Here is a 110,560-nt window from a genome sequence, read left to right on the forward strand (position 1 = left end):
CGCCGACGCTCTGGCCGCCATCCGACTGCGCGCCGGCATCGGCCGGCGCCTGGTCTGCCGGGGCCTCGGCGACGCCGGTGCCCGCGCCACCGTCCTGCGGCGCGGCCTCCGATTTCTTCTGGGCCGGCGGCTGCCCGCTGGAGCCGCCTTCCAACTGCTGGAAGCGGAACTCGTTGTCTTCCTGCTGCTTGCGCATCTGCTCCTGCATCTGCAGGATCTGGAAGTTGAGTTCCTCGAGCTTGCCGTTCATCTGCCGGAGCTGATCTTCCAGCCCCGCGGCGGCGGTGCCGTCCTGCTGCTGCGCGATCTGTTGCTGCTCCGGCTTCTCCTTCTTGCCGAAAATGCCGAGCGTCGGCAGATGGAAGGAAAAGCCGCTATCCGCGGGTTGTCCGGTGCCGCTCGCGGAAGCCGCGAAGCCTGATACGAGCAGCAGCGCAAGCGTGCCGCTCAAGACCGATCTGAAATGCATGTGCCTCTCGCCGTGAATATCGTGAGCCTGTTCGCGCCTTCCGATCACAGTGGGACCGGCACGACGCCCTCGGCTCTTAGCAGGAGGCGAGACTTCGGCCAAATTTTGTTTCCGGGTTTGTTTCCGGGGCCGAAACTAAAAAAGGCGGCCACAAGGCCGCCTTTCGCATGGAGGTGTTGCAATTATGCGACTAAGGCCGCCGTCTTACTCATCAGGAGCCGGCGCCGGAGAGCGTGGTGACGGCGCGGCGATTCTGCGACCAGCAGGAGATGTCGTCGCAGACCGCGACCGGACGTTCCTTGCCGTAGGAAATGGTCTTCAGGCGGCTCGCCGAAACGCCCCTGGCGACCAGGAAGTCGCGGGTGGCGGCGGCGCGGCGGGCGCCGAGAGCCAGATTGTATTCACGTGTGCCGCGTTCGTCAGCATGGCCTTCGACGACGATGGCGTACTGCTTGTACTGGTTGAGCCACTGTGCCTGCCGCGACAGCGTCGTCTGCGCATCGGCGCGGATCGCGGTCGAGTCCGTGTCGAAGAAGATGCGGTCGCCAATGTTGACGGTGAAGTCCTGCGCCGAGCCCGGCGTTGCGGCACCCGCGCCATTGAGACCGAGATCGGCAGCGTTGTTCGGGGTTTTCTTCGAGGCGCAACCGGTGATGGCGAGCATCGCGATCAGGGCGATCATCGCCGGGTTTCTGGTAAGTGCTGCGATACGGCCCATGCCGCCTCTCCTTCGTATTCGAGTGATCGTATTTCGAGTGATTTCGTTGATCACCCAGTAACCACGTTTGGGTTAACCGGCATTCAAGAAATACGGTTAATGTTTGGTTTCGATCGTCCGTCCACGACCTTCAAATCCACGGTCACAGTTGGCGCGGACCCTAGGCGGAAATGCGGCCGAAACGCGACTAATGAATGGAAAAGGGGCCAAACGGGCCCCTTTTTAGCAGGTGTGGCAATTCGGCCGAAACTACTCCAGCAGCGGCGACCAGGCGGGATCCGACGCGAAATTCGCGGTCGGGATCGACTGTTCGTTGCGGCCGGTGAGATCGACGGAAACCAGTTTTGGGCCGCCGGCGGAGTCGCGGAAGAACATCAGCACGCGGCCGTTGGGCGCCCAGGTCGGTCCCTCCTGCTGGAAGCCCGAGGAGAGGATGCGCTCGCCCGAACCGTCGGTCTTCATGACGCCGATCTGGAATTCGCCGCCGGTCTGCTTGGTGAAGGCGACGAGGTCGCCGCGCGGCGACCACACCGGCGTCGAATAGACGCCGTCGCCGAACGAAATGCGGGTCTGGCCCGAGCCGTCGGCGCCCATCACATAAATCTGCGCACGGCCGCCACGATCGGAAGTGAATACCACCTTGCTGCCGTCGGGCGAATAAGAGGGCGAGGTGTCGATGGCGGTCGAGTTGGTCAGCCGGGTGGTCGAGCGGCTTCGCAGGTCCATGGCGAAGATGTTGGAATTGCCGTCATCGCGCAGCAGGCTCATGATCACCTTCTGGCCGTCGGGCGAGAAGCGCGGCGCAAAGGTCATGCCGGGAAAGTTGCCGACCAGTTCGCGCTGTCCGGTCTCGATCTGCAGCAGATAGACCCGCGGCTGGCCGCTTTCATACGACATGTAAGTGATTTCCTGCCGATTCGGCGAGAAACGCGGCGTCAGCACGATCGAGCGGCCATCGGAGAGATAGCGCACATTGGCGCCGTCCTGGTCCATGATGGCGAGCCGCTTCTTACGCGCATTCTTGGCGCCGGATTCGTCGATGAAGACGACGCGTGTGTCGAAATAGCCCTTCTCGCCGGTGAGCTTCTCATAGATCGCATCGGCGATGATGTGGGCGACACGGCGTTGATTTGCGTCGTTGGCGAAAAACTGCTCCCCGGCTATCTGCTGGTTGCCAAAAATATCCCATAGTCGGTACTGGGCGCGGATTCGGCCGTCCGCCTCCTTGCTCACGCTGCCGGTGACCAGCGCCTGCGCATTGATCACCTTCCAGTCGTCGAAACGGGGCTGCGCATCCGGATTGGCGATCTTCTCGATGAAGGCGTTCTTGTCTATCGGTGCGAAGAGACCGGAGCGCTTCAGGTCGGCGGTGACGATCTCGGAAATCTGCGCGCCGAGCCCTCCCTGGAAATCTGGGATGGCGATCGGCATCGGTTCGACATTGCCTTTGTTGACGTTGAGCTCGAGGGTTGCTCGAGCAGGCAAGGTGACGACGGCGTTCATGCCCATCGCCATCGCGGCGACCATCAGGAGCGGCTTGAGGATGGATTTCATGTCTTCTCGCTTCTCTTGCTGATTTCTGGGTGCTCAGGCTACAGGCCAAGCATCGCTCTGGGATCGAAGTTGACGCGAACGTCGGACCAAATGTCATGCTTTCCGGCGGGCACCTGCAGGCCGGCGACATCGCATTTCTGCACAGCGCGAACCGCGCTGCTGTCGAACTGGGGGTTGCCGCTGGACTTCTCGACGGTCGGACGGCCCTCCAGCTTGCCGGAGGCATCCAGGCTGAAACGGATCACCACGGTGAAATCCTCAGAACCCTCAAGCCCAACCGGGAGGGTCCAGCAGCCACCGAGTTGTTCTTCCAATGCCCCTTGCTCGGACTTCGACAGCTTCTGGCCTTGATCCTTGTCGCCGCCTAGCGATGCCTGTTGGGTCGAGCGCTTGGCGCCGCCGCCGGATGGCTTCTGCTTGTCGAGCAAAGCCTTGATGTCAGCCTCATTGAACTGCTTGTCATCCGACTTCGGCTTCGACGAGGCTTCCTTGACTGGCTTGTCAGCGTCCTTGCGGTCCGGTGCCTTCGCGCTTTCGGCCTGCGCCGGCTGCGGCTTCGGCCGTGCTTCGGGAGCAGGAGCGGAAGTCGGAAGCTGCGCTTCTTCCAGAGGCTGCTGATCCGATATGGCTTCGGCGACCGCATCGGGCTTCACGCGTGGCTTCGGCTCTATGGCGGCGGTCGTGTCCGGCTGCGGTGTTGGTGCAGGCTCCTTCACCGGGGTCGGCTTCGGTTCAACCTGCTTCACCGGCTCGGGCTTGACCTCTTCCTTCGGCTGCGGCTCCGGCGCCACCTCCGTCGCAGGTGTCGGCTTCGGCGCTTCCTTTGGCTTCGGCGTGTCCTCGGTCTTCGGCTTTTCGGTCGGGGTCGGCGCCGGAGCAGCCGTCGCTGTTTTCTCCACCAGCTTCGGCTTGGGCTCGTCCGTCACCGGCTTGTCGGTATCAACGCTGTTCTCGCCGATTTTCTGTGCATCTGGCACGATGTCGGGACGCTTGGTCGGCATCGGCGCCGGCTTTTCGTGCATCACCGCCTTCTTGTCGCCCTGCAGCGTCTGCGCAATGGCTTCCATGGGAACGATGTCGACCGCTATCGACTCGACATCCGTGGACGGCAGCGCGGCCGGCGCCGACAGGGTGAACAGGCCGAAAGCCAGTGCCACCGTATGCAGTATCACCGATGTGGTGAGGCCGGTCTTCATCGTGCGTCTACTGATCCTGTTGCTGCAGTGAAATCAGGCCGATATTCTTGTAGCCGGCGGCCTGGATGAGGGCCATCACCTCCATCGCGGCGCCATAGTTGGTCGCCTTGTCGCCGCGGATGAAGATGCGCTCTTCGTAGCCGGTCTTGGAAATCGCCTGCAGTTTGGCGACCAGCTCTTCCCTTGGGATTTCGGTCTCCTGCAGGAAAATCTTGCCGGCCGCGTCGATCGAAACGGTGATCGGCTGGGTGTCGGCGTTCATAGCCTTGGCCTTCGTCTCCGGCAGGTCGACCGGCACTCCGACCGTCAACATAGGTGCGGCGACCATGAAGATAATCAAGAGCACCAGCATCACGTCGACCATCGGCGTGACGTTGATTTCCGACATCAATGCATGGTGGCGGCCGCGCCGCCTGTGTCCGCGCCCGCCGCGTCCTGCCATGCCAACCGACATACCCATCTTCTTACCTCAGCCCTTAGGCGCTACTTTTTCATCGATTTGGCGCGAGAGTATGGCGGAGAACTCATCCGAGAACCCTTCCATCCGCACCGCGATCTTGTTCGCGTCGGATGACAGCTTGTTGTAGGCGATAACCGCCGGTATGGCGGCGAGAAGACCGATGGCCGTCGCCAGCAGCGCTTCGGCAATGCCGGGTGCAACAACCGCGAGACTGGTGTTCTTCGAACCGGCAATCGCCTGGAACGAGGTCATGATGCCGATGACGGTGCCGAACAGGCCGATGAAGGGTGCGGCCGAACCAGTGGTGGCGAGAAAGCCGAGACGGCCCTCCAGCTTCTCCATCTCGCGCGTCAACGCCAGGTCCATCGCCTTGTCGATGCGGGTCTGCAGGCCGAGCGGCGATTTGGCCCCCTTCTCGAAGCTCTTCTTCCATTCGCGCATGGCCGCAACGAAGATCGCACCCATGCCCGTGGTCTTGCGGTCGGCAAGCGTGCGATAGAGCTCTTCCAGCGACTGCCCCGACCAGAACACCTGTTCGAAGCGATTGAGCGACAGACGCATGCGGGCATAGCTGACCAGCTTGTCGACGATGATCGCCCAGGTCCAGACCGAGGCGCAGAGCAGACCGATCATGACCAGCTTGACCACCCAGCTGGCCTGTGTGAACAGCGCCCAAATCGACAATTGCGCTGCCGGATCGGCGAGTGCGGTAGTTTCCATGCTTCAGTCCTTAAGATTTTCCGGGCATCGCTGGCGGCTGGCCCATGGGCATCCCTTGTGGTCCGTTCGCGCTTGGCTTCCGGATTAACCCCAAAATGCACCGTTGGCGGCCTTTTCAGGGCAAATATTGGTGAAAGGAAGGCGCGCGGATTCTTCCAATCTTCACCGATCTCTTCATGAACCGTTATGGTTAAGGATGGGTTAGGAAATATGGCGCGGCGCATTGCCGCGCCAAGGCACGACGCGGGCCATCCATCCACAATCGAATGCGCTGCCGATTGGCCGCTCGTTGCCGGCCGGCAGGCCTGGATATCAGCTTGCTCCTGGTAGAAAGGCCGCGATCCATTCTTTCGGAAAGCGCTTCGGCCGGCCGTTCTCGCCGATGATCGCCGCCTCGACCTTTGCTTCGACCAGTACCTCTGTCCCGCGTTTCAATTGCTGCGCCATGACGATGCGAGCGCCGGAAATATCCTGCGTCGATGTGTCGATGGTCAGGATGTCGTCCATGCGGGCAGGCGAGCGGAAATCTATCTCCATCCGCCGCACCACCCAGACGATCCGTTCGCCGTGCTTGCCTTCCTGAAGTTCTGTGTGGTGGACGCCCGCCAGCCTGAGATAGTCCGAGCGGCCGCGCTCGAAGAATTCGAGATAGCGCGCGTGGTAGACGACGCCGGANCCGCCAGCCTGAGATAGTCCGAGCGGCCGCGCTCGAAGAATTCGAGATAGCGCGCGTGGTAGACGACGCCGGAGAAGTCGGTGTCGGCATAGTAGACCCGCGCCATCAGCCGATGGCCGAATTCCGTCAAGGCTCCGGAAAGCCCGCCGGCAAGCGCCGCCGATTCACCATGATCGTCCATCGCGCTTTCCTTTTTGCCCCCGGCGGGGCACCTGTCTTGCCAAAATCACCAGCGCAGCAAACCGGATGGCACTGTTGACGGCGAGGATCAAGACCTTGATGGCAGCGCTGCTGGTGCTGGCGGCGTCTGCGCTTCCCGGTCAGGCCGCGAGCTTTTCGATGAAGCGCGGCCTCAACCTCGACCAGTGGACGACCTGGGTCGGGGAAGACAAATGGAACGACCGACAAGCCATCCTGCCCTATCCGGAATGGCGCAAGTTCCTCGACGAGGGTGACCTCAAGGCGCTGAAGGCCGCCGGTTTCGACTTTCTGCGCATGCCGGTCGATCCCTCGCCGTTTATGTCGGATCAGACACTGGCGCTGCGTGACGACCTTTATGCCAGCGTGCGGGACTCGGCGCGCATGATCAACCGGGCCGGTCTGAAAGTGATCGTCGACATGCACCTGATCCCGGCCGGCGGCGGCCGCGAGATCGGCATGGGCCAGGTGATGGACGATCCCGCAACCTTCGACGCCTATGTCGAGGTCGTCCGCAAAATGGCGCGCACGCTTGCCACTGAGGACCCGGCGCAGGTCGCTTTCGAGCCGATGAACGAGCCTATCGTCGACTGCGACAGCGATGGCACCAGCCTGTGGCCGGAGCGTCAGCAAAAGCTGTTCGCGGCCGCGCGCGCCTCGGCCACCAGGCTGACGCTGATCCTGACCGGCGCCTGTTATTCGAATGCGGCTTCGCTGGTCAGGATCGACCCAAAGTCGATCCCCGACGACAACCTCATCTGGACCTTCCACTCCTACGACCCGTTCCTGCTGACGCATCAGGGCGCGACCTGGGCCGGCGATTTCATTCTTTATGTTACCGGGCTGCCCTATCCGCTGACCGCGGTGCCGCGCGCCGAGCTCGATGCGACGCTGGATGCGATCCGCGCCAAGATAAAAGCCGAGGCGCCATGGACCAAACGGAACGGCCTGCTCGCCTATCTCGATGAACAAGCCGCCAGCATGGACACGGACGAAAAGCTGCTCGGCGTCATGGATGCGCCGTTCGAAAAGGTCGAGGCCTGGGCGAAGGCCAACGCCATCAAGCCGGAAAACATCACGCTGGGCGAGTTCGGCATGATCCGCCAGGAGTATGGCAACCCCTATGTGATGCCGCCCAAATACCGCGCCGCCTATGTCAAGGACATGATCGCGCGCGCCGAGGCGCATGGCTTCTCATGGTCGGTGTGGAGTTTTGGCGGCGCCTTCGGCATCGTCGATGCCTTCAACGGCGAAAAGGCCGAACCCGCCGTGATGGATGCGATCCGCTCGCTCCATTAGCCCTAGGGCATGTCGAGATCCAGATCAGGCCGAGTCGGAAATGAGGGGTCCGAGAACCGGAACGGAGCGGACTTTGGTCCGTGACTACCGGAAGCGCAGGAACACCTCATTTGCAGGCCGGCATCACCTGAATACCGGCATGCTCTAACCGAGGTCGATCTGCAGGATCTCCGGCCGCATGCCAAAGCGCACCGGCGCGATGCTGAAGCCGAGCCCGCCTGACACGATCAAATTGCGGTCATTCTCGACGACATGGCCATAGGCAAAGCGGTTGCCGAAGCGGGACGGCACCACCGGTGAATAGCCGAACAGCCTGACCTGCCCGCCATGTGTGTGGCCCGACAGCGTCAGCGAAACCCGCCACGGCACTTTCGGGAAAATGTCAGGCTCATGCGCAAGCAGGATGATCGGTGCCTGGTCGGTGATCTTGGCCAGCGTGCCGTCGAGATCGTCGAGGCCTTCAAATTTGTGGCGGCCTGCGGCCTTGTTCGGTAACAGGGCCAGCTGGTCGGCGAGTCCGGCGATCCAGAAGCCGTATCCATTCTTTTCCAGACGCACGGCGTCGTTCTCCAGAACCGAGATGCCGGCTTCCTCCAATGCCTTGCGCGCCACAGTCGGCCCCGCTCCGGCCTGCTGCGCGAAAGGATCGTGCCACCAGTCGTGATTGCCGAGGATCGACAGGACACCAAGCGGCGCCTTCAGTCCTGACAAGGCCGGAGCCCATTCATGGGCCTCCACCCGGTTCGTCACCAGGGACATGCCTGAGATATAGTCGCCGAGCAGTACGATCAGATCGGGCTGCAGCACGTTCGCACCCTCGACGAGCGAAGCGATCCGCTCAGGCGTCATCCAGGGGCGGCAGGCGTGAATATCGGCAAGTGCTACAACGCGCAGCTTCAAGCCCGCCGGCCAATGCGGCGGCGTCAGCCGGTAGCGCTTCACATGGGTCAACAGCATCGGCTCGATGCCGACCGCATAGGCACTGAGCGACGCCAGCGAGAGGAACGAACCCCCGACGAATTTCAGGAACCCGCGTCTGGTGATCACTTTTCTGGCTCCGACGCTTGATCGGAGCAGTTCGCGCCGACACTACGACGCCCGATAGCATCCAGGAATGCGCCTTCACGCTGGCAGGCTTGAGGAAATTCTGCGCAGACAGCCCGTTCCGGAGGACAAATCTCCGTTACTCTTCCTGGAACAGGTTGATCTGCTGCTGCGCCAGATCCTTCGGTGCGTCGAGGCCGAGATGGCGCCAGGCATTGGCGGTCAGCACGCGGCCGCGTGGCGTGCGTTGGATGAAACCCTGCTGGATCAGATAGGGCTCGATAATGTCCTCGATGGCGTCGCGCGGCTCGGACAGGCCGGCGGCGATGGTTTCGATGCCGACCGGCCCACCACCGAAATTGCGCGCGATCATCGAGAGATAGCGGCGGTCGAGCGCGTCGAGGCCGAGCGCGTCGACCTCCAGCCGCGTCAGGGCTTCGTCGGCAACCTGCTTGTCGACGTGACCGTCGCCGGCAACGGAGGCGAAGTCGCGCACCCGGCGCAGCAGCCGGCCGGCGATGCGCGGCGTGCCGCGGGCGCGACGTGCGATCTCCAGCGCGCCATCGGCGCGAAGCGGCATTTGCAGGATGCGGGCGCCGCGCCGCACGATCTGCTCCAGTTCCTCGACAGAATAGAAATTGAGCCGCACCGGAATGCCGAAACGGTCGCGCAGCGGGTTGGTCAAAAGGCCGAGCCTGGTGGTGGCGGCGACGAGCGTGAAGCGGGCAAGATCGATCTTGACCGAGCGTGCCGCCGGACCTTCGCCGATGATCAGGTCGAGCTGGAAATCCTCCATCGCCGGATAGAGGATTTCCTCGACTGCCGGATTGAGCCGGTGGATCTCGTCGATGAACAGTACATCGCGGTCTTCCAGATTGGTGAGAAGTGCGGCGAGATCGCCGGCCTTGGCGATCACCGGACCGGAGGTCGAGCGGAAATTGACGCCGAGCTCGCGCGCCATGATCTGCGCCAGCGTTGTCTTGCCAAGCCCCGGCGGCCCGACGAACAGCACATGGTCAAGCGCCTCGCTGCGGCCCTTGGCGGCCTCGATGAAGACTTTGAGGTTGGCCCGCACCGCGGCCTGGCCGACGAAATCGGCGAGCGTCTGCGGCCGCAAGGTCTGCTCAGCATCCTCGCCGCGCTTTTCCGGGGCAATGAGGCGGGGTGAAAGGCTCATGCGGCCTTCCTCGCACAGGGCAAAGGACCGGACAAGCAATCACTCACCGCGCCAGTTCCTTCAGCCCGAAACGAATGAGCTTCGAGGCATCGGCGTCCTCGCCGGCCGTCTTCAGCGCCGCCGCGACAGCATTGGCTGCGGTGTCGCGCGAATAGCCGAGATTGACCAGCGCCGAGACGGCGTCGGTGATGGGCGCCGGCGCCACGCCTTCCCCGAGTTCCTGCTTCAGGCCGATGGCGCCGGAGGCGGTTCCGGCATAGGCCGGCGCCTTGTTCTTCAACTCGGTGACGATGCGCTCGGCCACCTTCTTGCCGACGCCGGGCGCGCGGCTGACCATGGCGATGTCGCGCAGCGCGATCGCATTGGCGAGGTCTGCCGGCGCCAGCGTCGACAGGATGGCCAGCGCCACCTTGGCGCCGACGCCTTGCACATTGCTCATCAACAGCCGGAACCATTCGCGCTCAAGCACCGACTGGAAACCGTAGAGCCGGATCATGTCCTCGCGCACATAGGTCTCGATGAACAGCACCACCGCCTCGCCGGGCGAAGGCAGCGCGGCCAGCGTGCGCGCCGAGCAATAGGCGACATAGCCGACGCCGTGCACATCGACGAGGCAGAAATCCTCCTCGATCTCGTCCAGCGTGCCTTTCAATTTGCCGATCATGCGTGATCCCTCATGCCAGCGCCATCCTGTAGGCGACGCTTTGCCGGTGATGCGCGTGGCAGATGGCGATAGCCAACGCGTCTGCGGCATGTTCGGTGTCGAAAACGGCTTTCGGCAACAGCACCTTTACCATCATGTGGATCTGCTTCTTGTCGCCATGGCCAACGCCGATCACCGCCTTTTTGACGGCATTGGGGGCATATTCGGCCACAACAAGGCCGGCGCGCGCCGGCACCAGCATGGCTATGCCGCGCGCCTGGCCGAGCTTCAGTGTCGCCACCGCATCCTTGTTGACGAAGGTTTGCTCGACGGCCGCTTCCTGGGGCATGGCCGCATGCAGGATCTCGGCCAGCCCGTCATGCAATTGGCAGAGCCGTGTCGCCAGCGCCGCCTTGTCGTCGGAGCGTACAGTGCCGGAGCTGATAAAGCGCAGCGAGTTGCCGAGGCTCTCGACGATGCCCCAGCCGGTGCGCCTCAGCCCCGGATCGATACCGATAATGCGAATCGCTTCCCTCATGCGCGAAGTCTACCTCCGGCGCACAGCGATGTCAGCGAAATGTGAACAAACCGGAAACGGAGGCGTTTAACCTCGAGCGAAAGCCGTGTTCAGCAGCGTGATCTGGTCGGAAACCGGATTGGCGCGGCGGGCGGCGGCAGGCGTCTCGGCAAACGCGCCGCCATAGATCTCTTCGTCCATGCGGCGCACCAGCGCCTGCAGGCGCAGCGAGCGGGTGACGAGGTCGAGGAAATCCTTCGGCAGTTCGCCCCAGCCGACCGCTTCGTCATGCGCCGAGGCGGTGTCGAGACGCACCTTGGATTTTTCCGAAGCGACCTGGTCGCGGGTCATCTCGCCGGAATTTGCCGCCCGCTGCAAAAGCAGCCAGGAGGCGACTTGCATCAACCTTGTGGTCAGCCGCATCGATTCGGCCGCATAGAGCGTCGCCGCCAGCCTGGACAGCTTCTTGGCCTCGGCCCGGCCCTTGCCGTCAAGATACTCGGCTGCCTGTTCGACCAGGCCCATGCCTTCCTGGTAGAGCGGTTTGAAGGATTGGGAGAAAACCCGGCGTTCCGCCAGCTTGATGGTTTTCGCGATGCCCTTCGAAGGCTCGTTCATCGATACGCCCCTGCACTGCCCCGTCGGCTGATTCGGCTTCTCGCCGTCACGCCGGCACCCTAGATGACTGAAGCTTGAAAATGCGCTTCGCCGCCGGCGAAGGCAAGCACATGTTTAACAAACGGTTAACGCCTGCGCAGGGGCGCCAAGCGGACCAAAAGCAGACAAAAAAAGAGCCGCGGATAAGGCGGCTCTCAGGAGTTTAACAGGGAGGCGTCAAACGAAGTGGCTCCAACCACTCGGTAAGAATCCAGATCACTGGATGGACATAGTAAACACCTGTAAAGCTTAATGAACCCTTAACGGCGCGGATATTTCTTGATCGACCGCTGCCCTTCTGTGCCGTATCAGCACAACGGTGCCCTAAGCCTGATCGTCGGCTTGTTCATGCCTTCTTCCACACAGCCGGCAAGGAAATGAAGGCGAACAGCAGCATTGCCGCATAAAACCCCATCGAGGAGGAAGCCAGCACCGGCTCGATCTCCGGATGGCCGGCAAGTTCAAAGTAAAGCCCAATCATCAGTGCGATGCCGCAGATTGCCGTCAGCCAGAAATGCACGACGGCAATCGTCTTTTGCCCGACCGCTGGAAACAGGTGGTAGAAGAAGGCAAACACCGCCGACATCAGCCAGCCCGCCACCATGGTGTGCGCGTGGGTCGGCATCTGCCCATGGTCATTGGAGATCGCCATATGCAGGCCGAGCGCCATGCCGCACAGGGAATAGATGACGGCCAGGGTGAAGAAATTTCGTGCTACGCCTTGCATGGGATACCCTCGTTGGTTGTTGCAGACTTGGTCCGACCGCGCGCGGCCAAAATGGAGCGTCGGTCGCGAGCGGCTTAGTCCCCGCAGGTTTCAGGATCATGCCGCGAAACCAGCCAATGCCGACACGGCGTCTATCCGGCAAATGCCGGGTATTGTGCGGGCTGGCGGTAAAATCCGGCGACGGCGCCACCGCAACAAGCCGGCACCCACGCGGCATCTTCTGGATACATGTACGGAGATAATCCGCCCTCCTTCGGAAGCAGACGCGCGATAGCAGCGTTTACCCCCGGAACGATGCACAAGGAGCGGCAATGGACTGGTATTCTCTCTTCAAATTCCTGCATGTCATGGCAGCGATCCTCTGGCTCGGCGGCGGTTTCGCCATGCTGCTGGTTTCGATACTCGCCGATCGCGACGGCGACGACGAGACGCTGATGGTCATGCTGAGAACGACGGACAAACTCGGCTTGCGTCTGTTCGTGCCGGCGTCTATCGCGACCCTGGCTTCTGGTCTGGTGCTGACTTCGCTATGGACCGGCTTCTCCGACCTTTGGGTCGTCATCGGCCTTTGCGGCTACGCCGCCGCGTTTCTGACCGGTATCCTCGTGCTGAAGCCTTCGTTCGAAAAGCTTGCCACAATGCTTGCCGCGGACGGCATGACCCCGGCTGCCATAGCGTTTGGGCGCCGCATGATACGGATCGCCAAGTTCGATTTCGTCATCATGATCGTCGTCGTCGCCGACATGGTGCTGAAGCCGACCGCGCACGACATCGCCACTCTCGGCGCCATGGCGGTCGTGGTCGTTGGTGGTGCATCGCTGACCTTTGCGAGCGCCCCGCGAACCAAACCGGCAGCCGCCTGAGCGGGATTTAGAGCAGGCCGGCGATCCCGTCCCAAAGCAGCTTGACCGCGACCACGGCCACGGTCGCGTAGGTGAAGGGATAAAAAATCTCCGGCCGCATGCGCCGCACCAGCCAGGCGCCGGCGATGGTGGCCAGCGGCGCCAGCGGCATCAGCACGGCCGACGCCGTCAGGTTGGCGGTGTCGAACTGGCCAAGCGCGAAGTAGGGGATCAGCTTCAGCGCGTTGGTGGCGGCAAAGAAGATCGCCGATGTCCCCGACAGCACCTTCGGATCGAGCCGGATCGGCAGCGCATAGACCTGGAAGGGGGGCCCGCCGACATGGGCGACGAAGCTGGTGAAGCCGGCGACGGTGCCCCAGAAGGCGGCGGCGATGCGGTTGGCCGCCGCCGCATGGTCGGAACCGTGGCGGAACTGGAGATAGAGCCAGCGCAGCACGAAGATCAGCGCGACAGCGCCGACGATCAGCCGCACCATCTCTTCGGTTACGAGCGCTGCCGTCAGCCAGCCGAGCCCAATGCCGATCACCGCGCCCGGCATCATGTCGACCAGCATCTTTCTGTCGTAGACGCCCCACCACGTCCACACCGAAACGATGTCCATCAGGCACAGGATCGGCAGCAGGATGGCCGCCGCCTGCACCGGCGGCATGGCCAGCGCCATCAAAGGCACGCCAACGAAGCCGACAGCGCCGCCGAAGCCGCCTTTCGACAGCCCGACAAGTATCACCGCCGGAATGGCGGCGGCATAAAACCACGGATCGGCGAGCAGACCTGACATGAACTGGAAAAGCTGGAGGGAAGACGGTTGCCCTGCAATAGCCCAGAAACCCTTGCGCCGCGACCGGGAAAATGCCGGCCGTGTCGATCAACTGTGCGTAAAGCGACGGTTCCGGATTTGCGGCAAGATCGTCGCCGATGCATAAGGGCGCCGTCCCCCCGCTGCATCAGGTTTTGGCCCCAGGTTTTTGACCCCCAGGTTTTTGAGAATGAGCGAACCCCACATCCGCCGCGCCGAAGCGGCCGACCTGTCCGCCATCGTAGTCATGCTCGCCGACGATCCGCTTGGCCGCAGCCGCGAGGATGCGACCGAACCACTCGCCAAGGCCTATCGCGACGCCTTTGCCGCCATCGACGCCGACCCCAACCAGTTTCTTGCCGTGATGACGGATAGCGGCCGCGTCATCGGCACGTTGCAGATCAGCTATCTCGCCGGGCTGTCGCTGCAGGGCGCCTTGCGCGGCCAGATCGAGGCTGTGCGCGTCGTCGCAGACCGCCGCGGCGAACGGCTGGGACAGCGTCTGCTGGAATGGGCGATCGAACAGTGCCGTGAACGCGGCTGCAAGATTGTCCAGCTGACCACCAACAAGAGCCGCCAGGACGCGCATCGCTTCTATGACCGGCTCGGCTTCAAGGCCAGCCACATCGGCTACAAGCTGGAGCTTAATTCAGTGGCGGCGGACGGCGCCGGATCGGCTGCGCCTTGATGATGGCGGTGCTGGTCTCCGCCTTGTCGGCGATGCGGTCGAGAAGCTTGTCGAGCTCGCCGATGGAGCGCACGTAGAGCCGGGCCACGAAACAGTCGTCGCCGGTGACCTTGTCGCATTCGCCGAATTCCGGGATCTCCTCGATCAGCTTCTGGACGATATGCAGCTTGCCCGGCAGTGGCCGCACCCGCACGATCGCCTGCAGCGGAAACCCCAGCGCCTCCGGGTCGATCTCGATGGTGAAGGCGCGGATGACGCCGCGTTCCTCGAGCCGCCGCAGCCGTTCCGAGACGCTCGGCGACGACAGCCCGACCTGCTGCGCCAGATCCTTCAACGAAGTCCGCGAATCCAGGATCAGGATGTCGAGAAGCTTTCTGTCCAACTCGTCCAGCATTTTCATCTCCTCGCAAAAGGGCAGCGCGCGCCTTATTAAATAAGGTGTTGTCCCCTTATCACCTTTCATAGGGCATATAAACCCTCAAGACGGCATGAGATTATGGCCTCAACAGATAGAGGTATTGTCATGGACAACACGGTACGCGGCACGATCGAGATGACGGCGGCGATGACGATCGTCGGCACGATCGGCTGGTTTGTCGTCATGTCGGGCCAGCCCGTCATGGACGTGGTGTTCTGGCGCTGCGCTTTCGGAGCGGTGGCGCTGCTGATCACCTGCGCGGCACTCGGGCTGCTGCGCGGCAGGCTGACGCTGCGCATTGTTGCCATCGCCGCTCTTGGCGGCGCGGCCATTGTCATCAACTGGCTGTTGCTGTTCAGCGCCTTCTCCCGCGCCTCGATCTCGATTGCCACGGCGGTCTACAACACGCAGCCCTTCATGCTGGTCGGCTTCGGCGCGCTGTTCTTCGGCGAGCGGCTGACCCTGGCCAAGCTGACCTGGCTCGGCATCGCCTTCGCCGGCATGCTGCTGATCGTGCAGACAGGGCCCGATGCGGGTGTCGGTTCCGGCATAACCGGCACAGATTATGTCATCGGCATCGTCATGGCGCTCGGAGCGGCCTTCTTCTGGGCTGTCGCGGCAATCGTCGCCAAGAAGCTCAAGGGCACCCCGCCGCATCTGATCGCGCTGATCCAGGTCTGCGTCGGCGTCGTCATGCTGGCGCCCTTCGCCAACCTCTCGCATTTGCCCGCAGATGCCTGGAGCTGGGCCATGCTGGCCACGCTTGGCGTCGTTCACACGGGCCTGGTGTACATATTGATGTACGCCGCCATCCAGAAACTGCCGACGCATCTGCAGGGGTCGCTGTCCTTCATCTATCCTGTCGTTGCGATCCTGGTCGATGTCATGGCTTTCGGCCACCGGCTGCATCCGGCCCAGCTCGTCGGCGCAGCCGCCATCCTGATCGCCGCCGCTGGCATGAATCTCGGCTGGACTTTGTGGAGGGCCAAATCGCCGGCCGAAAGCCCGCAAGCCGTCAAATGAGCCGCAGAGCGTCGGCTCGCCGGCGATCGTAAACCAAAGCCATCGCATCGATCCCCGCCCGCCTGTTCAAGGCGGGCGCTTTGTTCTATGCCGCAATGCAACCATCTTCGCCCGGCATAGGCGAAACCCGGGATCGAAGCCAATGAACGACGCAACACCCCCCAACCGCTGCCGCATCGTGCTGATCGCGCCCAATGACGCTCCGGCGCAGCGCATTGCGGCTGCCTTCGACGGCGGTGATATCGCTTCGCTGATCCTGCCTGAGAACGGCATGGACGAGGCTGCCTTCCAGGCCTTTGCAGAACAGATCGTACCGGCGGCGCAAGCGGCCGGCATCGCCGTCATCATCGCCGGCGATACCCGCATTGCCGGCCGTGTCCAGGCCGACGGCATTCATGTCGAGGTTTCCAAGGACGCGCTCGCCGAGACCATCGAACACTTCCAGGGCAAGATGATGGTCGGCGCCGGTGGCGCCAAGACGCGCGACGACGCGCTGGAACTCGGCGAAACCAGGCCCGACTACATCTTCTTCGGCCGCTTCGGCTACGACAACAAGCCGGAACCGCATCCGCGCAACCTGTCGCTTGGGCAATGGTGGGCGGACGTGATTGAGATCCCTTGCGTCGTCATGGCCGGTTCCGCCATCGCTTCGGTAGAAGCGGTGGCCGCCACTGGCGCCGAGTTCGTGGCCGTCTCAAGCGCTGTCTTCGCCGAAGGCGCCGATCCGAAGGCGGCGATTGCTGCCGCCAATGCGCTGCTCGACCAAACCGCGCCGCGCTTCGAGGGCTGACGTGCGCCGACCTGGACTTCCTCTCGCGATTCTCGTCGCAGCCTTGATGAGCGGGGCAGCGATCGCGGCGGAGACCGTTCCGCTGCCGCAGCCGAGGCCGGACACCAGCCCGCCCGCCCTCAGCGTGCCGGATGCGGTCGCCCCCGATGCGGGTGCCCCAAAAGCCGGTGCCACCGATTCCGGCGTCCATATCGACAAGCCGATCGACACCCCGCTGCCCCAGCCCGCGACCACCGCGCCGCTGCCGTCGGCCGACGCCATCAACCCAGAGCGTTTCGGCGCCAAGCCGGCGGACCCCGCCTATGGCGCTTTCCAGCGCGGCCTTTACAAGACGGCCTACAATCTGGCGTTGGTGCGGGCTCAGAATGGCGACCCGGCGGCGCAAACGCTGGTGGCCGAGATCCTATCGCGCGGGTTGGGCGTGCCGCTCAACCCAGCGGAAGCCGCCAAATGGTATGCGCAGGCCGCCGAGCAGGGGATTCCTGAATCGCAGTTCCAGTATGCGCTGATGCTGCTCGACGGCCGCTACGTCAAGAAGGACGAGAAGGGAGCCTATGCGCTGATGCAGGCCGCCGCCGAGGCCGGCAACCGGCTGGCGCAGTTCAACTTCGCGCAATTGCTCGTGCAGCAGGATCCTGGCGATGCCGGCATCGCCCGGGCTGTGCCCTATTATGAGCGTGCCGCGGCGACAGGGCTTGCCGACGCCCAGTATGCGATGGCGCAGATCTATGCCAATGGCGTCGGCGGCAAGACGCGAGACGATGCAAAGGCGCGCAGCTTGCTGGCACAGGCTGCCAGGCAGAACTACGACACCGCTCAGATCGATCTTGCCGCCTGGATGATCGAGGGCCGGGGCGGTGTTCGCGACCTGAAATCCGGCTTCAACTGGATGAAGCAGGCAGCTGAAGGCGGCAATGTCGCTGCCCAGAACCGGTTGGCAAAGCTCTATATGGGCGGCATCGGCACCGACCCCGACCTGATCCTGGCTGGGGCCTGGTATGTGGTCGCCCGCCGCGCCGGCCTTATCGATCCGGAGATGGACGATTTCCTGCAAGGGCTGACCGACGACCAGACAAAGCAAGCCTTGCAGAAGGCCAACCGCCTGCTCTGACACGCAACGTCACTGTGTATGATCCAGCACGACCTTGCCGAAGGGAGAGCCGTGTTCGAGATGGCGAAAGGCCTGCGCTGCCTCTGCCCATGGGAAGACCCGGTCGATCACCGGCCGCAGCCGATTGACGGCGAGCGCCCGGTTCATCGCTTCGAAGGACTCGCGCGAGCCGACCGGTATGCCGCGTGCTTTCACCTGGCGGCGGAAGATGTCGAGCGGATTAATCACCCCTTCGCTGCCGCCGAGATAGCCGATGACATTGATCTGGGCGCCACGCGCCGACGCCTTGAGCGAATGCGCGAAACTCTGGGGACCACCGACTTCGATGATGTGATCGGCGCCCCGGCCATCGGTCAGCGCCAGCACGGCCGACGACCAATCCGGATTGTCGCGGTAGTTGACGCCATCATGCGCGCCAAGCCCCTTCGCCCGGGCAAGCTTCTCATCGCTGCTCGACGTAACAATGACGCGCGCGCCGGCCGCCTTTGCCAACTGCACGGCAAACAGCGACACGCCGCCGGTGCCGAGGCTGAGCACGGTTTCGCCTGGCTTGAGCTTGCCCTCGGTGAACAACGCATGCCAGGCAGTGACGGCGGCGCAAGGCAATGTCGCCGCCTCGACATCGCTGAGATGTGCCGGGACGATGACCGCCGCCTGTTCGTCCAGCCGGGCGAATTCGCTCAGCAAACCGTCGATCGGGCCGCCGCGCTGGTAGGAAGGTTCGGCCATCGCGAAGCTGCCGCCGACCCATCGCTGCCAGAACGTGCCGCAGACCCGGTCGCCGACCTTGAAGCGGCTGACCTCGGGGCCAAGCGCCACGACCTTGCCGACGCCGTCGGAAAGCGGCACCAGCGGCAAGGGGAATGTCGTGTGATAACTGCCGCGCGCGATCTCGACATCGCGATAGTTGAGCGCCGTCGCCTTGACGCGGACGATCATCTCCTGACGGCCGGGTTCCGGCATTGGCCGTTCGACCATCTTGAGATTGACGATGCCGCCCGGGCTCTGCAGTTCGATTGCCTTCATTGTCATTGTCCTTCCGTTTGAAAGGAAAATCGCTTGCCAGGCGGTGGATTTCAAATTCATAATGTTCACAATGATTATGCTTGCAAAACGTCGTTCTGACTATGCTTGAGGAATTGCGCACGCTCGCCCTGTTTGCCGAGGAGGGCTCGATCCAGAAGGTCGCCCGGCGCCTGCCGCTGACGCAGCCGGCTGTGACCCGGCAGATCCAGCGGCTGGAGGACATGCTTGGCACGACGCTGCTCGACCGCCGGCAAAAGCCGCCGCGACTGACGCCGACGGGGCTGGAAGTGCTGGCGCGCGGCCGCGATATCATCGCTTCCGTAGAAGCGCTGTTCGCCGGAAAGACCGAGCCGGAAGGACTGTTCCGCCTGGGTCTCGCCCATGGCCTCTCGGACCGCGACATAGCGGGGGCCATCGCCAACGCCGCGGCGGCGTTCCCGAAAGTGTCGCTACGGCTCAAGACCGGCTGGAGCGCCGAACTGATCGATCAGTTCGAACGCGGCGAGCTCGATGTGACGATTGTTCTGCGATCGTCGGAGAAGCCAGGTCCGGAAGCGCTTGGCACTGAACGTCTTGGCGTCATAGCTGCGTCCACCGTCGCCGATCCGGAAGACGGTGGCCGGACACCCATGCCGTGGGTGCTTAGTCCGGCACCTTGCGACGCGCGCCAGAAGCTCACGTCCGTTCTGGTCGGCGGAAGGCGTTATTTCGAGATCGCGGCGGAGATACAGGATCCGGCCTTGCAGATGGAATGGGTCCGTCGGGGGCACGGCCTTGGGCTGATGCCGTTGCGTCTTGCAAGGCGCGGACTTCCCGACGGCCTCATGCTCGTCAACACGGAAGATGTCGACCTTTCCTTACAGGTCGCCGCACTTCGTTCGCCTCATCTCAACCGGCTGACTGAGGCTGCGGATGCCATAGTCGAGGCCGTCGGCAAAGTCATTGCAGCCCAGGTTTGAGGCTACCAGCCCTTGTCGGGCGATCTGGCATCCCTTGCCTCTCCTGCCGATTTGTGGTCTTGGGGGCCCGAAATCGCTTGTCCAGCGACCATCCCCATACCAACGGCCAAGCCGTTGGTAGCATCCCGGATCAATCTCATCATGGCCAAGATCAATGGCAACGAAATCCGTCCCGGCTATGTCATCGAGCACGATGGCGGCCTCTGGGTGGCGGTCAGGACCAACACCGTCAAGCCCGGCAAGGGCGGTGCCTACAACCAGGTCGAACTGAAGAACCTGATCAACGGCACCAAGCTCAACGAGCGCTTCCGCTCGGCCGAGACCGTCGAGCAGATCCGGCTCGACCTGAAGGATTTTTCCTTCCTCTACGCCCAGGACGACGCACTGGTGTTCATGGACACGCAGAGCTACGAGCAGCTCGAGCTGGCGAAGGATTTCGTCGGCGACCGCGCCGCCTTCCTGCAGGACGGCATGATGGTGACGGTCCAGCTCTATGAGGACAGGCCGATCGGCATTTCGCTGCCCGACCAGGTGACGCTGACCATCACCGAGGCCGACCCGGTGGTGAAGGGCCAGACGGCCGCGTCCTCGTACAAGCCGGCGGTCCTGGAAAACGGCATCCGCGTGCTGGTGCCGCCATTCATCGGCGCCGGCGAACGCATCGTCGTCGACACCAACGAACTCACCTACATGCGCCGCGCAGACTGACACGTAGGCAGGAACAGATACGATGGCACGCTCCGCACTTCTCAATGTCATGGTCCAGGCCGCCATGAAGGCCGGCCGCTCGCTGTCGCGCGACTTCGGCGAGGTGCAGAACCTGCAGGTGTCGATGAAGGGACCGGGCGACTATGTCAGCCAAGCCGACCGCAAGGCCGAGGACATCCTGTTTGCCGAACTGTCGAAGGCACGGCCGGGCTATGCCTTCCTGATGGAAGAGCGCGGCATGATCGCAGGGGACGACGACCAGCACCGTTGGATCGTCGACCCGCTCGACGGCACCACCAATTTCCTGCACGGCATTCCGATCTTTTCCATCTCGATCGCGCTGGAGCGACAGGGCCAGTTGGTCGCCGCCGTCATCTACAATCCGGCAATGGATGAGCTCTACACCGCCGAGCGCGGCGGCGGCGCCTTCATGAACGATCGCCGGCTGCGCGTTGCCGGCCGCAGCAAGCTCACCGACTGCGTCATCGGCTGCGGCGTGCCGCATCTCGGCCGCGGCCAGCACGGCAATTTCCTCGTCGAGTTGCGCAATGTGATGGCCGAGGTCTCGGGCGTGCGCCGCCTGGGTTCCGCCGCGCTCGATCTCGCTTATGTCGCCGCAGGCCGCATGGACGGCTTTTGGGAAACCGGCCTGTCGGCCTGGGACATTGCCGCCGGCCTGCTGTTGATCCGCGAGGCCGGTGGCTTCGTCTCCGACATGGATGGCGGCCAGGATATGCTCGAGGCGGGTTCGCTCGTCGCTGGCAACGAGGTCATCCAGCGCGCGCTGCTCAAGGCCGTGAAGAAGCCGCTTTCGGCGCGCTGATCACTTGGCATGCCGGCGCGGCGTGCTGAAGCGCCGCAGTCGCAAAACCGCAATCAAAGCTTGAAATACTGCCCGGCGGCCGCCCAGATAAGGGTGACGCAGGATTTTTTATGACGAGCATACCTTCACTATCCTCGCGAGAAGCGCAGCCAGACCAGCCAATTGAAATCCCTTTTGTCGGGCGTTGGCACTATTCGCGTGCGGAGATGATCGCCGATGGCATCGTCCACGCGGTCGGCATCGTGCTGGCAATAGCCGCCGGCTCGGCGTTGCTGGCGCTGGCCGCCTTCCATGCCGGTCCCGGCGAATACATCGCCGCCGCCTTCTTCGTGGTGTCGCTGCTGACTGTGCTGTCGATTTCGCTGACCTACAATCTGTGGCCGGTGACGTCGCCGGCGAAGTGGATCTTGCGGCGCTTCGATCATGCGGCGATCTACCTCCTGATCGCCGCGACCTACACGCCCTTTCTGGCCCAGCTCGACGGCTCGCCGCTGGCGCTGCCGATGATTGTCCTTGTCTGGACCGCTGCTTTGACCGGCATTGCCATGAAAGTGTTCCTGCCCGGCCGCTTTGATCGTCTGGCCATTGTCTTCTATCTCGCCATCGGCTGGAGCGGCGTCGTCCTGGTCAAGCCGCTGGTGGCGACGTTGCCGACGACTTCGATCGCGCTGATTGTCGCCGGCGGCATCGTGTACTCCTGCGGCGTCATCTTCTTCGCCTGGAAACGCCTGCGCTTCCACAATGCCCTCTGGCACGGCTTTGTCGTCACCGGCGCCGGGCTGCATCTTGCCGCCATGGTCGACTGCCTGGTCGTCAACCGCCTCTGAACGGCGTGGTGCGGCCCGACAGTCGGGCAATATTGCCAAGCGCCATTCAATTTGGTCACAATTCCGTTTAGAGTCGCGAATTACGTGATCGGCGGCAATGGAGCGGTTCCAGGGAAGTATGAGCGGCTTCCCGTTCGGAATTGCGTCAAGGCAAATAGAGCATCGGAAACGGGGCACGGATGGCTTTTCTCAGATCCTTCGGCGTGGGCAGGCGTTCTGATGTCCTGATGTACGATCCGCACAAACTGTCGAGCCCGCAGGTCTTCCTCCTGACCATGGTCATCTTCCTGGTCATCGTCGCCTTCATCGCCGCCATCCTCACCCGCCAGATCTCGACCGCTTTCGGGAGCAATCCCGGCCTCAATGGCCTCATCGTCGGCGTCCTTGTGGTCGGCATCCTGCTCGCCTTCGCCCAGGTCGGACGACTGTTTCGCGAAGTGCGCTGGGTCAATTCCTTCCGCGCCGGTTCCGAAACCACCGAGCCGGTGCTGCTGGCTCCGATGAAGGCGATGATCGGCCGCTCCTCGACGGTCGCCTTCTCGACGTCTTCGATGCGCACCATGCTGGATTCGATCGCCACCCGCCTCGACGAAAGCCGCGACACCTCGCGCTATCTCGTCGGGTTGCTGGTGTTCCTCGGTCTGCTCGGCACCTTCTGGGGCCTGCTCAACACCATCGGCTCGATCCGCGAAACCATCGAATCGCTCGATCCCGGCACCGGCGACGCCGCCGCAGTGCTCGATTCGCTGAAGCAGGGGCTGTCGGCGCCGCTGGCCGGCATGGGTACGGCCTTTTCGTCCTCGCTGTTCGGCCTTTCCGGGTCGCTGGTGCTAGGCTTCCTCGACCTGCAGGCCGGCCGCGCGCAGACCCGCTTCTATACCGAGCTTGAAAACTGGCTGTCCTCGGTCACCGATCTCTCCTCCGACATCGCCGTCGCCGACCAGGCCAAGACTGAATCCTCCGACGAGATCCGGGTCCTGTCGGAACGGCTGCGCAGCATGCAGGAAAGCGGCGGCGGCTCCAATCCGCGCGTCGCCACCGCCATGGCCAATCTCGCCGACGGCATTTCCGGCCTGGTCAAGAACATGCGCTCCGAGCAGCAGATCATGCGCGACTGGGTCGAGGCCCAGTCGGACGAGCAGAAGGCGATGCGCAACACGCTGGAAAAGATCGCCGACGCGCTGAAGAAACCCGGGGTCCACTAGCATGGCTCTCGCCAGGGGCCGGCGCACCGATCGCCGGATCGACTATTGGCCGGGCTTCGTCGACGCGCTGTCGACGCTGCTGCTGGCCATCATGTTCCTGCTCACCGTTTTCGTGCTGGCGCAGTTCCTGCTCGGACGCGAACTCTCCGGCAAGGATACGGCGCTCACGCGCCTCAACTCGCAGATCAACGAACTGACGCAGTTGCTGGCGCTGGAGCGCTCGAGCGCGCAGGACAAGGACGATTCGCTGGCCAATCTGCAGGCGTCGCTGTCGGCGGCGGAAGCTGAGAAGAGCCGGCTCGAGCAGTTGCTGGCGCAAGGCGCCGGCACCGGCGACGCCGCCAACCAGCGCGCCGCGGAGCTCGGCGGCGAACTCGACAGCCAGCGCCAGATCAGCCAGCAGGCGCTGAGCCAGGTCGAGATCCTGAACCAGCAGATCGCAGCACTGCGCAAGCAGATCGGCGCGCTCGAGGACGCCCTCAACGTGTCCGAAACGCGCGACCGCGATTCCAACACCAAGATCGCCGATCTCGGCCGTCGGCTCAACGTCGCGCTGGCGCAGCGCGTGCAGGAACTGAACCGGTACCGCTCCGACTTCTTCGGCCGCCTGCGCGAAATCCTCGCCGATCGCGAGAACATCCGCATCGTCGGCGACCGCTTCGTCTTCCAGTCGGAAGTTCTGTTCCCGACCGGCTCCGAAGTGATCAACGATGCCGGCAAGGTCGAGATGAAGAAGCTCGCCGACGCCATCATCGAGTTGCAAAAGGAAATCCCGCCCGAGATCAACTGGGTGCTGCGCGTCGACGGCCACACCGACAACAAGCCGCTGTCCGGCGCCGGCCGCTATCGCGACAATTGGGAATTGTCGACGGCGCGTTCGACCTCGGTGGTCAAGTTCCTGATCGAGAACGGCGTCCCCGCCAACCGGCTGGTTGCGGCCGGCTTCGGCGAATTCCAGCCGCTCGACCCCGCCGACACCGAAGACGCCCGCAACAAGAACCGACGCATTGAACTGAAGCTCACCGAACGGTGATTTTCAGTCACGCGAAATTGTTTGCCGGATCAACTCTAGGGCGCAACGCCAGGTCGGCAAGGCCTGAAAACATTATCTTTCTTTAATTACACTTCGCGTTTCCGGGCTCCTACTTTGACGCGCAGGGCCGAGAACCGCCGGCGATGCCTCCCATCGCGACGCGACGGAACCGGACGGCCCGCTTCCGGAAGGCGGAGCGAAAGCGCTTGCCCCTTCCACAGCAGGAGGAGACGCACATCGTGCGCTCTTTGAAGACTCTCAGGACCGCAACCCTCACGACACTTCTGATCACTGTTCCACTCGCCGGCGCCTATGCCGCCGGACATCACAAGGGCGCCCTCGACGCCAGCGACCCGACCGACATGACCGCTCCGCGCGTGACCGGCCTGATCGAGCAGGTGCGGGGCGTCGAACAGGGCATCACGGATGCACGCGAAACGAAGGGCATCTCGACCTCGGAAGCGCAGCGGCTGCATCTGCGTGCGGCGCATATCGGCCAGGCCGCCGAACGGGTCGCCGCTTCGGACCATGGCCGGATCCCGGCCGCGCAATATCACGATCTGCTGCGCCGCCTCGACAATGTCGATCAGAGGCTGATGTCCGACACCGGCAGCGGCTTCATGATCGGTGATGGCTCCGACGGCGGAAATTATCCGAACGGCTGAGATCCGCTCTGATATCTCCAGGAATGAGGAAGGGACTGTCTGACGCCCCCGGATCTGGCTCCGAGGGCGTCTTTTTTGTCACCAGCCCAGCCACAGCGCAGCGAGGGCCAGCACCGCCGGCACGGTCTGAACATACAGGATCTTCCGGCTGGCAGTCGCCGCGCCATAGAGCCCGGCGACGGCGATGCAAAGCAGGAAGAACACCTTGATCTGGAATCCCGCCGCGCCGAGATAGAGGCCCCAGATCAGCCCGGCGGCAAGGAAGGCGTTGTAGAGCCCCTGATTGGCGGCGAGCACCTTCGATGCGCTGGCGAAGTCCGGCTTGAGGTTGAACGCCCTGTGCCCGCGCGGTGTGTCCCACGCCACCATCTCCAGATAGACGATATAGAGGTGGATCAGGGCCACCAGCCCGACCAGGATATTGCCGATCATCTTAGTCTCCCCTCCATGGCGGTGTTCCACCGTCAGCCAGCATTCCACGCACAAGCTCATCGGCGCAAGCTGCATAGCCACCTTTGAGGGTTGCCAATCCTGGCGCGTTGGTATCTTTTCCCGCGGTCCAAAACGCGGAACCTGCCATGTCTTTTCAGAAGCTCGATGATCTCGGCCACAAGCTCGAAGCGCTGGAACATGCGCTCGCTATCCTCGGCGCCGACGAGGCGACCCACATGGCCGTCGGCGGCGGCGAGAAGCGCGCCGAAGCGATGGCTTCCCTTGCCGGCATGCTGCATATCAGGGCAACGGCGCCGGAGATCGCCGACTGGCTCGCCGCTGCAGAAGCTGAAGCGCTCAACGAGGAGCAGCAAGCGGCGGTCCGGGAGTTGCGCCGGCAATACACCAACCTGACCTGCCTGCCGGTCGAATTCGTCGAGCGCCAGACGGTAGCGCGCATGCGCTCGGAGCAACTCTGGCGCGACCTGCGCGGCAAGAACGACTGGGCCGGATTCCTGCCGGCGCTCGAAGGTGTCATCGCGCTGGTGCGCGAGGAAGCCGCCCTGCGCGCCGACGCGCTCGGCCTCGATCCCTACGACGCGCTGATGGAGCAATACGATCCTGGCAACCGCGCCGCCGACATCACGCCGGTCTTCACCGAGCTGAAGACATTCCTGAAGGGCTTCGTGCCGGAAGCCCTGGCCGCGCAGGAAGCGCGCCTGGCCAAGCATCCCGTGAAGCCGCTCTCCGGCAGCTATGCGATCGACCGGCAGCGCGAGCTTGGTCTCGCCATGATGGCTTCGGTCGGCTTCGACCTCACCCACGGTTCTCTGTCCGTATCGCACCATCCCTTCTGCGGCGGCGTGCCGAGCGACGTGCGCATCACCACCCGCTACAAAACGTCCGACTTCCTGTCGGCCTTGATGGGCGTGCTGCACGAGACCGGCCATGCGCTCTACGAGCAGAACCTGCCGAAGGCCTGGGCGCACTGGCCGCTCGGCAAGGCGCGCGGCATGGCGGTGCATGAAAGCCAGAGCCTGTTCGTCGAGAAACAGGTCGGCCGCAACCCCGAATTCTGGCGCTGGGCGCTGCCCGTGGTCGAAAAGCATCTCGGCGAAGCCTGGTCGCTCGACGACATCCTGCCGCATGTGCACCGGGTCGAGCGCGGCCTGATCCGCGTCGACGCGGACGAGGTAAGCTACCCGCTGCATGTCATCCTGCGCTACGAGTTGGAGCAGGAGCTGGTCTCGGGGCGGCTGCAGGCGGCCGACCTGCCCGAAGCCTGGGACGCCAAGATGCGGGAGTATCTTGGCCTTTCGACCATCGACAACCCAGCCGACGGACCGATGCAGGACGTGCATTGGCCGGGCGCCGCCTTCGGCTATTTCCCGTCCTATACGCTGGGCGCCATGATGGCGGCGCAGCAATGGGCTGCGCTGACGCGCGACCATCCTTCAGCCGACAGCGATCTCGCCAGGGGCAATTTCGCCGCCATCAATGACTGGCGCCGCGACAAGATCTGGTCGCAGGGATCGCGCTGGTCGACGCCCGAACTGCTTGAGCGCGCCACCGGCGAGAAACTGAATGCCGCGCATTTCACCGAGCATCTCCGCAAGCGGTATGGTCCCGCCTGATTGCGGGTTGCTACTCCGCGGCACCCCTGAAGGCGCTTGCTCCGGTTTCGAACTGCAGCTTGGCCAGCCTTGCATAGATTCCGCCCTTGGCGACCAGGCTCTGGTGCGTGCCTTCCTCGACGATGCGGCCGCCATCCATGACCAGGATGCGGTCGGCCTTCAGCACGGTCGCCAGCCGGTGGGCGATGACGATGGTGGTGCGGCCCTGCATCAGCCGTTCCAGCGCCGTCTGCACCAGCGTTTCGCTTTCGGCGTCGAGCGCCGACGTGGCCTCGTCGAGCAGCAGGATCGGCGCGTCGCGCAGGATGGCGCGGGCGATCGCCACGCGCTGGCGCTGGCCGCCGGACAAGGTGACGCCGCGCTCGCCGACCTGGCTGTCGTAGCCCTTGTCGAGCCTGAGGATGAACTCGTCGGCCAGCGCGTCCCTGGCGGCGGCCTCGATCTCGGCATTCGTCGCGCCCGGCCGGCCAAAGCCGATATTGTCGCGCGCGCTTGCCGCAAAGATGGTGACGTCCTGCGGCACGATCGCAATGCGCTCCCGCACTTCAGCCGGATCGGCTTCGCGCACGTCGACGCCGTCAATGGCGATGCGGCCGGTTTCTGGATCGTAGAAGCGCAGGATCAGCGAAAAGACGGTGCTCTTTCCGGCGCCCGACGGGCCGACGATCGCCACCGTCTCGCCGGGCTTGACCTGAAAACTCAAGCCGTGGACGGCGGCACGGTCCGGCCTTGCCGGGTAGGAGAAGGAGACGTCGTCGAAACTGATCGCGCCTGTCGCCTTGGCGGGCAGCGGCAGCGGATTGGCCGGCGGTTGAATCGCCGGCGTCTCGTCGAGTATCTCGGTCAGCCTTTCGGCCGCACCCGCCGCCTGGGCAAGCTCGCCCCAGACTTCCGACAGTGCGCCCAGCGCGCCTGCGGCAAACACGGAGTAAAGCAGGAACTGGCCGAGCGTGCCGGGCGACATCGTGCCGGCAAGCACGTCACGCGAGCCGAACCACAACACCGCCACGACCGAGGAAAAGATCATGAAGATGGCAAAGAAGGTGAGCAGCGAGCGGGAGAAGATCGACGAGCGCGCCGCCTGGAAGGCGGCTTCCACCGCGGCCGAGAACCGCCCGGTGACCAGCGTCTCGTTGGTGAACGCCTGCAGCGTGCGCACCGCGCCGATCTGCTCGCTGGCATAGGCGGTCGCTTGCGCCAGCGTGTCCTGCGCCTGCCGTGACCGGCGCCTCACCGAACGGCCGAACGCGACCAGCGGCAGCACGATGAGCGGAATGGCCGCGATCACCAGGCCCGACAGTTTCGGGCTGGTGACGACCATCATCGCCACCGCGCCAAGGCCGAGGATGACGTTGCGCAGCGCCACCGAGGCGGTGGCGCCGACGGCGGATTTCACCTGCGTCGTGTCGGCGGCAAGCCGCGAGACGATCTCGCCCGATTGCGCGGTGTCGAAGAAGGACGGCGAAAGCGTCGTGACATGCGAAAACACGTCGCTGCGGATGTCGGCAACGACCCGCTCGCCGAGCGTGATGACGAAGTAGTAGCGTCCGGCCGACGCCGCCGCCAGAATGGCTGCCATCGCAACCAAAGCGGCGAAATATTCGGCGATGAAGACGGTGCCGGAAGCACTGAAACCGTGGTCGATCATGCGCCGCACGGCCAGCGGCAGCGCCAGCGTCGTCGCCGCGGCGATGGCGAGCGAAATGAGGGCGCCTATGACCAGTTTGCGGTAGCGGAATATATAGGGATACAGGCGCCTGAGCGGCCCGAGCGAGCGCCTGCGCCCGTCTTGCTCGCCGCTGATGTCCGCCATGACCGTTTCCTCTGGCCGCTTCCAGGTGGGCGCGTTCAATATGCGCCTGCCGTGGCCTTGTGATTCAATTCCGGCTGATGTATAGGCTCGCCGACCGTTTTAGAAGCCGTGGCTTTTCAATAGCTGCGGCTTCGAGTTTTAAAAAGGGGCGCATCGACGCAGGCCACGGGCCCGTCTGTAGCGCCACAAGCCAGGAAGCACGACAATGAAGGCCGATATCCATCCCGACTACCACACCATCAAGGTCGTCATGACCGATGGCACAGAATACTCGACCCGTTCGACCTGGGGCAAGGAAGGCGATACGATGAACCTCGATATCGACCCGACCACGCACCCGGCCTGGACCGGCGGCCAGCAAACCCTGCTCGACCGCGGCGGCCGCCTGTCGAAGTTCAAGAAGCGCTTCGAAGGGTTCGGCCTTTAAGCCTATCGGCTTTCGCAGATCAGGAACCCGCCCTTGTGGCGGGTTTTTTGTTCAGCGGATCGTGGCGCGGACGAAATCGCCTTTGATCACGATCGAGGGTTTGGCGCCGGCAGTGTTGGCAAGCGAACTGTCGACGAAGGACGCCGACGCGGTCACCGAGTAGCTGATTTGAACCTGCCGGCCGAAGGTCAGCGTGGCATCCAGCGCCTTGCCGGCAATGGCGACAGTCTCGTCCTTCCGGATGCTGCCATAGGCGAGATTGGCCCTCAGCGCCTCGCCCTTGAGATCGATGCGTGAAGCATGCCCTTCGAGCGAAACATCGGCCGCCTTGCCGGTAATGGCGATGCTGGAGAAATTCCCCGTCATACTGGCCAGCAAGGCCGCCTGGTCGATCGACACCGAACTCTCGGGCGCAATGTTGGCGTTGATCTCGACCCTGCAATCCGAAGGGTCCAGCCAGGACGACGGAGCGACATTGATGCGCAACGTCGAGGCCTCTCGCTTCATGTCGCTGGCGGTGCGGCAGTCATTGGCGAACCAGGACGAATACCAGCTGGCAAACCAGCCCTCGCGGCGGCTGCCGATCGTCGCCTGGTAGGGTTCTGCACCTGAAGTGGTCAGCTTGACCGAGCTTGCCTCGCCGGTGATGATGATGGCGGTCACACCGGCGAGATCGAGCGTCTTTGCGGCATCACCGGCCACCGGCGGTGCCAGGGCAACTGCGGCAAAGGGCAGCAAGACGAGAATTGCGGATTTCATCATTGTCTCCGATCATGGGTGGGCGGTCGCGAAAGGACCGCGGCGTTGCCCAGATGATCCGAGACGTCGATTTTCGCGACCTCGATCACGATCCGGGACGACCGTGAACGCAATCCAGGTCATTGTCGGCCGCCCGGTCCATCGTCGGCCGCCTTGGAACCACGCTTGCGATCATGATCTTCATTCCCTTGCCATTCGTCGTTGCCCTGCTGCTCGTCATCCTGCTCGTGCAGATGATCCGCCGAAACGAGGCCGATCTGCGCGAAAACATGTTTTTCATGCTGCTGATGGCTGCCTACGCCTTGCAGTCGGTGCTGATCGGCATCCGCTGGGGCTACGAAGTCAGGGCAATCATGCCTTTCCAGGCGGTGTTGGCGACATTGATCGCGCCGCTTGCCTGGATAGCTTTTAGCGGTCTGGCGAGGGAACGCTCGCGGCATCGCCTGGCTTCGCTGTGGCCGCATCTGTTGCCGGCCTGTCTTGTGGCCCTGCTGCTGATCTTCTGGCGCGAGCCGGTAGGCCCCGTGATCATGCTGGTCTTCCTGTGTTATGGCGTCACCCTTCTTTGGCTTGCGCGGGTCGGGCCGGACGGCCTTGCCGAGTCGCGTCTGGACGGTGTCTTGCGCTCCTACCGGGCGCTGCTGGTGACGACGCTGGCGATCCTGGCGTCGCCGGTCACCGACATCATCATCAGCCTCGACCTCGAATGGACCGGCGGTGCCCATTCCGGCGCGGTGATTGCCGCCGGCAATGTGCTGGCGCTGCTGCTGCTTGGCGGTGCAGCCGCGGTGGCCAGCGAAACCGCGCCTCTGGATGACGATGAAGACGATGGGCCGCAAGCCGCGCCACGGGCGACGAGCGAGGATTCCGCGGCCGCGGCGGCCGTCGACGCGCTGATGCGGTCAAAAGAACTCTACAGGGACGTTGACCTCAACCTCGGCCGTATCGCCAGGCGCCTCGGCCTGTCGGCGCGGCAAGTGTCGTCGGCGGTCAACCGCATCCACGGATCGAGCGTGTCGCAATATGTCAACAACCAGCGCATCGGCGAAGCCTGCCGCCTGCTGGCGGCCAGCGACGAGCCCATCACCCGCATCATGTTCGACGCCGGGTTTCTCAGCAAATCGAACTTCAACCGCGAGTTCCTGCGCGTGACAGGCTTCACCCCGAAGGCCTGGCGGCTGGAGCATCGGCTGTCAAACCGAAAGCTCGCGGCCCTGCCGTTGCCAGGCGAGACAAAATGAAGGCGGGCGACACCGGTCAGGCGCCGACTAGTTCCCGCAGCGCCATGCGCTTGTAGGCGGCGACCAGCCTGTCGCCCTCCTGCCGGTCGACCGAGATCGCCAGCCGCACGGCAGCCTCGCCCATCTGCCAGACGAGGAAGGCCGTCGTCTCCAGCGCCACCGGATCGGCGCCGGGATGCAGCCGCTTCAGCACCATGGTCAGGAATTCGGCATTCGCCCGGCTGTCGGCGAGTTCGAGCTGGCGCAGCGCCTTGTCGGCCTGCGTGCCCGACCAGATGTCGCGCATCACCGGCTCGGCCAGGAACAGCTGATAGTAGATATCCACCAGCTCCGAAAACGCCTGCCGCAGGCCCTCGGCGTCGACGACATCCTTGAGCGCCGAGGAGATGCAGGCCTGGCTTTCGGCGGTGTAGCGCTCGGCCAGCGCCCAGACGATCGCCCGCTTGTCGGGAAAGAACTGGTAGAGCGAGCCGATCGACACCGCGGCCCGTTCCGCCACCTCGCCCATGCGTATGGCGTCGCTGCCTTGCTCGGCAATCAGCGCCGAGGCTGCGGCCAGCATGCGCTCGACCCGCTCGCGGCTGCGCTGCTGGGTGGGCGCCCGTCGCGGCGATGCGACCTGCTCCTGGGCAGATGCGGGCGTTGCTGTGTCTTCCATGACGGCCTCCGGTCTCGACAAAATCTGCCAACAAACGGCTTGACTCCCAAAATACGAGGGTTTATCACGTTTTGCAAATGTGAGGATTACTCATATTTGTAAACAGAGGAAAACCACAATGACCGACACCAAACCAGTCCTGATCCTCGGTGGCACTGGCAAGACCGGCCGTCGCCTCGCCGAGCGGCTGACCTCACAGGGCATTCCCGTGCGCATCGGCTCGCGTTCCGGCAGCCCCCGCTTCGACTGGGAGGTTCCGGCGACCTGGGAGCCTGCGATGCAGGGCGTGGGCGCCGTCTACATCAGTTACTATCCCGACATCGCCGTGCCGGGCGCCGCCGAGACCGTCGGCGCCTTCGCCAGGCTTGCGGTAGCAAATGGCGTCACCCGCATGGTGCTGCTCTCCGGCCGCGGCGAGACCGAAGCCCAGCGCGCCGAAGAGATGGTCAAAGCCTCGGGCGCTGACTGGACGATCCTGCGTTGCGCTTGGTTTCCGCAGAATTTCAGCGAAGGTTTTCTCGTCGAGTCCTTGCGGCAAGGCGAAGTGGCTTTGCCTGTCGGCCCTGTTGGCGAGCCCTTCGTCGATGTCGACGACATCGCCGATGCTGCCTTCGTTGCGCTGACCGAACCGGGTCATGTCGGCCAGCTCTATGAGTTGACCGGGCCGCGACTGCTAAGCTTCGCCGACGCGGTTGCTGAGATCGCCAAGGCGACCGGCCGCGACATCCGCTATATCAAGATCTCGCATGACGAATTCACCGCCGCGACGGCGGCATACGAACTGCCGCCCGAAATCGCCTGGCTGCTCAACGAGCTGTTCACCGAAGTGCTTGACGGCCGCAACGAGACGCTGACCGACGGCGTCCAGCGTGTGCTCGGCCGCGCGCCGAAAGACTTTTCCGCCTACGCAAATGAAACCGCTGCAACCGGCATATGGAGCAACTGAGATGATCAAGCTTCTTCCCACCCTCACCATCATCGCCGCCATCGGCTCGGGCGTCGTCGGCGGCGTGTTCTTCGCCTTTTCCAACTTTATCATGTCGGCGCTTGCCCGGCTGCCGGTCCCCCAAGGCATCGCGGCGATGAATTCGATCAACATCACGGTGATCACGCCCACCTTCATGACGGCGCTGTTCGGCACCGGCCTGCTCTGTCTGGTGCTTATCGCCGCCGTTCTCATGGGGTGGAGCCAGTCCGGTTCATACTGGCTGCTTGCCGGCGCCGTGATCTATTTGATCGGCAATCCGATCGTGACCATGGTCTTCAATGTGCCGCTCAACGATGCGCTCGCCGCCGTCGACCCGGCCAGCGCCAATGGCGCAGCCGTGTGGGCGAACCATCTGAATCAATGGGTGATGTGGAACCACGTCCGCACCATCACCGCCATCGTGTCGATGGCCTGTTTCATCTTCGCATTGCTATGAAAAATGGCACTTCGCAAACGCAAGGACCTCGCCTCAAGAGGGGTCGTTTTGCGTGTGACCCTTGCGGTCGGAATGGCCTAGATCCCGGTCCGGATCGATGACGTCGCGCACCAGCTGCTTGAGCTTGGCGGCATCGGGAAAACCGCCGTCGCGCTTGCGGTCCCAGATCAGCACATCGTTGCAGGAAACGGTGAAGATGCCGCCTGTGCCCGGCACCAGCGTCACTTCACCGAGATCCGTGCCGAAGGTGGAGAGCAGCTCCTGCGCCATCCAGCCGGCCCGCAGCAGCCACTGGCACTGAGTGCAATAGGTGATGACGATCCGAGGTTTATCAGGGAGGCTCATTCATATGTCTCGCGGGTGCGAACGGTTGTGCCGGCAACCCGATCATGGATCGGCTCATTGCCCAACGCTATCGTTATTCCGATCCAGACCGGCCAGACCAAAGACAAGCCGATCGCGACCAAGGCGGGCACGAATTCCAACCAGGCATTGCTCGGCGCAGCTCGCGGAAAGCTCCCCCAGGTCTGAAAGGCAAACCAGGCCTCCGTCAGTACGACGGGGAAAGTGCCGAGAAACTTGATCACCTGTCGACGAAACGCCTTTCGCAAGGGCAAGCCTCTTCTCTGCCAGTCATTCTCGTCATAAACGACGACCACCAAAGCCCGCTTACCGACTGATCGGCCCGAGGCCATCTCCATAAGAAGAAGATAGATCGCCAGAGCGGGTACTTGGAGGAAACCCAGATCCAACGCCGTAGGTCGAAAATTCCCCTTCGAATTAAGATCGATTGAAACCGTCTCGGGCTTCGCAGACTGGGTTTCCTTCGCGGTACCAACTGCCCAATCGGCTACTGGAAAGCCGAAGAGAGACGACTTGCACACCTGCCAATCGTACCGTCCAAGCGACGGACCGCCGTGCACCTTGGCCGAGCTGCATATTCTTAGGAAGAGCCAGAAGTGACCTTTCACCCCACCGTCGGTCAGCGCGAACAAGCCAGCCACCAGAAAATAGAGAGCTATCAGCACGACAAGGTAGTCGATAAACGAAGCAAGGAACCGACGCCAGAAGCCACCGCGGCGAGGCCAAGCCATCGCAGCGGCAAGTGGAATCCCTTCGTCGGTCATCTCCCCTCCCGTCGATCACTGACTGATCTATACGTTGGGTGGGGAGTCCTTGGCTACGGCGTTCGCCTACACTTCCGTGTGACGGTCAGAAACTCATGCCGCGCTGAGCTTGGCCATGGTCTCGTCGTCAACCTCGAAATTGGCGTAGACGCTCTGCACGTCGTCATCGTCCTCGAGCGTTGCCACCAGTTTCATCAGCGATTGCGCCCGCTCTTCGTCGACCGGGACATTGTTCTGCGGCTGCCAGATCGGCTTCACCGATTCGGCCTCGCCAAGCGAGGCTTCCAGCGCCTTAGACACTTCGCCCATACTCTCGAACGCACAGTAGATGGTGTGGCCTTCCTCGTCGGACTCGACATCATCGGCGCCGGCCTCGATCGCCGCGTCCATCACCTTGTCGGCGCTGCCGGCGGAGGCCGGATAGTAAATCTCGCCGGCGCGGTTCCACATGAACGACACCGAGCCGGTTTCACCAAGCGCACCGCCGGCTTTGGTGAAGGCGGCGCGCACATTCGAGGCCGAGCGGTTGCGGTTGTCGGTCAGCGCCTCGACGATCAGCGCCACGCCGCCTGGCCCATAGCCTTCATAGCGCACCGCTTCGTAATTCTCGGCATCGCCCATCGACGCCTTGTTGATGGCGCGCTGGATGTTGTCCTTCGGCATCGACACCGCCTTGGCGTTCTGGATAGCCAGGCGCAAACGCGGGTTCATCGATGGGTCGGGCGTCCCGCTCTTGGCGGCGACGGTGATTTCGCGCGCCAGCTTGGAAAACATTTTTGACCGCACCGCGTCCTGCCGGCCCTTGCGGTGCATGATGTTCTTGAACTGTGAATGGCCAGCCATGGCACCCCTGTCGTCTTCGGCTAGAGCATCCCGAAGCGAGGTGGTCTCACCTCGTCTTCCCGGGTACTCGAATTCAAATTTCAGAGCCGTCCAAGGTGCAACGCGATGGATGCACGGCGTTCTCTGTCGGAATGGCCGGCTTATAGATAAATCGGCTCAATTCGTCCAGCCGCGCCGGTTCAGCCCTCCAGATCGGATTTCAGCCGGTCGATAATGCTGAGCGCATGGCCGGCATACTGGCTGATCCAGCGGTCGTGGATGTGCTTGATCGGCAGCGCGTTGAGATGGTTCCAGCGCTCGCGCCCTTCGCGCTTTGCCACCACCAGTTCGGCTTCTTCCAGCACCTTGAGATGCAGCATGACGGTGCAGCGATCGATGTCGGGAAACGCCTCGCACAACATGCCGGTCGTCTGCGGCGCATCCTTCAGCCGATCCAGCAATTCGCGACGGCGCGGATGCGCCAACGCCTTGAAAACGTGATCGTCTGCGGTTTGGCTTGACATGTTATGTTTCTATAACATATCGTCGAGCCAATCAAGGAGGAGCTGTGGATATGTCTCTTGGATTCAGAGTTTCCGGGCGCATCGGCAAACCGGTCGCCGAAGTCTTCGACGCAGTCGTCAATCCGGAGAAGCTCAGCGGCTATTTCACCACCATCGGCGGCGCCAGCGCCCCGCTGGAAGCCGGCATCGGTGTCGTCTGGTGGGGAAAAGTGCCGGTCGAGGTCGATGAAGTGGTCAAGGACAGCCGCATCGTGTTGCGCTGGGATGCCACAGATGCCGACGACAGGCCGGCCTATAAGACACGCATCGAGATGAACTTCGAGCCGCTGGACGATGGCGGCACCCTTGTGACCATTGCTGAATCCGGCTGGCCGGAAGGCGTGGTCGGCCTGCAGAAATCCTACCTCAATTGCGAGGGCTGGTCGCAGATGCTGGCTTGCATGAAAGCCTATGTCGAATACGGCATCAACCTGCGCGACGGCTACTACCGCGGCGAGATGAGGGGCGAGCCGGCCAACGAGACAAACAGATGAACCGCGCAACGGAGCCCGCAATGACCGCGAAAATGACCGGCGGCATCAACATCGCCATGAAAGTGCCCCCGCATCAATACGAGGCGACGATCGCCTTCTATCGAGATGTCGTCGGCTTGAAGCCATTCACCGCCAAGGCGCCGGCCATCGGCTTCGAGCTCGGCCCCAACCGTCTGTGGATCGACGAGGCGCCGATGCTGAGCCAGGCCGAAGTCTGGCTTGAGCTTTTCACCGACGATTCTGCAGCCATTGCGGATCATCTCGCCAAGGCCGGCGTCGTCCGTTGCGACGCGGTCGAGCCCCTGGGCGAAGGCTTTCGCGGCTTCTGGATCGCCAACCCGGCCAGCATCGCTCACATGGTGCGCGAGCCTGACGCTTGGTGAGCGCAAACCGGACAAAGAAGCAGCATCGATGGAAATTCACAAAACGCCAACTGCCGAAGCCGGCATGCTGATCAGGCGGCCGGTCGCCGAGGTCTTCGAGGCGATCGTCAACCCGGCCATCACCACGAAATTCTGGTTTACCCACAGCAGCGGCCGGCTGGATGGCGGCAAAGAGGTTCGCTGGGAGTGGCGCATGTACGGCGCCTCGGCGATGGTCAATGTCAGCGAGATCGTCGAGAACAAGAAGATCGTCATGCAATGGAGCGATCCGCCGACCACTGTGGTCTGGACATTCACGGAGATGCCCGGCGCCGAAACGCCTGACGGTGCGACCTTTCTTGAGGTCAGCAATTTCGGCTTCGCCGGCACCGCCGACGAGCAGGTCAAGCAGGCGGTCGGCTCGACCGACGGCTTCGCACTGGTTCTTGCCGGCGCAAAGGCATGGCTGGAACAGGGCCTGTCGCTTGGCCTGATCGGCGACCGCTACCCAAACGGCGTGCCGGGGCGCTAGGGCCGCCCCTGCGACGCCAGCCTCAATGCCCGCCGCCGGATTTCTTGCGCCGCCGCGCCAGCATGTTCAGGCCCTCGACCAGGGCGGAAAAGCCCATCGCCGCGTAGATGTAGCCCTTCGGCACATGATAGCCCATGCCGTCGGCGATCAGCGTCATTCCGATCATCAGCAGGAAGCCCAGCGCCAGCATGACGATGCTCGGGTTCTTGGCGATGAAGTTGGCCAGCGGCCCGGCCGCCAGCATCATCACGCTCACCGCCACGATCACGGCGATGTACATGATGGCAATCTCGTCGGTCATGCCGACGGCGGTGATGATCGAATCGATCGAAAAGACGAGATCGAGCAGCAGGATCTGGAAGATGGCGCCGGCAAGCGAGATCTGCAGCGTCTCGCCCATCATCGTATCCTTGTGGTCGTCGGGATCGACGGTGTGGTGGATTTCCTTGGTCGCCTTCCAGACCAGGAACAGGCCGCCGGCAATCAGGATCAGGTCGCGCCAGGAAAAGCCATGGCCGAACGCTGTGAACACCGGCGTCGTCAGCTGCACGATGATGGAGATGGTTGCGAGCAGCACCAGCCGCATGATCAGCGCCGCCGAGATGCCGAGACGGCGGGCGCGGGCGCGCTGCGCCTCAGGCAATTTGTTGGTCAGGATCGAGATGAAGATCAGATTGTCGATGCCGAGCACGACCTCGAGGACGATCAGCGTCAGCAACGCGACCCACGCGGTGGGGTCGGAAACAAATTGAAAATGCGGCGCCAGGAATTCAACGAGCTGCATGGAGGTCGTCCCCTCTACGATCTAGAGCAGTTTCGTCGCCAGTTAGGTACTATATTCCACCATATCAATGTCACGACCAGAAGGATGGCGCGGTTTCTTCAAGCCGCGGCCCGCGACGAAACGGCGCGATCTTTTCGGCCAGGCCCGTCCGGTCGGAAATGTCGACGCCGACGCCGCACAATGTCGCCGGTCCGGTGGCCGCCTCGAAGCGGCCTTTCGGAACTTTCGACAGGAAGCGGTTGAGCGGCTCTTCCTTGTCCATGCCGAGCGAGGAATCATAGTCTCCGCACATGCCGGCATCGGACATGTAGCCGGTGCCGCCATTGAGGATCTGGTGGTCGGCCGTCGGCTGGTGCGTATGGGTGCCGATGACGAGGCTGGCGCGGCCGTCGACGAAATGCGCGAAGCACATTTTCTCCGACGTCGCTTCGGCATGGAAGTCGATCACCACGGCATCGGCCTGCTCGCCCAGCGGACAGGCGGCAAGCTCGCGCTCGCCGGCCTGGAACGGATCGTCGAGCTCGGGATGCATGAACACCCGGCCCATGATGTTGGCGACCAGCACGCGCGCACCGTTTTTGGCGATATAGACGCCGGAACCGCGCCCCGGCGTGCCCTTGGGGAAGTTGGACGGGCGCAAGAAGCGCTCCTCGCGCGGCGCGAAGACCAGTGCGTCGCGCTGGTCCCAGACATGGTTGCCGGTGGTGACGACATCCGCACCGGCGGCGATGGTGTCGCGAAAAATGTCTTCGGTGATGCCGAAGCCGCCGGCGGCGTTCTCGCCATTGACGATGACGAAGTCGAGTTTGAAATCCGAGATCAGGCCGGGCAGTTGTTCCCACACCGCCGTACGTCCCGATTTGCCCACCATGTCGCCGAGGAAGAGAAGTCTCATGCCCACTTCTATCCAGAGGCACGGACGCTAGGCAAGCGCTACCCGGGCGATTGGCGCTAACGCCGGCCGAAAGTACCACGCTGCTGTTGAGACGGCTTTGCGCTCGCGCCCGCGACGCGAACTGCCGAAGGCATCATTGGTGACGCCGGCGGTGCGGCGCGTCCGCGCAGCCAGAAGAACCAGACGTAGAAAACAGTGAACCCACCAGTAGCGGCCAGGAGCAACAGCCCGCCGCGCCAGCCCTTCATCGCCGCGGTATCGAGGATCGATGGATTGGCAGGGTTGTAATACAACTCCACCGCGTCGCCTTTGGACGCCGTGTAGAGGCCGATGTCCTTTCCCTTGCCGGACCACGTCATCGGTGCATCGTTCGCGACATAGGTGACAGCGACGTTGATGCCTTTCGCGGTGAGGCCATTACCCTGGGCTTCGCTGTAGGAACTGACATCCGTCACTGTGGCAACCGTCTGATGCCAGGCGAACTGGTGGTGCAGGGCCGTTCCGGAAATGTGCAATGCCATCGCGAACAGCGTTACCGCGATGAGGACGAACGGCATCAGCAGGAAGCGTGCGAAGACAAACATGATGGCCGCCATCGGCTCGGACTGTGTTGCCGGAATACTATCCGGCACGTCTTGGAAACGCGTTAAGCGGGATCGCGGTCTTTTAAGCGATGTCGAAGCGGCGCAAACCGCTCTCGGTCAGTATTTCCGGGATGATGACGTCGTGCGCCTCATCCGGCACCAGACCCACCTCCTGGCAATCGAAAGCGATGCCGATCAGTCGTGGCGGCTGGCCCTTGTCGATCAGCCTGGCGATGGCGCGGTCGTAATAGCCGGCGCCATACCCGATGCGATGACCGCGGCTGTCGAAGGCCGCGAGCGGCACCAGCATCACCGCGGGATCGAGAACCTCGGCCTCCGCATGCGGACCGACCGTGCCAAAACCCATCTCGACCATCGGCGCGCCGCGCACCAGTTCGCGAAAGACGATGGTGGTCTTGTCGAGGATGGCCGGCAGGCAAAGCCTGGCCCCGTTCTCGCGCAAGGCGAACATCAGCGGCCTGACGTCGACTTCCGATCGCATCGGCCAGAAAGCTGAAACGATCTGACCCGGCTCGATGGCGAGGTGGTCGCGCGCCGTCTCGGCCATTTCAAGCGCGATCTCCACCCGCCACAGCGGATCGAGCGCATCGCGACGGCCGAGTGCCTCGAGGCGCAACTGCTTTTTCAGGTCTTTGGGAGATGTCATGCGCGGCCGATAGAAAAGGTCGGATCTGGGTGACGTTTCATGAGCGACGTTTTCTACCACATCATCCGCCAAACTGGGCGGATAGAGGTAAGTGACGATCCACACAACCGGTGGAGAGAGCGATCCCGGGAACCTACAAAGTAGGTGGGCGCCGTATGAGAAAACCCACGGGTCTTCCCAGGGACAGCTCCCTAAGGATCGTTAAGGCCCCGGGGAAAATGTTCTCCTGCCGGGAAGCGCAGACCGCCAAGCCCAATATAGGCGGCTGGTCGGTCAAGCGCTAGTGACATGAGCCGATGTTTCCATTTCGATCTCACACGCTTTGGTCGCAGCCGGCTCGCCCTTGCACAGGTCAAGCAGCGTCCTTACGCTCGCGCTGACCAACCGAGGAGCAAGTATGCGTTTCGAAGGCACGGCGGCCTATGTCGCCGACAAGGATCTGATGGTGGCGGTGAACGCCGCGATCGCGCTGGAGCGGCCGTTGCTGGTCAAGGGCGAGCCGGGCACCGGCAAGACCGAGCTTGCCAGACAAGTGGCATCGGCGCTCGGCCTCGACCTGATCGAATGGCACGTCAAGTCGACCACCCGTGCGCAGCAGGGACTGTATGAATATGATGCTGTCTCGCGGCTGCGCGACAGCCAGCTCGGCGATGCCAGGTTCAACGACATCAAAAACTACATCAAGCGCGGCAAGCTCTGGGACGCCTTCGCGGCCGGCAAGAAGGTCGTGCTGTTGATCGACGAGATCGACAAGGCCGATATCGAATTCCCCAACGACCTGCTGCAGGAACTCGATCGAATGGAGTTCTTCGTCTACGAAACCGGCGAAACGATCCGCGCCGCTGTGCGCCCCATCGTCATCATCACTTCCAACAATGAGAAGGAACTGCCCGACGCCTTCCTGCGCCGGTGCTTCTTCCACTACATCCGCTTTCCCGATGTCGACACGCTGCACAAAATCGTCGACGTGCACTATCCCGGCATAAAGCAGAATTTGGTGCGTGCTGCCCTGACCCAGTTCTACGAGATCCGCGATGTGCAGGGGGTTGAAGAAGAAGCCGTCGACCTCCGAGGCGCTCGACTGGATCCGCCTGCTGGTCGCCGACGACATCGCACCCGAGGATCTGCGCGCCGACCCCAGGAACGCGCTGCCGAAACTGCACGGCGCGCTGCTCAAGAACGAGCAGGACGTGCATCTGTTTGAGCGCCTTGCTTTCATGGCCAGGCGGCAGGGATAAGGATCGGCGGGCGGGCTGAGCGCTATGAGCGGGCTTCGGCCGATCACTCGGCCGCCGCAAGCCCTGTCTCCTGCGGCGCGACGCGCTTCGGCCCGAAGATGACGAAGCCGATGACCGACAGGGCGAGAACGCCGATCCCGCAATAGAGCATGACCCAGCCGAAACCATTGACCAGCGCGGCATGCACGATGGCGCCGGATGGGTCGAGGGCTGCGAGCTTCGGCGTCCCCTGCGCAAGGCCCTCCAGATTGCCGGTGGCGGCCCTTTCCGCCAGTGCCCGCAACTCATCCGGCTCCAAAGCCGCGCCGAGTGTGGCCCGCAGGTGGGAAACGATACCTTGCGTCAGCAGCAGGCCGAGCATCGCGATGTTGATAGCGAGCGTGATCAGGCGTGCGCTGATGTCGATGCCGGACGCCATGCCGGCACGATCCGGCGATACCGCGCCGGTCGTGGTATTGGTGGTCGGCGAATTGGTGAGACCGATGCCGATGCCTGCAATCAGCGTGCCGGGCAGCATGGTCAGCCAGGTGGCGCCCTCGAGCCTGGAGCCGATCCACATGGCGATGAAACCGATCCCTAGCGTCAGCAGACCGAGCGGGATGGCAATTCGTGCCTGATAGCGCGCGCGAATGCGCTCGGCGATCGGCGGCATCACCATGAACGGCAGCGTGTAGACGAGCAATAGCAGGCCGGTCGTCGTGCTGTCGTAGCCGAGAACGCCGGAATAATAGATCGGCAGATAGATGATGAACGGCCAGTAGCTGAAATTCATGCCGATGGCGCCCATGATCGCGCCGGAAAACTGGCGGATGCGGAACACGGAGAAATCGAACATCGGATAGGGATTGACCCTCTCGGCGACAAGGAAAGCGATGAACGCAGCCACGGAGGCTGATATCACGCCGATGCGGGCGCTGGTCCCGAGATCCGCACCCTGCGTAATCAGATAGGAGAAGCCGAACACAGAAGCCGACAGCGTCAGCATGCCGGCCCAGTCGAGCTTCTGGGCATTGTGATCGCGCGATTGCGTGACACCGGCGCCGATAAAGGCGAGCGCCAGGATCGCCAGCGGCACGTGGATGAGGAACACCCATTGCCAGTTCGACAGCGCCACGATCAAGCCACCGATGGCGGGCCCGAAACCGAGCCCGATGCCTGAGACGACGCTCCAGGCGACGAAAGCCTTGCCGCGTTCGCGGCCGTCCTGGGACTGATGCGACAGCACGGCGACGCTGCAGGTCAGCATCGCGCCGCCGGCGAGACCTTGCAGGAAGCGGGCGGCGATCAGCAGCGCCGCACTCGGCGCTAGGCCGCACAGCAGCGAGGCGAGGCCGAAGGCGACGGTGGTGATCACCATCACGCTCTTGCGGCCGAAACGGTCGGCCAATGTCCCCGTCGCCATAAGCACTGTCGTGCAGGCGATGGTGTAGGCATTCATGATCCACTGCAAATCCCTGAAATTGGCGGCGAGCACGCTTTCCAGTTTCGGCAGGATCACCGGCACGCTGGAGATTTCGAGCCCGAACAGCAGCGACGCCAGGCACACGCCGGTGAGCGCTATGGTGTTTCGTTGAATTGGCATATCGATCTCTTTCCATCCGAGCATGAGGCGCTCTTCAAACCGCGACCAGTTTGAGATAGAGGAGACTCGACCATGAAAAAAGGCTATGCTCGGCTATATCAGAAATGACAAAACGGAATGATTGGCCCAATGGAGTGCTGCGATGACCAGTCTTGATGTGGACGCCGTACGAACCTTTGTGATGGTGGCCGATCTGCAGAGCTTCACCCAGGCGGCCACGGCGCTGGGCAGCACCCAGGCGACAATCAGCGTCAAGCTGCGCCGTCTTGAGGAAAAGCTCGGCGCGCGATTGATCGAAAGAACGCCGCGCCGCGTAAGCCTGTCGGCACGAGGCGCCGTCTTCCTCCCCGCCGCGCGTGACTTCCTTGCCGCGCACGAGCGCGCCATGGCGGAGTTTGCGTCAGCACCGTGCCGGCTTGCGCTCGGCTTTGTCGATCATGCCGCCGGTCCGGCGCTGTCCATTCTGATTGCCCAGCTCCATGCGCACGATCCATCGCTGACGCTCAGTTTGAGGATCGATACCAGCACGGTGCTCAAGGAAGCTTTCGATCACGGCGAGCTCGATGCAGTCATCGTGCACCGCGAAGGCGACAGCCGTCCTGGCCGGACCTTGTCGCGCAACCACTATGGCTGGTTCGCAGCACCTTCCTTCGAGTGGCAGCGCGGAACGCCGTTGCGCCTCGCGCTCTTAAGCACCGTGTGCAACTGTCCGGATCGTGTGCGGGCGGTCGAGGCGCTGGACAAAGCAGGCATCGCCTGGGAGGAGGCCTTCGTCGGCGGCGGCGGCGCGGCCGTCAACATTGCGATATCGGCGGGCTTTGCCGTTTCGGCGCTGGCTCACTGCGTCGCTCCGCCCGGCCTGATCGAGGTTGGCCGCAAGCTCGGCCTGCCGTCGCTTGACCCTTCCGAAGTGGTGCTGCATTCGCACAATCTGGCGCCGCGCGCGCGTGACGCGCTGCAGATGCTGGCGACCGCATTTCGCGAGTACAATTCGCCGGTGGATTAGGCGATGGTGTTTCCGATCTGATTCCGCCGGAATCCGATAAGGCTTTGGAGGAACCGAAATGACCGAGATCACCGTCCGCCCGCTGGCGCTGGCCGACCATGCCGACTGGCGGCGGCTGTGGACTGCCTACCTCACCTTCTACGAGACCAAGCTGCCGGACGAGGTCTACGACATCACCTGGAAACGACTGTTCACGGAAGGTGAATTCGAACCGAAGGGGTTTATCGCCACGCTCGACGGCAATGCGGTCGGCCTGACCCATTTTCTCTATCACCGCTCCGGCTGGTCGGAGAAAAACAACTGCTACCTGCAGGACCTGTTCGCCGACCCTGATGTGCGCGGCAAGGGCATCGGTGCGGCCCTCATTGAAGCGGTCAAGCAGGCAGCCGGCAAGATCGGCGTCAAGAACGTCTATTGGATGACCCACGAAACCAACGCCACAGCGCGCAAGCTCTACGACCATGTCGCGCGGCGGACAGGGTTTATCGAGTATGATCTGCTATGATGCGAGCGCGATCGAAATAACGCGGAAGGAGCCGAATGATCCGCTATGTCGGAATCCTGGATGGCAGTGACGGCGTTTGGGGAGTGCGGATGCCCGATCTCGCCGGCTGCCACGGGGCCGGCGCAAACCCGGCTGAAGCGATAGCCGATGCCGCGTCGGCTATGCGCGAATGGGCGGAAGCCCGCATCGCAAAGCACTTGCCCATGCCCAACCCACGTACTGTGGCAAATCTTCTGCAATCCGGCGAAATCGACAGTGCCCGTGGCGACTCCGCCGTGACCGTTCGGCATAGATAACGGCCAACCATGTTCCTCCCCTTCTTTCTCGAACTAAAGGCCGCGCGGGTTCCCGTTTCGCTCAGGGAATATCTGTCGCTGCTGGAAGGGCTGGAGGCCGGGCTGGTCGACTATGACGTCCAGGGTTTTTACTACCTCGCCCGCGCCGCGCTTGTGAAGGACGAACGCCATATCGACCGCTTCGACCAGGTGTTTGCGCATGTCTTCAAGGGGATCGAGGCGCTCACCGGCCCCGATGCCATCGGTGTCGCCAACATCCCTGAGGAATGGCTGCGCCGGCTCGCCGAAAAGCACCTGACCGAGGAAGAGAAGAAACTGATCGAGGCGCTCGGCGGTTTCGACAAGCTGATGGAGACACTGAAGCAGCGGCTGGAGGAACAGAAAGGCCGCCACCAGGGCGGCTCGAAATGGATCGGCACCGGCGGCACTTCGCCTTTCGGCGCCTATGGCTACAATCCCGAAGGCGTGCGCATCGGCCAGCATGAAAGCCGCAATGGCCGTGCGGTGAAAGTCTGGGACAAGCGCGAGTTCAAAAATTTCGACGACGCCGTCGAGCTCGGCACCCGCAACATCAAGGTGGCGCTGAAGCGCCTGCGTCGCTGGGTGCGCGAGGGTGCGGAGGAAGAGTTCGACCTGCCCGGCACCATCCATGCCACCGCCGAGCACGGCTATCTCGACGTGCAGACGCGCCCCGAACGGCGCAACGCCGTGAAGCTCTTGATGTTCTTCGATGTCGGCGGCTCGATGGACGACCACATCAATAGCGTCGAGGAGCTGTTTTCGGCCGCCCGCGCCGAATTCCGCCAGCTCGAATATTTTTACTTCCACAACTGCCTTTACGAGGGCGTCTGGAAGGACAACCGGCGCAGGCATGCCGAGACCATCCCGACCTTCGATCTGCTTCACAAATACGGCCCCGACTACAAGGTGATCGTCGTCGGCGATGCCTCGATGAGCCCTTACGAGATCGCGCATCCCGGCGGTTCGGTCGAGCATTGGAACACGGAAGCCGGCAGTGTCTGGCTTGGCCGCCTCATCCAGCAATGGCCGAATGCGGTCTGGCTGAACCCCGAAAATCAGAAAAACTGGGGCTTCACCCATTCGATCGCGATGATCCGCGATCTCTTCGGCGGCCGCATGTTCCCACTGACGCTGGCCGGGTTGGAAGCCGCGACCAAGCAGCTTTCACGCTAGCATTGAGGATTCGAGCACATCTCGGTGCTGGGCAGACATGTAACAAATGCCTATGTTGGGACGAAAACAGATTGCAACCAACAACAAGCCGCCAAGGCTGAGGAGATCAAATGGACACCCACACCCACACCTACCCCGTTACCCGCACCGACGCTGAATGGCGAGCCCGGCTGACCCCGGAGCAATATGCCGTCATGCGCGGCCACGGCACCGAACGGCCCGGAAGCTGCGCCCTGCTCTATGAAAAGCGCGCCGGCACCTTTTCCTGTGTCGGCTGCGACCAGCCGCTGTTCGAATCCAAGCTCAAGTTCGAGAGCGGCACCGGCTGGCCGAGCTTCAACGACCCGGTGCCCGGTTCGGTCGAAAACACCGTCGACCGCAGCTACGGCATGGTCCGCACCGAATGCCACTGCGCCCGCTGCGGCAGCCATCTCGGCCATGTCTTCGAGGACGGCCCGCCGCCGACCGGCCTGCGCTATTGCATCAACGGCGTGGCGCTGAAATTCGAGCCGGCGGCTTAAGCCGCAGCTTGACCACCATCTTCAAAGGGCGGCTTCGGCCGCCCTTTTTCGTGTCAATCTTCTCAGACAACCACCACCAGGATCAGCCAAAGCGTAGCCCCGAGCGTCATCAACGAAGCCTTGGCGCCACTGGATTTTTCCGTGGTTCGCCAGACGGCAAACGTCAGAAAGATGTTGTAGGGCACGGGCGCGAAATGCACCGCCAGGACGACGGCGAGCGGCAGCTTCAAGCCGAGCAGAATGAGCGCGGCCACCGACGAGGCGATGTTGATCGCCGTGCCGACAAGGACTAGATCGCGCCAGAACAACCGCTCGACCGGCACCGCGCCTTGCCAGCGCGAGCCGAAGAAGGATCCGATGCTTTGCCCCAACACCTGATAGCTATCCCTCTCCCAGCACGTCGGTGACGGCGCGCTCGAAGCGCGAGCATTCCGTCACCAGCCAGTCGGCCATGGCCGGCCAGTTGTCCTCGGCATAGCAGTTCACCCGCCACATCGAATTGATGCCGAGGCCCTCGCAGCTCTGCTCCGGCCTGAGCTTCAGCCTGTCTTCGATTGCCGGTTGGAACGGCTTCAGCCGCGACCAGACCCCGGTCGCGCCGAACTTCTCGTTACGGCCGAAAAAGACGCCAACTTGGCTTTGCGCCGGCGCGACATACATGGACAGGACCAGAGCGAAGTCAGGCAGCCCGCGCTGCCAGAACCAGGGTCCGCGCCGCGCCATGGAAGCGCGTTCCTCCGGATGCCGTTCGGCGAACAGCGCCCAGAAGCTGCGTTGGCGGAATTCAGAGGCGCGGCGGGCGCCGAAGTCGAATTCGCTCATGGTTCGATGCCCGTTCCAGCATCATTCCTTGGCCCGAGACTGTTTCGAAATTCGCTCCGGCGATATCAACCGGAGTAGAATTTCCAGACAGCCTTACACCATGCCGAGCGCGGCCTTGTAGAGATCGAGGATGGTTTCCTCTTCCTGGCGCTCGGCCTGGTCCTTCTTGCGCAGCCGGATGATCGACCGCATCGCCTTGGTGTCGAAGCCGGTGCCCTTGGCCTCGGCGAACACTTCCTTGATGTCGTCGGCGATGGTCTTCTTTTCTTCCTCGAGCCGCTCGATGCGCTCGATGAAGGCGCGCAACTGGCCGGCGGCAACAGTCTGGCTGGTATCTGTGATGTCGTCGGCCATGTTTTTCTCCGCTACTTTTTAAGCACCGCGATTCTGGCGCGGTAAATTGGGAGCGGGTTCGATGCCCGAGCAGGCGCGGCGGGTCAAGCCATTATCGATGCTCCATTAACGGCTGCTGCCAGCCGTCCCCAGTGTGATGGATCCGCGCGTCAGCCAAACGCGATCAACAGATCCTTCGCATCGATCTGATCGCCGGCCTTGACCAGCACTTCGGCCACTGTGCCGTCGCGCTCGGCATGCAGGGCCGTCTCCATCTTCATGGCTTCGATCGACAACAGCACGTCGCCGGCCTTGACCGCTTGGCCGGCGGCAACCGCAAGGGCGGAGACCACGCCCGGCATCGGCGCGCCGACATGCGCCTCGTTGCCGGGCTCGGCCTTGCGCCGAGCCTTGGCCGCCGAGGCGCCATGCGCCCTGTCCGGCACCCGGACACGGCGCGGCTGGCCGTTGAGCTCGAAGAACACGGTGACCATGCCCTTCTCATCGACGTCGCCGATCGCAAGGCAGCGCACCACAAGCGTCTTGCCTTTTTCGATGTCCAGGAAGATCTCGTCTTCGGACTTCATGCCGTAGAAATAGGTCGGCGTCGGCAGCACACTGACCGGCCCGTAGGTTTCCTGCGCGGCGGCGAAGTCGGTAAACACTTTCGGATACATCAGCCAGGAGGCGAATTCGTACTCCGAGAGCTTGCGCTCCAGCTTCTGCTCGATCTCCTTGCGGCTGGCCTTGAGGTCGGCTGGCTTGAGCAGCGAGCCCGGCCGCACGGTGATCGGCTTGCTTTCCTTCAGTGCCTTCTTCTGCAGCTTCGCAGGCCAGCCGCCGGGCGACTGGCCGAGATCGCCGCGCAGCATCGAGACGACCGAGTCCGGGAAGGCGATGTCCTTGGCCGGGTTTTCGACGTCGGCAACGGTCAGATCCTGGCTCACCATCATCAGCGCCATGTCGCCGACCACCTTGGACGACGGCGTCACCTTGACGATGTCACCGAACATCAAATTGACGTCGTGATAGGCTTGTGCCACCTCGTGCCAACGCGTTTCCAGCCCGAGCGAACGCGCCTGCTCCTTGAGGTTGGTGAACTGGCCGCCCGGCATTTCGTGCAGATAGACTTCCGAGGCTGGCCCCTTGAGATCGCTTTCGAAGGCCGCATACTGGTTGCGCACCGCTTCCCAGTAGAAGGAGATGTTGCGGATCCATTGCGGATCGAGGCCGGGATCGCGCTCGGTTCCCTTCAGCGCCTCGACGATCGAGCCCAGGCAAGGCTGCGAGGTGTTGCCGGAGAAGGAATCCATCGCCGCGTCGATGGCGTCGACGCCACTTTCCACGCTCGCCAGCACCGTCGCCGCCGACAGGCCTGACGTGTCGTGGGTGTGGAAATGGATCGGCAGGTCGGTGGCTTCGCGCAGCGCCTTGAACAGCACGCGGGCGGCGGCAGGCTTCAAAAGCCCGGCCATGTCCTTGACGGCGATGATATGGGCGCCGGCTGCCTGCAATTCTTTCGCCAACCCGACATAGTATTTAAGGTCGTATTTGGCGCGCGCCGGATCGAGGATGTCGCCGGTGTAGCAGATCGCCGCTTCGACCAGCTTGCCCTCCGCGCCCACCGCGTCCATGGCGACGCGCATATTCTCGACCCAGTTCAGGCAGTCGAAGACGCGGAACAGGTCGACCCCACCGGCCGCTGCCTGGCTGACGAAATGTTGCACGACATTGTCGGGATAGTTGGTGTAGCCGACGCCATTGGCGCCGCGCAGAAGCATCTGCAGCAAAAGGTTGGGGGCCGCTTCGCGCACTTTGCTCAACCGCTCCCACGGATCCTCGGTGAGGAAGCGCATGGCGACGTCGAAAGTGGCGCCGCCCCAGCATTCCAGCGACAGCAGCCGCGGCAGCGCCCGCGCATAGGTGCCGGCGATGCCGGCAATGTCATGCGTGCGCATGCGGGTGGCGAGCAGCGACTGGTGACCGTCGCGCATCGTCGTGTCGGTGACAAGCACCTCTTTTTGCTCACGCATCCAGGCAGCGAATTTCTCCGGCCCCAACGCGTCTAGCTTCTGCTTGCTGCCATCAGGCACATTGCCGTTGAGATAGGGCACGACAGGCGCTGCCGCATCGGCCTTGGGCATCGGACGGCCGCGGGTTTCGGGATGGCCGTTGACGCTGACGTCGGCCAGATAGTTGAGCAGCTTGGTGGCGCGGTCCTGCCGCTTCACCTGCGCGAACAGCTCCGGCGTCGTGTCGATGAACCTGGTCGTATAGGAATTGTCGGCGAAGCGCGGGTGGTTGATGATTGCCTCGAGGAAGGTGAGGTTGGTCGCCACGCCGCGGATGCGGAACTCGCGCAAGGCCCGGTTCATGCGGGCGATCGCCTCGGCCGGTGTCGGCGCCCAGGCAGTCACCTTCTCCAGCAGCGGATCGTAGAAGCGGGTGATGACCGCGCCCGAATAGGCGGTGCCGCCGTCGAGGCGGATGCCGAAACCGGCGGCTTCGCGATAAGCGGTGATGCGGCCGTAGTCCGGAATGAAACTATGCTCCGGATCCTCGGTCGTGATGCGGCACTGCAGCGCATGACCGTTCAGCCTGATGTCGGCCTGCGCCGGCACGCCCGACTCTTTCGTGCCGATGGCAAAGCCGTCCAGTATGTGGATCTGCGCCTTGACGATGTCGATGCCGGTCACCTGCTCGGTCACGGTGTGCTCGACCTGGATGCGCGGATTGACCTCGATGAAGTAGAACTTGCCGGTGTCGGCGTCCTGCAGGAATTCCACCGTGCCGGCGCCGATATAGCTGGTCTCCCGCGCGATCTTGAGCGCATAGCCGCAAAGCTCCTGGCGCAATACCTCGCTGAGATAGGGCGCCGGCGCCCGTTCGACGACCTTCTGGTTGCGGCGCTGGATCGAGCAGTCGCGCTCGAACAGATGTACAGCGTTGCCATGCGTGTCGCCGAGCACCTGGACTTCGACATGGCGGGCGCGCTCGATCAGCTTTTCGAGATAGACCTCGTCCTTGCCGAAGGCGGCCTTGGCCTCGCGCTTGCCTTCCATCACCTCGCGGGCGAGGTCGGCTTCCGTGCGGATGGCGCGCATGCCGCGCCCGCCCCCGCCCCACGATGCCTTGAGCATCACCGGATAGCCGACTGTCTTGGCGAGCTGCTTGACTGCTTCCATGTCGTCCGGCAGCGGTTCGGTTGCCGGCACCACCGGCACGCCGACCTCGATGGCCAGATTGCGCGCGGCGACCTTGTTGCCGAGCCGGCGCATCGTGTCGGGCTTCGGCCCTATGAAAGTGATGCCGGCCTCGGCGCAGGCATCTGCGAATTCAGGGCTTTCCGACAGGAGGCCATAGCCCGGGTGGATGGCGTCGGCGCCGGACAATCTGGCGACCCGGATCACTTCCTCGATCGACAGATAGCTTTCGATCGGCCCCATGTCCCTGGCCAGATGCGGCCCGCGCCCGACCTGGTAGCTTTCATCGGCCTTGAACCGATGAAGCGAATATTTGTCCTCCTCGGCCCAGATCGCCACGGTTTTGAGGCCGAGCTCGTTGGCCGCGCGAAAGACGCGGATGGCAATTTCGGACCTGTTGGCGACGAGGATCTTCGTGATGGCCAAGGAAGGAGGCTCCGGACAGGGAGGGATGGGGCGGAGGCATGATTAACGCGAAAATGCTGCAGTGCAACCAAAATCGAGGAGAGATTAAACCGATTTAAATGCGATTCTAGCACCACGGCTCGAAAAGCTGCGTGCGATTGGCGCCGCGAGGTGACGCTAATTGTCGTGCCCGCGCAAAGTCGACCCCGGCTAACGGCTTGTTCAGCCACCCTCGCTGCCGCCCTGTCACCAACAAAAATGCCCGGCGCGAGCGCCGGGCATTCCATAGAGCTGCGTTCCGAATTACGACTTCGGGAACCAGGAGATCTTGCCGTCCGGACCCTTCTTCCATTCGTACATGATGTAGCCCGGGAGCTTCGGATCGCCCTTCGCGTCATAGGCGAGATCGCCAAGAACGGTCTTGAACGGGCCCTTCTCGTGCAGCGCCTTGGCCACTTCCACGGGGTCGTTCGACTTGGCCACGGCAGCAGCCTCGGCGATCACCTGCATGGCGGCGTAGGAGTAGAGAGTGTAGGCTTCCGGCTCGAAGCCCTGAGCGCGGAACTTCTCGACCAGTGCCTTGTTCTCGGGGATCAGGCGCGGATCGGGACCGAAGGTGTTGAGCGTGCCGATAACCGCATCGCCGGCGATCGCAGCCAGCTCGTCGGTGACGATGCCGTCGCCCGACATCAGGGTAGCCTTGAGGCCCTGGTCCGCCGACTGGCGGATGATCAGGCCGGCTTCGGTATGCAGGCCGCCCCAATAGATCAGGGTAACACCGGCGTCCTTCATCTTGGCAATCAGCGCCGAGAAGTCCTTGTCGCCGACATTGACGCCTTCATACATGACTTCGGTCAGGCCGGCTGCGTTCATCGCCTTCTTGGTCTCGTCGGCAAGGCCCTGACCATAGGGGGTCTTGTCGTGGATGACGGCAACCTTGGCGTCCTTGAAGTTGGTCGCGATATAGCCGCCGGCGATGCCGCCCTGCTGGTCATCGCGTCCGCAGGTGCGGAACACGTTCCACAGGCCGCGCTCGGTGAATTTCGGGTTGGTCGCCGCAGGCGTCACTTCGACGATGTTGTTGTCGACGTAGACTTCCTGCGAAACCGGGATCGAGACGCCCGAGTTGAAGTGGCCGATCACGAATTTCACGCCGTCGCCGACGAACTTGTTGCCGACCGAAATGCCCTGCTTCGGATCCGAGACGTCGTCGCCGACTTCGAGCTTGATCTGCTCGCCGTTCATGCCGCCTGCTGCGTTGATGTCGGCAACGGCCGCTTCCGCACCCTTCTGCAGCTGCGCACCGAAGGCCGCATTCGGACCGGTGATCGGACCTGCGACGCCGACGATAACGTCAGCCCATGCATTGCCACCGAACGCGACAAGCGCGGTCAGGGCAACGGCGGACAAAAGTGATTTCTTCATTTAAACGCTCCCATTTACGAGGTGGGCGTGGATGAAACTTTCATGCGATGCCCACCCTTATCGCAGAAAGCGTACTTTGCCGATTTTCAGGCCCTTGTCACGCCGATTCATCCCCGGAACGGCGTTAATGATGAACGTCAACCTTTCGGTTTCCAGCTTAAGATCGAAGCCCGTTCGTAAAGCCAATTATACTGCGTCACCATCTGGTTCGTACGCGTGTATTGATACCCGACAAATCCCAATATCATGAGCACGATTGTGTCCACGACATAGTATTGCAGCGAAAACATCGTGCCGCCGAACAAGGCATGATGGATGAACCTGATGCCTATGCCGAGACCCAGCAGATAGGCGAACAGCGCCGGCAGGCTGCGCCATGTCTGGGCGCTGGCCTTGCCGGTCATCCATGCCGCCCAGCCGCCGAGCAGACAGGTGACGAAGAAGAACTGCCAGATGGAAGGTTCCTCGTGAAGAATGCCTTGCATGATGAAGACTCCCTAGCATGATCCCGAAAAGTTGCAGACTTTTCGGACAAAGGTCATGCGACAAACAAACAAGTTGGAGCGGAATTCCGTATGCATACATTCCGCTCCAAAATCAGTGATGGCCGCCTTCGAGATAGGCCGCCCGCACTTCCGGATTGGCGAGCAATTCCTTGCCTGTGCCGCTCATGGTCACGTTGCCGTTGACCATGACATAGCCGCGCGTGGCGAGTTTGAGCGCGCCGAAGGCGTTCTGCTCGACCAGGAACACGGTCAGCCCTTGCGTGCGGTTCAGCTCGCGGATGGCATCGAAGATCTGCTTGACGATCAGCGGCGCCAGACCCAGCGACGGCTCGTCGAGCAGCAGCAGCTTCGGCCGCGCCATCAGCGCACGTCCGATCGACAGCATCTGCTGCTCGCCGCCCGACAGCGTGCCGCCGCGCTGGGCAATGCGCTCCTTGAGGCGCGGGAACAGCGCGAACACCTTCTCAGCATCTTCGTCATAGTGCTTGAGATTGTCGAGACCGGCGCCCATCTGCAGGTTTTCCATCACCGTCATGCGCGGGAAAATGCGCCTGCCTTCCGGCGACTGCGCAATGCGCATGCGGGCGATCTCGTGCGTCGGCATCTGGGTGATGTCGGTGCCGGCGAAAGTGATTGAGCCGGCACGGGCGCGCGGCGCACCGAAGATGGTCATCATCAGCGTCGACTTGCCGGCACCGTTCGCACCAATCAGCGCGACGATCTCGCCCTGGTTGACGTGGACATCGACGCCGTTCAGCGCCTTGATGTTGCCGTAGTAGGTCTCGACGCCCTTGATGTCGAGGAGCGTTGTCTCGGCCATCACTTACGCCCTCCGCGCGGCTTGCCTGTCGGGGATCTGGTGGCCGCCGGCTTGGACTTGGCCGTTAGACGCTCGGACGGTGCTCTTGGCGCGGAGTTGGCTCTTGTATCGTATTGGGTGGCCTTTGAAGCTCCCTTCGACACTGTGACCCGCTCGCCCTGGCTGTGGCCGATCGTGTCGCTTACCGGGCCGGCGAGATAGGAAGACGATGTGCCTAGTCCGTGAGCCGAATCCGGCCCGATGTCCAGCTGCTCGATGACGTCTTCATCGCCGACCTCGGTCAGCACCGTCTCGACCTCCTCGTCGTCGACGCCGAGATAGGCGGCGATGACGCGCGGGTCGGTACGCACCGATTGCGGGCTGCCGTCGGAAATCTTGCGGCCATATTCAAGCACCACGACATGGTCGGAAATCTGCATGACCACCGACATGTCATGTTCGATCAGCAGGATCGAGGTACTGCTCTTGATGTCCATCAGCAGCGAATTCAGCGCAGCCGACTCCTTCGGATTGAGACCGGCCGCAGGCTCGTCGAGGCACAGAAGTTCGGGCCCTGTGCACATGGCGCGCGCAATCTCGAGGCGCCGCTGCGCGCCATAGGGCAGGTCGCCGGCCGGATCGTCGGCGCGATCGACAAGGTCGGCCTTCTCCAGCCAGTGCTTGGCAAGCTCCACCGATTCAGCCGAGGCTCTGCGGTAGCCGCCGATCCCGAACAGGCCCAGGATCGTATAGCCGGATGCCTTCATCAGCTTGTTGTGCTGGGCAACCAGCAGATTCTCCAGCAGCGTCATGCCCGAGAACAGGCGGATGTTCTGGAAGGTGCGCGCCACCTTGGCGCGCGCCGGGATCTCATGATTGGGCAGCCGTTCGAGCAGGAAGCTCGAGCCGTCGGCCCGGTTGAGCGTAATCATGCCTTCCGACGGCTTGTAGAAGCCGGTGATGCAATTGAAGACGGTGGTCTTGCCGGCGCCATTGGGTCCGATCAGAGCGGTGATCTCGCCGCGCTTGGCCTGGAACGACAGATCGCCGATGGCGATCAGGCCGCCGAACTTCATCGAAAGATGCTCGACCTGGAGGATGGCGTCTTTCATACCCGGATTGGTCTTCTGAATGGAGGTCGCGCTCATCAGCCGTGCCCTTCCTTGGTGAAGGAGGAGGAGACCGCTTTTCGTTCACTGAGGAAGGCCGTCGGTTCACGGCTGCCGACAAAGCCGCGCGGCTTCCACAGCATGACGATGACCATCGCCATGCCGAACAAAAGCATGCGGTAAAGCTCCGGCGTGAAATCTTTTCCGAAGACACTTTTCAGGAAATCGAGTTCGCGCAGCGCCTCGGTGCCGCCGATCATCACCAGCGCGGCGACCGCGATGCCGACCAGCGAGCCCATGCCGCCGAGCACCACGATGGCCAGGATGATCGCCGATTCCAGGAAGACGAAGGATTCAGGGCTGACGAAGCCTTGCCGTGCGGCGAAGAAGGCGCCGGCAAAACCGCCGAACATGGCGCCGGTGGCAAAGGCGGTGAGCTTGGTGGTGGTGGTGTTGATGCCAAGCGAGCGGCAGGCAATCTCGTCCTCGCGCAGCGCCTCCCAGGCGCGGCCGACAGGCATGCGCCTGAGCCTGATGGTGACGAAGGCGGTCAGCAGCGCCAGCCCGAGAATGAGATAGTAGAGGAAGATCTTGTAGTAGGCGCTTGACTGGGCGATGTGCAGCACCTTGCCGATATAGTTCGGGTCGGTCGAATTAAACGTCATCAGGCCGAAGAAGGTGACCTTCGGGATGCCGGAGATGCCGGCCGAGCCGTTGGTGACTTCACGCCAGTTGATCAGCACCAGGCGGATGATCTCGCCGAAGGCCAGCGTCACGATCGCCAGGTAATCGCCACGAAGCCTGAGCACCGGAAAGCCGAGCATAACGCCCCAGAAGGCGGCCATGGCGCCGGCGGCGGGCAGCAGGATCCAGAACGACAGGCCGTATTGCGAACCGAGCAACGCATAGGCATAGGCACCGACCGCGTAAAAGGCGACGTAGCCGAGATCGAGCAGGCCGGCGAGGCCGACGACGATGTTCAGCCCCCAGGCCAGCATCACATAGATCAGGATCTGGATGCCGAAATTGTCGACCCACTTCAACGAGCCCTGCAGGCCGCCGGTTATCGACCACGCGTAGATCGACAGCACCACGACGACGAGGATCGGGTATAGCACCAGCGCCGCAATCCCGAGCTTGGTGAAATTGGCGTGGATGAAGGAGCGGAAATAGAAGATCACGCAAGCGAGCGCGTAAATGACGGCCAATGCGCGCAGGAACTGAAGGTAGCCGGCCAGATCGGGTCCCACCAACACCGGCAGGGCGCTGCCGAACGCAACCAGGACAACCGCCAACACGACGGCGACGATGAAGGCCGGAAGCAGGAAGAAGCGCGACGCGACGCTCGCCGGCAACAGGCCGGTGGCGACATTGGTGATCTTCTGATTGGCCATGAACGGCTGGCCATATGCAATGTAGAAGAAGCGGCCAAGCATGGTCAGCACGACCACGGTGATGAGCAGCAACCAGCGCTGCACCAGGATCAGCTGGTTGCTTATGTTCTGGTCGGTCTTCAGGCCGATGAAGAGAATGAACAACCCCAGCGAGATGGCGCCGGCATAGAACGCTTCGCGCAATGCACGCTGCACGGGGGAGGCGACGGTGTCGCGCTCCGAGGATACGGAAACCGCCATTGTCTCAGACCTTTTCGACTTCTGGCCGGCCCAAAATGCCGGAAGGCAGGAAGATCAGCACGATCGCCAGGATCGAGAACGCCGCGACGTCCTTGTAGTCGATCGAGAAATACGCCGACCACATGCTCTCGATGAAGCCGATCAAAAGCCCGCCAAGCACCGCGCCCGGCAGAGACCCGATGCCGCCGAGAACGGCCGCGGTGAAGGCCTTGACCCCCGGCACAAAGCCGTCGGAAAAGGCGATGACGCCGTAATACATCAGGAACAACGTGCCCGCGACGGCCGCAAGCGCTGCACCCATGATAAAGGTGATCGAGATCGTACGGTCGACATCGACACCGAGCAGCGCCGCCATCTTGCGGTCCTGCTCGCACGCCCTTTGCGCCCGGCCGAGGGAAGTCCTGTTGACCAGGTACCAGAACAGCGCCAGCAGCAGGGCGGTAACGACGACGATGATGATCTGCTTCAGCGACACGCTGATGCCGTTGATGTTGTAGACTTGGCTGACCATCGGCGGGATCGGCTTGTTGCGCGGACCTTGCGTCACCTGGATGAAGTTCGACAGCGCGATCGACATGCCGATGGCGGTGATCAGCGGCGCCAGCCGGAACGAACCGCGCAGCGGCCGGTAGGCCACCTTCTCGATCGTCCAGTTGTAGAGGCTGGTGAGCAGCATCGCCACGATCATCATGATCAGCAGCGCCAGGACGACCGGGACCGAATAGAACAAGGAGCCGAGGATGAGGAAGACAACGAGGGCGGCGAATGCCCCGACCATGAAAATGTCGCCGTGGGCGAAGTTGATCATGCCGATGATGCCGTAGACCATCGTGTAGCCGATTGCGATCAGCCCATAGATCGATCCCAGCGTCAGCCCATTGATAAGCTGCTGGACAAAGTACTGCATGTGTACATGGCTCCCCTGGAATGTCGCCCATGCAGACGCATTCCTTTTCGTATTTCCCCTAGTCGTAAAGTTTCGAGCCCGGATTGCAACGTGATTTTTCAAACGTCGAGCGTGTTTTGCCGGCACGCCTTCCGATTGCCCGTTTTTTTGCTCCCGACCCCTGGACTATCGCGGACCCTATCATTGGCATAACGCAATGTCTTTGACGATTCAGCCGGGCCAGCGACCTCATTTCGAAGAAATCCCGGTCAAAATTCGGTGATGAGACGAATCCTTGCGTTGTTGGCGGGTTTCGTTTTTTAGCCACATTCCGTACTGACCAGCTGCAACATGGGTTACTTCCCGACTTATGGCGGTGGATGCCTCGCCCAACGCGCTAACCTTTCGCTGACTGGTTTGCCAAGAGGTCCCGCTCTGGGTCCAAGTTGGTCTCGGTGGATGATCGGCAGCCTACCGTATCACTTAACCACAAAACCGTGCGCGAACGGATCGCGGTCGTCGATGAAGATGGTGTTCAGGCCGGTCATCCGGGCCCAGCCGCCTATCGAAGGAATGATGGCCGGCTTGCCGGCAACAGTGACGTCCCTCTCGACCTTGCCCTTGAACAGCGAGCCGATGATCGATTCGTGGACAAAACTGTCGCCGGCCTTGAGCTTGCCCTTGGCATGGAGCTGCGCCATGCGCGCCGAGGTGCCGGTGCCGCAAGGTGAGCGGTCGATCGCCTTGTCGCCATAGAAGACGGCGTTGCGCGCATCCGCGCCCGCCACTGTCGGCTCGCCGGTCCACAGCATGTGGGACAGCCGGTTGATGCCGGGGTTTTCCGGATGCACGAACGAGTACTTCTCGTTGAGCCGCTGCCGCACCACAGGGCTCCAGGCGATGAAATCGCTGGCGGAATAATCAGCCATGTCGCGAAAATTCGCCTGCGGCTCGACGATGGCGTAGAAATTGCCGCCATAGGCGACATCGACAGTGATCTCGCCAAGCTGCGGGCAGTCGACCGTCAGTCCCTCGGCATAAAGGAAGGACGGTACATTGGTGATGCGCACCTCCTCGACATAGTCGCCGACTTGTTTGTATTCGGCGATAACCAGCCCGGCCGGTGTGTCAAGCCGGAGCACGCCGGGTGTCTTCGGCTTGATCAGCCCATGTTCGATGGCCATCGTCACCGTGCCGATCGTGCCGTGGCCGCACATCGGCAGGCAGCCGGAGGTCTCGATGAACAGGATGGCTATGTCGCAATCGTCGCGAGTCGGCGGATAGAGGATCGAGCCCGACATGACATCGTGGCCGCGTGGCTCGAACATCAGCCCGGTGCGGATCCAGTCATACTCCGCCAGGAAATGCGCCCGCCGCTCCATCATCGTCGGCCCCTGAAGCAAAGGGCCGCCGCCGGCGACCAGCCGCACCGGATTACCGCAGGTATGGCCGTCGATGCAAAAGAAGGATTTTTTGGCCATGATTTCCTCGAACTCAAAACCGTTGCGGGCTGAAGGGAGCAAGATCGATCGGCGAAGTTTGCCCGAGAACAAGATCGCGGATCAAGCGGCCGCTGGCCGCCGCCTGGGTCAGGCCGAGATGGCCATGGCCAAAGGCGTAGACGACGTTGGACGCGGTGCGCGCCGTGCCGATGACGGGCAACGAATCCGGCAGCGACGGGCGACACCCCATCCACTCGCGGCCACCTGACGCGTCCAGCCCCGGAAGGAATTGTCTGGCTTTTTCCAGCATGGCCTTCGAACGCGCAAAATTCGGCGGCCGGTCGAGACCGCCCAACTCGACGGCGCCGCCGACGCGCAAGCCCGTCTCGAGTGGCGTGATGACGAAGCCATGGCCGGAAAAGATCAGCATCCGCTGCACGTCGAAAGCGGTCTTCGGCAGTGTCGTGTTGTAGCCGCGCTCGGTTTCGAGCGGGATGGTGTCGCCAAGCGCCTTCGTCAGCAGATGCGACCATGCCCCGGCGGCCACGACAAGATGTCTTGCCTGCCTGGTCGTGCCGTCGGTCAGCGCCAGCGTCGCGCCATCAGGATTGGCGGCGACGCGCTCTATGCGCGCCTTTTCGAAACGCGCGCCCAACCCTTCGGCATAGGCCCACACCCCCTTGCCGAGCAGTTTCGGATCGGCGACGGTCTTCCAGCCCGGCACGAAGGTGCCCTTGATGAAGCGCGGCGACAGTCCCGGCTGCAGCGGCGCCAGTTCGTCGCCTTCGACATGGCGAAAGCCGATGCCGAAGCGCTCGCGCGCCGCCCAGCCCGGCAGCCCGGCCTGAAATTCGGCCTCGCTTTCATAAAGCTCCAGCGAGCCGTCCTCGCGCAGCATCAGCCGCGTGCCGGAACGGTCGAGCAGGCCCATCCATTCAGCCTCGGCGAGCTTCATCATGCCTGCCTGAGCAGCAAGGCTCGCCTCATATTTTTCTGGTGCGCCAGCGCGCCAGAAGCGCAACAGCCAAGGCAACAGCTTCGGCAAGTAGGCCGGCGGGATGCTGAGTGGCCCGAGCGGATCGGCAAGCCATTTCGGCAAGTGCCGCATCATGCCCTTATGCGCCAGCGGCAGCACGTCGGAGAAGGCGAAGGCGGCGGCATTGCCGGAGCTCGTCTCCTCGCAGATGCCGGTGCGGTCGAAGACCGTGACGCTGCGCCCGGCCTCGGCCAGCATGGCCGCCGCGCAGATGCCGACAATGCCGCCACCGACAATGGCGATATCTACCCCTTCTCCCCGTTCACGGGGGTGAGGAGTGGTCCGCGAAGCGGTGGAAAAGCCGACTGCTTGGCTTTCCGAACGACGAACGCCCGGAGCGCCAGCGAAGGGCTGCGGGGCCCGAAGGGCGGATGAGGGGCGGCGGCCCTCCTCTGTGTCCCTGGAATTTCCTTGCACGTCGGCGCTGCCCCTCATCTGGCTGCCGCCATCTTCTCCCCGTGCACGTGCACGGGGAGAAGAAAGCCTTCAGAACTGCGGCAGCTTCGGCCGTACCGCCAGCGCGTCCTTGACGATCTTCTCGACCGCTTTGCGGCGCTCGCCCGACAGCGGCTGGCGCGGCATGCGCACGCGGTCATTTGTGTCGATCGCGAGCACTTCGGCAAGCTTGATGTTTTGGACCAGGTAGGTCGAGACATCGAGATCGAGCAGCGGCCGGAACCAGCGGTAGATCGAAAGCGCCTCCTCGCGGCGGCCCTGCTTCATCAGCTGGTAGATGGCGACGGTCTCGCGCGGGAAGGCGACGACCAGACCCGCCACCCAGCCGATGGCGCCCACCGACAGCGCCTCGAAGGCGAGATTGTCGACGCCGGTGAACAGATCGTAGCGGTCGCCGAAGCGGTTGATGATCTCTGTCGAGCGGCGGATGTCGTCGGAGGACTCCTTGATGGCGACGAAGCGCTTGTCGGCGGCCAGTTCCTCCATCTGGTCGACGGTGACGTCGACGCGGTAGGCGAGGCGGTTGGAGTAGATCATCACCGGCAGGTCGCCGGCCTGAGCGACGGCGCGCAAGGCGGCGACCGTCTCTTCCGGGTTGGTGTGATAGATCGGGCTCGGCACCACCATCAGCCCGTTGGCGCCTTCCCGGCTCGCGCGCTTTGCGATGCTCGCCGCCTCGCGGGTGCCCGCCTCGTTGACCGTCAGCAGCAACGGCTTGTTGCCTGCAACTTTCTGGGCAGTCTTCAGCACCTCGATCTTCTCGTCATGCGACAGCATCGGCCCTTCGCCGAGCGAACCGCAGACGATGATACCGTCGCAGCCTGCCTCCATCTGCAAAGCAAAGCAGCGCTCCATCTCGGCATGATCGAGGCGGTCGTCATCAGTAAACTTGGTCGTGACGGCGGGGAAAACTCCGGTCCACATGATCGTCTCTCCATCTGATATATCAGCCGTATATCTGTTTGAAAACCGGCTGTCAACGCGGAATTCGTTATGATATATGTAAGATATATCAGGAGCCCACCTTTGATATCCAGTGAGACAGCATACCCCGAGCCGGCCGCCGCCAAGGCCTACCATGTACTCGAGCATATGATCGTGACGTTGGAACTGGCGCCGGCGAGCTTTGTCACCGAAGGCGCCCTCATCGAGAAGCTGGCGCTAGGACGCACGCCGGTGCGCGAAGCGATCCAGCGCCTCGCCTGGGAAGGACTGCTGGATGTCAGGCCACGCGCCGGCATCGCCATTGCCCCGCTTCATCCCGGCGACTGGCTGCGCGTGCTGGATGCCAGGCGCGGCGTCGAGGTGGTGCTGGCGCGCTCGGCCGCCCGCTTCGTCACCCGTGAGGCCGCCGACCTGTTTCATGAGGCAGCCCTTGCCATGCAGAAGGCCGTCATCTCGGGCAATGTGCTGGCCTTCATCCAGGCCGACAAGGCGCTCGACGAGGCCTTGGCGATGGCCGCCGACAACCCTTTTGCGGCCCGTCTGGCCGCGCCCCTGCAGACCCACAGCCGCCGCTTCTGGTTTCGCTACAAGGCCGACACAGGGCTGGCCGAATCGGCCGAACACCACGTCGCGCTAATCCGCTCGATCCTGGCTGGTGACGAAGAGGCTGCCGCCAAGGACGCCAAACGCCTTATGGCACTGCTGCGCGGCCATGCCGAAGTGGCCGCCACACGCTGAACTCCGTCTCTGCTCCAGATTTCCGACCGGTCTTTATCAGGTGCCCGGCAAGACTGCGGCCATGGTCGCCCCGTCCCAGCCTTCGCCAGCCGTGATGATGCAGCTTTGGCCGTGTGTGTCGGTGGCCAGGATGGTCCAGGTGCCCTGGTCGGAGACGAATATCTCAAGCACCACATTTGGGTTCACCAGGCCACGAGCGGCTTGGTTTTCGTGGAACTTCTCGCCGAGCGCCTTGACCAGGTCGGTCCGCGCCGCGCATTGATCGGCTTTAGCCTGGGCGATGCCGGACATCGCGAACACCGCAAAGAACATCGCCGCCACAAGACGTCGTGTCATCTGACACCTCCTTGCGCCAGACGAGAACCCCGGCTGCTACCGGCGCTATTTTGATGGCCTGCACCACGGCAGGAATGCAATTTAAGGCAGATGACCGGCTCTTGGTTCCATCGCTTAAACGTGATGGCCAATGTCGGTTTCGTACAAAGAAAGGCCCGGGACGTTGAACCCAGGCCTTCTTGCCGATCTTCGAAATCGTCCGGTCAGTTCATCGTCGGGATGACGAACTCGGCACCGTCCTTGATGCCTGAGGGCCAGCGCGAGGTCACCGTCTTGGTCTTGGTGTAGAAGCGGAACGCGTCCGGACCATGCTGGTTGAGGTCGCCGAAGGACGACGCCTTCCAGCCGCCGAACGTGTAGTAAGCGATCGGAACCGGGATCGGCACGTTGATGCCGACCATGCCGACCTGGACGCGCGAAGCAAAATCACGAGCAGCATCACCGTCACGGGTGAAGATGGCCACGCCATTGCCCATCTCATGATCGTTGGCGAGCTTGATGGCGCTCTCATAGGTCGGCGCACGCACCACCGACAGCACCGGGCCAAAAATCTCTTCCTTGTAGATGCGCATGTCGGCGGTCACATTGTCGAACAGGCAGCCGCCCATATAGTAGCCATCCTCGTAGCCCTGCATGGAGAAGCCGCGGCCATCGACGACCAGCTTGGCGCCCTCCTTGACGCCGGTGTCGACATAACCCTTGACGCGTTCCAATGCCTGCGCCGTGATCAGCGGGCCGAAATCGGCGGACGAATCCGTCGACGGGCCGACTTTGAGGCTTTCGACACGCGGGATCAGCTTTTCCATCAGCCGGTTAGCGGTGTCGTTGCCGACGGGAACGGCAACCGAGATCGCCATGCAGCGCTCGCCGGCCGAGCCGTAGCCCGCGCCGATCAGCGCATCGACGGTCTGGTCCATGTCGGCATCGGGCATGATGATCATGTGGTTCTTGGCGCCGCCGAAGCACTGCACGCGTTTTCCCGCGGCCGTGCCGCGCGAATAGATGTAATGCGCGATCGGCGTCGAGCCGACAAAGCCGATAGCCTTGATATCAGGATCGTCGAGGATGGCGTCGACGACATCCTTGTCGCCATTGACGACGTTGAGAACGCCAGCCGGCAGGCCAGCCTCGAGGAACAGTTCGGCGATGCGCATCGGCACGCCAGGGTCACGCTCGGAAGGCTTCAGGATAAAGGCGTTGCCGCAGGCCAGCGCCGGGGCAATCTTCCACAGCGGGATCATCGCCGGGAAATTGAACGGGGTGATGCCGGCAACGACGCCAAGCGGCTGGCGCATCGAATAGACATCGATGCCGGGGCCGGCGCCGTCGGTGAACTCGCCCTTCATCATGTGCGGCGCACCGATGCAGACTTCGACCACTTCGAGGCCGCGCTGGATGTCGCCCTTGGCGTCGGCGATGGTCTTGCCGTGCTCGCGCGCCAGGAGATCGGCCAGTTCGTCATAGTCGCGGGCAACCAGTTCAAGAAACTTCATCAGCACGCGCACACGCCGCTGCGGGTTGGTCGCAGCCCATTTGATCTGTGCTTCCTTGGCATTCAGGACAGCCGCACGCAGTTCCGCCGGCGAAGCCAGCGCCACCGTGCCGCGCACCGAGCCGTCCATGGGCTGCATGACGTCCTGCTTGCGCCCGCTGGTCCCGGCGACATGCTTGCCGCCGATGAAATGACCGTATTCGATCATGGTTTCTCTCCCTGAGTTTGTGATGGCGCATTCAACCCCTTTGCAGGCGCGAAGGCAACGCGAGGGGAAACGCAACCGTTGTGCAAGAAATAGACAACGAAGGACGAGTGTGCATTAATTGCCGCAAATTACAGATTGCTGAAAGGCCCGAAGGTTGCGCTCCGTCACACCCCCCTCTGTCCTGCCGGACATCTCCCCCGCAAGGGGGGAGATCAGATGTGGCTGCCGCCTTCGCAAATCTTCAACGCACCAAAAGAGACGCAGGTGGCGGAGCTGCCAATCTCCCTCCTTGCGGGGGAGATGGCCGGCAGGCCAGAGGGGGGTGGGCGGGAACGCCGCGTTCGCCGCTAGCCCGGACCACCCCAATGAACTGGGATGACGTCCGCATCTTCCTCGCCGTGGCCCGCGCCGGGCAGATCCTTGGCGCCGCCAAGCGGCTGGAACTCAATCACGCCACCGTCTCGCGCCGCATCGCAGCGCTTGAGGATGCGTTACGGACAAAACTGTTTCGCCGGCTTACCACCGGCAGCGAGCTGACGCCGGCCGGCCAGCGCTTTCTCGACATTGCCGAGCGCATGGAAGCCGACATGATCGCCGCGCGCTCCGCCGTGTCGGGCGAAGGCGACGATATCTCAGGCACGGTGCGCATCGGCGCGCCCGACGGGTTTGGCGTTGCATTCCTCGCCACGCGTCTTGGCGCGCTGACCGCGCTGCACCGCGAACTCACCATCCAGCTGGTGCCGGTGCCGCGTTCCTTCTCGCTGTCGCGGCGCGAGGCCGACATCGCCATCACCGTCGAGCGGCCGAGCGAAGGCAGGCTGGTGGCGGGAAAGCTGGTCGACTACACACTCGGCCTGTTTGCCTCGCGGGACTATGCGCAGGCGCACGGCTTACCCGAGACCGCTGCCGAACTCGGCCAGCATACGCTGATCGGCTATGTCCCAGACCTGATCGTCAGCCCGTCGCTCGACTATGCGGCGGAGTTCAGCCCGGACTGGCGCACCAGCTTCGCCATCTCCTCAGCGCTGGGCCAGGCCGAAGCGGTGCGGTCGGGCGCCGGCATCGGCATCTTGCACACCTTTGTCGCCCGCTCGATGCCGGAGCTGATCCCCGTTAACATCGTGACGCCGATCCGCCGCGCCTACTGGCTGGTCTATCATGAATCGGTCCGGCCACTGCGCCGCGTGCAGATCGTCGCCAACTTCATCACCAAGGCAGTCGAGAGAGAGCGCGGGCTGTTTGTCTGATGGCCGCGCCGCCTTGCCCTCGCCACAAAATCGGGCAGTGTGGCAACAAGCGCGATGTCGCCTATCATTAAGGATTGGCTGCGCCGGGTGGGACACTTTTTTGCAAAGCTGGTGCGGATCAAAATGCGAGCGGTGCTCGCCATCTTGCCGCTTGTCGCGCTTTCCGCCTGCGCCAATCCATGGACCGTAGTTCCGGAAGCCGAACTGCCCAAGCCGGTCCGTATCGCAATGGCCCGCCCGTCGCCTTTCGTCTTCGGCAATTACTGCGGTCCCGGCACCCGCACCGGCGACCTCTCGGCTCGCCCTGTCAATCGCCTCGACAGCGCCTGCCAAATCCATGACGCCTGCTACATCGCGCGCCATAATCATTGCGACTGCGACGGCGCGCTCGTCGCCTCGGCAAAGGCGATCCGTGATGACAAGACAGCGCCGAAAAAGATGCGCGGCGAGGCCGAGCTTTTGATCGCCACTTTCGCGCTTCCCGTCTGCAAGGTGTTTCCGCATGGCTTCCTGCCGCCGCGCGATCCGGCTGAACTGAAGACGATGAACGGTGCGACCGGATGAACCGCGCCATCTGCCTGGCCTTGGCCGGGCTGGGGCTGGCGGCCCTTGCCGGTTGCGCCGCCCCGATCCGGCACAGCTGCGATTTCTTCCCCGATGCGAAGGATTGCGGCCGGCCGTCGGTATCGGCCGGCACGCCCGGACCGCAGACTGCAGCAGCAGCGTTTTTCGGCGATGCCGGTGCCAGCGACTATGAAAGGCAGTTTCTGGCGCTGCTCGCCCACAACCAGATCGGGGCCATCGACAGGGCGAACGGCACCGGTCCGTTCGGACATGACCGCCACGCCATCGCCAACCGCGATTTCCAGGCCACCTACCGGACGCTGGAACGGCTGGCGAAGCCGGTTACCGCCGAACAGATGCCGGCATTGAGCGGCACAGCCGGCGAAGGCCATTTCAACGGCCGTTGGCGCGTGTCGCGGCAGACGCTCTATGTCAACGCCGCCGCGCGGCCCTCCGCGCCAAAGACGTTCAGCTTTTCCGGCCTGCAGGCGCGCTCGATCGAGATCGTGATGCGCCAGGCGGGAAAGCAGCCGGTTGAGATATCGGGCGCCTGCGACGGGGCGCTGGCGATTCGCGCCGGCGGTGGCTCGCGCAGCGTGGCGAGCGGTGCCGCCTTCCGCCTCCGCCTGTCGGCCGGGCAAACCGCCAGCCTGTTCCCCAGCGATGGTTTGAACCGCTGCAGTCTCAAGCTCAGCTCCAGTCTGGCGCCGGCAGGCGCCCCGCTCACCATCCTGCGCGAAGAGGTTGCCTATCCGGCGATAGCCGCGCTCGACAGCCGCTACGAGCGTTGTCCAGTGCCCGGTCCATCCGGCCTGGATGAACTCGCCCGCGTCTTCTACGCCGGCCGCTGGCTGTCGCAGAGCTGTTCGCTGCCGCTCGGGTCACCGCGCCTGTTACGCAAGTCGCGCGACGGCTTCAACGCCAAGGTCGAAGCGCTGCTCGGCGCGCCTTTACCCGACAGCGCCTTCGACAAGGCCGACCCCGAACTGCCGCTCGATTTCTCGCGCGCGCCGAAACTCAAGCTGGTCTATCTGTCGTCGCTGGAGTTCAAGGCCGATTTTTCCGGCCGCGTCATCGAGCGGCTGATCCGCCATCACGCAGCCCTCGGCACCAAAGTGCGCATCATGGTCACAGACGTGCTGGAGCGCGACAAGGACGACGCGCTGCTGCACCGGCTGGCGGCCGATTATCCCAATGTCGAGTTGCAGGAATATCGCTGGCGGGCCGACCACGGCGCGCCGGTCGACGAGCAGCTGTCGCAGCTGCACAAGACCCATCACGTCAAGATGCTAGCGACACTTGCCGAGGATCCCGCCCGCTCGCGCGTCATCATCGGCGGCCGCAACATTCATGACGGCTTCCTGTTCCACAAGCCGATCGACTTGTCGCGCCACCCGAACCTGGAGCAATACGGCAAGACCGACGGCCTCTCGCTCAACTACTATTCGAACTGGAGCGATTTCGACATCGAGTTTGCCGACCCGGCCACGGTCGAGACGCTGGCCGCGCATCTCTCGACATTGTGGCTGCGCGACGCCGACACCAACATCGCAAGGCCCTTCTCCATTCCGGTGCGCTCCGACAGCCGGCGCCCGCCGGGCACGGTGCGCCATTTCATTTCCGTGCCCTACGAGGACAACCATGCGCTCGAGACCTATTTCGTCGAGCTGATCGACACTGCCCGGCACCATATCGAGATCGTCAATCCCTACCTTAATCTGACGCCGAAGCTCAGCCTGGCCATCGAGCGGGCGCTGGCGCGCGGCGTCAGGATCGACATTGTCGGCCGCATCGACCTCAAGGGCGATATTGGCGGCAAGCTGCTGACCGCGCTCAACAAGCTGTTCGTCGAGAAATATGGCGACCGCATCAACATCCGCGAATTAAAGGCGCCCGATGTCGTGCTGCACTCCAAGATCATGATGATCGACGAAAGGCTGGTGACGATCTCGTCGGTCAATCTCAACAACCGCAGTTTCTTCCACGATCTGGAGAACGGCATGACGGTGCTCGACCCTGCCTTCTACGCCAGGATGCAGCCGGTCTATGACGACTATGTCGCCCATTCGAATCCGGTATCGACCAAGGTAATGATCCCCTGGGCCTACCGGTGGCTGTTCTCGAAGGGCTGGGTGAAGGAGGCGTTTTGAGAGGCTGGCGAGGCTGAAGGAATGCCGTTCTGTAGCGATCCTTTACACCCCTCTGTCCGGTAGGACAGAGGGGGTGCTGGCCCGCCAGCTTTAAAAAGCACCCCTACCTCAAATACCGCTCCGGCCCCAGCTCCCGCACATCGATATCAGGCACCTTGCTGGAGATGATGTCGGACAGCACCTTGGCCGAGCCGCAGGCCATGGTCCAGCCAAGCGTGCCGTGCCCGGTGTTGAGATAGAGGTTGGAGAACTCGGTGCGGCCGACCAGCGGCGGCCCGTCCGGCGTCATCGGCCGCAGCCCGCACCAGAAGGACGCCGCCTTGAGGTCGCCGCCATCCGGGAACAGATCGCCGACCGAATGTTCGAGGGTGCGCCGGCGCGATTCATGCAGCCTGTGATCGAAGCCGGAAATCTCCGCCGTGCCGCCGACGCGGATGCGGTCGCCGAGCCTGGTGATCGCCACCTTGTAGGTTTCGTCCATTACCGTCGACACCGGGGCGGCGACCGCGTCCTTGATCGGAACGGTGATCGAATAGCCCTTGACCGGATAGACCGGGATCGGGCGCCTGAGCAGGCGCATGAAGCGCGCCGAATAGCTGCCCAGCGCCAGCACATAAGCGTCGGCCGCGCGCGAGCGCTGGTCGGTGCCGACGCTGACGATGCGATTGCGGTTCTTGGAGAAGCGCCGGATCTGCGTGCCGTACTCGAACGTGACGCCGCGCGCCACGCAGAGCTCGGCCAGCCGATCGGTGAACATCTTGCAGTCGCCAGTTTCGTCGCCGGGCAATCTCAGCCCGCCGACAAACTTTTCCCGCACGCCGGCCAGCGCAGGTTCGGCGCCAATGCAGCCTTCGGGATCGAGCAACTCGTAGGGAACGCCATATTTCTTCAGCACCTCTACATCGCCGCCGGTGCCGTCGAGCTGCTTTTGCGTGCGAAACAGCTGCAGCGTGCCCTTGGTCCGCTCGTCATAAGCGATGCCGGTCGCCTCGCGCAGCGCCTTCAGCGTGTCGCGGCTGTATTCGGCGAGCGGGACCATGCGCGCCTTGTTGATGGCGTAGCGATCCGCGGTGCAATTGCGCAGCATCTTGATGAGCCATGTCCACATATACGGATCGAAGGCCGGCCGCACCACCAGCGGGCCGTGCTTCATCAACAGCCACTTGATTGCCTTCAGCGGAATGCCGGGGCCGGCCCAGGGCGAAGCATAGCCCGGCGAGATCTCGCCGGCATTGGCGAAGCTGGTTTCCAGCGCCGGCCCTTTCTGGCGGTCGAACACCGTCACCTCGTGGCCGGCCTCGGCGAGATAATAGGCAGTGGTGACCCCGATAACGCCGCCGCCCAACACGAAGATCTTCATCGCATCACTCTCCACGACGACTTCCGTCAGAGGGCCGCCGCCTCCTGTCTGCCGGATTCTGCGGCGTCCGCCAAGGGGCGGCGTGTCGCGGCTCTATTCGTTGATATAGCGGCGGTGGAAGCGGGGGCCGAGACTGGTCAGGATTTCATAACCGATCGTGCCGGCATGGCCGGCGGCGTCATCGACGCTCTGCGAGGGGCCCAGGAGTTCGACAAGGTCGCCCTCGCGCAGCCGGCCGGCCGGCAGGGCCGAGATGTCGAGTATGATCGAATCCATCGACACCCGCCCGACAAAGGGCAGTCGCACGCCGTCGAGCCAGGCAGCCGAAGCCGCGCGCCGGTGCCAGCCATCGGCATAGCCGAGCGAGATTGTGGCCGCGCGCAAGGGACCGCTGGCCAGAAACGCATGTCCGTAGCCGACGCCCGCGCCCTTATCGATGCCGCGTGTCTGGATGATCTTTGCCTCGAGCCGCACCACCGGCAGCATCGGGTTCGCCTCATCAGGCGTCGGATTGATGCCGTAGAGCGCAGCGCCCGGACGCGCGAGGTCGTACTGATAGCGCGGCCCAAGAAAGATGCCGGAGGAATTGTCCAGCGACGCCGGCGCCTTGGGCAGCATTTTGCGCAGCCGTTCGAACTCCCTGAGTTGCGCGTCATTGGCCGCATTGGTCGGTTCGTCCGCACGGGCCAGATGGCTCATGACGAGAACGACATCGACGCCGGCGAAAGCATCGGCCGTAAGCGCCTGGACCTCTGCCGGCGCCATGCCCAGCCGCGACATGCCGCTGTCGACCTGGATGGCGGCCTTGAGCTTGCGGCCGGCCTTCTGGCCGGCTTTGCTCCACGCCTTCAATTGTCCGCCACTGTTGATGACGGGAACAAGGTCGGCAGCCACCGCTTCGGGTTCCGAGCCCGGCGGCAGCCCGTTCAGCACATGGATTTCCAGCTTCGGTCCGAGTGCGTCGCGCAGCGCGACACCCTCGGTGAGATGCGCGACAAAGAAGCTGTCGCAGCCTTCGGCAACCAGTGCCGCCGCCACTTGCCGCGCGCCGAGCCCGTAACCGTCGGCCTTGACGACGCCGGCGCAGCGCACGCCGCCGAGCTTTGCCTTGAGCCGCCGGTAATTCTCCCTGACCGCGCCGAGATCGATGGTGAGAATGGCGCCGGCCGCCGCTTCGCTGATCGTATCTTTGGCTTTATGCATCGCAGACCCGCTGAAGTCGGCGCTGCCCCTCATTGTCCTGCCGGATATCTCTCCCTATCCCTATACGGGGAATTGAGGAGCGGTCGGCGTAAAGCGGACGAAAAGCCAACTGCTTGGCTTTTCGAGTGACGAAAGCCGGCAGGCGGGTGAGGGGCAGCCCATACGCTGCGCTAAGAGGCCATTGCCCGGCGTCGTTCATATGGGTCTCGTGGCTGCGGGTGTCCCGATCAATAAAGCACGAATCAGGTGCCGTGCGAACCGTCACATCCAGCTAGGCAAGATGACGGAACGCCGCCACCACATCCTCATAGACCTTGCGTTTGAACGGCACTATCAGATCGGGCAGGTCCTGCATCGGCCGCCATGCCCATTCATCGAATTCGGCGGTGTGGCCGCCTGGCGGCGGATTGATCTGGATCTCGCTGGTCTCGCCGTGAAAGCGGTAGGCGAACCATTTCTGCGTCTGGCCGCGATAGCGGCCCTTGAGGGCGATGCCGACCAGATCGGGCGGCAGGTCGTAGTTGATCCAATGCGGCGCCTCGGCCAGCAGCGTGACCGAGCGCATGCCGGTCTCTTCATAGAGCTCGCGCCCGGCCGCCTGCAGCGGCTCCTCGCCCTCGTCGATGCCGCCTTGCGGCATCTGCCAGAGCTGCGTGGTCCCGGCAAATTCGCTGTCCGGTTCGGCGATGCGGTGCCCAACCCAGACCAGCCCGTCGCCATTGAGGATCATCAGCCCGACACAGGGGCGGTATGGCAGCGTCTCGGGATCGATCTTTTTAGCCATCGGAGTTTAAAGCCGTTCTGAGATTCGCTCCGGCGAGGCAGTGGCGAATGATTTCGAGAACCGGAGCGGAGCGTACTCAAAGTAGGCTTGCCCCGGAAGCGGAAAACGTGGGTTCGTTCCAGTCACTGCCACCCGGCCCCGTTGCCGCCGTTGCGGTCGAATGGCAGAGTAATTCCATGAAAAATATTCAAATCATCGACGGCGCCTTGAACGCAACCTTCAGCGTGTTCGAGGCAACAGAGGAGGAGTACGCCGCCATCTTCCCGGATGGAAGAGACATGGAACTGGCCGAAGATTTATTTGAGCGGCTTGGTGAAGACGAGGCAGGTCGCGTGCTGGCGCCGCTTTGGGGTCGTCCCATCCTGAAACGCGATGTGCTCGGAATCCACGGCACCCTGTTCTACAACAACGAATATCGGCGGAGACACATCCCGCAATCAAAGCGCGAGGTCGACTGGGATGATGGTTCAATCAATCAGGCCCAGAGAGAGCTCTTTTCTCGGCATCGTTGAAAATCGCCACAAGCGCCGGTCAGCCCTTTTCCGGGTCGATGGCCACCGCCGAGATCGGCACGATCTCGATGCCGCGCTTTTTCGCTTCGACCGCCCAGAACGCCACGGTGTCGACGGTGAGGTCGAAAGCCGAGCCGATGCCGACGGCGGAGCCTTTCGCACGCGCGGTCGCTTCCAGCGCGTCGAGCTTTTTCAGGATGGCGCCGCGGTCCTGCACAGCGTCAATTGCCGTATCGCCGGCGACGAACGGCACACCGTCCTTCAAGGCGAGATCGGACGCCAAGCTCCGTGCGGACGAGCCGTCATCGATATAGGCAAGGCCGCGCTTGCCAAGCTCGGCCATGAACGGCCCCATCGCTGTCGCGTCGGCCGAAAAGCGCGCCCCCATATAGTTCATGACGCCGGTATAGTTGGTGGTCCGCGACAGCGCCCAGCGCAGATTCTTCAGATTGTCGTCCTGGCTTGCCGCCACTGTCAGCGTGTTGCGGCCGGGATTGACATTGGGATAGTCGAACGGTTCGAGCGGCACCTGCATGACCACCTCATGCCCGCTCTGCCGTGCCGCCTGCATCCACCGGCCGATGCTGTTGCCTTGCGGCGCAAAGGCCAAAGTCACTTCAGCCGGCAGCTTGGCGATTGCCGCCTGCGTGCCGGTCTGCGACACGGCAAGCCCGCCGATGACGATTGCCACGCGAGCGCCGCGCGAACCCGACCACGGCCGCGCATAGACATCGAACGGCCGCCGGCCGTCAGCGGCGCGAACCGGGAGTGGGCCGGTGTCGCTGGCCTCGATCAGCGCCCTGTCGGGGATATGCGCGATCTTCAGGTTCTGGCCGATCGTCGACGGGTCGTGGATGACGATGGCTGCATTGGGCGGGCCGTCACCCTCCTGGGTTTGCACATGGATGATCTGCGGACCGCTGGCCTTGGGCGTTTCCGCCTTCGGCGCTGCCGCCGTCGCTTGAGCAGTGGGTGCTGCGGCCGCGGGCTCGGCCGCCGCCGTCACCTTTGGCGTCGAGACCGCGATTGCTTCCGGTTTGCGGAACGGCTTCTCGCGCAGCGCGATCGCGCCGGAGATGCCGACCGCGGCCAGCACGACCAGCGTCGCCGCGACGGCGCCAGCGCTGATCCCGCGCGACGCAGCACGCGGTCGGGCGGCCTGTCCGAGTGGGCGTTCGATGTCCTTGCCGATGTCAGCCAAGCCGCATCCCCGGGCGCATGATCGGCGAAATCTTTTCGCCATGCGCAGATCCAAAACTGACGGCGCGTCCCCTGCGCCTTTTGAGGCGCAGCGCCCAGCGGTCCCCGAATCAAACTGCCGGAACCTCACGGTCCCGGCAGCATTGCATCGCTTCGATTGGGCAGCCAGAGCTACCAGTCGATTTCACTGGTTAAGCACTGCCTTCTCCGGATTCGGCGGGAATGCCGGATCGGTCTTCTGGCCGCGCAGCAGCTGTTCGGCATAGATCAGCTGCAGATCGTCCTTCGGATCCGGCGGCACATAGGCAGCCGAGCCCGAGCCGGTATCGCTCTCGTCGGCGCCCTTGATATGGCCCTTGAGGTCCGATTCGCCGCGCGTCAGGTCCCTGCCCTGCAGTTCGGGCGGCAGCGGCTGGTCGACCTTGATGTCGGGCGTGATGCCCTTGCCCTGGATCGACTTGCCGGACGGCGTGTAATAGAGCGCCGTCGTCAGGCGCAGCGCGCCGTTCTCGCCAAGCGGGATAATGGTCTGCACCGAGCCCTTGCCGAACGACTGCGTGCCGACCACTGTGGCGCGGCGCAGATCCTGCAGCGCGCCGGCGACGATCTCGGAGGCGCTGGCCGAACCGCCATTGACGAGCACGATCAGCGGCTTGGCGCCGATGTCGTCGCCTGCCTTGGCGTCGAAGCGTGTGACGTCCTTCGGGTCGCGGCCGCGGGTCGAGACGATCTCGCCACGGTCGAGGAAGGCGTCGGACACGCTCACCGCCTGGTCGAGCAGGCCGCCCGGGTTGAGCCTGAGATCGAGCACATAGCCCTTGAGCTTGTCGTTCGGCACCTGCTTCTTGATGGTGTCGATGGCGCTCTCGAGGTCGTCATAGGTCTTTTCGGTGAAGGAGGTGATCTTCATGTAGCCGATGTCGTTCTCGACCCGGAACTTGACCGCCTTGACCTTGATGATGTCGCGCACCACCGTCAACTCGATCGGCTTGTCGGCGCCCTGGCGCAGGATGGTCAGCTTGATCGGCGTGTTGACCAGGCCGCGCATCTTTTCGACCGCATCGTTAAGCGTCAGGCCGCGAACCTCTTGGCCGTCGATCTTGGCGATATAGTCGCCGGCCAGCACGCCTGCCTTGGCAGCCGGGGTGTCGTCGATCGGCGTGATCACCTTAACCAAGTCGTTCTCCATGGTGACCTCGATGCCGAGGCCGCCGAACTCACCCTTGGTCTGCACGCGCATGTCCTGCGCCTGCTCGGCATTCATGTAGGAGGAGTGCGGGTCGAGCGAGGTGAGCATGCCGTTGATGGCGTTTTCGACCAGCGACTTGTCGTCCGGCGGCGTCACATACTGCGCCCGCACGCGCTCGAAGATGTCGCCGAAGATCGCCAGTTGCTTGTAGGTCTCGGAGCCTGCAGCGTTCGCCGTCGAGCCGGGCGCGCCATAGACCAGGCTCATCGCTGACGCGCCCATCAGCGCACCGGCAATAAGAAGCGACAGTTTCCGCATCATTTCACGTCCTTCCAGAGAAGCGGTCCGCCCACCATGGGGTCGGATCGACGGGTTTTCCATCCTTGCGGAACTCGACATAGAGTTCCGGCGTGGCATTTCCATTCTTCGAGGCCGAGGTGCTTGCCACCCGGGCCTCTCCCATCGCGCCGACCGGCTCTCCTGCGAGCACCGACTGGCCAGACGCGACGCTGATTCTGCTCATCCCCGCCAGAACGACATGATAGCCGTCTCCCGCATTGAGGATCAAGAGTTGACCATAGGAGCGAAAAGGCCCCGCATAAAGCACATTTCCGTCCGCCGGTGCCGTGACGATGGCTCCCGATTGTGTCGCAACCATGTCGCCAAGCATCACCGCGCCGTTACCGTCATCGGCCCCGAAACGCAGCTTGATCTTGCCGGTGACCGGCAGCGAGACCTGTCCCTGAAGTGCCGAAAACGGCGCGGCGGCGGTGAGGCGGTTGCCTTCCGGCACGGGCAGCGAAGCCAGTTCCGTCGACGCGGTTGTGCCTGCATCGGCGTTATCGGCGTCGGGCTTATCGCTGTCGGCCGCTTTCTGCTCGCCTGCCTTGACGGCATCCGCCGCCTTGCGGCTCTTGTCGGCCTCAAGCGAAGCGATCAGCTCTTTCAGGCTGCCGGCCTTGGCCGCAAGCGCCTGGGACCGCTGCTTTTCAGCGGCCATCGCCGTCCAGGTGTCCGCCTCGAGCTTCTGCTTGGCTTCGAGCAGCATGGAGAGGCGTTTCTTTTCCGCCGTCTGCTCGCCGACCGCCGCCGTCAGCCGCGTCCGCTCGGCCTCGATCGAGCCCGTCACCCGGGTCTGTTCCCTGAGGTCGGCCAGCAATTTGTCGGTCTGCTGGCGCAGTTCGGGCACCACTGCGCCGAGCAGGATGGCGCTGCGCACCGACGACAGTGCGTCTTCCGGCTTGACCAGGATCGCCGGCGGCGGATTGAGCCCCATGCGCTGCAGCGCCCCCAGCACCTCGGCCAGCACGTCGCGCCGCGCCGCCAGCGAGACACGGATCTTCTGTTCCTCGCCCTTCAGTCCTTCGAGCCTGGCGCCGATATCCTCGATGTCCTGGCCGAGCTTCTGCTCGGTCATCGCCGACTGGATAAGCGCCGCGGTGATCGAGGCATGGTCCTTCTTGACCGAAGCAATGTCGGCGGCGAGCTTGGCCAGCCGTTCGGACGACAGCGTGATCTCGGCCGACACCTTCTCATATTCGGCACGGCTCAGATCGGGGTCGGGCGCCACGTCCAGCGTATTTTCGGCCCGCGCAAGCCCGAGCGACAGCAAAACCACCGCTGCAGCGATGCCGCAGCGCGCGTGCCGAAAGCCCGTTCGTGATTTCCCGTTGTCAGCCATTGAAGCCCGACTCTATGCGTGGCTTCGTTAACGAACCATCAACCATGATCGAACCGAAGCCTAGCACAAAACAGCCGCGCATTGGGGCGGAAATCCGGACGATTGATCCTCGACCCACTGATTTACGAACGGTGGTAGGGATGTCCCGAAAGAATCGTTGCCGCCCGATAGAGCTGCTCGCCCAGCATGACGCGCACCAGTTGGTGCGGCCAGGTCGCCGCGCCGAACGAGACTATCAGCTCAGCCTGATCGCGAATCGACTGGTCGTGCCCGTCGGCGCCGCCAATGGCGATGACCAACGCCTTGCGTCCGCCATCGCGCAGCTGGCCGATACGGCTGGCGAAATCGTCTGAGGACAGGTTTTTGCCGCGTTCGTCGAGCAGGAACAGCGCCGTGCCCGGCTGCAGCTGTGCCTGCAGCTTCTGGCCTTCCTCGCGGCGGCGCTCATTGGCGTTCTGGGCTCGTCCCTCGGCGATCTCGGCGACACCAGAGAATTCGAACCCGATCGCCGGGCCGCTCTTGGCGAAACGCTCGAAATAGCGGTCGGCGAGTTCTCTCTCGGGGCCGGCCTTCATCCGGCCCACGGCATGAACTGCTATCTTCATCCCTGCCTCGGCGAGCTTTCAATCCATGTCGCACCCGGATGGTTACGACATGAGACGGAGCTCAGTGCAAGGTCTCTTCCTCAAGGTCCGGCGCCTGCCACATCTTTTCAAGATTGTAGAATTCGCGGACTTCTGGGCGGAAGACATGGACGATGATGTCGCCTGAATCGATCAGGACCCAGTCGGCGCCGGACAGCCCCTCGACGCGCGCCGTGCCGAGACCGGCATCCTTGAGCGCCTTGAGGAGGTGGTCGGCGACAGCCGAGACATGACGGTGCGACCGGCCCGACGCGATGACCATATAGTCGCCGAGGCTCGATTTCCGCTGAATGTCGATTGAGACAATATTTTCGGCCTTGGAGTCTTCCAGACTGGCAAGGACTGTCTTGATGGCACGGGACACGGCGTCATCTACGCTGATCCTGGCCGGCGAAGGCATGATGTCAGCCTTCTTCCGCAATGCTGTTCTCAGTGTATTTCCTTTCGCAGCAAGAACAACCAAATCACCCACGAAATCAGGTGACACCCTATAGATAGGCAGAGTTCCCTTGCAGTTTCAAGACGGGAGGCCCTGCCACCGCGAACGCAGTGCAAGACTTCCGGTTCCGGAGCCTTGAGAAAAATCGGAACCCATGGCCGCGGCAGGGGTTATCGACACACCCCCCAAACGGATTTTCCTGATGCCAATCGACCCCCAGAACACGCTGCTCACCGTGCAGGCTGGCCTTGCGCAACTCAGCACACTGATCGTTTCCTATTCCTTCTCCGCCATCGGCGCCATCATCCTGCTGGTCGTCGGCTATCTCGTCGCCGGGCTCGCAGAACGATCGATCTCAGCCGGCCTCGGCCATATCCATGGTTTCGACGCGACGCTGCGCCATTTCTTCTCGAAGATCGTGCGCTACGCCATCCTGATCCTGGTGGTCATCATGGTGCTCGGCCAGTTCGGCGTTCAGACGGCCTCGATCATCGCCGCCATCGGCGCCATCGGGCTGNATCGGGCTGGCAATCGGCCTGGCGCTGCAAGGCACGCTGCAGAACATCGCCGCAGGCATCATGCTTCTGGCGCTCAGGCCATTCCGCATCGGCGAATATGTCGAGGTCGGCGCCATTTCCGGCACCGTCGAGGAAATCGGCCTGTTCGCCACCAAGCTCCGCACGACAGACGGCGTCTATGTGCTGGCGCCCAATTCGACGCTGTGGAACCAGCCGGTGCGCAATTTTACTCGCAACGGTGTGCGCCGCGGAGACATCACGCTGAGCATCGGCTCCTGGAACGACATCGACCTGGCGCAGAAAACCATGCTGGGCGTTGCCGGCGGCGAGCGCCGCGTCAAGCGAGAGCCGGCGCCGATCGCCTTCGTCGCCACGGTGGGCGATGCCAGCGTCGCCATCACCTTGCGCTACTGGACCACGGCGGCGGATTTCTTCGCCACCCAGATCGATCTCACCAAACGCGTCAAGCAGGCGTTCGACGCCGAAGCCATTTCGGTTCCCGCACCTCCGCCGGAGGCTCGACAGGAAACTGCCGCTACCAGGCAGTAGGAGCTGTGAAACCGTTCAGCGCTTATCTTCCGGGGCGTAGGCGAGCTCCACCGGCAGCGGCGCCTGCGCCGACATCGGCGCGAAACTGCTGGTCTCCGTAGCGGGGACGGCGCGCGTGGTGGCCACTCGCCACAGCACGAACAGGCAGAAGACAGTGGCGATGACGATGGCCACATAAATGAAGGCCTGCGTGCCATAGACAGCCGACAGGGCCGTCACGATACCCGGCACGATGAACCCCGACAGCGACCAGGCAAACAGCAACGAACTCGACAGCGCCACCATGTCGTCCTTGCCGGCGCGGTCGGCGGCATGCGCGCTGGCCAGCGAATATATCGATTCCGAGGCGCCGTCCCAGACGATGTAGATCACCACGAGCACCATCAGCGCGCCGCCGTCGAAGCCGATGGCCAGAATACCGGCGACGATGGCCAGTGCCGCAGCGCCGGCCAGCACGTAACGGCGATCGGTACGGTCGGAAATCCAGCCGAGCGGTATCTGCAGGATCAGCGTGCCGACGGGCATCGCCGACAAAAGCAGCGCCACATCGGCCTGGCTATAGCCTTTGGCCGTGGCATGGATCGGTGCGAACCCGGCGATCGCCATCGACAGACCGCCGACGGCCAGCATGCCGGCCACGCCGACCGGCGAGATCCGCCAGGCGCGGCCAAGCGCCACGGAGGCTGCGCGAGGTGGCGGCGGTTGAGCCAACCGCGTCATGCCGACCGGCAGGATCGACACTGCGGTGAAGGCAATGCCGATCAGCGGCGCCTGCGCCGTCGCGATGTCGACCGCCGCCAGCAGGGCATAGCCGACGCCAAGTCCGGCGACATAGGCGACGTAAAACACCGCCATCACCCGGCCGCGAATGGCGTTTGCGACGGCATCGTTGAGCCAGCTCTGGGCGACGATGAACAGGCCGCATATTGCAAAACCGTAAAGCGCGCGTGCCGCGATCCACAGCAGCGGGTAGGTGCCGGCGCCAATGGCAGCATTCGACAGCGCTATCAGCGCCGACAGCACCATGAAGGCGCGGGCGTGCCCGACGCGGCGCACCAGCGGCCCGGTCAGGATACAGCCGGCAAGCCCGCCGGCCGACAGGCCGGTGATGATCAGCCCGGCCCAGGTCGGATCGAAGCGCTCGACGCCAAGCCGGACCGGGATATAGGCGAACATCAACCCGTTGCCGACCGCGATCAGCGCCATCGACACGATTACGCTGGCAATGGCGATCACGGGCGCCGGCGGGGCGCCATGATTGGGGTCGATGTCGGTCTGGTTCACTGAAGTGGCCATATCCAGCGCAGCATCGCCCAGCCAATCGCGAAAGGCCGCCGTAAAAGCGACATCGGCGATCTGGTCTTACGGAGTTACCCCTTGGCTTGCTGGCGAATAGCACTCGATGACAGCGACGAGCGTGGGCCGTGGATGAAGGTCCAGGCCGGCGCCTTCATGCGCGCGAGCCGGGGCGCATCACCCTCGTCGACGCGGGCATAGTCGAACGTCTTGGCCACGACCGAGGACAGGAAGGACAGCGTCGCGCCCGGGCGGTCGATGACCGCGATGGGGAAGGTCATGACGATCTGGCGCCAGCGCTGCCAACGGTGGAAATCGCGAAGTGAGTCGGCGCCCATGATCCAGACGAAGTCGACGCCGGGATTGCGTGCCTTGACCAGCGCCAGCGTGTCGGCGGTGAAGCGAATATGATGCGCCGCCTCGAAGGCGGTGACCTTGATCTTCGGGTTCTTGGCGACCTGCTCCGACTGGAGCAGCCGGTCGCTCAGCGGCGCCAATTCCCTGGTGCTCTTCAGCGGATTGCCAGGCGTCACTATCCACCATAGCTGGTCGAGCGCCAGCCGCCTGAGCGCGATTTCCGCCACCAGCGCATGACCGGCATGCGGCGGGTTGAACGAGCCGCCGAACAGGCCGACGGCAAGGCCCTTTTCGGCATGCGGCATGCGGAGGTAGTGCGAGGAAAGAGGCGCCCCACCCTCCCCCTTGTGGGGAGGGTCGATCCGCGAAGCGGAGCGGGGTGGGGGGATTGCAGAATTCAGCGTCGTACCCCCACCCGGCTCGCTGCGCTCGCCACCCTCCCCACAAGGGGGAGGGTAAGGCCAGCGCTCAAGGCCTCACCTGTCCCGACCCGCGCACGCGGTATTTGAACGAGGTCAGCTGCTCGACACCAACCGGTCCGCGCGCGTGCATCTTGCCGGTGGCGATGCCGATCTCGGCGCCCATGCCGAACTCGCCGCCATCGGCGAACTGGGTGGAGGCATTGTGCAGGAGAATCGCCGAGTCGATCTCGCTGAAGAAGCGCTGCACAGCCTTTGCATCCTCGGCGATGATCGCCTCTGTGTGGTGTGAGGAGAACGTCTCGATATGGTCGATGGCGCCGGCAATCCCGTCGACCAGCTTTACCGCGATGATGGCGTCGAGATATTCGGTCATCCAGTCGGCATCGGTCGCCGGCTTGGCGTCGAAGAACAGCTTCATCACTTCCTGATCGGCATGGATCTCGCAGCCGGCGGCGCGTAGCGCGTCGAGGATCGGCACCAGATGTGTGGAGGCCACCGCGCGGTCGACCAGCAAAGTCTCTGCAGCGCCACAGACACCGGTGCGCCGCATCTTGGCGTTGACGGCGATCCTGACCGCCATGTCGAGATCGGCCGAGCGGTCGATGTAGAGATGGCAGATGCCTTCAAGATGGGCAAAGACCGGCACCCGCGCCTCGCTCTGGACGCGCCCGACCAGGCTCTTGCCGCCCCGCGGAATGATGACGTCGAGATTGCCGCCAAGCCCTTTCAGCATCTCGCCGACGGCGGCGCGGTCGGTGGTCGGCACCAGCTGAATGGCGTCTTCCGGCAGGCCGGCGGCCTTCAGCCCCTCGACCAGGCAGGCATGAATGGCGGCGGACGAATTGAGCGAATCCGAGCCGCCGCGCAGGATCACCGGATTGCCGGCCTTGAGGCAGAGCGCGCCGGCATCCGCCGTCACATTCGGCCGGCTTTCATAAATGACGCCGACAACGCCGAGCGGCGTGCGCACGCGCTCGATCTGCAGGCCGTTGGGGCGATCCCAGGCGGCAATCACATCGCCGACCGGGTCCCTGAGCTCGGCGATTTCACGGATGCCATCCGCCATGGCACGGGTGCCCGCCGGATCGAGCTTCAACCGGTCCATGAAGGAGCCGGACAAGCCCGATTCGTGTCCGTTAGAGACATCGATGGCGTTGGCATCGAGAATCTGCTGCTGGCGCGCGATGATCGCGTCGGCCATGGCGAGAAGTGCGGCATCCTTGGCGGCGGCGGTCGCAATCGCCAACGGTCGGGCGGCCGCGCGGGCGCGGCGGCCGATATCAGCCATCAGCGCGACGGTGTCATCCCCGGATTGTTCATGCAACTTCAGCATGTCTCATCCTCCGCTTACCTCGCCCCCGGCCCATAGCTGGCCGGCAGGCCGTATCTGGTCACCCGGATCGCTCACCACCAGATCGTCCCTGTGGATCATCGCCGAGCGCGCCTCGTAGCCGAGCACGGTTTCGATCTCGGCGGTCTTCAGGCCTGCGATCCTTACGGCATCGGCGGCATCGTAGGCAACAAGCCCGCGCGCGATCTCGCGCCCTTCCGGCGACAGGATGGCCACCGTGTCGCCGCGCGAGAAATTGCCGCTGACCAGCCTGACGCCGGCCGGCAGCAAAGATTTGCCGGACAGCAGCGCACCGATGGCGCCGGCGTCGACGGTGAGCCGCCCGGCCGGTTCGAGCTGGCCGGCGATCCAGGTCTTGTAGCCTTTCACCGGATTGGCGCTCGGCCTGAAGAAGGTGGCGCGCTCGCCACGTTCGATCGCCATCAGTGGCGACAGCCTGGTGCCCGAGGTGATGATCATGGCGGTGCCGGCGGCGGTGGCGATCTTGCCGGCATCGAGCTTGGTGCGCATGCCGCCGCGCGACAGTTCGGATGCGGCCGCCCCGGCCATAGCCTCGATATCGGGCGTGATGCGGTCGACCACCGGAATGAATTTTGCATCGGGATCGCGCGCCGGCGGCGCCGTATAGAGCCCGTCAATGTCGGAGAGCAGCACAAGCAGGTCGGCGCCCATCATCGTCGCCACCCGGGCCGCCAGCCGGTCATTGTCGCCATAGCGGATTTCGGAGGTCGCCACCGTGTCGTTCTCATTGATGACCGGCACCGCCTTCATCTTGAGCAGCGTCGAGATCGTCGCGCGGGCATTCAGATAGCGGCGGCGCTCTTCGGTGTCGCCCAGCGTCAGCAGGATCTGGCCCGATTTCAGCGAACCCTTGCCCAGCGCATCCGACCACGCGCCGGCCAGTGCGATCTGGCCGACGGCCGCAGCCGCCTGGCTTTCTTCCAGCTTCAGCGCCCGTTTGCCGAGACCGAGAATGGTGCGGCCGAGCGCAATGGCGCCGGACGATACGACCAGGATCTCGGCGCCGCCATTGGCGAGCACCGCAATATCCTCGGCAAGCGAGGCAAGCCAGTCGCGCTTCAGGCCGCTGGTGCGGTCGACCAGCAAGGCCGAACCGATCTTGACTGTGATGCGCCGGTATTTTGTCAGCGATTGCGCCGTCATCGCTATTGGTCCCAGCGGGTCTCGACGGGAGCGGCAGCCCTGTCGCGCGCTTCGCCGACAACCGCCATCAGCGCCCGCAGCACCGCTTCGACGCCCTCGCCGGTGGCCGCCGACAGCAGCATCGGCGCGCGGCCGGCAGCGCGTTTGAGCGACGCAACCTTCTTCTTGCGCTCATCGGCGTCGAGGATATCGACCTGGCTCAGCGCCACGATCTCGACCTTCTCGATCAGCCCATTGCCATAGGCATCCAGCTCGGCGCGCACGGTCTTGTAGGCCTTTCCAGGATTTTCCTCCTGCGCCGAGACCAGGTGCAAAAGCACACGCGTGCGCTCGACATGGCCGAGGAACCGGTCGCCGATGCCGACACCCTCATGCGCGCCCTCGATGAGGCCCGGAATGTCGGCGATGACGAATTCGCGCGCATCGATGCGGGCAACGCCGAGACCTGGATGCAGCGTGGTGAAGGGGTAGTCGGCGATCTTTGGCTTGGCCGCGGTGACGGTTGCCAGAAAAGTCGACTTGCCGGCATTTGGCAGCCCGACCAGGCCGGCGTCGGCAATCAGCTTCAGCCGCAGCCAGACATTCATCTCTTCGCCGGGCTGGCCGGGATTGGCGCGGCGAGGCGCCTGGTTGGTCGAGGTCTTGAAATGCTGGTTGCCGAAACCGCCATTGCCGCCCTTGGCCAGCAGGAAGCGCTGGCCGACCACGGTCAGGTCGCAGATCAGCGTCTCATTGTCCTCGGCAAACACCTGGGTTCCGGCCGGCACCTTGAGCGTCACATCGGCGCCCTTGGCGCCGGTCATGTTGCGGCCCATCCCGTGGACACCAGTCTTGGCCTTGAAATGCTGCTGATAGCGATAGTCGATCAGCGTGTTGAGACCGTTGACCGCTTCCAGCCAGACATCGCCGCCGCGGCCGCCGTCGCCGCCATCCGGGCCGCCGAACTCGATGAATTTTTCGCGCCGGAACGACACAGAGCCGGCGCCACCGTCGCCGGAGCGGATATAAACCTTGGCTTGATCGAGAAATTTCATTGGACTACGCAGTTTCTGTTGGCCTTGCGGCTTTGCTCTAGATCTTGCGCCTTGCTCTAAACCAAGGCGCGGCCAAGGGCGAGGCCGTTTTGCGACTAAAGCGCCGGATGCCCTTTTGTCGGGGACGCGGTAGCAGTGTTCGCGGACGGAGCTTGAGGGGCGCGGGAATGAAGGTTGTGAGCTACAACATCCAGTACGGTATCGGTCTGGATGGCCGCTACGATCTCGGCCGCATCACCGAGGCGGTTCGCGGCGCCGACGTGATCGCGCTGCAGGAAGTGACCCGCAACAATCCGAGGAACGGCAACCGCGACATGGTCGCCGAGATCGGCGAGGCGCTGCCCGAATATTTTGCCGCCTACGGCAGCAATTTCGAGGTCAATGTCGGCTCGCGCCTGGAGGCCGGCCGCGCCATCACCACCACTTTCCAGCTCGGCAACATGGTGCTGTCGAAGACACCGATCCATCTGTCGCGCAATCTGCTTTTGCCGCGCAGCCGTAGCCTGGAGGCGATGAACTTCCAGCGCGGCGCACTTGAGGCGCTGGTCGAGACTCCGCTCGGCTTCATCCGCTTCTATTCCACGCATCTCGACCATCGCAGTCCGGTTGAGCGCGCCAGCCAGATCCGTTTCCTGCGCCAGCGCCTGTTGAACTATGCCTTCGAGGGCGGCGGTCTCTCCGGCATTCCCGAGATCGGCCTGCCGGACCTGCCCTATCCCGAAGCCTTCATCGTCATGGGCGACTTCAACATGCTGCCCGGCTCGCCCGAATATGTCGAACTCGTCGGCCGCCCGGACCATGAATTCGGCATGCCCTTGACCGCCGATCTCGCCGTCGACGTCGCCCAGCGCCTGAACACACCAGACGTCGTCACCTGGGTCGATCCCACGCGACCCGAAGACACAAGCCGCCACAAGCGCATCGACTACATCTTCACCTCGGCCTCGCTCGCCGGATCGCTGAAGCGCCTGTGGGTCGACCCGCAAGCGGTCGGTTCGGACCATCTCCCGATCTGGGTCGAGATGGGCTGAGTTGAGTCCGATCCACAACCAACGTTGCCAAACCTGTCGTTTGGAGGCACGCGCTAGGTGTGTTGAGATTCAGGTCAGGCCGAGCCGAAAACACTGGTTTTCGAGAACCGGAGCGGAGCGTACTTAAGTACGTGCACCGGAAGCGCATAAACCCGCGTTTGCAGGCCGGCCTCACCTGAATATCAAAACACCTAGAAATGCACCCAGTTGCGCAGGCTGATCCAGGTCTTTCTGTCCAGCCGGTACCGCTCGACCGGCACCTGGCCGGCGACGATCGAGTTCAGCATGCCCTGGCCGGCATACTGGAAGCCGCATTTGTGGATGACCCGGCGCGAGGCCGGATTGATCACCCGCGTCGAAGCCTGCAGCACCTGGATCGACGTCCGTTGGAAGGCGAGGTCGACCAACGCATGCGCGGCCTCCGTCGCATAGCCGCGCTTCCAATAGGGCTCGCCGATCCAGTAGCCGAGTTCCAGCCCGCGATCGGTCATGTTGAGGCCGGCGCAGCCGACGAAAATGTCGGTGCCGGCGAGCGTCAGGGCGTAGGCGATGCCGGCCCGGCGCGACCTGGTCATGGCCAGGAAGGCGCGTGCCTCGGCCTCGCCATAGGGGTGCGGCATGCGGGCCAGCATCTCGGCGACATGACGGTTGTCGGCAAGCTCGACCAGTTGCGCGATGTCGGCTTCACACGGGGCGCGCATCACCAGCCGCTCCGTGGCCAGCACCGGGCAATCTATCGCGTAACTTTCGTCTTCGGTGTCTTCCGCTTCGGCAACCATTCGACGTCCTCCAGGCAAGAAAAAAGGGGAGATGGAAAACCCATCTCCCCTGATCCTTTTCCTGGCTCCATTCACTGGTTTGGCCAGACACCGGTTCCCGAGATGGGCGCCGGTTTTATAGTGCGGAACCGGCTACTCCGCGGCTTTGGTAATCGGGTTGACCGATACGTAGGTTCGGCCGTTGGCTTTTTTGTTGAAGGTGACTGCGCCGGTCTCGAGCGCAAAAAGGGTGTGGTCCGTGCCCATGCCGACATTGACGCCGGGATGCCAGGTGGTGCCGCGTTGACGGATGATGATGTTGCCCGGGATGACGGCTTCGCCGCCGAACTTCTTCACGCCCAGACGCTTGGAATGCGAGTCGCGACCGTTGCGCGACGAGCCGCCAGCTTTCTTGTGTGCCATCTAACTAACTCCGATGCGCCCTGGGGCGCTTGAATGGTCTTATGAACGCGTTCGCGTTCCGTTTCAAGTCCGATCCGGCGACCTTGTCGCCGGTTCGTTTTACTTCTTCGCCAGTTCCTTGGCCTGCTCGCGCCAGTCGTTGATCTGGTCGGTGCTGAAGGGCATGTGCGCGTCGATCTTGGCCACGTCCTTGTCCGACAGCTTGGCAAGCTGGGCGAAGGTGGTGATGCCCTGCTCGTGCAGCTGGCCGGCGGCAACCGGGCCGATGCCCTTGATCACGGCCAAATCGTCCGGCTCGCCCTTCGGCGCCTTGAACAGCGGCGCGGCGACGGCGGTCTCCGTCTTGGCTTCATCCTTCGGAGCAGCCTCGGCTTTGGCTTCCTTCTTCGCCTTGGCTTCCTTCGGCGCGGCCTCGGCCTTCGCCTCGGGCGCTACGTCAGCCTTGACTTCCTTGGCTTCCACCTTGGCTGCGGCCTTCTTGGAAGGCTTGGCGCCACCCAGCAGGATCTCGGCGATCCGCACGGTGGTCAGAAGCTGGCGGTGGCCGATCTTGCGGCGCGAATTCTGCCGGCGGCGCTTCTTGAAAGCGATGACGGTGCGGTTCTTGCCCTGCTCGACGACTTCCGCCGTGACCAGAGCGCCATCGACGAACGGGGCGCCGAAGGTGACATTTTCGCCTTCGCCATGGGCGAGGACGCTGCCGATTTCGACGATATCGCCGACATTGGCTTCGAGCTTCTCGATCTTCAGGAGATCGTTGGCGGCAACGCGATACTGCTTACCGCCCGTTTTAATGACTGCGAACATTTTTTGCCTTTCGCTGTTCGGTCGGCCTCGATGAGCCGCGTCACGCGGTTCGGCCGTCTTTTTGTCAGTCTGCGGGTTCGAAAAACAAGCGGCGTGGAAGAACCCTCCACGCCGATTGCGCGCTTCCCCTAACCGAAGGTTCGGTACGAGTCAAGGCAAACGGGCGGAATCCTTGGCCACGCCGCCTCCTTGCCGCCCCCGATCTCTCCGGTCGAGGACCGGTTGGCCCCATCTGCCGACGTGGCCGCAACGCAGCCCTCCAGACAGAGCCCGCACAGGAAGCTGAATTCCCCCGCGGATTTGGCCTTGTAACCTGCCCGCCCAGCCGTTATCTAGTGCGCCGCGCCGGCAACGGCCGACCATGACCGCGGAGAGGTGGCAGAGTGGTCGAATGCACCGCACTCGAAATGCGGCATGGGTGCAAGCCCATCGGGGGTTCGAATCCCTCCCTCTCCGCCACCCTACGCCCTGCGGGCTTCGGGTGGCAGGCCACCCGGAACCGCATCTGGGCGTAGGAGTGTCGCCCGAAGCTACGAAGTAGCGTAGGGGGACCGGAACGAAGCAGGATGCCCTCCGAAGCTTCAGCGAAGGGGCTGCCGCTAGGCAACGAGGCCTTGCCTCATTTGGTTTACCTCTTCGATCGGGACTGGATGCCCGGTGAGGAAGCCCTGCATCAAATTTACCCCCAGGCGCTGCAGCAATATGTACTGCTCTTCGGTTTCGACGCCCTCGGCGAGCACGACATGGCCGAGATTGCGAAGCAGTCCGACCATGTCCCGCAACAGGCTCAAGCCGCGAGAGGTCTGGCAATCGTGGAGGAAGCTGCGATCGATCTTTACCACGTCGAATTTGAACCGGCGCAGCCATGTAAGGCCGGCAAATCCCGTTCCGAAATCGTCCAGCCAGATCTGAACGCCAAGTTTTCGCAACCGCTCCACGTTTCTGACCGCTTGCGCCTCCAGAAAGATGTCACTGCCTTCGGTGATTTCGATGGCCAGTTTCTGTGGAGCAAGGCCGTGCCTGCCAAGGATTTCGGTGATCCGGAGTGAAAAGTTGGGAGCCTTGAGCTGAAGAACGGATACGTTCACCGTCACGACCGAGCCCAATCCGTATTCCGCCATGTCACCGCAGGCTCGATCGATCAGCCACGTACCCAGTTCCACGATCGCTCCGGTCTGCTCGGCAACGGGTATGAATACGGACGGACTGATCATGGTGCCGTCGAAGTCGCATACCCGCATCAGACTCTCGTGGCCCAGCACGCGTCCCGACGCCAGCTCGCGAATTGGCTGGTAAGCGACAGAAACGAGCTGGTTGGAAACTGCCACCTTCAGCAGTTCTGAAAGATTTTCGCCGGAGCGATCCTGGCTGGTGGCGTGCGGGTCGTAAATCGTGAACGTAGCCCGACCGGCAAACTTGGACGCGTAGAGTGCGCGGTCCGCTTCCTGCAGCAGGATTCTAAGCTCTATGCTCTGATCGGCGCGCGTCAACGACGCTCCGGCACTGATCGTGACGATGTTGAGCTTGTCGCCCCGATCAGGGTGGTAGATATCCAAATCCTCTACAGCGCGACAGAATTTCTTCGTTATCTCATGAAGGTGAGCCCGCCCGGTGACCTTGCAGAGAATGACGAATTCTTCTCCGCCATAGCGGGCCGCGATGGCGTTGTTGGCAGCCGCCATCTCGGAAAGGACATGGGCGAGTTTGATCAGGCAATCGTCGCCGGCCTGGTGACCAAGTCCGTCATTAAACCTTTTGAAGTAGTCGACGTCGATCAGAATGAGGCCTATCTCGTCGTCGTCCGCGGCCCAGTCTTCGCGCAGCTCCGAGAATTCTCGAATGATCGCCCTGCGGTTCTTCATTCCCGTGAGCGGATCGGTGTCGGCGATTTCAGTTAGCTTTTGCCCCTTCTTGATAGCAGCCTGCTCCTGGAATTGTGCCCGAAGCGCGTGCAGGAAAGTCTGGTACCGCTCCAGACTCAGCCGCCAGGAAAGATAAAGCGACAAGACGAGGCAGTTCACGAAATAGGCCGACAACACGACCCGACCGGCGATGTCGGCCTGAAGGGAGAACATCGCGGCGTACACAAAGCTTGCGGCGACCGTCGCGGAGGCAAGGGCTGAAAGCCAAAAACGGAAGTTGAAGAACAGATTCGCACCCAGGATGAACACTGTGCCAAAAACCATGAAATGGGAGAGGGCATCCTGATGCTCTGTTCCAACAGCGGAGACGAGCCACCCAAGGGCACCGGAGACAATCGCCAGCGCTGCTACAAGGTGCAAGGTGGCAAGGGCAAAGCCCCGTCGGGCGACAAATTCGACAAGCGCCAGGGAAGTGACCCCTAGCGTAACGCGCGTCAAAACAAGCCGGCCGGCGACATCCGGAAAGAGAAACCAATCGAAAAGGCCATAGGCCACATAGCTGAATACAGCAGCCGCAATACCCCATCGCACAAGGCTGCGATTCTCATCGGCATCCTTCTGCAGGAACAGTGTCAGGAGTTCCGGATCGGCGGAATGCCACCGCGGACGTCCAATCGCTGCCGCCACCTTCTGGGCAACGTCCTCGCTCAGTTGCATCGCAACGCTCCTCCGCGATCTGCAGTAGCGAATGCAACAGCCGACGTCGCCTGCGGTCGGGGAATGAAGACGTCCCTGTCCGCAAGAAAAGTCAGATGTCGCTAACCGAGGGTAAACGGGCGGTTCGGATTTAGCCAGTTTGCAGGATTGATGGCCGTTCCGTTGATTAAAATTTTACTTAAATTTTATTAAAATTGTTAGCATTGGTTGGCGGCGCACCTATGCTGCTGGCCGGGGACCGGGGCGGTAAACCGGAGAGTAAACGGCATGCCTATCAAGCCAAAACTGCAGCTCGACCAATACAGCCTGGTCACCACTAGGCTGATGAAGAAACATGTTGCGACCTCCGAAGAGGCGGCTGACTCCGACGAGTTGAGGGACAGCACGGCCCAGCTCGCCCTGATACTGGACCTTGCTCATCAAGCCTTTGCGCGAAACAAACCGGCCGCCCCCGTCGTCCATCGTTTGGCGGGGCGACTCCACAAGCTCCGCCGGCAGGTTGCTACCGCGGTTTGGCAGAAACTCGTTCCTTTGGCTCAGCAGCATCGGGTCGCGGAATATTTGCTCCAGGACCCGTTCACGCGGTGGTCGGTCGAAAAACCGCGCGGGTATTCGGGCGATGCAGGCCTGCTGGATATTTACTACAAGCATCCCATCGCCGACGAGATCGTGGCCTCGTCGACCTTACTTGGTCGGCAAATCTATGCGTACACCAGTGAAGCTGCCAGTTCGGTGGCGGGGCGCGAGCGGCGGGATATTCTGGCCAGGACCGTGGACGAGACGGCCAGCAGTGTGGAAAAGGCTGAGGTGCTGGCGATTGCCTGCGGCCACCTCAGGGAAGCCGAACGCTCCGACGCGTTGGCCAGGCATAAACTGCAACGTTGGATCGGCCTGGATCAGGACCCCGTCAGCGTAGCCACGGTGAACCACGACTTTGCCGGCACGGCAGTCGAGGCAGTCCAGGGTTCCGTACGCGGCATCCTACGCCGCGCCTACGCCCTTGGCACATTCGATCTCGTCTACGCATCGGGGCTTTACGATTACCTGCCGCGTGCCATCGGCGTCCGCCTGCTTCAAAGAGCCATGGAACTCGTCAAGCCCGGTGGCGAATTCCTGTTTGCCAATTTCAGCGACGAGATAACGACGGATGGTTACATGGAGACTTTCATGGATTGGCCGCTCATCCTACGTTCGGCCGACGATATGTGGGACATCATCAATGCCGCCCTCGGCGGGAGTCCTTTCGACGCGAAAGTCTACTATGGCTCGAACCGGAATATCGTTTACGGCAAGGTGAGGAAGGGCGATCTCTAACTAGGCGCGGGAATCGCGCGCGCATCCCCGTAGCAAGGTAGGTCTGCCATGACGAGGCCATGCCTTCGCCGGCTTTCCGGCGACGGGCGAGCAGCTCGTCCGGGCTGCGGGCGGCCTACGCCGTGTTCGTTCTGATTGCCGCCATACAGATGTGGCGGCGGTTCCAGCAGCACGACAGTGCTGCCCGCTCGGCGGGCTGCGTCTGGCCGTGTTGCTGGCACTGCCGCTGATCGCCAGGCTGTCGGTCGTGCAATGCAACGCGACTGGCCGGCCTGATCAGGCCTCGAAATAGCGGGCACGATCGAGATCGGCGATGAGCCCCGGCCCGGTCGGCTGCCATCCCAGTGCAGTGCGGGTCTGCTCACTTGACGCCGACAAGTCCCTGCCGATGAAATGCCCGAGAAAGCCGAAATGCGCAGCCGCGTCCTCGGGGCCTATGGAAACGACCGGCAGGCCGAGCCGGCGGCCGATGATCTCGGCGATCTCTTTGCTCGCCACGCCCTGTTCGGCAACCGCATGATAGCTGACGCCGCCCGCCCCCTTCTCCACCGCCAGCCTGTACAGGGTGGCGGCGTCGAACCGGTGCACCGCCGCCCAGCAATTTGCGCCGTCGCCGACATAGGCCGAGACGCCCTTTTCACGCGCAATGGCAATCAGCATCGGCACGAAACCGTGATCGCCCTCGCCATGGACGGTCGGCGCCAGCCGCACCGTCGATGCGCGCACCCCGCGCGCTGCGAGCGCCACGGCCGTTGCTTCCGAAGCGCGCGGCATGGCGGCCGATGGAGGCGCGGGTTTGTCGTCTTCGGTTGCCGGCCTTCCCTGCGCAAAACCGGCGAGGCCGGAGGTGACAAGCAGCGGCCGCTCGGAACCCTCGAGCGCCGCGCCGAGCGTTTCGATGGCGCGCTGGTCAACTGCGCAACTGGCGGCGAATCTCGAAAAGTCGTGGTTGAAGGCCGTGTGGATGACGCCATCCGATTGGGCAGCGCCGCTGCGCAGGCTGTCGAAATCCTCGATATCGCCGCGATGCGCCTCGGCACCCGCGGCCACGATCGACTCCGCACCTGCTTCCGACCGCGCGAGGCCAAGCACCTGATGGCCCGCCCCGAGCAACTCCCGCACAACAGCCGAACCGACAAAACCGGTAGCCCCGGTAACGAACACACGCATGATGATTTCTCCTTGGTTTTTGTCGAGGCCGTACAGGCAGCCCCTTGCGAAGGAGATAGAAGTTTGAGATCATACGATCTATACTGTAAAATCCGAGATATCTTCGCAATCGTCCGAGAACGCTCATGGATCCGCTGTCAGACGTGCTGTCGCTACTGAAGCCGCGCAATTACCTGTCGGCTGGGCTGGAAACCGGTGGCGACTGGGCGATCCAGTTTCCTGACCAGCAGGCCGCCATCAAATGCGGCGCCGTGGTGTCCGGCCGATGCTGGCTGTCGGTCGAGGGCGTCCCTGACGCGGTGCGGCTGGACGTGGGCGACTGCTTCCTGTTGCCGCGCGGCCGGCCTTTCCGCCTTGCCAGCGATCTCGGCCTGCCGACGGTCGATGCGCGAACGATCTTTTCACCGGCGCGGACCGGCGGCATCACCGTCCATAATGGCGGCGGCGATTTCCTCCTGGTCAGCAGTCGCTTCACGCTGTCCGGCGACCATGCCGGCATCCTCTTGCGGATGCTGCCGCCCATCGTCCACATCCGCGGCGAGAGCGACCATTCGGCGCTTCGCTGGCCGGTGGAGCGGATGATGCAGGAATTGCGCCAGCGGCGTCCCGGCGGCTTTCTCATCGTCGAGCACCTCGCCCACATGATCCTGATCGAGGCCTTGCGCCTGCATATGACCGCGCAAGGCAATGTCGGCTGGCTGTTCGCACTGACCGACAGGCAGATCGGCGCGGCGATCGGCGCCATGCACGAAGACCCTGCACATGGCTGGACGCTGCAGCAACTTGCAGAGCGCGCTAACATGTCGCGATCGACTTTTGCGCTCAGATTCAAGCAGACGGTCGGGGCCTCACCTCTGGATTATTTGACGCGATGGCGCATGATGCTCGCCGGCGACCGACTGATGCATTCCGGCGATCCGGTTTCCGTCATCGCGCTGGCGCTCGGCTACGAATCCGAAAGCGCCTTCAGCACGGCATTCAAGCGCGTCATGGGCTGTTCGCCGCGGCAGTACAGCCGCCGGGAGCCGGACCTGACTGCGCAGGCCGAACGCGAAGCCGCCTGAGGCGGCGATCCGATCGCCCTTGATCACCTTGCCCTTAAAGGCTGTAGCGCGAACGAAACTCGGTGAACGACATCGCCAGATGGTTCTCGTCCACATGGCCGGCGATTCCGTCCACACTGCGCGAGTCGAGTTGTAGCGGGCGAGCCAGAGCGGACAATTGCCGAAGCCGCTCGGATTTCCCAGCGCGCTTCGACCGCTGCGGCCCTTCTGCTCAGACCGATCCCTTGCTTGCTCCATGGCATGCGCTTGACAATCGACTGATTCGCAACCCTTCGGGAATATAAGTGTTCCAGTTAACTTAGGGATAATCGGCAGCAGGAACTAGATTTCAGACGCTCAATTGGCACGAGCAAAATCGCGTTTTTCATGCTTTCAGAATGACTTGCTCGCGTGCTGGCGGTTAACCGGCACCAACTTCTCCGATTTCCTTGCCTCTACGGCTGGGTAGCGCAATAGGGTTAATTGCGCGATTGCTAATATGCCTATATCTTAGGCGGCGCGGGGGGCCTCATATCTTCCCGCAGTGGCCGGTGCGGTGAAGCCCCACAAGCATGCCCAACCTGCACCGGCCATTCCCTATGGCTGGGTATGGTGTTCACGCTCGGCAATCTTTTCCAAGAGCTTCCGTGAAGCCTCTAGGACGCGTCGCGTTTCGGCGATGGTCGATTGCAGGGAGTCCAGTTGGCTCTCCGCTCGGAGCTGGCTACGGCGGGCGCTTTCAATGAACTGGTGGTCAGGTTCCCACCGGTCTTTCATCGGGCTTAGCCTCTCTACAGACGAACGAACTTGTCGAGATCCAGGCGTATCCGCTGGCCCTCAGCATAGGACAGCGCAAACGATTCAATCACGAATGATCGGGTAATTTCCTGGTCTTCCTTGGCCACACGAACGGACCCATTCGCCGCCGGCTTCGACCACTTCCACGCAAGGCAATGCTTTGCGGATTGGACCCACGTTATCCACCACAGCCTCCTACGAAAAGCAATGGTAACGTCGAGTTCTATACTCCCGTCGAAAGCGGGTTTTCAACAACAAAGATGGTCTGAATCATACCATTCGGCTCAGCGGATAGCGGCTGCCAACGTAGCGTCTCCAAGGCCAAGAAAACCGCCACCCGCGCGCAACAGCGGGTTCCATAGTCACGGCTCCATCCGAAGAATCGACCGCATAGATTCAGGAATGTGTGTTGTCGTCACGGTTCCATACAATTTGGAAGGCCATTCCCCCTACGGCAGGGTAGCGCCAAAATGAAAGGATAAGCGGGCGGGCAAGTTGAAGGCGTACTGATGCCGGATCGGGCTTTGGTCCAGCAAAACCCTTTCAGCCTGGCGTCTCGGAAAGGTGCGCGGCAATGGCGCTCACAAAAGCCTTGCCGAACTCCTTGAGTTTGGCGGCGCCGACGCCATTCACTTCGGCAAAATCGTCGAGGTCTTGCGGACGACGCTCGGCCATGTCGATCAGTGTACGATCCGAAAACACCACATAGGCCGGCACCTGGCGTTCCTTGGCCAGCCGCAGCCGCACCGTCTTGAGCGCCGCGAGCAGCGACGCATCGACATTTTCGCTCTGAGGGCTCTGCCCGGCGCGAGCCGCGCGGCGCGCGGCGCGCGTGCGCATCTCGACCCGATACTGGAACGGCACCTCGCCCCGGCCGAGTGCGTGGCCCTTGTCCGCGATGGCCAACCCGCCATGGCCGGCCGGGTCCGGCATCAGGAAACCGTTCGCGACCAGCTGGCGAATCATAGATTGCCAAAAATCCTTCTTGTGCGCGGCGCCATTGCCGAAGGCTGCCAGCCTGTGATGCCCCCTTGCCGCGATCTTTTCAGTCTCGTGGCCGATCAGGATGTCGATGACATGGCCGGCGCCGAAGCGCTCGCCGCTCTGCGCCACCGCCGCCAGGATGAGGCGCGCCTCGGCGGTGCCGTCGGCGCGCGGCGCCTGTTCCAGGCAATTGTCGCAATTGCCGCAAGGGACCGCCTCTTCACCGAAATAACCGAGCAGCACCTGGCGGCGGCACTCGGCCGTCTCGCAATAGCCGATCAGCGTATCGAGCCGGCCATGCGAGCGGCGCTTGTGTTCGACAGCGGCGTCCTCGTCGTCGATGAACATGCGGCGCATGCGGATGTCGCCAAGGCCGTAAAGCATATGCGCCTCCGCCGCCCGGCCGTCGCGACCGGCGCGGCCGATTTCCTGGTAATAAGCTTCGAGGCTGCCCGGCAGGTCGGTGTGGAAGACATAGGCGACGTCGGGTTTGTCGATGCCCATGCCGAAGGCGATGGTCGCCACCATGACGACGCCGGACAGCGTCATGAAGGCGTTCTGGTTGGCATCACGCGCCTCCTTGCTCATGCCGGCGTGATAGGCGAGCGCGGTGACGCCGTTCTTTTCGAGGAATGCCGCCACCTCTTCGGTCTTCTTGCGCGACAGGCAGTAGACGATGCCGCTGCGCCCCTGATGGCGCTCGATGAAGTTGAGCAACTGCCGCTTGCTGTCCTGCTTGGGCTCGATGGCAAGCTTGATGTTGGGCCGGTCGAAGCCAAGCACCTGCGTTTCGACACGCCCGCCAAACAGCCGTCTCTCGATGTCTGCCCGCGTCGTCTCGTCCGCCGTCGCCGTCACCGCAATGATCGGTACGTCGGGAAAGATGCCACGCAGTTGCGAAAGGTCTTCATATTCGCGCCGGAACGCCGGCCCCCACTGCGAAATGCAATGCGCCTCGTCGATGGCGATCAGGCTGACATCGAGCCTGGCAAGCGCATCCAGCATCCGCTCGGTCATCAGCCGTTCCGGCGCGAGGTAGAGCAGCCGCGTCTGGCCCGACGCGACGCGGCGCCATGCCGCGACATTGGCATCACGGTCGATCGAGGAATTGATCGTATCGGCGGCGACGCCGGCGAGGCGCAGTGCGGCGACCTGATCCTGCATCAGCGCCACTAGCGGCGAAACGACAATGGTCAGCCCGCCCTTGACCAGCGCCGGAACCTGATAGCACAGCGATTTGCCCGCACCCGTCGGCATGACCGCCAGCACGTGGCGGCCGCCAAGCAGTGCCTCCATCACCGCGGCCTGTCCGGGACGGAAATCGTCGAAACCGAACACGTCCTTGAGGACGCGCCGTTTGGGATCGTGCGTCGGTACGCTCGTCGTCGATATCTGCATCACTGATGTTTTCGATCGGCCGCCCGAAGCAGCGGCGTGGACAGAACGATTAGCGCAGCCCCTGCGTGACCACAACAAGCAGCAGCAACACCCCACCGGCGATCGACCTGGTTGGCATCGTTAAACCAATCTTCACCATGTTGCGGCACCGTCCAACCCTGCGGCGATGTTTCGAGTACCGCTGCGCCACGAGCGCACAGGCAACAGCCCGCGCCTCCCCAGGAGGCGCGGGTTTCCTGTTTCTGGAATTGCCGAAAGAGGTTCAGGCCAGGAAATCGGCGCGGTGCGGGGTAAAGCTGTCGACCAGGCGCCCGGCCTCCAGCGCCTTGACGCCGTGCACCAGATTGGACGGCACGATGAAGCTGCCGCCGGTCTCGATCGTCGCGGTGCGGCCGTCGATGGTCACCTCGAAGCGACCTTCGGCGACATAGCTGGCCTGGACATGCGGGTGCGAATGCAGTGCGCCGACGCCGCCCTTGTCGAAGCCGAACTCGACCATCATCAGCTCATCGGTGGAGACGAGAACGCGGCGTCTGTTGCCGTCCGGCGTCGGCGTCCAGGCGCTCTCGCCGGGTTGGGCAAAAATCTTATGCTCGATCATGACTGTTTCCTCATCGCGCCAGCCAGCCGCCATCCACCGGGATCACGGCGCCGTGCATATAGTCGGATGCGGGGGCCAGCAGGAAGACAGCGGCGTCGCCTATGTCTTCCGGTCCGCCCCAGCGCCCGGCCGGGATGCGCGCCAATATAGCGGCGCTGCGGTCGGGATCGGCGCGCAACGCCTCGGTGTTGCTGGTTTCAATATAGCCGGGCGCAATGGCATTGACATTGATGCCTTTGGCCGCCCATTCGCAGGCCAGCAGCCGGGTCACGCCGAGCGCGCCATGTTTCGACGCGGTATAGGACGCGACGCGGATGCCGCCCTGGAAACTCAGCACCGAGGCGATGTTGACGATCTTGCCGCGCCGCCTGGGATCGGCCAGCACGTGTCTGGCAAAACCCTGGCTGAGAAAGAACAGCGTCTTCAGATTGACGTCGATGACGTCGTCCCAATCGGCCTCGGAGAAATCGACCGCATCGGCGCGGCGGATGATGCCGGCATTGTTGACCAGCCCGTCGATCGGGCCGGTCTTTTCCCAGACCTGGTCGAGCATCGCCTTGGCGGCCGCATGGTCGGCAAGATCGCATCGCACCGCCTCGAACTGGCCACCGGCTTCCGCGACTTGTCTTTCCGTGTCGTCCATCGCCGAGCGGCCGACACCGATGACGGTGCCGCCGGCGCGCGCGATCGAGACCGCGATGCCTTGGCCGATGCCGGTGTTTGCGCCGGTGACCAGGACGCGCTTGCCGGCCAGGCTGAAGGAGGAATGGCCGCTCAACGCAGTTCGCCCAGCGGCACCGGGTCGACATCGGTGTAGTCGACATTGTCGCCGGCCATCGCCCAGATGAAGGCGTAGTTCGAGGTGCCGACCCCGGAATGGATAGACCAGCCCGGCGACAGCACCGCCTCCTCGTTAGCCATCACCAGATGCCGCGTTTCGTCCGGCTCGCCCATGAAATGGAAGACGCGCGCCGTCTCCGGCAGGTCGAAATAGAGATAGGCCTCCATGCGCCGGTCATGCACATGGCAAGGGATAGTGTTCCACACCGAGCCCGGCGCCAGTTGGGTCATACCGACCACCAGTTGGCAGGTCTTGACGCCATCGGCATGGATGAACTGGAAGATGGAGCGTTCGTTGCAGGTTTCCTTGCTGCCGAGATCGAGGCGCTTGGCATCGCCAATGCGGATCAGCCGGCTCGGATGGGTATGATGCGCCGGCGCGCTGAGCAGGTAGAATTTGGCCGGTGCGCCCGCGTCGGCCGACGCGAACGACACGTCGGTCCTGCCCATGCCGAGATAGAGCATGTCACGTGCCTGCAACTGGTGGGTCTCGCCATTTGCCGTCACCGAGCCGGCGCCGCCGATGTTGACGATGATCAGCTCGCGGCGGTCGAGAAAATTCTTGGTCCCCGTCGGCTTGATCGCCTCCAGCGGCAGCGCTGTCCCTTCCGGCACGGCGCCGCCAACGATCATGCGGTCATAATGGGTGTAGGTCAGGCTGATGCGTCCCTGCTGGAACAGGTCGTCAATATGGAAATTGTGACGCAGTTCGTCGGTGCCCATGGAAGCAGCGGCCACCGGGTCGATGGCGAAACGCGAGGTGAAATCGGTATGCGGGTGACTTTGAGTCATTGCTGCTCCAGCTGAATGAATGGCTATTTGGTTGCCGACGCCTTGACCGAGTCGGCGTAGTAGACTTGGCGGGCGTGCAGCCGCTCGCGGTAGCGCTCTTGGCTGGCGGTGAGATGAGCGCGCATCGCCTCGCGCGCGGCTTCGGCGTCGCCTGAGGTGATCGCATTCAGGATCACCAGATGCTCGCGTTGCAGCCCTCGCTGATAGCTGTCGGATTGCACCAGTTCGGTCGACCAGGGCGAGGTCACGTCGCAAGGAATGGCGCGGCGTCCGAGCACATCGAGCATCTCGACATAGAACGGGTTGTTGGTGGCGCTGGCGATTGCCCGGTGGAAGGCGAGATCGGCCGGACCGGTCGGCTCACTGTTAAGAAGCAGCCGTTCGAATTCGAAGAACGCTTCCTGGATCGCTGCTTCCTGCGCGGCGTTGCGGCGAATGGCGGCGAGCCCGGCCGATTCGATTTCGACGGCCAGGCGCACTTCGAGCACATTGAGCGCGATGGAATCCTTGCTGCCCATGTCGGCGGCGAGCGCGCCGAACATCGTTGAGATGTGCTCGGTGACGAACACGCCTGCGCCCTGGCGCGCCTCGACCAGCCCGTCGGCGGCGAGCTTGGCCAGCGCTTCGCGGATGACGGTGCGGCTGACGCCGAAGGTCTCGGTCAGTTGTCCTTCGGTCGGCAATTTGTGGCCGGGCAGGATCTCGCCCGCCTGCAGCTGCTTGCGGATCGCTGCGACGACGGTCTCCGACAGTTTGGGTTTTCTCTCGACCCTGAGATCAACAGCGCTATCCGATGCCATATCGCACCCCTGTTTGAAGACGTCTATTTGAAGACGCCCTATTTGAACACGCTCGGCAACCAGAGCGAAATCGCCGGAATATAGGTCACCAGCCCCAGGACCACGATGCCCGCGCCATAGAACGGCCAGATCGAGCGCATCGCTTCCCAGACCGTAATCTTGCCGACGGCACAGGCGACGAACTGCACCGTGCCGACCGGTGGCGTGTTGAGCCCAATGCCGAGATTGAGGATGGTGATGACGCCGAAATGCACGGGGTCGACGCCGTAATGGGTGACCAGCGGCAGGAAGATCGGCGTGCAGATGATGATCATCGGCCCCATGTCCATGAAGGTGCCGAGCAGCAGCATCAGGACGTTGAGCAGAAGCAGCACCACCAGCGGATCGGTGGAGATGGCGTTCATGCCTGCGATCAGCAGCACCGGCACTTTGAGATAGGCCATCAGCCAGCTGAACGAGGCCGCCGTGCCGATGATCAGCAGCACCATTGAGGTCGTGCGCACCGCGCCCTTTGTGGCATGGACGAAATCGCCCCAGGCCATCGACCGGTAGACGAAGACGGTGACCAGCAAAGCGTAGATGATGGCGATGCAGGAGCTTTCCGTCGCCGTGAAAATGCCCGAGCGAACGCCGCCGAAGATGATCCCGATGAGCAGAAGTCCGGGGATGGCGATGACCGCCAGCTGGCCGACACGCGAGAAGCCGGGAAAAGCCTCGACCGGGTAGCCGCGGCTGCGGGCGACGAAATAGGCGGTGACCATCAGCGAAGCGGCGAACAGCAGACCAGGCAGGATACCGGCGGTGAACAGGTCGGCGATCGAAATCTTGCCGCCGCCGGCGATCGAATAGATGATCATGTTCTGCGACGGCGGCAGAAGCAGCGCGATCAGCGCCGCCATCGAGGTGACGTTGACGGCATAGTCGGCGCCGTAGCCGCGCGCTTTCATCTGCGGGATCATCAGCCCGCCGACGGCAGCGGCTTCCGCCACAGCCGAGCCGGAAATGCCGCCGAACAACGTCGCGGCGATGATGTTGACCTGACCGAGCCCACCGCGGACATGACCGACCAGCGAGCCGGCAAAGGAAACGATGCGCTGCGCGATGCCGCCGCGCACCATCAGGTCGCCGGCAAAGATGAAGAACGGGATCGCCATCAGCGAGAACGCCGACATGCCCGACTTCAATTGCTGGAACACCACCAGGGGCGGCAGGCCGAGATAAAGCACGGTGGCGAAGGACGCCGCACCCAGGCAAAAGGCGATCGGCGTGCCGGCAAACATCAAAAGCGTGAAGACGCCAAACAGGATCCAGAGTTCCATCTAGGCCTCCTGCACGGCCGGCATTTCCGGCACTTCTTCGAGATTGATATCCTTGTCGATGTCGGCGCCGGACCAGCGCAGCGCGATGCGTTCGGCCGAGAACAGGCAGATCAGAAAGCCGCCGGCAACCAGCGGCAGATAGTCGAAACCGCCGGGAAGTTCGAGCGCCGGGATGACAGTGTGCCAGGTCAGCCCGACCAGCTTGCAGCCGTACCAGACCATGCCGAAGCCGAAGCCAAACGCGATCAGGTCGGACAGGGTGCGCAGCGCCCATTTGCTGCCCTTGGGCAGGATATAGAGCAGCACGTCGAAGCCCATATGGTAATTCTCGCGCACGCCGACGGCAGCGCCCAGGAAGATGAACCAGTTCATCAGCATGATGGCGGTGACTTCGGTCCAGCTCGGTGACGCGTTGAGCACGAAGCGGGAAAACACCTGGTAGGCAACAAGCGCGGTCATGGCGACCATCCCGATGCCCGCGAGATAGAGCGCACCGTCGCAAATCTTCGAAAGCACCGCGCTGAAGCGCGGTGGCGCTCCGCTCCTGGCCGTTCCCGCAGTCATCCGATCCTCCCGGTCTTTCCGTCCCCTAAAAGCGATTGGCGGGGCGGCGCCATGCCGCCCCGCCAGAAAATCACTTGGTCGCCTGGATGCGCGTCGCGAGGTCCTTGAGCTCCGGCGTCTTCAGATACTTGTCGTAGACCGGCTTCATCGCATCGATCAGCGGCTGCTTGTCGATCTCGCTGACCTTGACGCCGGCCTTCTCGACGATCTCTCGCGACTTCTTCTCCTGCGCGTCCCACAATTCGCGCATCTTGACGACGCTATCCTTGGCCGCCTGCTTGACGATCGCCTGGTCTTCCGGCGTCAGTCTGTCCCAGCTCGATTTCGACATCACCAGCACTTCCGGCACGATCTGGTGCTGGTCGACGGTATAGTGCTTGGCGACTTCGTAGTGCTTGGCGGATTCGAAGCTGGGCCAGTTGTTCTCGGCGCCGTCGATGACACCGGTTTCGAGCGCCGAATAGACCTCGCCATACGCCATCGGCGTGGCATTTGCGCCAAGCGCGTTGACCATATCGACGAACACGTCGGACTGGATGACGCGGAACTTCATGCCTTTCAGATCGGCGATCGAGGTGATGTCCTTCTTGGTGTTGTAGAAGGAACGGGCGCCGGAATCGTAGAAGGCAAGGCCGACCAGATCATGCGTCTCGAAGGCCTTGAGGATCTCGTCGCCGATCGGCCCGTCCATGACATGGCGCATGTGCTCGACCGAACGGAACATGTAGGGCAGCGACGGCACCGCGGTTTCCGGCACGATGCCGTTGAACGGACCCATCGAGACGCGGTTCAGATCGATGACACCGGTCTGCGTCTGCTCGATCGTGTCCTTTTCCTCGCCGAGCTGCGCCGAATGATAGACCTCGACCGAATAGCGGCCGGCGGTGCGCTCCTTGATGAGCTCGCCGAGATATTTGACCGCCTCGACAGTCGGATACCCGTCCGGATGGGTGTCGGCCGAGCGCAGTACGGTCTGGGCGCCGGCAACGCCGATCATCAGCGAGCCGAAGGCGAATGTGGCTGCCACCAGTTTTGAAAAATGCAACATGACTGTCTTCCTCCCTTTTAAAATTCCACGCGCCCGGCTCACAGCCGGTACGCCTTCTTGGCAAGCGTGTAGGCAAGCTCCCGCGCCAGCTCATGCGCCTCGTCCTCACGCAGCCGGTGCTCGGCGACGAGACGGGCGAGAAAGGCGCAGTCAACCCGGCGCGCCACATCGTGGCGGGCGGGTATGGATGGAAAGGCGCGGGTGTCGTCGTTGAAACCGACAGTGTTGTAGAAGCCGGCGGTCTCGGTGGTCATCTCGCGGAACCGGCGCATGCCTTCCGGGCTGTCATGGAACCACCAGGCAGGCCCGAGCTTCAGCGCCGGATAGACGCCGGCAAGCGGCGCCAGTTCGCGCGCGTAGCTGGTCTCGTCGAGCGTGAACAGAATGATGGAGAGGTCGCGCTCCAGCCCGACGCAGTCGAGCAAGGGTTTGAGCGCCGCGGCATAGTCGGTACGGGTCGGAATATCGAAGCCTCTGTCGCGGCCGAATCTCTGAAAAATTCCGGGCGAATGGTTGCGCCATGAGCCGGGATGGATCTGCATTACCAGCCCGTCGTCGCGGCTTATCTTGGCCATCTCGGTCAGCATCTGGGCGCGAAACAGCTTGCGCTCGCGCTCGTCGTCCGAGCCGCGGCGGATGCGGTTGAACAGCTCTTCCGCCGCCGCATCGGAAAGATTGGCGGTCTCGGCCGTCGGATGGCCGTGGTCCGATGAGGTTGCGCCGAAGCTTTTGAAGAAAGCGCGGCGATTGCGATGCGCGTCGAGATAGCCGGCCCATGTGCCGGTGTCGCAGCCGGTGATCTCGCCCAGACGATCGAGATTGGCCGAAAATCCTTCGAAGTCGGGATCGACGACAGCATCCGGCCTGTAGGCAGTGATGACGCGGCCCTGCCAGCCGCTGTCGCGGATCGTCTTGTGCCATTGGAGATCGTCGAGTGCGCCCTCGGTCGTCGCGATGACCTCGATGTTGAAGCGCTCGAACAGCGCGCGTGGGCGATAATCGTCGCGCTGCAAAAGCGCCGCGATGGTGTCGTAATGGCGGCTAGCGGTGCTGGCGTTGAGCGGCTCTTCGATGCCGAACAGATGCTCGAGCACATGGTCGAGCCACAACCGCGTCGGCGTNGGTGCTGGCGTTGAGCGGCTCTTCGATGCCGAACAGATGCTCGAGCACATGGTCGAGCCACAACCGCGTCGGCGTGCCGCGGAAGAGGTAATAGTGCTCGGCGAAGCGCCGCCAGATCGCCCTGGGATCGGTCTCGACCGGCGAGCCGTCGAGGGTCGAGACGCCGAGATCTTCCAGCCGCACGCCCTGGCTGAACAGCATACGGAAAATGTAGTGGTCGGGCACCACCAGCAATTGCGCGGGATCGGGGAATGGCTCGTTGAGCGCATACCAACGCGGATCGGTGTGGCCGTGGGGGCTGATGATCGGCAGGTCTTTGATGCCGGCATGGAAATCGCGCGCGATCGACAGCGCGCGCCCTTCGGCGGCAAAAAGCAGATCCGGATCGGTCAGTCCCGCCACGTCGTTCCTCCCAGGGGCGATATCGGTAGGATTGGAAAGAAATAATGTCAACATACAAAAACTGGATTGTTGTATGATGACTTTTAACCGGCGTCAGGTCATTGTGCGGCGGAAGAGCGGATGTTACGCCGCTAGCAGATCCCGCCCCGCACACCATCCAGCGACAAGCCGCGCCATGACCAGCAGACGCCTTTCCAACGCAACAGTGCAATCCTTGCCGGCCTCGGTCGCGGTCCCCCCCTATGATCGCGCCAGTGTCGCCCCAGGCATCGTCCATCTCGGCGTTGGAGCCTTCCACCGTGCCCATCAGGCCGCCTATGTCGATGACTGCCTAGCGGCCGGCGAGACCGGCTGGGGCATTGTCGGCGTCTCGCTGCGCAGCCCCGACACGCGCGATGCGCTGACGCCACAGGACGGGCTCTACACGCTGGCGGTGCGCGGCAGCGATGGCGAAGCGCTGCACATTATCGGCTCGATCCAGTCGATGCTGGTCGCGCCGGAAGACCCCGGCGCGGTGCTGGCCGCGCTGACCGACCCGCGCACCCGCATCGTCACCCTGACCATCACCGAAAAGGCCTATCTCAGGGCCGCCGACGGCAGCCTCGACGAAAACCATCCCGATATCGTCCACGATCTGGGCAATCCCGGATCTCCCAGGACAGCGCATGGATTCCTGGCGGAAGCGCTGGTGCGACGCCGGGCCGCCGGCACGCCGCCCTTCACCGTGCTGTGCTGCGACAACCTTCCGGCCAATGGCGCCACGCTGCACCGGCTGCTGGTCGGGTTTGCAAAACTGCGCGATGCCGGCGCTGCTGCTTCAGGCGACGCTGCCCTCGCCGGTCATATAGCCGATGACGTTGCATTCCCATCGAGCATGGTCGACCGCATCGTGCCGGCAACCACCGATGCCGACCGGGCGCGCATCGCGGTCGAACTCGGCCTCGAGGACGCCTGGCCGGTGATGACCGAACCGTTCCGGCAATGGGTGATCGAAAACAGGTTTCCAGCCGGCCGCCCGGCCTGGGAGAAATTCGGCGTCACCATGGTCGAGGATGTCCGGCCGTTCGAGGACATGAAGCTTCGGCTGCTCAACGGCGCCCATTCGGGCATCGCCTATATCGGCCTGCTCAGCGGCCACGTCACCGTCGACCGCGCCTTCGCGGATCCCGCGATCCGCGCGTTCGTCGACCGGCTCTGGGCCGAGGCCATCCCGACATTGCCTGGGGATGCCGGGCTCGACACGTCAGCCTATACGGCCGAACTTGCCGAACGTTTCTCCAACACAGCGCTTGCCCACCGCACGGCGCAGATCGCCAATGACGGCAGCCAGAAATTGCCGCAGCGCATTGTCGCTACCGCCATCGCGCGCATCCAGGCCGGCCTGGTCCCGGAGCATCTGACGCTGGTGATCGCCGCCTGGATCGCCGCCTGCGAGGCGCGCGGCAAGGACCTGCCGGAAGCCCACTTCACCGATCCGCTCGACGCGACGCTGGCCGCGCTCGGAGCGCAGCCGACGCTGGAACGGGTGGTGACGGTGTTTGACCTCGCCGGCTTCGCCAGCGGCAGCCCCGAGCGCCAGACGCTGATCGAACTGGTTGCCGCCCATCGCGAGCATATCCTGCAGGGCGGGGTGGCGCTCGCGCTCGCGGCACTGGGTGTACCGGGAAAGACCAGGTGACCTGACGTCGCCCGGATACAAAAAGCCGGGCTTAAGCCCGGCCTGTTTCATACCTTTGCCCGACCATGACCTCTCGGATCACGTCCAATCATTCTGCGGCTTACGCCGGCAGCAGCGCGCCTTCGAGCGTGGTAAGCTGGCTAAGGAACTGCTCCGCCTTGCTGCGGGACTGGTCGTCCTTGGCGTCGGCGGCGTCTTCCTTGGCTTCCTGGATGCGGCGGGCGAGATCGGCGCGGTCGATATCGCCGACGGCGACCGCCGATTCGGCGAGCAGCGTGCAGCCGGCAGGGACGATGTCGGCAAAGCCGCCGAACACCACATAGCGCTCTTCCTTGCCGCCGGCGGTCTTCAGCGTGACGACGCCCGGCTTGATCGTGGTCATGACTGGCGCATGGTGCGCCATGACTGTCATTTCACCTTCGGCGCCTGGAATGACGACGGACTCGACCTGCTCGGAAACCAGGAGGCGCTCCGGCGAGACCAGTTCGAACTTGAAAGCTTCAGCCATGTCAATTTAGTGAGTAGGGAATAGTGAGTAGGGAGTAGGGAGAGGACAGCTGTCCTGATCACCCGGCCGCTATTCACTACTGACTACTGACTACTCCCTATTGCCTTGATTACGCTGCTTCTGCCGCCAGGCGCTGAGCCTTCTCGACCGCTTCGTCGATGCCGCCGACCATGTAGAAGGCGGCTTCCGGCAGGTGATCGTAGTCGCCGTTGCAGAGGCCCTTGAAGCCCTTGATTGTGTCGGCGAGGTCGACCAGCTTGCCCGGCGCACCCGTAAACACTTCGGCGACGAAGAACGGCTGCGACAGGAAGCGCTCGATCTTGCGGGCGCGGGCCACCGTCTGCTTGTCCTCTTCCGACAGCTCATCCATGCCAAGGATGGCGATAATGTCCTGCAGCGACTTATAGCGCTGGAGGATCGACTGCACCTGGCGGGCGACGGCATAGTGCTCCTCGCCGACGACCAGCGGATCGAGCATGCGCGAGGTCGAGTCGAGCGGATCGACGGCGGGGTAGATGCCCTTTTCCGAGATCGCGCGGTTGAGCACGGTCGTCGCGTCCAGGTGGGCGAACGAGGTCGCAGGCGCCGGGTCGGTCAAATCGTCGGCCGGCACGTAGATCGCCTGCACCGAAGTGATCGAACCCTTGGTCGTTGTGGTGATGCGTTCCTGCAGCGCACCCATGTCGGTGGCCAGCGTTGGCTGGTAACCCACGGCCGAAGGAATACGGCCGAGCAGCGCCGACACTTCAGAACCGGCCTGCGTGAAGCGGAAGATGTTGTCGACGAAGAACAGCACGTCCTGGCCCTGGTCGCGGAAATATTCGGCGACCGTCAGGCCGGTCAGGCCGACGCGGGCACGCGCGCCCGGCGGCTCGTTCATCTGGCCATAGACCAGTGCCGCCTTAGAGCCTTCGCCGCCGCCCTTCTTGTTGACGCCGGACTCGATGAACTCGTGATAAAGATCGTTGCCCTCGCGGGTGCGCTCGCCGACGCCGGCGAAGACCGAGAAGCCGCCATGCGCCTTGGCGACGTTGTTGATCAGCTCCTGGATCAGAACCGTCTTGCCGACGCCGGCGCCGCCGAACAGGCCGATCTTGCCTCCGCGGGCGTAGGGCGCCAGAAGGTCGAGCACCTTGATGCCGGTGATCAGGATCTGCGCTTCCGTCGACTGTTCGACATAGGTAGGCGCCGGCTGGTGGATGGCGCGCATTTCGATGCCGTCGACCGGGCCTTCTTCGTCGACCGGCTCGCCGATGACGTTGATGATGCGGCCGAGCATGCCCGGGCCGACCGGAACGGTGATCGGCGCGCCGGTGTCATAGACGTCCTGGCCGCGAACCAGGCCTTCGGTGGAATCCATGGCGATGCAGCGCACGGTGTTTTCGCCCAGATGCTGGGCAACTTCGAGCACCAGGCGGTTGCCGACATTGGAGGTTTCGATGGCGTTCAAAATGGCCGGCAGATGATCGCCGAACTGCACGTCGACGACGGCGCCGATGACCTGGCGAACCTTGCCGATGGCGCCGGTCTTCTTGACGGCAACGCTCGTCGTCTTCGCTGCCGGGGCCGCGGCCTTGGCGGGCGCGGCCGCCTTCTTGGCCGGAGCGGCCTTCGCCGCTGCTGCCGGAGCCTTTGCGGCCGCTTTGGGGGCCGTCTTCGCGGGGGTCGCTGCTTTCGCCATCGTCTTTACCCTTCTCGTCCTTTGTTTCTCACGCTCCATCAGAAGGTCGATGACCTCCTGGCGGTCGCGCCTAGAGCGCTTCGGCGCCCGAAATGATTTCGATCAGTTCCTTGGTGATCTGCGCCTGCCGCTGGCGGTTATAGGTGATCGACAGTTTGTTGATCATGTCGCCGGCATTGCGCGTTGCATTGTCCATGGCGCTCATTTTGGCGCCCATCTCGCCGGCTGCGTTTTCGAGCAGCGCGCGGAAGACCTGGACCGAGATGTTGCGCGGAATGAGGTCGGTGAGGATCTCGCCCGGCTCCGGCTCGTATTCGTAGACGGCATTGCCACCGGCGGTCGCTTCGGCGGGAGCCGAAGCCACGCCGGCAGGAATGATCTGCTGCGCGGTCGGAATCTGGCTGATCACCGACTTGAACTGCGAATAAAACAGCGTGCAGATATCGAAGCCGCCTTCGCCGAACAGATGGATGATCTTACGGGCGATCGCATCGGCATTGACGAAGCCGAGCTTCTTGACATCGCGTAGGTCGACGCGGTCGATAATCAGCGAGGCATAGTCTCGGCGCAGAATGTCGAAACCCTTCTTGCCGACGCAGATGATCTTGACCTGCTTGCCGTCGGCCAGAAGCCGGCGGATATGGTCGCGGGCCAGACGTGCGATCTGCGAGTTGAAGCCGCCGCACAGGCCGCGCTCGGCCGTGCAGACGACGAGCAGATGCACATCGTCCTTGCCGGTGCCGGTCATCAGCGCCGGGGCATCGCCGCCGCCGCCGATCGCCTGCGTGATATTGGCCAGCACCGCACCCATCCGCTCGGAATAGGGACGCGCCGCCTCCGCTGCTTCCTGCGCGCGACGCAGCTTCGCCGCGGCGACCATCTGCATCGCCTTGGTGATCTTCTGCGTCGCCTTGACCGAGGCGATACGGTTACGAAGGTCTTTTAATGAAGGCATGCTTCAAACCTGATCCCGAGCGTCCGGCTTCTTCTCAAGCGAAGGTCTTGGCGAAGGCGTCGATCTCGGCCTTCAGCTTGGCGCGCAGATCGTCCGACAGCGCCTTTTCCTTGCGGATGCCGTCCAGCACGTCCTTGCCGGCCGAGCGCATATGGCTGAGCAGGCCGTGCTCGAACTTGCCGACCTGGTTCAGCGCCAGCTTGTCGAGATAGCCGTTGACGCCGGCGAAGATCACCGTGACCTGCTCCTCGACCTTGAGCGGCGAGAACTGCGGCTGCTTCAACAGTTCGGTCAGGCGCGAGCCGCGGTTGAGCAGGCGCTGCGTGGCGGCGTCGAGATCGGAGCCGAACTGCGCGAACGCAGCCATTTCGCGGTACTGCGCGAGCTCGCCCTTGATCGAGCCGGCGACCTGCTTCATCGCCTTGATTTGCGCCGACGAACCGACGCGCGACACCGACAGGCCGACGTTGACCGCCGGACGGATGCCCTGGAAGAACAGGTTGGTTTCGAGGAAGATCTGGCCGTCGGTGATCGAGATCACGTTGGTCGGGATGTAGGCCGACACGTCGTTGGCCTGCGTCTCGATGATCGGCAGCGCGGTCAGCGAACCGCCGCCCAGATCGTCGTTGAGCTTGGCGGCGCGCTCGAGCAGGCGCGAATGCAGGTAGAACACGTCGCCCGGATAGGCTTCGCGACCCGGCGGGCGGCGCAGCAAGAGCGACATCTGGCGATAGGCGACGGCCTGCTTCGACAGATCGTCATAGCTGATCAGCGCATGCATGCCGTTGTCGCGGAAATATTCGCCCATGGTGGCGCCGGTGAACGGCGCCAGGAACTGCATCGGCGCCGGATCGGAAGCTGTGGCGGCGACGATGATCGAATATTCAAGGGCGCCGCGCTCTTCGAGAACCTTCACGAACTGCGCGACCGTCGAGCGCTTCTGCCCGATGGCGACGTAGACGCAGTAGAGCTTTTCCTTTTCCGGCCCGTTGTCGTGCACGGCCTTCTGGTTGAGCATCGTGTCGAGGATGATCGCGGTCTTGCCGGTCTGGCGATCGCCGATGACCAGCTCGCGCTGGCCGCGGCCAACGGGGATCAGCGCATCGATGGCCTTGAGGCCGGTCGACATCGGCTCGTTGACCGACTTGCGCGGGATGATGCCTGGCGCCTTGACGTCGACGCGCTTGCGTTCGGTCGCCTTGATCGGGCCCTTGCCGTCGATCGGATTCCCGAGCGCGTCGACGACGCGGCCGAGCAGGCCCATGCCGACAGGCGTATCGACGATGGCGCCGGTGCGTTTGACGATGTCGCCTTCCTTGATGTCGCGGTCGGCGCCGAAGATGACGACGCCGACATTGTCGGCTTCGAGGTTGAGCGCCATGCCGCGGATGCCGCCGGGGAATTCGACCATTTCGCCGGCCTGGACATTGTCGAGGCCGTAGACGCGAGCGATACCGTCACCGACGGACAGCACCTGGCCGACTTCGGAGACCTCGGCCTCCTTGCCGAAATTCTTGATCTGGTCTTTGAGAATTGCGGAAATTTCCGCGGCGCGGATGTCCATCAGCCGACCTCTTTCAGTGCAAGCTTGAGCGAATTGAGTTTGGTTTTGAGCGACGTATCGATCTGGCGCGAGCCCATCTTGACCACCAGCCCGCCGAGCAGCGACGGATCGACGGTAACAGTGATGGCCACGTCCTTGCCGGCGACGCCTTTCAGCGCGGCCTTGAGTTCGGTCTGCTGGGCAGCCGTCAGTTCATGCGCCGAAGTGACCTCGGCTGATGTCTCACCGCGCTGTTCGGCGGCGATCTTGCGAAAAGCCTTGATCATGCCGGGCACCGCGAAGAGCCGGCGGTTGCGGGCGACGACGCGCAGGAAATTGCCGGTCAGGCCGGTGATGCCGGCCTTGTCGGCGATCGACGCGATTGCCTTGGCCTGGTCCTCGCTGGAGAACAC

The 110,560-nt window shown here is 63.2% G+C and carries 109 protein-coding genes, 1 tRNA gene, 1 other RNA gene and 7 pseudogenes (1 of these 118 cut by a window edge); 40 read left to right on the plus strand and 78 right to left on the minus strand.

Annotated features, from left to right (window positions below):
* From X733_RS157100 to X733_RS1000000169460, 8 genes and pseudogenes are all read right to left on the minus strand, one after another.
* Window positions 1-469 (minus strand): annotated as a pseudogene (locus X733_RS157100) (tol-pal system protein YbgF); the annotation flags it as partial.
* Between the two features lie 211 nt (window positions 470-680).
* Complete coding sequence (pal, locus tag X733_RS157095; RefSeq protein WP_023684182.1) at window positions 681-1,187, minus strand: peptidoglycan-associated lipoprotein Pal; 507 nt, start codon at window positions 1,185-1,187, stop codon at window positions 681-683.
* 249 nt (window positions 1,188-1,436) lie between these two features.
* Entirely contained in the window at window positions 1,437-2,741 is a 1,305-nt protein-coding gene (gene tolB / locus X733_RS157090) for a Tol-Pal system beta propeller repeat protein TolB (protein ID WP_023673841.1), read from the minus strand.
* A gap of 38 nt (window positions 2,742-2,779) precedes the next feature.
* Window positions 2,780-3,937 (minus strand): TonB family protein, encoded by a 1,158-nt coding sequence (locus X733_RS157085; RefSeq protein ID WP_023684181.1) that lies wholly within the window; start codon window positions 3,935-3,937, stop codon window positions 2,780-2,782.
* A 7-nt stretch (window positions 3,938-3,944) separates the two neighbouring features.
* Complete coding sequence (gene tolR / locus X733_RS157080) at window positions 3,945-4,397, minus strand: protein TolR (RefSeq protein ID WP_023673843.1); 453 nt, start codon at window positions 4,395-4,397, stop codon at window positions 3,945-3,947.
* Between the two features lie 9 nt (window positions 4,398-4,406).
* Complete coding sequence (tolQ, locus tag X733_RS157075; RefSeq protein WP_023673844.1) at window positions 4,407-5,117, minus strand: protein TolQ; 711 nt, start codon at window positions 5,115-5,117, stop codon at window positions 4,407-4,409.
* A gap of 312 nt (window positions 5,118-5,429) precedes the next feature.
* A pseudogene (locus X733_RS01000000166005) lies at window positions 5,430-5,792 on the minus strand (thioesterase family protein); the annotation flags it as partial.
* 2 nt (window positions 5,793-5,794) lie between these two features.
* A pseudogene (locus tag X733_RS1000000169460) lies at window positions 5,795-5,974 on the minus strand (4-hydroxybenzoyl-CoA thioesterase); the annotation flags it as partial.
* A 65-nt stretch (window positions 5,975-6,039) separates the two neighbouring features.
* On the opposite strand from X733_RS1000000169460, the gene X733_RS157070 reads away from it, so the two are divergent.
* A complete protein-coding gene (locus X733_RS157070; protein WP_023684178.1) occupies window positions 6,040-7,290 on the plus strand; it encodes a cellulase family glycosylhydrolase in 1,251 nt (416 codons plus the stop codon).
* 144 nt (window positions 7,291-7,434) lie between these two features.
* On the opposite strand, the gene X733_RS157065 is transcribed toward X733_RS157070, so the two are convergent.
* The 6 genes from X733_RS157065 to X733_RS157040 all read right to left on the minus strand — a co-directional run bounded on the left by X733_RS157065 (window position 7,435) and on the right by X733_RS157040 (window position 12,055).
* Window positions 7,435-8,337: a metallophosphoesterase gene (locus X733_RS157065; protein ID WP_023818207.1), complete on the minus strand. Its 903-nt coding sequence runs from the start codon at window positions 8,335-8,337 to the stop codon at window positions 7,435-7,437.
* A gap of 136 nt (window positions 8,338-8,473) precedes the next feature.
* Window positions 8,474-9,511: a Holliday junction branch migration DNA helicase RuvB gene (ruvB, locus tag X733_RS157060; RefSeq protein WP_023716073.1), complete on the minus strand. Its 1,038-nt coding sequence runs from the start codon at window positions 9,509-9,511 to the stop codon at window positions 8,474-8,476.
* 43 nt (window positions 9,512-9,554) lie between these two features.
* Window positions 9,555-10,175, minus strand: coding sequence for a Holliday junction branch migration protein RuvA (gene ruvA, locus X733_RS157055; RefSeq protein ID WP_023733015.1), 621 nt, complete (start codon window positions 10,173-10,175; stop codon window positions 9,555-9,557).
* A gap of 10 nt (window positions 10,176-10,185) precedes the next feature.
* Window positions 10,186-10,692, minus strand: a complete 507-nt coding sequence (gene ruvC, locus X733_RS157050; protein ID WP_023668769.1) for a crossover junction endodeoxyribonuclease RuvC — start codon at window positions 10,690-10,692, stop codon at window positions 10,186-10,188.
* A gap of 66 nt (window positions 10,693-10,758) precedes the next feature.
* The gene (locus X733_RS157045) at window positions 10,759-11,289 is read right to left on the minus strand and encodes a DUF1465 family protein (RefSeq protein ID WP_023668768.1); all 531 of its coding nucleotides are present in this window, start codon (window positions 11,287-11,289) and stop codon (window positions 10,759-10,761) included.
* A 385-nt stretch (window positions 11,290-11,674) separates the two neighbouring features.
* Complete coding sequence (locus X733_RS157040) at window positions 11,675-12,055, minus strand: hypothetical protein (RefSeq protein ID WP_023668767.1); 381 nt, start codon at window positions 12,053-12,055, stop codon at window positions 11,675-11,677.
* A 311-nt stretch (window positions 12,056-12,366) separates the two neighbouring features.
* Between X733_RS157040 and X733_RS157035 the strand changes: the two genes are divergently transcribed.
* A complete protein-coding gene (locus tag X733_RS157035) occupies window positions 12,367-12,918 on the plus strand; it encodes a DUF2269 family protein (RefSeq protein WP_023818208.1) in 552 nt (183 codons plus the stop codon).
* A 7-nt stretch (window positions 12,919-12,925) separates the two neighbouring features.
* Here the strand turns inward: X733_RS157035 and X733_RS157030 are convergent, their stop codons facing one another.
* The gene (locus tag X733_RS157030) at window positions 12,926-13,696 is read right to left on the minus strand and encodes a sulfite exporter TauE/SafE family protein (protein WP_023818209.1); all 771 of its coding nucleotides are present in this window, start codon (window positions 13,694-13,696) and stop codon (window positions 12,926-12,928) included.
* Between X733_RS157030 and X733_RS1000000170150 the strand changes: the two genes are divergently transcribed.
* Together X733_RS1000000170150 and X733_RS157025 are read left to right on the plus strand one after the other, a co-directional pair.
* Window positions 13,695-13,841: a hypothetical protein gene (locus X733_RS1000000170150; RefSeq protein WP_196813711.1), complete on the plus strand. Its 147-nt coding sequence runs from the start codon at window positions 13,695-13,697 to the stop codon at window positions 13,839-13,841. The two genes, X733_RS157030 and X733_RS1000000170150, sit on opposite strands and share 2 nt — an antisense overlap.
* Window positions 13,842-13,904: 63 nt before the next feature.
* Complete coding sequence (locus tag X733_RS157025; RefSeq protein WP_023684173.1) at window positions 13,905-14,402, plus strand: GNAT family N-acetyltransferase; 498 nt, start codon at window positions 13,905-13,907, stop codon at window positions 14,400-14,402.
* On the opposite strand, the gene X733_RS0134310 is transcribed toward X733_RS157025, so the two are convergent.
* Complete coding sequence (locus X733_RS0134310; protein ID WP_023704892.1) at window positions 14,359-14,796, minus strand: Lrp/AsnC family transcriptional regulator; 438 nt, start codon at window positions 14,794-14,796, stop codon at window positions 14,359-14,361. The genes X733_RS157025 and X733_RS0134310 overlap by 44 nt on opposite strands.
* Before the next feature lie 129 nt (window positions 14,797-14,925).
* Between X733_RS0134310 and X733_RS157020 the strand changes: the two genes are divergently transcribed.
* The 3 genes from X733_RS157020 (at window position 14,926) to X733_RS157010 (ending at window position 17,744) form a co-directional block, all read left to right on the plus strand.
* The gene (locus X733_RS157020; protein WP_023716071.1) at window positions 14,926-15,843 is read left to right on the plus strand and encodes a DMT family transporter; all 918 of its coding nucleotides are present in this window, start codon (window positions 14,926-14,928) and stop codon (window positions 15,841-15,843) included.
* 142 nt (window positions 15,844-15,985) lie between these two features.
* Window positions 15,986-16,633: a thiamine phosphate synthase gene (locus X733_RS157015; RefSeq protein WP_023688951.1), complete on the plus strand. Its 648-nt coding sequence runs from the start codon at window positions 15,986-15,988 to the stop codon at window positions 16,631-16,633.
* Window positions 16,634-16,679: 46 nt separating this feature from the next.
* On the plus strand, window positions 16,680-17,744 hold the full coding sequence (locus X733_RS157010; protein WP_196813712.1) for a tetratricopeptide repeat protein: 1,065 nt from the start codon (window positions 16,680-16,682) through the stop codon (window positions 17,742-17,744).
* 9 nt (window positions 17,745-17,753) lie between these two features.
* Here X733_RS157010 and X733_RS157005 read toward each other — a convergent pair whose 3' ends face one another.
* Window positions 17,754-18,770 (minus strand): NAD(P)-dependent alcohol dehydrogenase, encoded by a 1,017-nt coding sequence (locus tag X733_RS157005; protein ID WP_023818211.1) that lies wholly within the window; start codon window positions 18,768-18,770, stop codon window positions 17,754-17,756.
* A gap of 80 nt (window positions 18,771-18,850) precedes the next feature.
* On the opposite strand from X733_RS157005, the gene X733_RS1000000167085 reads away from it, so the two are divergent.
* The 7 genes from X733_RS1000000167085 (at window position 18,851) to X733_RS156975 (ending at window position 24,990) form a co-directional block, all read left to right on the plus strand.
* Window positions 18,851-19,729: a LysR family transcriptional regulator gene (locus tag X733_RS1000000167085; protein ID WP_155924175.1), complete on the plus strand. Its 879-nt coding sequence runs from the start codon at window positions 18,851-18,853 to the stop codon at window positions 19,727-19,729.
* Between the two features lie 141 nt (window positions 19,730-19,870).
* A complete protein-coding gene (gene efp / locus X733_RS157000) occupies window positions 19,871-20,437 on the plus strand; it encodes an elongation factor P (protein WP_023668757.1) in 567 nt (188 codons plus the stop codon).
* Between the two features lie 22 nt (window positions 20,438-20,459).
* The gene (locus tag X733_RS156995; RefSeq protein WP_023684166.1) at window positions 20,460-21,260 is read left to right on the plus strand and encodes an inositol monophosphatase family protein; all 801 of its coding nucleotides are present in this window, start codon (window positions 20,460-20,462) and stop codon (window positions 21,258-21,260) included.
* A gap of 206 nt (window positions 21,261-21,466) precedes the next feature.
* Window positions 21,467-22,087: a hemolysin III family protein gene (locus X733_RS156990; RefSeq protein ID WP_023694587.1), complete on the plus strand. Its 621-nt coding sequence runs from the start codon at window positions 21,467-21,469 to the stop codon at window positions 22,085-22,087.
* A gap of 179 nt (window positions 22,088-22,266) precedes the next feature.
* On the plus strand, window positions 22,267-23,292 hold the full coding sequence (locus X733_RS156985; protein ID WP_023728631.1) for a MotA/TolQ/ExbB proton channel family protein: 1,026 nt from the start codon (window positions 22,267-22,269) through the stop codon (window positions 23,290-23,292).
* Window position 23,293: 1 nt separating this feature from the next.
* Complete coding sequence (locus X733_RS156980) at window positions 23,294-24,325, plus strand: peptidoglycan -binding protein (RefSeq protein WP_023728632.1); 1,032 nt, start codon at window positions 23,294-23,296, stop codon at window positions 24,323-24,325.
* Between the two features lie 239 nt (window positions 24,326-24,564).
* Window positions 24,565-24,990, plus strand: coding sequence for a hypothetical protein (locus X733_RS156975; protein WP_023711987.1), 426 nt, complete (start codon window positions 24,565-24,567; stop codon window positions 24,988-24,990).
* A 78-nt stretch (window positions 24,991-25,068) separates the two neighbouring features.
* Here the strand turns inward: X733_RS156975 and X733_RS156970 are convergent, their stop codons facing one another.
* Window positions 25,069-25,422: a DUF1304 domain-containing protein gene (locus X733_RS156970; RefSeq protein WP_023711988.1), complete on the minus strand. Its 354-nt coding sequence runs from the start codon at window positions 25,420-25,422 to the stop codon at window positions 25,069-25,071.
* 146 nt (window positions 25,423-25,568) lie between these two features.
* Here X733_RS156970 and X733_RS156965 point away from each other — a divergent pair, with 146 nt between their 5' ends.
* Window positions 25,569-27,056 carry a carboxypeptidase M32 gene (locus X733_RS156965; RefSeq protein WP_023711989.1) on the plus strand — a complete coding sequence of 496 codons (1,488 nt, stop codon included), beginning with the start codon at window positions 25,569-25,571 and terminating at the stop codon, window positions 27,054-27,056.
* 10 nt (window positions 27,057-27,066) lie between these two features.
* On the opposite strand, the gene X733_RS156960 is transcribed toward X733_RS156965, so the two are convergent.
* Window positions 27,067-28,869 carry an ABC transporter transmembrane domain-containing protein gene (locus X733_RS156960; RefSeq protein ID WP_023668749.1) on the minus strand — a complete coding sequence of 601 codons (1,803 nt, stop codon included), beginning with the start codon at window positions 28,867-28,869 and terminating at the stop codon, window positions 27,067-27,069.
* 205 nt (window positions 28,870-29,074) lie between these two features.
* Here X733_RS156960 and rpmE point away from each other — a divergent pair, with 205 nt between their 5' ends.
* Entirely contained in the window at window positions 29,075-29,296 is a 222-nt protein-coding gene (rpmE, locus tag X733_RS156955; RefSeq protein WP_023668748.1) for a 50S ribosomal protein L31, read from the plus strand.
* A 51-nt stretch (window positions 29,297-29,347) separates the two neighbouring features.
* Here the strand turns inward: rpmE and X733_RS156950 are convergent, their stop codons facing one another.
* Window positions 29,348-30,055, minus strand: a complete 708-nt coding sequence (locus tag X733_RS156950) for a hypothetical protein (RefSeq protein ID WP_023834633.1) — start codon at window positions 30,053-30,055, stop codon at window positions 29,348-29,350.
* 173 nt (window positions 30,056-30,228) lie between these two features.
* Here X733_RS156950 and X733_RS156945 point away from each other — a divergent pair, with 173 nt between their 5' ends.
* Window positions 30,229-31,296: an AraC family transcriptional regulator gene (locus X733_RS156945; RefSeq protein WP_023818214.1), complete on the plus strand. Its 1,068-nt coding sequence runs from the start codon at window positions 30,229-30,231 to the stop codon at window positions 31,294-31,296.
* A gap of 16 nt (window positions 31,297-31,312) precedes the next feature.
* On the opposite strand, the gene X733_RS156940 is transcribed toward X733_RS156945, so the two are convergent.
* Window positions 31,313-31,954, minus strand: a complete 642-nt coding sequence (locus X733_RS156940) for a TetR/AcrR family transcriptional regulator (protein WP_023818215.1) — start codon at window positions 31,952-31,954, stop codon at window positions 31,313-31,315.
* A 118-nt stretch (window positions 31,955-32,072) separates the two neighbouring features.
* On the opposite strand from X733_RS156940, the gene X733_RS156935 reads away from it, so the two are divergent.
* Window positions 32,073-32,900: an NAD(P)H-binding protein gene (locus tag X733_RS156935; protein ID WP_023818216.1), complete on the plus strand. Its 828-nt coding sequence runs from the start codon at window positions 32,073-32,075 to the stop codon at window positions 32,898-32,900.
* 1 nt (window position 32,901) lies between these two features.
* On the plus strand, window positions 32,902-33,378 hold the full coding sequence (locus tag X733_RS156930) for a DUF1772 domain-containing protein (protein WP_023818217.1): 477 nt from the start codon (window positions 32,902-32,904) through the stop codon (window positions 33,376-33,378).
* A 33-nt stretch (window positions 33,379-33,411) separates the two neighbouring features.
* Here X733_RS156930 and X733_RS156925 read toward each other — a convergent pair whose 3' ends face one another.
* The 4 genes from X733_RS156925 to X733_RS156910 form a co-directional block, all read right to left on the minus strand.
* A complete protein-coding gene (locus X733_RS156925; protein ID WP_023818218.1) occupies window positions 33,412-33,723 on the minus strand; it encodes a SelT/SelW/SelH family protein in 312 nt (103 codons plus the stop codon).
* Window positions 33,720-34,505 carry an RDD family protein gene (locus tag X733_RS156920; protein ID WP_023818219.1) on the minus strand — a complete coding sequence of 262 codons (786 nt, stop codon included), beginning with the start codon at window positions 34,503-34,505 and terminating at the stop codon, window positions 33,720-33,722. Before X733_RS156920 ends, X733_RS156925 begins: the two co-directional genes overlap by 4 nt.
* A 93-nt stretch (window positions 34,506-34,598) precedes the next feature.
* Window positions 34,599-35,348: a YebC/PmpR family DNA-binding transcriptional regulator gene (locus X733_RS156915; RefSeq protein ID WP_023668740.1), complete on the minus strand. Its 750-nt coding sequence runs from the start codon at window positions 35,346-35,348 to the stop codon at window positions 34,599-34,601.
* 179 nt (window positions 35,349-35,527) lie between these two features.
* Window positions 35,528-35,851: a helix-turn-helix domain-containing protein gene (locus X733_RS156910; RefSeq protein ID WP_023744976.1), complete on the minus strand. Its 324-nt coding sequence runs from the start codon at window positions 35,849-35,851 to the stop codon at window positions 35,528-35,530.
* Between the two features lie 50 nt (window positions 35,852-35,901).
* On the opposite strand from X733_RS156910, the gene X733_RS156905 reads away from it, so the two are divergent.
* Genes X733_RS156905 through X733_RS156895 form a run of 3 tightly spaced genes read left to right on the plus strand, consistent with a single transcriptional unit; the run spans window position 35,902 to window position 37,278 of the window.
* On the plus strand, window positions 35,902-36,384 hold the full coding sequence (locus tag X733_RS156905; RefSeq protein WP_023684154.1) for an SRPBCC domain-containing protein: 483 nt from the start codon (window positions 35,902-35,904) through the stop codon (window positions 36,382-36,384).
* Between the two features lie 20 nt (window positions 36,385-36,404).
* On the plus strand, window positions 36,405-36,767 hold the full coding sequence (locus X733_RS156900; RefSeq protein WP_023688939.1) for a glyoxalase/bleomycin resistance/dioxygenase family protein: 363 nt from the start codon (window positions 36,405-36,407) through the stop codon (window positions 36,765-36,767).
* A gap of 28 nt (window positions 36,768-36,795) precedes the next feature.
* Window positions 36,796-37,278, plus strand: a complete 483-nt coding sequence (locus X733_RS156895; RefSeq protein ID WP_023728643.1) for an SRPBCC family protein — start codon at window positions 36,796-36,798, stop codon at window positions 37,276-37,278.
* Window positions 37,279-37,300: 22 nt separating this feature from the next.
* Here the strand turns inward: X733_RS156895 and X733_RS156890 are convergent, their stop codons facing one another.
* The 5 genes from X733_RS156890 to ssrS all read right to left on the minus strand — a co-directional run bounded on the left by X733_RS156890 (window position 37,301) and on the right by ssrS (window position 40,456).
* Entirely contained in the window at window positions 37,301-38,062 is a 762-nt protein-coding gene (locus X733_RS156890) for a TerC family protein (protein ID WP_023744972.1), read from the minus strand.
* 70 nt (window positions 38,063-38,132) lie between these two features.
* On the minus strand, window positions 38,133-38,957 hold the full coding sequence (locus X733_RS156885; RefSeq protein ID WP_023726164.1) for a YmdB family metallophosphoesterase: 825 nt from the start codon (window positions 38,955-38,957) through the stop codon (window positions 38,133-38,135).
* 56 nt (window positions 38,958-39,013) lie between these two features.
* Window positions 39,014-39,541 (minus strand): DUF3592 domain-containing protein, encoded by a 528-nt coding sequence (locus X733_RS156880; RefSeq protein ID WP_196813713.1) that lies wholly within the window; start codon window positions 39,539-39,541, stop codon window positions 39,014-39,016.
* 82 nt (window positions 39,542-39,623) lie between these two features.
* Entirely contained in the window at window positions 39,624-40,208 is a 585-nt protein-coding gene (locus X733_RS156875) for a 5-formyltetrahydrofolate cyclo-ligase (protein WP_023698428.1), read from the minus strand.
* 92 nt (window positions 40,209-40,300) lie between these two features.
* Window positions 40,301-40,456: non-coding RNA, 6S RNA (ssrS, locus tag X733_RS1000000167775), on the minus strand.
* A gap of 149 nt (window positions 40,457-40,605) precedes the next feature.
* Here ssrS and X733_RS01000000166010 point away from each other — a divergent pair.
* Window positions 40,606-41,446, plus strand: a pseudogene (locus X733_RS01000000166010) (MoxR family ATPase).
* Between the two features lie 43 nt (window positions 41,447-41,489).
* On the opposite strand, the gene X733_RS156870 reads toward X733_RS01000000166010, so the two are convergent.
* Entirely contained in the window at window positions 41,490-43,028 is a 1,539-nt protein-coding gene (locus tag X733_RS156870) for an MFS transporter (RefSeq protein WP_023818221.1), read from the minus strand.
* 142 nt (window positions 43,029-43,170) lie between these two features.
* Between X733_RS156870 and X733_RS156865 the strand changes: the two genes are divergently transcribed.
* The 5 genes from X733_RS156865 to msrB all read left to right on the plus strand — a co-directional run bounded on the left by X733_RS156865 (window position 43,171) and on the right by msrB (window position 46,550).
* On the plus strand, window positions 43,171-44,034 hold the full coding sequence (locus tag X733_RS156865) for a LysR family transcriptional regulator (RefSeq protein WP_023737887.1): 864 nt from the start codon (window positions 43,171-43,173) through the stop codon (window positions 44,032-44,034).
* 58 nt (window positions 44,035-44,092) lie between these two features.
* Window positions 44,093-44,539, plus strand: coding sequence for a GNAT family N-acetyltransferase (locus tag X733_RS156860; protein ID WP_023818222.1), 447 nt, complete (start codon window positions 44,093-44,095; stop codon window positions 44,537-44,539).
* A gap of 35 nt (window positions 44,540-44,574) precedes the next feature.
* A complete protein-coding gene (locus X733_RS0134325) occupies window positions 44,575-44,835 on the plus strand; it encodes a type II toxin-antitoxin system HicB family antitoxin (RefSeq protein ID WP_050485875.1) in 261 nt (86 codons plus the stop codon).
* Between the two features lie 9 nt (window positions 44,836-44,844).
* Window positions 44,845-46,029 carry a VWA domain-containing protein gene (locus X733_RS156855; RefSeq protein ID WP_023818223.1) on the plus strand — a complete coding sequence of 395 codons (1,185 nt, stop codon included), beginning with the start codon at window positions 44,845-44,847 and terminating at the stop codon, window positions 46,027-46,029.
* A gap of 110 nt (window positions 46,030-46,139) precedes the next feature.
* Window positions 46,140-46,550: a peptide-methionine (R)-S-oxide reductase MsrB gene (msrB, locus tag X733_RS156850; RefSeq protein ID WP_023818224.1), complete on the plus strand. Its 411-nt coding sequence runs from the start codon at window positions 46,140-46,142 to the stop codon at window positions 46,548-46,550.
* 62 nt (window positions 46,551-46,612) lie between these two features.
* Here the strand turns inward: msrB and X733_RS156845 are convergent, their stop codons facing one another.
* The 13 genes and pseudogenes from X733_RS156845 to X733_RS156785 all read right to left on the minus strand — a co-directional run bounded on the left by X733_RS156845 (window position 46,613) and on the right by X733_RS156785 (window position 61,530).
* Complete coding sequence (locus X733_RS156845) at window positions 46,613-46,924, minus strand: hypothetical protein (protein WP_031193151.1); 312 nt, start codon at window positions 46,922-46,924, stop codon at window positions 46,613-46,615.
* A gap of 7 nt (window positions 46,925-46,931) precedes the next feature.
* Complete coding sequence (locus tag X733_RS156840; protein ID WP_023728651.1) at window positions 46,932-47,372, minus strand: hypothetical protein; 441 nt, start codon at window positions 47,370-47,372, stop codon at window positions 46,932-46,934.
* A gap of 93 nt (window positions 47,373-47,465) precedes the next feature.
* Window positions 47,466-47,726, minus strand: a complete 261-nt coding sequence (locus X733_RS156835; RefSeq protein ID WP_023668722.1) for a DUF2312 domain-containing protein — start codon at window positions 47,724-47,726, stop codon at window positions 47,466-47,468.
* A 149-nt stretch (window positions 47,727-47,875) separates the two neighbouring features.
* A complete protein-coding gene (pyc, locus tag X733_RS156830) occupies window positions 47,876-51,334 on the minus strand; it encodes a pyruvate carboxylase (RefSeq protein ID WP_023818226.1) in 3,459 nt (1,152 codons plus the stop codon).
* 282 nt (window positions 51,335-51,616) lie between these two features.
* Window positions 51,617-52,738: a branched-chain amino acid ABC transporter substrate-binding protein gene (locus tag X733_RS156825; protein WP_023668720.1), complete on the minus strand. Its 1,122-nt coding sequence runs from the start codon at window positions 52,736-52,738 to the stop codon at window positions 51,617-51,619.
* 137 nt (window positions 52,739-52,875) lie between these two features.
* The gene (locus X733_RS156820) at window positions 52,876-53,223 is read right to left on the minus strand and encodes a DUF6867 family protein (RefSeq protein ID WP_023668719.1); all 348 of its coding nucleotides are present in this window, start codon (window positions 53,221-53,223) and stop codon (window positions 52,876-52,878) included.
* 112 nt (window positions 53,224-53,335) lie between these two features.
* Entirely contained in the window at window positions 53,336-54,064 is a 729-nt protein-coding gene (locus tag X733_RS156815; protein ID WP_023668718.1) for an ABC transporter ATP-binding protein, read from the minus strand.
* A 107-nt stretch (window positions 54,065-54,171) separates the two neighbouring features.
* Window positions 54,172-55,191 (minus strand): annotated as a pseudogene (locus X733_RS156810) (ABC transporter ATP-binding protein); the annotation flags it as partial.
* Window positions 55,191-56,786 (minus strand): high-affinity branched-chain amino acid ABC transporter permease LivM, encoded by a 1,596-nt coding sequence (livM, locus tag X733_RS156805; protein ID WP_023668716.1) that lies wholly within the window; start codon window positions 56,784-56,786, stop codon window positions 55,191-55,193. The gene livM and the pseudogene X733_RS156810, both read right to left, overlap by 1 nt.
* 4 nt (window positions 56,787-56,790) lie before the next feature.
* The gene (locus X733_RS156800) at window positions 56,791-57,693 is read right to left on the minus strand and encodes a branched-chain amino acid ABC transporter permease (protein ID WP_023668715.1); all 903 of its coding nucleotides are present in this window, start codon (window positions 57,691-57,693) and stop codon (window positions 56,791-56,793) included.
* Window positions 57,694-58,151: 458 nt separating this feature from the next.
* Window positions 58,152-59,153: a 4-hydroxyproline epimerase gene (locus tag X733_RS156795; RefSeq protein ID WP_023818228.1), complete on the minus strand. Its 1,002-nt coding sequence runs from the start codon at window positions 59,151-59,153 to the stop codon at window positions 58,152-58,154.
* Between the two features lie 13 nt (window positions 59,154-59,166).
* The gene (locus X733_RS156790; protein ID WP_280790518.1) at window positions 59,167-60,585 is read right to left on the minus strand and encodes an FAD-binding oxidoreductase; all 1,419 of its coding nucleotides are present in this window, start codon (window positions 60,583-60,585) and stop codon (window positions 59,167-59,169) included.
* A 51-nt stretch (window positions 60,586-60,636) separates the two neighbouring features.
* Complete coding sequence (locus tag X733_RS156785) at window positions 60,637-61,530, minus strand: dihydrodipicolinate synthase family protein (protein WP_023818230.1); 894 nt, start codon at window positions 61,528-61,530, stop codon at window positions 60,637-60,639.
* A gap of 69 nt (window positions 61,531-61,599) precedes the next feature.
* Between X733_RS156785 and X733_RS156780 the strand changes: the two genes are divergently transcribed.
* Window positions 61,600-62,289: a GntR family transcriptional regulator gene (locus X733_RS156780; protein ID WP_050588433.1), complete on the plus strand. Its 690-nt coding sequence runs from the start codon at window positions 61,600-61,602 to the stop codon at window positions 62,287-62,289.
* A 36-nt stretch (window positions 62,290-62,325) separates the two neighbouring features.
* Here X733_RS156780 and X733_RS156775 read toward each other — a convergent pair whose 3' ends face one another.
* A complete protein-coding gene (locus tag X733_RS156775; RefSeq protein WP_023688917.1) occupies window positions 62,326-62,625 on the minus strand; it encodes a hypothetical protein in 300 nt (99 codons plus the stop codon).
* Between the two features lie 203 nt (window positions 62,626-62,828).
* Window positions 62,829-64,325, minus strand: coding sequence for a CoA-acylating methylmalonate-semialdehyde dehydrogenase (locus X733_RS156770; RefSeq protein ID WP_023818231.1), 1,497 nt, complete (start codon window positions 64,323-64,325; stop codon window positions 62,829-62,831).
* A 365-nt stretch (window positions 64,326-64,690) separates the two neighbouring features.
* On the opposite strand from X733_RS156770, the gene X733_RS156765 reads away from it, so the two are divergent.
* From X733_RS156765 to X733_RS156755, 3 genes are all read left to right on the plus strand, one after another.
* Window positions 64,691-65,572: a LysR family transcriptional regulator gene (locus tag X733_RS156765; protein WP_023668708.1), complete on the plus strand. Its 882-nt coding sequence runs from the start codon at window positions 64,691-64,693 to the stop codon at window positions 65,570-65,572.
* A gap of 123 nt (window positions 65,573-65,695) precedes the next feature.
* Window positions 65,696-66,136, plus strand: a complete 441-nt coding sequence (locus tag X733_RS156760) for a hypothetical protein (RefSeq protein ID WP_023728660.1) — start codon at window positions 65,696-65,698, stop codon at window positions 66,134-66,136.
* A complete protein-coding gene (locus X733_RS156755; RefSeq protein ID WP_023818232.1) occupies window positions 66,133-68,286 on the plus strand; it encodes a phosphatidylserine/phosphatidylglycerophosphate/cardiolipin synthase family protein in 2,154 nt (717 codons plus the stop codon). The genes X733_RS156760 and X733_RS156755 overlap by 4 nt, the downstream gene beginning before the upstream one ends.
* A 103-nt stretch (window positions 68,287-68,389) precedes the next feature.
* Here X733_RS156755 and X733_RS156750 read toward each other — a convergent pair whose 3' ends face one another.
* The 3 genes from X733_RS156750 to X733_RS156740 all read right to left on the minus strand — a co-directional run bounded on the left by X733_RS156750 (window position 68,390) and on the right by X733_RS156740 (window position 71,633).
* Window positions 68,390-69,646, minus strand: coding sequence for a D-amino acid dehydrogenase (locus X733_RS156750; protein ID WP_023818233.1), 1,257 nt, complete (start codon window positions 69,644-69,646; stop codon window positions 68,390-68,392).
* Window positions 69,647-69,739: 93 nt separating this feature from the next.
* Window positions 69,740-70,849, minus strand: a complete 1,110-nt coding sequence (alr, locus tag X733_RS156745) for an alanine racemase (RefSeq protein WP_031193152.1) — start codon at window positions 70,847-70,849, stop codon at window positions 69,740-69,742.
* 271 nt (window positions 70,850-71,120) lie between these two features.
* A complete protein-coding gene (locus X733_RS156740) occupies window positions 71,121-71,633 on the minus strand; it encodes an RNA pyrophosphohydrolase (RefSeq protein WP_023818235.1) in 513 nt (170 codons plus the stop codon).
* Between the two features lie 47 nt (window positions 71,634-71,680).
* On the opposite strand from X733_RS156740, the gene X733_RS156735 reads away from it, so the two are divergent.
* Complete coding sequence (locus tag X733_RS156735) at window positions 71,681-72,145, plus strand: hypothetical protein (RefSeq protein WP_245261401.1); 465 nt, start codon at window positions 71,681-71,683, stop codon at window positions 72,143-72,145.
* Window positions 72,146-72,164: 19 nt separating this feature from the next.
* On the opposite strand, the gene X733_RS156730 is transcribed toward X733_RS156735, so the two are convergent.
* The 5 genes from X733_RS156730 to rsfS all read right to left on the minus strand — a co-directional run bounded on the left by X733_RS156730 (window position 72,165) and on the right by rsfS (window position 77,259).
* Window positions 72,165-73,346, minus strand: a complete 1,182-nt coding sequence (locus X733_RS156730) for a divergent polysaccharide deacetylase family protein (protein WP_023818236.1) — start codon at window positions 73,344-73,346, stop codon at window positions 72,165-72,167.
* 183 nt (window positions 73,347-73,529) lie between these two features.
* Window positions 73,530-74,855, minus strand: coding sequence for a S41 family peptidase (locus tag X733_RS156725; RefSeq protein WP_023684126.1), 1,326 nt, complete (start codon window positions 74,853-74,855; stop codon window positions 73,530-73,532).
* A 1-nt stretch (window position 74,856) separates the two neighbouring features.
* Complete coding sequence (locus X733_RS156720; RefSeq protein WP_023732986.1) at window positions 74,857-76,215, minus strand: murein hydrolase activator EnvC; 1,359 nt, start codon at window positions 76,213-76,215, stop codon at window positions 74,857-74,859.
* 122 nt (window positions 76,216-76,337) lie between these two features.
* Window positions 76,338-76,820 (minus strand): 23S rRNA (pseudouridine(1915)-N(3))-methyltransferase RlmH, encoded by a 483-nt coding sequence (rlmH, locus tag X733_RS156715; protein WP_023684125.1) that lies wholly within the window; start codon window positions 76,818-76,820, stop codon window positions 76,338-76,340.
* Between the two features lie 61 nt (window positions 76,821-76,881).
* Window positions 76,882-77,259: a ribosome silencing factor gene (gene rsfS / locus X733_RS156710; protein ID WP_023668698.1), complete on the minus strand. Its 378-nt coding sequence runs from the start codon at window positions 77,257-77,259 to the stop codon at window positions 76,882-76,884.
* A 241-nt stretch (window positions 77,260-77,500) separates the two neighbouring features.
* On the opposite strand from rsfS, the pseudogene X733_RS1000000171425 reads away from it, so the two are divergent.
* Window positions 77,501-77,766, plus strand: a pseudogene (locus X733_RS1000000171425) (mechanosensitive ion channel family protein); the annotation flags it as partial.
* A gap of 110 nt (window positions 77,767-77,876) precedes the next feature.
* A complete protein-coding gene (locus X733_RS1000000170675) occupies window positions 77,877-78,365 on the plus strand; it encodes a mechanosensitive ion channel family protein (RefSeq protein WP_245263581.1) in 489 nt (162 codons plus the stop codon).
* 15 nt (window positions 78,366-78,380) lie between these two features.
* On the opposite strand, the gene X733_RS156705 is transcribed toward X733_RS1000000170675, so the two are convergent.
* The 5 genes from X733_RS156705 to obgE form a co-directional block, all read right to left on the minus strand.
* Window positions 78,381-79,661 carry an MFS transporter gene (locus X733_RS156705; RefSeq protein ID WP_023818237.1) on the minus strand — a complete coding sequence of 427 codons (1,281 nt, stop codon included), beginning with the start codon at window positions 79,659-79,661 and terminating at the stop codon, window positions 78,381-78,383.
* A gap of 74 nt (window positions 79,662-79,735) precedes the next feature.
* A complete protein-coding gene (locus tag X733_RS156700) occupies window positions 79,736-80,323 on the minus strand; it encodes a nicotinate-nucleotide adenylyltransferase (protein WP_023693161.1) in 588 nt (195 codons plus the stop codon).
* A 163-nt stretch (window positions 80,324-80,486) separates the two neighbouring features.
* Window positions 80,487-81,773, minus strand: a complete 1,287-nt coding sequence (locus X733_RS156695; protein WP_023818238.1) for a glutamate-5-semialdehyde dehydrogenase — start codon at window positions 81,771-81,773, stop codon at window positions 80,487-80,489.
* A 3-nt stretch (window positions 81,774-81,776) separates the two neighbouring features.
* On the minus strand, window positions 81,777-82,955 hold the full coding sequence (gene proB, locus X733_RS156690) for a glutamate 5-kinase (protein ID WP_023744952.1): 1,179 nt from the start codon (window positions 82,953-82,955) through the stop codon (window positions 81,777-81,779).
* Between the two features lie 2 nt (window positions 82,956-82,957).
* Window positions 82,958-83,989: a GTPase ObgE gene (gene obgE / locus X733_RS156685; RefSeq protein ID WP_023693164.1), complete on the minus strand. Its 1,032-nt coding sequence runs from the start codon at window positions 83,987-83,989 to the stop codon at window positions 82,958-82,960.
* Window positions 83,990-84,156: 167 nt separating this feature from the next.
* Between obgE and X733_RS156680 the strand changes: the two genes are divergently transcribed.
* The gene (locus X733_RS156680; RefSeq protein WP_023668690.1) at window positions 84,157-85,020 is read left to right on the plus strand and encodes an endonuclease/exonuclease/phosphatase family protein; all 864 of its coding nucleotides are present in this window, start codon (window positions 84,157-84,159) and stop codon (window positions 85,018-85,020) included.
* Between the two features lie 191 nt (window positions 85,021-85,211).
* On the opposite strand, the gene X733_RS156675 is transcribed toward X733_RS156680, so the two are convergent.
* The 3 genes from X733_RS156675 to X733_RS156665 all read right to left on the minus strand — a co-directional run bounded on the left by X733_RS156675 (window position 85,212) and on the right by X733_RS156665 (window position 87,008).
* The gene (locus X733_RS156675) at window positions 85,212-85,799 is read right to left on the minus strand and encodes a GNAT family N-acetyltransferase (protein WP_023688901.1); all 588 of its coding nucleotides are present in this window, start codon (window positions 85,797-85,799) and stop codon (window positions 85,212-85,214) included.
* Window positions 85,800-85,931: 132 nt separating this feature from the next.
* Window positions 85,932-86,201, minus strand: coding sequence for a 50S ribosomal protein L27 (gene rpmA, locus X733_RS156670; protein WP_015315190.1), 270 nt, complete (start codon window positions 86,199-86,201; stop codon window positions 85,932-85,934).
* Between the two features lie 99 nt (window positions 86,202-86,300).
* Window positions 86,301-87,008: a 50S ribosomal protein L21 gene (locus X733_RS156665; RefSeq protein WP_023700236.1), complete on the minus strand. Its 708-nt coding sequence runs from the start codon at window positions 87,006-87,008 to the stop codon at window positions 86,301-86,303.
* A gap of 369 nt (window positions 87,009-87,377) precedes the next feature.
* Here X733_RS156665 and X733_RS156660 point away from each other — a divergent pair.
* Window positions 87,378-87,467 (plus strand) — tRNA-Ser (locus tag X733_RS156660).
* 140 nt (window positions 87,468-87,607) lie between these two features.
* Here X733_RS156660 and X733_RS156655 read toward each other — a convergent pair.
* Window positions 87,608-89,587, minus strand: coding sequence for an EAL domain-containing protein (locus X733_RS156655; RefSeq protein ID WP_023818239.1), 1,980 nt, complete (start codon window positions 89,585-89,587; stop codon window positions 87,608-87,610).
* A gap of 267 nt (window positions 89,588-89,854) precedes the next feature.
* Between X733_RS156655 and X733_RS156650 the strand changes: the two genes are divergently transcribed.
* Complete coding sequence (locus X733_RS156650; protein ID WP_023684116.1) at window positions 89,855-90,901, plus strand: class I SAM-dependent methyltransferase; 1,047 nt, start codon at window positions 89,855-89,857, stop codon at window positions 90,899-90,901.
* Window positions 90,902-91,177: 276 nt separating this feature from the next.
* On the opposite strand, the gene X733_RS156645 is transcribed toward X733_RS156650, so the two are convergent.
* On the minus strand, window positions 91,178-92,071 hold the full coding sequence (locus X733_RS156645) for an SDR family oxidoreductase (protein WP_023715923.1): 894 nt from the start codon (window positions 92,069-92,071) through the stop codon (window positions 91,178-91,180).
* Between the two features lie 125 nt (window positions 92,072-92,196).
* Between X733_RS156645 and X733_RS156640 the strand changes: the two genes are divergently transcribed.
* A complete protein-coding gene (locus tag X733_RS156640) occupies window positions 92,197-93,135 on the plus strand; it encodes an AraC family transcriptional regulator (RefSeq protein ID WP_023818240.1) in 939 nt (312 codons plus the stop codon).
* A 1,320-nt stretch (window positions 93,136-94,455) separates the two neighbouring features.
* On the opposite strand, the gene recQ is transcribed toward X733_RS156640, so the two are convergent.
* The 9 genes and pseudogenes from recQ to uxaC all read right to left on the minus strand — a co-directional run bounded on the left by recQ (window position 94,456) and on the right by uxaC (window position 103,782).
* Window positions 94,456-96,294 carry a DNA helicase RecQ gene (recQ, locus tag X733_RS156630; RefSeq protein ID WP_023818241.1) on the minus strand — a complete coding sequence of 613 codons (1,839 nt, stop codon included), beginning with the start codon at window positions 96,292-96,294 and terminating at the stop codon, window positions 94,456-94,458.
* Between the two features lie 262 nt (window positions 96,295-96,556).
* Window positions 96,557-96,895, minus strand: coding sequence for a cupin domain-containing protein (locus X733_RS156625; protein WP_023728679.1), 339 nt, complete (start codon window positions 96,893-96,895; stop codon window positions 96,557-96,559).
* Between the two features lie 10 nt (window positions 96,896-96,905).
* A complete protein-coding gene (gene kduD, locus X733_RS156620) occupies window positions 96,906-97,673 on the minus strand; it encodes a 2-dehydro-3-deoxy-D-gluconate 5-dehydrogenase KduD (RefSeq protein WP_023818242.1) in 768 nt (255 codons plus the stop codon).
* The gene (gene kduI / locus X733_RS156615; protein WP_023818243.1) at window positions 97,670-98,527 is read right to left on the minus strand and encodes a 5-dehydro-4-deoxy-D-glucuronate isomerase; all 858 of its coding nucleotides are present in this window, start codon (window positions 98,525-98,527) and stop codon (window positions 97,670-97,672) included. The genes kduD and kduI overlap by 4 nt, the downstream gene beginning before the upstream one ends.
* A gap of 23 nt (window positions 98,528-98,550) precedes the next feature.
* A complete protein-coding gene (locus X733_RS156610; RefSeq protein ID WP_023700229.1) occupies window positions 98,551-99,327 on the minus strand; it encodes a FadR/GntR family transcriptional regulator in 777 nt (258 codons plus the stop codon).
* 38 nt (window positions 99,328-99,365) lie between these two features.
* On the minus strand, window positions 99,366-100,646 hold the full coding sequence (locus X733_RS156605) for a TRAP transporter large permease (protein ID WP_023684106.1): 1,281 nt from the start codon (window positions 100,644-100,646) through the stop codon (window positions 99,366-99,368).
* Window positions 100,647-101,114 carry a TRAP transporter small permease gene (locus X733_RS156600; RefSeq protein WP_245260093.1) on the minus strand — a complete coding sequence of 156 codons (468 nt, stop codon included), beginning with the start codon at window positions 101,112-101,114 and terminating at the stop codon, window positions 100,647-100,649.
* 166 nt (window positions 101,115-101,280) lie between these two features.
* Window positions 101,281-102,258, minus strand: coding sequence for a TRAP transporter substrate-binding protein (locus X733_RS156595; protein ID WP_023668677.1), 978 nt, complete (start codon window positions 102,256-102,258; stop codon window positions 101,281-101,283).
* Window positions 102,259-102,296: 38 nt separating this feature from the next.
* A pseudogene (gene uxaC / locus X733_RS01000000166020) lies at window positions 102,297-103,782 on the minus strand (glucuronate isomerase).
* Between the two features lie 175 nt (window positions 103,783-103,957).
* Between uxaC and X733_RS156590 the strand changes: the two are divergent.
* Window positions 103,958-105,460, plus strand: coding sequence for a mannitol dehydrogenase family protein (locus X733_RS156590; protein ID WP_023818244.1), 1,503 nt, complete (start codon window positions 103,958-103,960; stop codon window positions 105,458-105,460).
* Between the two features lie 100 nt (window positions 105,461-105,560).
* Here the strand turns inward: X733_RS156590 and X733_RS156585 are convergent, their stop codons facing one another.
* The 5 genes from X733_RS156585 to X733_RS156565 all read right to left on the minus strand — a co-directional run.
* A complete protein-coding gene (locus X733_RS156585) occupies window positions 105,561-105,968 on the minus strand; it encodes a F0F1 ATP synthase subunit epsilon (protein WP_023668674.1) in 408 nt (135 codons plus the stop codon).
* Between the two features lie 109 nt (window positions 105,969-106,077).
* The gene (gene atpD / locus X733_RS156580) at window positions 106,078-107,649 is read right to left on the minus strand and encodes a F0F1 ATP synthase subunit beta (RefSeq protein WP_023668673.1); all 1,572 of its coding nucleotides are present in this window, start codon (window positions 107,647-107,649) and stop codon (window positions 106,078-106,080) included.
* A 70-nt stretch (window positions 107,650-107,719) separates the two neighbouring features.
* On the minus strand, window positions 107,720-108,604 hold the full coding sequence (locus tag X733_RS156575) for a F0F1 ATP synthase subunit gamma (RefSeq protein ID WP_023668672.1): 885 nt from the start codon (window positions 108,602-108,604) through the stop codon (window positions 107,720-107,722).
* Window positions 108,605-108,638: 34 nt separating this feature from the next.
* A complete protein-coding gene (atpA, locus tag X733_RS156570) occupies window positions 108,639-110,168 on the minus strand; it encodes a F0F1 ATP synthase subunit alpha (RefSeq protein ID WP_023684101.1) in 1,530 nt (509 codons plus the stop codon).
* Window positions 110,168-110,560, minus strand: the 3' portion of a protein-coding gene (locus X733_RS156565) for a F0F1 ATP synthase subunit delta (protein WP_023688887.1). It continues 168 nt past the right edge of the window; 393 of the gene's 561 nt are visible here — the last part of the coding sequence; the start codon falls outside the window, past its right edge; it ends in the stop codon at window positions 110,168-110,170. Before X733_RS156565 ends, atpA begins: the two co-directional genes overlap by 1 nt.

Source organism: Mesorhizobium sp. L2C066B000 (assembly GCF_000502335.1).
GTDB lineage: Bacteria > Pseudomonadota > Alphaproteobacteria > Rhizobiales > Rhizobiaceae > Mesorhizobium.

What these genes read in the sequence shown, in the direction of transcription:
- pal (WP_023684182.1), bottom strand. Translation starts at nt 1,187, where the DNA reads ATGGGCCGTATCGCAGCACTTACCAGAAACCCGGCGATGATCGCCCTG.
- tolB (WP_023673841.1), bottom strand. Translation starts at nt 2,741, where the DNA reads ATGAAATCCATCCTCAAGCCGCTCCTGATGGTCGCCGCGATGGCGATG.
- X733_RS157085 (WP_023684181.1), bottom strand. Translation starts at nt 3,937, where the DNA reads ATGAAGACCGGCCTCACCACATCGGTGATACTGCATACGGTGGCACTG.
- tolR (WP_023673843.1), bottom strand. Translation starts at nt 4,397, where the DNA reads ATGGGTATGTCGGTTGGCATGGCAGGACGCGGCGGGCGCGGACACAGG.
- tolQ (WP_023673844.1), bottom strand. Translation starts at nt 5,117, where the DNA reads ATGGAAACTACCGCACTCGCCGATCCGGCAGCGCAATTGTCGATTTGG.
- X733_RS157070 (WP_023684178.1), top strand. Translation starts at nt 6,040, where the DNA reads ATGGCACTGTTGACGGCGAGGATCAAGACCTTGATGGCAGCGCTGCTG.
- ruvB (WP_023716073.1), bottom strand. Translation starts at nt 9,511, where the DNA reads ATGAGCCTTTCACCCCGCCTCATTGCCCCGGAAAAGCGCGGCGAGGAT.
- ruvA (WP_023733015.1), bottom strand. Translation starts at nt 10,175, where the DNA reads ATGATCGGCAAATTGAAAGGCACGCTGGACGAGATCGAGGAGGATTTC.
- ruvC (WP_023668769.1), bottom strand. Translation starts at nt 10,692, where the DNA reads ATGAGGGAAGCGATTCGCATTATCGGTATCGATCCGGGGCTGAGGCGC.
- X733_RS157045 (WP_023668768.1), bottom strand. Translation starts at nt 11,289, where the DNA reads ATGAACGAGCCTTCGAAGGGCATCGCGAAAACCATCAAGCTGGCGGAA.
- X733_RS157040 (WP_023668767.1), bottom strand. Translation starts at nt 12,055, where the DNA reads ATGCAAGGCGTAGCACGAAATTTCTTCACCCTGGCCGTCATCTATTCC.
- X733_RS157035 (WP_023818208.1), top strand. Translation starts at nt 12,367, where the DNA reads ATGGACTGGTATTCTCTCTTCAAATTCCTGCATGTCATGGCAGCGATC.
- X733_RS1000000170150 (WP_196813711.1), top strand. Translation starts at nt 13,695, where the DNA reads ATGAACTGGAAAAGCTGGAGGGAAGACGGTTGCCCTGCAATAGCCCAG.
- X733_RS157030 (WP_023818209.1), bottom strand. Translation starts at nt 13,696, where the DNA reads ATGTCAGGTCTGCTCGCCGATCCGTGGTTTTATGCCGCCGCCATTCCG.
- X733_RS157025 (WP_023684173.1), top strand. Translation starts at nt 13,905, where the DNA reads ATGAGCGAACCCCACATCCGCCGCGCCGAAGCGGCCGACCTGTCCGCC.
- X733_RS0134310 (WP_023704892.1), bottom strand. Translation starts at nt 14,796, where the DNA reads ATGCTGGACGAGTTGGACAGAAAGCTTCTCGACATCCTGATCCTGGAT.
- X733_RS157020 (WP_023716071.1), top strand. Translation starts at nt 14,926, where the DNA reads ATGGACAACACGGTACGCGGCACGATCGAGATGACGGCGGCGATGACG.
- X733_RS157015 (WP_023688951.1), top strand. Translation starts at nt 15,986, where the DNA reads ATGAACGACGCAACACCCCCCAACCGCTGCCGCATCGTGCTGATCGCG.
- X733_RS157010 (WP_196813712.1), top strand. Translation starts at nt 16,680, where the DNA reads ATGAGCGGGGCAGCGATCGCGGCGGAGACCGTTCCGCTGCCGCAGCCG.
- X733_RS157005 (WP_023818211.1), bottom strand. Translation starts at nt 18,770, where the DNA reads ATGAAGGCAATCGAACTGCAGAGCCCGGGCGGCATCGTCAATCTCAAG.
- efp (WP_023668757.1), top strand. Translation starts at nt 19,871, where the DNA reads ATGGCCAAGATCAATGGCAACGAAATCCGTCCCGGCTATGTCATCGAG.
- X733_RS156995 (WP_023684166.1), top strand. Translation starts at nt 20,460, where the DNA reads ATGGCACGCTCCGCACTTCTCAATGTCATGGTCCAGGCCGCCATGAAG.
- X733_RS156990 (WP_023694587.1), top strand. Translation starts at nt 21,467, where the DNA reads ATGATCGCCGATGGCATCGTCCACGCGGTCGGCATCGTGCTGGCAATA.
- X733_RS156985 (WP_023728631.1), top strand. Translation starts at nt 22,267, where the DNA reads ATGGCTTTTCTCAGATCCTTCGGCGTGGGCAGGCGTTCTGATGTCCTG.
- X733_RS156980 (WP_023728632.1), top strand. Translation starts at nt 23,294, where the DNA reads ATGGCTCTCGCCAGGGGCCGGCGCACCGATCGCCGGATCGACTATTGG.
- X733_RS156970 (WP_023711988.1), bottom strand. Translation starts at nt 25,422, where the DNA reads ATGATCGGCAATATCCTGGTCGGGCTGGTGGCCCTGATCCACCTCTAT.
- X733_RS156965 (WP_023711989.1), top strand. Translation starts at nt 25,569, where the DNA reads ATGTCTTTTCAGAAGCTCGATGATCTCGGCCACAAGCTCGAAGCGCTG.
- X733_RS156960 (WP_023668749.1), bottom strand. Translation starts at nt 28,869, where the DNA reads ATGGCGGACATCAGCGGCGAGCAAGACGGGCGCAGGCGCTCGCTCGGG.
- rpmE (WP_023668748.1), top strand. Translation starts at nt 29,075, where the DNA reads ATGAAGGCCGATATCCATCCCGACTACCACACCATCAAGGTCGTCATG.
- X733_RS156950 (WP_023834633.1), bottom strand. Translation starts at nt 30,055, where the DNA reads ATGAAATCCGCAATTCTCGTCTTGCTGCCCTTTGCCGCAGTTGCCCTG.
- X733_RS156945 (WP_023818214.1), top strand. Translation starts at nt 30,229, where the DNA reads ATGATCTTCATTCCCTTGCCATTCGTCGTTGCCCTGCTGCTCGTCATC.
- X733_RS156940 (WP_023818215.1), bottom strand. Translation starts at nt 31,954, where the DNA reads ATGGAAGACACAGCAACGCCCGCATCTGCCCAGGAGCAGGTCGCATCG.
- X733_RS156935 (WP_023818216.1), top strand. Translation starts at nt 32,073, where the DNA reads ATGACCGACACCAAACCAGTCCTGATCCTCGGTGGCACTGGCAAGACC.
- X733_RS156930 (WP_023818217.1), top strand. Translation starts at nt 32,902, where the DNA reads ATGATCAAGCTTCTTCCCACCCTCACCATCATCGCCGCCATCGGCTCG.
- X733_RS156925 (WP_023818218.1), bottom strand. Translation starts at nt 33,723, where the DNA reads ATGAGCCTCCCTGATAAACCTCGGATCGTCATCACCTATTGCACTCAG.
- X733_RS156920 (WP_023818219.1), bottom strand. Translation starts at nt 34,505, where the DNA reads ATGACCGACGAAGGGATTCCACTTGCCGCTGCGATGGCTTGGCCTCGC.
- X733_RS156915 (WP_023668740.1), bottom strand. Translation starts at nt 35,348, where the DNA reads ATGGCTGGCCATTCACAGTTCAAGAACATCATGCACCGCAAGGGCCGG.
- X733_RS156910 (WP_023744976.1), bottom strand. Translation starts at nt 35,851, where the DNA reads ATGTCAAGCCAAACCGCAGACGATCACGTTTTCAAGGCGTTGGCGCAT.
- X733_RS156905 (WP_023684154.1), top strand. Translation starts at nt 35,902, where the DNA reads ATGTCTCTTGGATTCAGAGTTTCCGGGCGCATCGGCAAACCGGTCGCC.
- X733_RS156900 (WP_023688939.1), top strand. Translation starts at nt 36,405, where the DNA reads ATGACCGCGAAAATGACCGGCGGCATCAACATCGCCATGAAAGTGCCC.
- X733_RS156895 (WP_023728643.1), top strand. Translation starts at nt 36,796, where the DNA reads ATGGAAATTCACAAAACGCCAACTGCCGAAGCCGGCATGCTGATCAGG.
- X733_RS156890 (WP_023744972.1), bottom strand. Translation starts at nt 38,062, where the DNA reads ATGCAGCTCGTTGAATTCCTGGCGCCGCATTTTCAATTTGTTTCCGAC.
- X733_RS156885 (WP_023726164.1), bottom strand. Translation starts at nt 38,957, where the DNA reads ATGAGACTTCTCTTCCTCGGCGACATGGTGGGCAAATCGGGACGTACG.
- X733_RS156880 (WP_196813713.1), bottom strand. Translation starts at nt 39,541, where the DNA reads ATGTTTGTCTTCGCACGCTTCCTGCTGATGCCGTTCGTCCTCATCGCG.
- X733_RS156875 (WP_023698428.1), bottom strand. Translation starts at nt 40,208, where the DNA reads ATGACATCTCCCAAAGACCTGAAAAAGCAGTTGCGCCTCGAGGCACTC.
- X733_RS156870 (WP_023818221.1), bottom strand. Translation starts at nt 43,028, where the DNA reads ATGCCAATTCAACGAAACACCATAGCGCTCACCGGCGTGTGCCTGGCG.
- X733_RS156865 (WP_023737887.1), top strand. Translation starts at nt 43,171, where the DNA reads ATGACCAGTCTTGATGTGGACGCCGTACGAACCTTTGTGATGGTGGCC.
- X733_RS156860 (WP_023818222.1), top strand. Translation starts at nt 44,093, where the DNA reads ATGACCGAGATCACCGTCCGCCCGCTGGCGCTGGCCGACCATGCCGAC.
- X733_RS0134325 (WP_050485875.1), top strand. Translation starts at nt 44,575, where the DNA reads ATGATCCGCTATGTCGGAATCCTGGATGGCAGTGACGGCGTTTGGGGA.
- X733_RS156855 (WP_023818223.1), top strand. Translation starts at nt 44,845, where the DNA reads ATGTTCCTCCCCTTCTTTCTCGAACTAAAGGCCGCGCGGGTTCCCGTT.
- msrB (WP_023818224.1), top strand. Translation starts at nt 46,140, where the DNA reads ATGGACACCCACACCCACACCTACCCCGTTACCCGCACCGACGCTGAA.
- X733_RS156840 (WP_023728651.1), bottom strand. Translation starts at nt 47,372, where the DNA reads ATGAGCGAATTCGACTTCGGCGCCCGCCGCGCCTCTGAATTCCGCCAA.
- X733_RS156835 (WP_023668722.1), bottom strand. Translation starts at nt 47,726, where the DNA reads ATGGCCGACGACATCACAGATACCAGCCAGACTGTTGCCGCCGGCCAG.
- X733_RS156825 (WP_023668720.1), bottom strand. Translation starts at nt 52,738, where the DNA reads ATGAAGAAATCACTTTTGTCCGCCGTTGCCCTGACCGCGCTTGTCGCG.
- X733_RS156820 (WP_023668719.1), bottom strand. Translation starts at nt 53,223, where the DNA reads ATGCAAGGCATTCTTCACGAGGAACCTTCCATCTGGCAGTTCTTCTTC.
- X733_RS156815 (WP_023668718.1), bottom strand. Translation starts at nt 54,064, where the DNA reads ATGGCCGAGACAACGCTCCTCGACATCAAGGGCGTCGAGACCTACTAC.
- livM (WP_023668716.1), bottom strand. Translation starts at nt 56,786, where the DNA reads ATGGCGGTTTCCGTATCCTCGGAGCGCGACACCGTCGCCTCCCCCGTG.
- X733_RS156800 (WP_023668715.1), bottom strand. Translation starts at nt 57,693, where the DNA reads ATGCAGTACTTTGTCCAGCAGCTTATCAATGGGCTGACGCTGGGATCG.
- X733_RS156795 (WP_023818228.1), bottom strand. Translation starts at nt 59,153, where the DNA reads ATGGCCAAAAAATCCTTCTTTTGCATCGACGGCCATACCTGCGGTAAT.
- X733_RS156790 (WP_280790518.1), bottom strand. Translation starts at nt 60,585, where the DNA reads ATGAGGGGCAGCGCCGACGTGCAAGGAAATTCCAGGGACACAGAGGAG.
- X733_RS156785 (WP_023818230.1), bottom strand. Translation starts at nt 61,530, where the DNA reads ATGTGGACCGGAGTTTTCCCCGCCGTCACGACCAAGTTTACTGATGAC.
- X733_RS156780 (WP_050588433.1), top strand. Translation starts at nt 61,600, where the DNA reads ATGATATATGTAAGATATATCAGGAGCCCACCTTTGATATCCAGTGAG.
- X733_RS156775 (WP_023688917.1), bottom strand. Translation starts at nt 62,625, where the DNA reads ATGACACGACGTCTTGTGGCGGCGATGTTCTTTGCGGTGTTCGCGATG.
- X733_RS156770 (WP_023818231.1), bottom strand. Translation starts at nt 64,325, where the DNA reads ATGATCGAATACGGTCATTTCATCGGCGGCAAGCATGTCGCCGGGACC.
- X733_RS156765 (WP_023668708.1), top strand. Translation starts at nt 64,691, where the DNA reads ATGAACTGGGATGACGTCCGCATCTTCCTCGCCGTGGCCCGCGCCGGG.
- X733_RS156760 (WP_023728660.1), top strand. Translation starts at nt 65,696, where the DNA reads ATGCGAGCGGTGCTCGCCATCTTGCCGCTTGTCGCGCTTTCCGCCTGC.
- X733_RS156755 (WP_023818232.1), top strand. Translation starts at nt 66,133, where the DNA reads ATGAACCGCGCCATCTGCCTGGCCTTGGCCGGGCTGGGGCTGGCGGCC.
- X733_RS156750 (WP_023818233.1), bottom strand. Translation starts at nt 69,646, where the DNA reads ATGAAGATCTTCGTGTTGGGCGGCGGCGTTATCGGGGTCACCACTGCC.
- alr (WP_031193152.1), bottom strand. Translation starts at nt 70,849, where the DNA reads ATGCATAAAGCCAAAGATACGATCAGCGAAGCGGCGGCCGGCGCCATT.
- X733_RS156740 (WP_023818235.1), bottom strand. Translation starts at nt 71,633, where the DNA reads ATGGCTAAAAAGATCGATCCCGAGACGCTGCCATACCGCCCCTGTGTC.
- X733_RS156735 (WP_245261401.1), top strand. Translation starts at nt 71,681, where the DNA reads ATGATTTCGAGAACCGGAGCGGAGCGTACTCAAAGTAGGCTTGCCCCG.
- X733_RS156725 (WP_023684126.1), bottom strand. Translation starts at nt 74,855, where the DNA reads ATGATGCGGAAACTGTCGCTTCTTATTGCCGGTGCGCTGATGGGCGCG.
- X733_RS156720 (WP_023732986.1), bottom strand. Translation starts at nt 76,215, where the DNA reads ATGGCTGACAACGGGAAATCACGAACGGGCTTTCGGCACGCGCGCTGC.
- rlmH (WP_023684125.1), bottom strand. Translation starts at nt 76,820, where the DNA reads ATGAAGATAGCAGTTCATGCCGTGGGCCGGATGAAGGCCGGCCCCGAG.
- rsfS (WP_023668698.1), bottom strand. Translation starts at nt 77,259, where the DNA reads ATGCCTTCGCCGGCCAGGATCAGCGTAGATGACGCCGTGTCCCGTGCC.
- X733_RS1000000170675 (WP_245263581.1), top strand. Translation starts at nt 77,877, where the DNA reads ATGCTTCTGGCGCTCAGGCCATTCCGCATCGGCGAATATGTCGAGGTC.
- X733_RS156705 (WP_023818237.1), bottom strand. Translation starts at nt 79,661, where the DNA reads ATGGCCACTTCAGTGAACCAGACCGACATCGACCCCAATCATGGCGCC.
- X733_RS156700 (WP_023693161.1), bottom strand. Translation starts at nt 80,323, where the DNA reads ATGCCGCATGCCGAAAAGGGCCTTGCCGTCGGCCTGTTCGGCGGCTCG.
- X733_RS156695 (WP_023818238.1), bottom strand. Translation starts at nt 81,773, where the DNA reads ATGCTGAAGTTGCATGAACAATCCGGGGATGACACCGTCGCGCTGATG.
- proB (WP_023744952.1), bottom strand. Translation starts at nt 82,955, where the DNA reads ATGACGGCGCAATCGCTGACAAAATACCGGCGCATCACAGTCAAGATC.
- obgE (WP_023693164.1), bottom strand. Translation starts at nt 83,989, where the DNA reads ATGAAATTTCTCGATCAAGCCAAGGTTTATATCCGCTCCGGCGACGGT.
- X733_RS156680 (WP_023668690.1), top strand. Translation starts at nt 84,157, where the DNA reads ATGAAGGTTGTGAGCTACAACATCCAGTACGGTATCGGTCTGGATGGC.
- X733_RS156675 (WP_023688901.1), bottom strand. Translation starts at nt 85,799, where the DNA reads ATGGTTGCCGAAGCGGAAGACACCGAAGACGAAAGTTACGCGATAGAT.
- rpmA (WP_015315190.1), bottom strand. Translation starts at nt 86,201, where the DNA reads ATGGCACACAAGAAAGCTGGCGGCTCGTCGCGCAACGGTCGCGACTCG.
- X733_RS156665 (WP_023700236.1), bottom strand. Translation starts at nt 87,008, where the DNA reads ATGTTCGCAGTCATTAAAACGGGCGGTAAGCAGTATCGCGTTGCCGCC.
- X733_RS156655 (WP_023818239.1), bottom strand. Translation starts at nt 89,587, where the DNA reads ATGCAACTGAGCGAGGACGTTGCCCAGAAGGTGGCGGCAGCGATTGGA.
- X733_RS156650 (WP_023684116.1), top strand. Translation starts at nt 89,855, where the DNA reads ATGCCTATCAAGCCAAAACTGCAGCTCGACCAATACAGCCTGGTCACC.
- X733_RS156645 (WP_023715923.1), bottom strand. Translation starts at nt 92,071, where the DNA reads ATGCGTGTGTTCGTTACCGGGGCTACCGGTTTTGTCGGTTCGGCTGTT.
- X733_RS156640 (WP_023818240.1), top strand. Translation starts at nt 92,197, where the DNA reads ATGGATCCGCTGTCAGACGTGCTGTCGCTACTGAAGCCGCGCAATTAC.
- recQ (WP_023818241.1), bottom strand. Translation starts at nt 96,294, where the DNA reads ATGCAGATATCGACGACGAGCGTACCGACGCACGATCCCAAACGGCGC.
- X733_RS156625 (WP_023728679.1), bottom strand. Translation starts at nt 96,895, where the DNA reads ATGATCGAGCATAAGATTTTTGCCCAACCCGGCGAGAGCGCCTGGACG.
- kduI (WP_023818243.1), bottom strand. Translation starts at nt 98,527, where the DNA reads ATGACTCAAAGTCACCCGCATACCGATTTCACCTCGCGTTTCGCCATC.
- X733_RS156610 (WP_023700229.1), bottom strand. Translation starts at nt 99,327, where the DNA reads ATGGCATCGGATAGCGCTGTTGATCTCAGGGTCGAGAGAAAACCCAAA.
- X733_RS156605 (WP_023684106.1), bottom strand. Translation starts at nt 100,646, where the DNA reads ATGGAACTCTGGATCCTGTTTGGCGTCTTCACGCTTTTGATGTTTGCC.
- X733_RS156600 (WP_245260093.1), bottom strand. Translation starts at nt 101,114, where the DNA reads ATGGTCGCCATGACCGCGCTTGTTGCCTACCAGGTGTTTTCCCGCTTC.
- X733_RS156595 (WP_023668677.1), bottom strand. Translation starts at nt 102,258, where the DNA reads ATGTTGCATTTTTCAAAACTGGTGGCAGCCACATTCGCCTTCGGCTCG.
- X733_RS156590 (WP_023818244.1), top strand. Translation starts at nt 103,958, where the DNA reads ATGACCAGCAGACGCCTTTCCAACGCAACAGTGCAATCCTTGCCGGCC.
- X733_RS156585 (WP_023668674.1), bottom strand. Translation starts at nt 105,968, where the DNA reads ATGGCTGAAGCTTTCAAGTTCGAACTGGTCTCGCCGGAGCGCCTCCTG.
- atpD (WP_023668673.1), bottom strand. Translation starts at nt 107,649, where the DNA reads ATGGCGAAAGCAGCGACCCCCGCGAAGACGGCCCCCAAAGCGGCCGCA.
- X733_RS156575 (WP_023668672.1), bottom strand. Translation starts at nt 108,604, where the DNA reads ATGCCTTCATTAAAAGACCTTCGTAACCGTATCGCCTCGGTCAAGGCG.
- atpA (WP_023684101.1), bottom strand. Translation starts at nt 110,168, where the DNA reads ATGGACATCCGCGCCGCGGAAATTTCCGCAATTCTCAAAGACCAGATC.